Origin of the sequence: Streptomyces sp. NPDC001634 (genome assembly GCF_040298185.1) — a bacterium.
GTDB lineage: Bacteria > Actinomycetota > Actinomycetes > Streptomycetales > Streptomycetaceae > Streptomyces.
This window is the reverse complement of sequence record NZ_JBEOZU010000018.1, coordinates 1,821-115,864: the sequence shown is the minus strand read 5'-3', so window position 1 is coordinate 115,864 and position 114,044 is coordinate 1,821. Positions and strand designations below refer to the sequence as shown.

99 protein-coding genes and 8 pseudogenes are annotated in these 114,044 nt (G+C 70.5%); 63 read left to right on the top strand and 44 right to left on the bottom strand.

The genetic code is table 11. The annotated features are described in order from the left end of the window. Positions 1-256: 256 nt before the first annotated feature. A complete protein-coding gene (locus tag ABT186_RS14580) occupies positions 257-592 on the top strand; it encodes a hypothetical protein (protein ID WP_351234353.1) in 336 nt (111 codons plus the stop codon). Between the two features lie 180 nt (positions 593-772). On the opposite strand, the gene ABT186_RS14575 is transcribed toward ABT186_RS14580, so the two are convergent. Then, positions 773-1,186: a pyridoxamine 5'-phosphate oxidase family protein gene (locus ABT186_RS14575; RefSeq protein WP_351925252.1), complete on the bottom strand. Its 414-nt coding sequence runs from the start codon at positions 1,184-1,186 to the stop codon at positions 773-775. A gap of 130 nt (positions 1,187-1,316) precedes the next feature. Here ABT186_RS14575 and clpB point away from each other — a divergent pair, with 130 nt between their 5' ends. Both clpB and ABT186_RS14565 read left to right on the top strand, forming a co-directional pair. Beyond that, the gene (clpB, locus tag ABT186_RS14570; protein ID WP_351223015.1) at positions 1,317-3,914 is read left to right on the top strand and encodes an ATP-dependent chaperone ClpB; all 2,598 of its coding nucleotides are present in this window, start codon (positions 1,317-1,319) and stop codon (positions 3,912-3,914) included. 350 nt (positions 3,915-4,264) lie between these two features. Next, positions 4,265-4,795 (top strand): YbjN domain-containing protein, encoded by a 531-nt coding sequence (locus tag ABT186_RS14565; RefSeq protein WP_351223017.1) that lies wholly within the window; start codon positions 4,265-4,267, stop codon positions 4,793-4,795. Between the two features lie 9 nt (positions 4,796-4,804). On the opposite strand, the gene ABT186_RS14560 is transcribed toward ABT186_RS14565, so the two are convergent. After that, a complete protein-coding gene (locus ABT186_RS14560; protein ID WP_351223019.1) occupies positions 4,805-6,007 on the bottom strand; it encodes a mannosyltransferase family protein in 1,203 nt (400 codons plus the stop codon). Positions 6,008-6,440: 433 nt separating this feature from the next. Beyond that, a complete protein-coding gene (locus ABT186_RS14555; protein ID WP_351223021.1) occupies positions 6,441-7,658 on the bottom strand; it encodes a pyridoxal phosphate-dependent aminotransferase in 1,218 nt (405 codons plus the stop codon). A gap of 131 nt (positions 7,659-7,789) precedes the next feature. On the opposite strand from ABT186_RS14555, the gene ABT186_RS14550 reads away from it, so the two are divergent. From ABT186_RS14550 to ABT186_RS14460, 19 genes are all read left to right on the top strand, one after another. Further along, entirely contained in the window at positions 7,790-8,113 is a 324-nt protein-coding gene (locus ABT186_RS14550) for a hypothetical protein (protein WP_351223023.1), read from the top strand. A 493-nt stretch (positions 8,114-8,606) separates the two neighbouring features. Then, positions 8,607-9,164: a DUF2617 family protein gene (locus ABT186_RS14545; RefSeq protein ID WP_351223025.1), complete on the top strand. Its 558-nt coding sequence runs from the start codon at positions 8,607-8,609 to the stop codon at positions 9,162-9,164. 103 nt (positions 9,165-9,267) lie between these two features. Beyond that, positions 9,268-10,902 (top strand): polyamine aminopropyltransferase, encoded by a 1,635-nt coding sequence (locus ABT186_RS14540; protein ID WP_351223027.1) that lies wholly within the window; start codon positions 9,268-9,270, stop codon positions 10,900-10,902. 78 nt (positions 10,903-10,980) lie between these two features. After that, positions 10,981-11,892, top strand: coding sequence for an SRPBCC domain-containing protein (locus ABT186_RS14535; RefSeq protein WP_351925250.1), 912 nt, complete (start codon positions 10,981-10,983; stop codon positions 11,890-11,892). A gap of 65 nt (positions 11,893-11,957) precedes the next feature. Continuing rightward, entirely contained in the window at positions 11,958-12,746 is a 789-nt protein-coding gene (locus ABT186_RS14530) for an aldose epimerase family protein (protein WP_351223031.1), read from the top strand. Positions 12,747-12,769: 23 nt separating this feature from the next. Continuing rightward, the gene (gene pyrE / locus ABT186_RS14525) at positions 12,770-13,318 is read left to right on the top strand and encodes an orotate phosphoribosyltransferase (protein WP_351925248.1); all 549 of its coding nucleotides are present in this window, start codon (positions 12,770-12,772) and stop codon (positions 13,316-13,318) included. 149 nt (positions 13,319-13,467) lie between these two features. Continuing rightward, positions 13,468-14,499: a class II fructose-bisphosphate aldolase gene (gene fbaA / locus ABT186_RS14520; RefSeq protein ID WP_351223035.1), complete on the top strand. Its 1,032-nt coding sequence runs from the start codon at positions 13,468-13,470 to the stop codon at positions 14,497-14,499. A gap of 101 nt (positions 14,500-14,600) precedes the next feature. Beyond that, the gene (locus ABT186_RS14515; protein WP_351223037.1) at positions 14,601-16,121 is read left to right on the top strand and encodes an MFS transporter; all 1,521 of its coding nucleotides are present in this window, start codon (positions 14,601-14,603) and stop codon (positions 16,119-16,121) included. A 76-nt stretch (positions 16,122-16,197) separates the two neighbouring features. After that, positions 16,198-16,611, top strand: coding sequence for a DUF3151 domain-containing protein (locus ABT186_RS14510; protein ID WP_351223039.1), 414 nt, complete (start codon positions 16,198-16,200; stop codon positions 16,609-16,611). A 163-nt stretch (positions 16,612-16,774) separates the two neighbouring features. Further along, positions 16,775-17,632, top strand: a complete 858-nt coding sequence (locus ABT186_RS14505) for a tryptophan 2,3-dioxygenase family protein (protein WP_351223041.1) — start codon at positions 16,775-16,777, stop codon at positions 17,630-17,632. After that, complete coding sequence (gene kynU / locus ABT186_RS14500) at positions 17,625-18,845, top strand: kynureninase (protein WP_351223043.1); 1,221 nt, start codon at positions 17,625-17,627, stop codon at positions 18,843-18,845. The genes ABT186_RS14505 and kynU overlap by 8 nt, the downstream gene beginning before the upstream one ends. Positions 18,846-18,994: 149 nt before the next feature. Then, on the top strand, positions 18,995-19,963 hold the full coding sequence (locus tag ABT186_RS14495; protein WP_351223045.1) for an alpha/beta hydrolase: 969 nt from the start codon (positions 18,995-18,997) through the stop codon (positions 19,961-19,963). Between the two features lie 394 nt (positions 19,964-20,357). Continuing rightward, a complete protein-coding gene (locus ABT186_RS14490; protein WP_351223129.1) occupies positions 20,358-21,323 on the top strand; it encodes an alpha/beta hydrolase in 966 nt (321 codons plus the stop codon). Beyond that, entirely contained in the window at positions 21,316-22,533 is a 1,218-nt protein-coding gene (locus ABT186_RS14485) for an acyltransferase family protein (RefSeq protein WP_351925246.1), read from the top strand. The genes ABT186_RS14490 and ABT186_RS14485 overlap by 8 nt, the downstream gene beginning before the upstream one ends. 196 nt (positions 22,534-22,729) lie before the next feature. Then, the gene (locus ABT186_RS14480) at positions 22,730-24,091 is read left to right on the top strand and encodes a sensor histidine kinase (RefSeq protein WP_351223131.1); all 1,362 of its coding nucleotides are present in this window, start codon (positions 22,730-22,732) and stop codon (positions 24,089-24,091) included. Beyond that, positions 24,088-24,765, top strand: a complete 678-nt coding sequence (locus ABT186_RS14475; RefSeq protein ID WP_351223049.1) for a response regulator — start codon at positions 24,088-24,090, stop codon at positions 24,763-24,765. Before ABT186_RS14480 ends, ABT186_RS14475 begins: the two co-directional genes overlap by 4 nt. 141 nt (positions 24,766-24,906) lie before the next feature. Continuing rightward, the gene (locus tag ABT186_RS14470) at positions 24,907-26,256 is read left to right on the top strand and encodes a sensor histidine kinase (RefSeq protein WP_502973201.1); all 1,350 of its coding nucleotides are present in this window, start codon (positions 24,907-24,909) and stop codon (positions 26,254-26,256) included. Next, entirely contained in the window at positions 26,253-26,924 is a 672-nt protein-coding gene (locus tag ABT186_RS14465) for a response regulator (RefSeq protein ID WP_351223051.1), read from the top strand. The genes ABT186_RS14470 and ABT186_RS14465 overlap by 4 nt, the downstream gene beginning before the upstream one ends. Positions 26,925-26,992: 68 nt before the next feature. Next, positions 26,993-28,213: a cytochrome P450 gene (locus ABT186_RS14460; RefSeq protein ID WP_351223053.1), complete on the top strand. Its 1,221-nt coding sequence runs from the start codon at positions 26,993-26,995 to the stop codon at positions 28,211-28,213. A 9-nt stretch (positions 28,214-28,222) separates the two neighbouring features. Here ABT186_RS14460 and ABT186_RS14455 read toward each other — a convergent pair whose 3' ends face one another. Then, positions 28,223-29,833 carry an ABC transporter permease gene (locus ABT186_RS14455; protein ID WP_351223055.1) on the bottom strand — a complete coding sequence of 537 codons (1,611 nt, stop codon included), beginning with the start codon at positions 29,831-29,833 and terminating at the stop codon, positions 28,223-28,225. Next, positions 29,830-30,762 carry an ABC transporter ATP-binding protein gene (locus tag ABT186_RS14450; protein ID WP_351925244.1) on the bottom strand — a complete coding sequence of 311 codons (933 nt, stop codon included), beginning with the start codon at positions 30,760-30,762 and terminating at the stop codon, positions 29,830-29,832. The genes ABT186_RS14455 and ABT186_RS14450 overlap by 4 nt, the downstream gene beginning before the upstream one ends. A gap of 102 nt (positions 30,763-30,864) precedes the next feature. Here ABT186_RS14450 and ABT186_RS14445 point away from each other — a divergent pair, with 102 nt between their 5' ends. Then, positions 30,865-31,353: a GbsR/MarR family transcriptional regulator gene (locus ABT186_RS14445; RefSeq protein ID WP_351223059.1), complete on the top strand. Its 489-nt coding sequence runs from the start codon at positions 30,865-30,867 to the stop codon at positions 31,351-31,353. 7 nt (positions 31,354-31,360) lie between these two features. Here the strand turns inward: ABT186_RS14445 and ABT186_RS14440 are convergent, their stop codons facing one another. Further along, a complete protein-coding gene (locus tag ABT186_RS14440; RefSeq protein ID WP_351223061.1) occupies positions 31,361-32,872 on the bottom strand; it encodes an APC family permease in 1,512 nt (503 codons plus the stop codon). Between the two features lie 203 nt (positions 32,873-33,075). On the opposite strand from ABT186_RS14440, the gene ABT186_RS14435 reads away from it, so the two are divergent. From ABT186_RS14435 to ABT186_RS14425, 3 genes are read left to right on the top strand one after another with little or no spacing between them, the layout of a single operon-like run. Next, positions 33,076-34,470: an ethanolamine ammonia-lyase subunit EutB gene (locus ABT186_RS14435; protein WP_351925242.1), complete on the top strand. Its 1,395-nt coding sequence runs from the start codon at positions 33,076-33,078 to the stop codon at positions 34,468-34,470. Next, positions 34,467-35,246: an ethanolamine ammonia-lyase subunit EutC gene (eutC, locus tag ABT186_RS14430; RefSeq protein WP_351223065.1), complete on the top strand. Its 780-nt coding sequence runs from the start codon at positions 34,467-34,469 to the stop codon at positions 35,244-35,246. The genes ABT186_RS14435 and eutC overlap by 4 nt, the downstream gene beginning before the upstream one ends. Before the next feature lie 35 nt (positions 35,247-35,281). Then, positions 35,282-35,920, top strand: a complete 639-nt coding sequence (locus ABT186_RS14425; protein WP_351223067.1) for a Uma2 family endonuclease — start codon at positions 35,282-35,284, stop codon at positions 35,918-35,920. Here the strand turns inward: ABT186_RS14425 and ABT186_RS14420 are convergent. Further along, positions 35,898-36,752, bottom strand: coding sequence for a diacylglycerol kinase catalytic domain-containing protein (locus ABT186_RS14420; protein ID WP_351223069.1), 855 nt, complete (start codon positions 36,750-36,752; stop codon positions 35,898-35,900). The genes ABT186_RS14425 and ABT186_RS14420 overlap by 23 nt on opposite strands. Positions 36,753-36,947: 195 nt before the next feature. Between ABT186_RS14420 and ABT186_RS14415 the strand changes: the two genes are divergently transcribed. Next, entirely contained in the window at positions 36,948-38,231 is a 1,284-nt protein-coding gene (locus ABT186_RS14415; protein ID WP_351223071.1) for an adenylosuccinate synthase, read from the top strand. 207 nt (positions 38,232-38,438) lie between these two features. Next, positions 38,439-40,262, top strand: coding sequence for a bifunctional metallophosphatase/5'-nucleotidase (locus tag ABT186_RS14410; RefSeq protein ID WP_351925240.1), 1,824 nt, complete (start codon positions 38,439-38,441; stop codon positions 40,260-40,262). Between the two features lie 76 nt (positions 40,263-40,338). On the opposite strand, the gene ABT186_RS14405 is transcribed toward ABT186_RS14410, so the two are convergent. The 5 genes from ABT186_RS14405 to ABT186_RS14385 form a co-directional block, all read right to left on the bottom strand. Next, positions 40,339-40,713: a peptidase inhibitor family I36 protein gene (locus tag ABT186_RS14405; RefSeq protein ID WP_351223075.1), complete on the bottom strand. Its 375-nt coding sequence runs from the start codon at positions 40,711-40,713 to the stop codon at positions 40,339-40,341. Further along, positions 40,710-41,234, bottom strand: coding sequence for a hypothetical protein (locus ABT186_RS14400; protein ID WP_351223077.1), 525 nt, complete (start codon positions 41,232-41,234; stop codon positions 40,710-40,712). The genes ABT186_RS14405 and ABT186_RS14400 overlap by 4 nt, the downstream gene beginning before the upstream one ends. 6 nt (positions 41,235-41,240) lie before the next feature. After that, positions 41,241-41,603, bottom strand: coding sequence for a hypothetical protein (locus ABT186_RS14395; protein WP_351223079.1), 363 nt, complete (start codon positions 41,601-41,603; stop codon positions 41,241-41,243). Positions 41,604-41,671: 68 nt separating this feature from the next. Further along, entirely contained in the window at positions 41,672-41,860 is a 189-nt protein-coding gene (locus tag ABT186_RS14390) for a DUF397 domain-containing protein (RefSeq protein ID WP_351223081.1), read from the bottom strand. Beyond that, positions 41,857-42,693, bottom strand: coding sequence for a helix-turn-helix domain-containing protein (locus ABT186_RS14385; protein WP_351223083.1), 837 nt, complete (start codon positions 42,691-42,693; stop codon positions 41,857-41,859). The genes ABT186_RS14390 and ABT186_RS14385 overlap by 4 nt, the downstream gene beginning before the upstream one ends. A gap of 125 nt (positions 42,694-42,818) precedes the next feature. On the opposite strand from ABT186_RS14385, the gene ABT186_RS14380 reads away from it, so the two are divergent. The 4 genes from ABT186_RS14380 to ABT186_RS14365 all read left to right on the top strand — a co-directional run bounded on the left by ABT186_RS14380 (position 42,819) and on the right by ABT186_RS14365 (position 44,972). Further along, a complete protein-coding gene (locus ABT186_RS14380; protein ID WP_351925238.1) occupies positions 42,819-43,214 on the top strand; it encodes a hypothetical protein in 396 nt (131 codons plus the stop codon). Between the two features lie 159 nt (positions 43,215-43,373). Continuing rightward, positions 43,374-44,183, top strand: coding sequence for a hypothetical protein (locus ABT186_RS14375; RefSeq protein ID WP_351925236.1), 810 nt, complete (start codon positions 43,374-43,376; stop codon positions 44,181-44,183). A 115-nt stretch (positions 44,184-44,298) separates the two neighbouring features. Then, positions 44,299-44,562, top strand: a complete 264-nt coding sequence (locus tag ABT186_RS14370; RefSeq protein ID WP_351223091.1) for a hypothetical protein — start codon at positions 44,299-44,301, stop codon at positions 44,560-44,562. Next, on the top strand, positions 44,559-44,972 hold the full coding sequence (locus tag ABT186_RS14365) for a PIN domain-containing protein (RefSeq protein WP_502973200.1): 414 nt from the start codon (positions 44,559-44,561) through the stop codon (positions 44,970-44,972). The genes ABT186_RS14370 and ABT186_RS14365 overlap by 4 nt, the downstream gene beginning before the upstream one ends. A 42-nt stretch (positions 44,973-45,014) precedes the next feature. Here ABT186_RS14365 and ABT186_RS14360 read toward each other — a convergent pair whose 3' ends face one another. The 4 genes from ABT186_RS14360 to ABT186_RS14345 all read right to left on the bottom strand — a co-directional run bounded on the left by ABT186_RS14360 (position 45,015) and on the right by ABT186_RS14345 (position 50,408). Continuing rightward, complete coding sequence (locus tag ABT186_RS14360; protein ID WP_351223093.1) at positions 45,015-45,665, bottom strand: putative DNA-mimic protein; 651 nt, start codon at positions 45,663-45,665, stop codon at positions 45,015-45,017. A 62-nt stretch (positions 45,666-45,727) separates the two neighbouring features. Then, complete coding sequence (locus tag ABT186_RS14355) at positions 45,728-48,148, bottom strand: dolichyl-phosphate beta-glucosyltransferase (RefSeq protein ID WP_351223095.1); 2,421 nt, start codon at positions 48,146-48,148, stop codon at positions 45,728-45,730. A 94-nt stretch (positions 48,149-48,242) separates the two neighbouring features. Then, the gene (locus ABT186_RS14350; RefSeq protein ID WP_351223137.1) at positions 48,243-48,932 is read right to left on the bottom strand and encodes a GntR family transcriptional regulator; all 690 of its coding nucleotides are present in this window, start codon (positions 48,930-48,932) and stop codon (positions 48,243-48,245) included. Between the two features lie 120 nt (positions 48,933-49,052). Continuing rightward, positions 49,053-50,408 (bottom strand): aspartate aminotransferase family protein, encoded by a 1,356-nt coding sequence (locus ABT186_RS14345; protein WP_351223097.1) that lies wholly within the window; start codon positions 50,406-50,408, stop codon positions 49,053-49,055. 240 nt (positions 50,409-50,648) lie between these two features. On the opposite strand from ABT186_RS14345, the gene ABT186_RS14340 reads away from it, so the two are divergent. Beyond that, a complete protein-coding gene (locus ABT186_RS14340; RefSeq protein WP_351925234.1) occupies positions 50,649-52,700 on the top strand; it encodes a serine/threonine-protein kinase in 2,052 nt (683 codons plus the stop codon). 125 nt (positions 52,701-52,825) lie between these two features. Next, positions 52,826-54,390, top strand: a pseudogene (locus ABT186_RS14335) (substrate-binding domain-containing protein). A 57-nt stretch (positions 54,391-54,447) separates the two neighbouring features. Here the strand turns inward: ABT186_RS14335 and ABT186_RS14330 are convergent. Further along, positions 54,448-55,188, bottom strand: coding sequence for an SLATT domain-containing protein (locus ABT186_RS14330; protein WP_351223101.1), 741 nt, complete (start codon positions 55,186-55,188; stop codon positions 54,448-54,450). A 338-nt stretch (positions 55,189-55,526) separates the two neighbouring features. On the opposite strand from ABT186_RS14330, the gene ABT186_RS14325 reads away from it, so the two are divergent. The 3 genes from ABT186_RS14325 to ABT186_RS14315 all read left to right on the top strand — a co-directional run bounded on the left by ABT186_RS14325 (position 55,527) and on the right by ABT186_RS14315 (position 57,228). After that, complete coding sequence (locus ABT186_RS14325; protein ID WP_351223103.1) at positions 55,527-55,868, top strand: YbaB/EbfC family nucleoid-associated protein; 342 nt, start codon at positions 55,527-55,529, stop codon at positions 55,866-55,868. Positions 55,869-55,976: 108 nt separating this feature from the next. Then, a complete protein-coding gene (gene recR, locus ABT186_RS14320) occupies positions 55,977-56,576 on the top strand; it encodes a recombination mediator RecR (protein WP_351223105.1) in 600 nt (199 codons plus the stop codon). Beyond that, positions 56,569-57,228 carry a DUF5063 domain-containing protein gene (locus ABT186_RS14315; protein WP_351223107.1) on the top strand — a complete coding sequence of 220 codons (660 nt, stop codon included), beginning with the start codon at positions 56,569-56,571 and terminating at the stop codon, positions 57,226-57,228. Before recR ends, ABT186_RS14315 begins: the two co-directional genes overlap by 8 nt. On the opposite strand, the gene ABT186_RS14310 is transcribed toward ABT186_RS14315, so the two are convergent. Continuing rightward, positions 57,221-57,955 carry a TSUP family transporter gene (locus tag ABT186_RS14310; RefSeq protein WP_351925232.1) on the bottom strand — a complete coding sequence of 245 codons (735 nt, stop codon included), beginning with the start codon at positions 57,953-57,955 and terminating at the stop codon, positions 57,221-57,223. The two genes, ABT186_RS14315 and ABT186_RS14310, sit on opposite strands and share 8 nt — an antisense overlap. A gap of 232 nt (positions 57,956-58,187) precedes the next feature. Then, positions 58,188-59,209: pseudogene (locus ABT186_RS14305) on the bottom strand (sensor histidine kinase); the annotation flags it as partial. Between the two features lie 368 nt (positions 59,210-59,577). Here ABT186_RS14305 and ABT186_RS14300 point away from each other — a divergent pair. The 4 genes from ABT186_RS14300 (at position 59,578) to ABT186_RS14285 (ending at position 64,677) form a co-directional block, all read left to right on the top strand. Next, positions 59,578-60,870, top strand: a complete 1,293-nt coding sequence (locus ABT186_RS14300; protein WP_351223109.1) for an aspartate kinase — start codon at positions 59,578-59,580, stop codon at positions 60,868-60,870. A 118-nt stretch (positions 60,871-60,988) separates the two neighbouring features. Further along, the gene (locus ABT186_RS14295) at positions 60,989-62,056 is read left to right on the top strand and encodes an aspartate-semialdehyde dehydrogenase (RefSeq protein WP_351925230.1); all 1,068 of its coding nucleotides are present in this window, start codon (positions 60,989-60,991) and stop codon (positions 62,054-62,056) included. 666 nt (positions 62,057-62,722) lie between these two features. After that, positions 62,723-63,316 (top strand): SigE family RNA polymerase sigma factor, encoded by a 594-nt coding sequence (locus ABT186_RS14290; protein WP_351223113.1) that lies wholly within the window; start codon positions 62,723-62,725, stop codon positions 63,314-63,316. Then, the gene (locus ABT186_RS14285) at positions 63,313-64,677 is read left to right on the top strand and encodes a hypothetical protein (RefSeq protein WP_351223115.1); all 1,365 of its coding nucleotides are present in this window, start codon (positions 63,313-63,315) and stop codon (positions 64,675-64,677) included. The genes ABT186_RS14290 and ABT186_RS14285 overlap by 4 nt, the downstream gene beginning before the upstream one ends. Before the next feature lie 224 nt (positions 64,678-64,901). On the opposite strand, the gene ABT186_RS14280 is transcribed toward ABT186_RS14285, so the two are convergent. Together ABT186_RS14280 and ABT186_RS14275 are read right to left on the bottom strand one after the other, a co-directional pair. After that, positions 64,902-65,756: an SURF1 family protein gene (locus tag ABT186_RS14280; RefSeq protein ID WP_351925228.1), complete on the bottom strand. Its 855-nt coding sequence runs from the start codon at positions 65,754-65,756 to the stop codon at positions 64,902-64,904. Between the two features lie 102 nt (positions 65,757-65,858). Further along, complete coding sequence (locus ABT186_RS14275; RefSeq protein WP_351223119.1) at positions 65,859-67,721, bottom strand: S9 family peptidase; 1,863 nt, start codon at positions 67,719-67,721, stop codon at positions 65,859-65,861. Between the two features lie 297 nt (positions 67,722-68,018). On the opposite strand from ABT186_RS14275, the gene ABT186_RS14270 reads away from it, so the two are divergent. After that, complete coding sequence (locus ABT186_RS14270; protein WP_351223139.1) at positions 68,019-68,393, top strand: nuclear transport factor 2 family protein; 375 nt, start codon at positions 68,019-68,021, stop codon at positions 68,391-68,393. Positions 68,394-68,434: 41 nt separating this feature from the next. Here ABT186_RS14270 and ABT186_RS14265 read toward each other — a convergent pair whose 3' ends face one another. Beyond that, positions 68,435-70,387, bottom strand: coding sequence for an NAD-binding protein (locus tag ABT186_RS14265; RefSeq protein ID WP_351925264.1), 1,953 nt, complete (start codon positions 70,385-70,387; stop codon positions 68,435-68,437). Positions 70,388-70,522: 135 nt separating this feature from the next. Between ABT186_RS14265 and ABT186_RS14260 the strand changes: the two are divergent. After that, positions 70,523-70,696, top strand: a pseudogene (locus ABT186_RS14260) (sigma factor-like helix-turn-helix DNA-binding protein); the annotation flags it as partial. Between the two features lie 93 nt (positions 70,697-70,789). On the opposite strand, the gene ABT186_RS14255 reads toward ABT186_RS14260, so the two are convergent. Beyond that, positions 70,790-72,295: a glycoside hydrolase family 28 protein gene (locus tag ABT186_RS14255; RefSeq protein ID WP_351925226.1), complete on the bottom strand. Its 1,506-nt coding sequence runs from the start codon at positions 72,293-72,295 to the stop codon at positions 70,790-70,792. A 406-nt stretch (positions 72,296-72,701) separates the two neighbouring features. On the opposite strand from ABT186_RS14255, the gene ABT186_RS14250 reads away from it, so the two are divergent. Continuing rightward, positions 72,702-73,628 carry a TolB-like translocation protein gene (locus ABT186_RS14250; protein ID WP_351925224.1) on the top strand — a complete coding sequence of 309 codons (927 nt, stop codon included), beginning with the start codon at positions 72,702-72,704 and terminating at the stop codon, positions 73,626-73,628. Positions 73,629-73,671: 43 nt separating this feature from the next. Here the strand turns inward: ABT186_RS14250 and ABT186_RS14245 are convergent, their stop codons facing one another. Then, complete coding sequence (locus ABT186_RS14245) at positions 73,672-74,256, bottom strand: hypothetical protein (protein WP_351223125.1); 585 nt, start codon at positions 74,254-74,256, stop codon at positions 73,672-73,674. A gap of 77 nt (positions 74,257-74,333) precedes the next feature. Beyond that, positions 74,334-75,980 (bottom strand): APC family permease, encoded by a 1,647-nt coding sequence (locus ABT186_RS14240; protein WP_351223127.1) that lies wholly within the window; start codon positions 75,978-75,980, stop codon positions 74,334-74,336. A 441-nt stretch (positions 75,981-76,421) separates the two neighbouring features. Here ABT186_RS14240 and ABT186_RS14235 point away from each other — a divergent pair, with 441 nt between their 5' ends. From ABT186_RS14235 to ABT186_RS14215, 5 genes are all read left to right on the top strand, one after another. Then, complete coding sequence (locus ABT186_RS14235) at positions 76,422-78,068, top strand: hypothetical protein (RefSeq protein ID WP_351925222.1); 1,647 nt, start codon at positions 76,422-76,424, stop codon at positions 78,066-78,068. Between the two features lie 176 nt (positions 78,069-78,244). Then, entirely contained in the window at positions 78,245-78,982 is a 738-nt protein-coding gene (locus ABT186_RS14230; protein ID WP_351236281.1) for a helix-turn-helix transcriptional regulator, read from the top strand. Between the two features lie 82 nt (positions 78,983-79,064). Beyond that, positions 79,065-79,538, top strand: a complete 474-nt coding sequence (locus tag ABT186_RS14225; RefSeq protein WP_351236279.1) for a hypothetical protein — start codon at positions 79,065-79,067, stop codon at positions 79,536-79,538. 414 nt (positions 79,539-79,952) lie between these two features. Beyond that, positions 79,953-80,498 (top strand): DUF2231 domain-containing protein, encoded by a 546-nt coding sequence (locus ABT186_RS14220; protein ID WP_351236276.1) that lies wholly within the window; start codon positions 79,953-79,955, stop codon positions 80,496-80,498. Positions 80,499-80,653: 155 nt separating this feature from the next. Beyond that, positions 80,654-80,941 (top strand): hypothetical protein, encoded by a 288-nt coding sequence (locus ABT186_RS14215; protein ID WP_351925220.1) that lies wholly within the window; start codon positions 80,654-80,656, stop codon positions 80,939-80,941. Positions 80,942-80,955: 14 nt separating this feature from the next. On the opposite strand, the gene ABT186_RS14210 is transcribed toward ABT186_RS14215, so the two are convergent. The 7 genes from ABT186_RS14210 to ABT186_RS14180 form a co-directional block, all read right to left on the bottom strand. Further along, positions 80,956-81,414: a hypothetical protein gene (locus ABT186_RS14210; protein ID WP_351236272.1), complete on the bottom strand. Its 459-nt coding sequence runs from the start codon at positions 81,412-81,414 to the stop codon at positions 80,956-80,958. 21 nt (positions 81,415-81,435) lie between these two features. Further along, entirely contained in the window at positions 81,436-82,884 is a 1,449-nt protein-coding gene (locus tag ABT186_RS14205) for a phytoene desaturase family protein (protein WP_351925218.1), read from the bottom strand. After that, the gene (locus tag ABT186_RS14200) at positions 82,881-84,863 is read right to left on the bottom strand and encodes a S53 family peptidase (protein WP_351925216.1); all 1,983 of its coding nucleotides are present in this window, start codon (positions 84,861-84,863) and stop codon (positions 82,881-82,883) included. Before ABT186_RS14200 ends, ABT186_RS14205 begins: the two co-directional genes overlap by 4 nt. 122 nt (positions 84,864-84,985) lie before the next feature. Continuing rightward, a complete protein-coding gene (locus ABT186_RS14195) occupies positions 84,986-86,230 on the bottom strand; it encodes a peptidoglycan DD-metalloendopeptidase family protein (RefSeq protein WP_351236267.1) in 1,245 nt (414 codons plus the stop codon). Next, positions 86,223-87,272 (bottom strand): HTTM domain-containing protein, encoded by a 1,050-nt coding sequence (locus ABT186_RS14190; protein WP_351236265.1) that lies wholly within the window; start codon positions 87,270-87,272, stop codon positions 86,223-86,225. Before ABT186_RS14190 ends, ABT186_RS14195 begins: the two co-directional genes overlap by 8 nt. Beyond that, complete coding sequence (locus ABT186_RS14185; RefSeq protein ID WP_351236263.1) at positions 87,269-87,979, bottom strand: DUF5819 family protein; 711 nt, start codon at positions 87,977-87,979, stop codon at positions 87,269-87,271. The genes ABT186_RS14190 and ABT186_RS14185 overlap by 4 nt, the downstream gene beginning before the upstream one ends. Positions 87,980-88,218: 239 nt before the next feature. Continuing rightward, positions 88,219-88,593, bottom strand: a complete 375-nt coding sequence (locus ABT186_RS14180; protein WP_351236370.1) for a hypothetical protein — start codon at positions 88,591-88,593, stop codon at positions 88,219-88,221. A 384-nt stretch (positions 88,594-88,977) separates the two neighbouring features. Here ABT186_RS14180 and ABT186_RS14175 point away from each other — a divergent pair, with 384 nt between their 5' ends. Continuing rightward, positions 88,978-90,756 carry a phosphatidylglycerol lysyltransferase domain-containing protein gene (locus tag ABT186_RS14175; RefSeq protein WP_351236368.1) on the top strand — a complete coding sequence of 593 codons (1,779 nt, stop codon included), beginning with the start codon at positions 88,978-88,980 and terminating at the stop codon, positions 90,754-90,756. A 2-nt stretch (positions 90,757-90,758) separates the two neighbouring features. On the opposite strand, the gene ABT186_RS14170 is transcribed toward ABT186_RS14175, so the two are convergent. Continuing rightward, on the bottom strand, positions 90,759-91,550 hold the full coding sequence (locus ABT186_RS14170) for an AfsR/SARP family transcriptional regulator (protein WP_351236366.1): 792 nt from the start codon (positions 91,548-91,550) through the stop codon (positions 90,759-90,761). Between the two features lie 301 nt (positions 91,551-91,851). Between ABT186_RS14170 and ABT186_RS14165 the strand changes: the two genes are divergently transcribed. From ABT186_RS14165 to ABT186_RS14140, 6 genes are read left to right on the top strand one after another with little or no spacing between them, the layout of a single operon-like run. Then, on the top strand, positions 91,852-95,766 hold the full coding sequence (locus ABT186_RS14165; protein WP_351925214.1) for a non-ribosomal peptide synthetase: 3,915 nt from the start codon (positions 91,852-91,854) through the stop codon (positions 95,764-95,766). 3 nt (positions 95,767-95,769) lie between these two features. Then, positions 95,770-95,964 carry an MbtH family protein gene (locus tag ABT186_RS14160; RefSeq protein ID WP_351236362.1) on the top strand — a complete coding sequence of 65 codons (195 nt, stop codon included), beginning with the start codon at positions 95,770-95,772 and terminating at the stop codon, positions 95,962-95,964. Beyond that, positions 95,961-96,932 carry a TauD/TfdA dioxygenase family protein gene (locus tag ABT186_RS14155; RefSeq protein WP_351925212.1) on the top strand — a complete coding sequence of 324 codons (972 nt, stop codon included), beginning with the start codon at positions 95,961-95,963 and terminating at the stop codon, positions 96,930-96,932. Before ABT186_RS14160 ends, ABT186_RS14155 begins: the two co-directional genes overlap by 4 nt. Then, positions 96,916-97,674 carry an SDR family NAD(P)-dependent oxidoreductase gene (locus ABT186_RS14150; RefSeq protein ID WP_351236358.1) on the top strand — a complete coding sequence of 253 codons (759 nt, stop codon included), beginning with the start codon at positions 96,916-96,918 and terminating at the stop codon, positions 97,672-97,674. The genes ABT186_RS14155 and ABT186_RS14150 overlap by 17 nt, the downstream gene beginning before the upstream one ends. Positions 97,675-97,720: 46 nt before the next feature. Further along, positions 97,721-98,545, top strand: a complete 825-nt coding sequence (locus ABT186_RS14145; RefSeq protein ID WP_351236356.1) for a phytanoyl-CoA dioxygenase family protein — start codon at positions 97,721-97,723, stop codon at positions 98,543-98,545. Beyond that, complete coding sequence (locus tag ABT186_RS14140) at positions 98,542-99,657, top strand: zinc-binding dehydrogenase (protein ID WP_351236354.1); 1,116 nt, start codon at positions 98,542-98,544, stop codon at positions 99,655-99,657. Before ABT186_RS14145 ends, ABT186_RS14140 begins: the two co-directional genes overlap by 4 nt. 65 nt (positions 99,658-99,722) lie before the next feature. Here ABT186_RS14140 and ABT186_RS14135 read toward each other — a convergent pair whose 3' ends face one another. Then, positions 99,723-101,243, bottom strand: a complete 1,521-nt coding sequence (locus ABT186_RS14135; protein ID WP_351925211.1) for an MFS transporter — start codon at positions 101,241-101,243, stop codon at positions 99,723-99,725. A 94-nt stretch (positions 101,244-101,337) separates the two neighbouring features. Next, positions 101,338-102,000 (bottom strand): TetR/AcrR family transcriptional regulator, encoded by a 663-nt coding sequence (locus tag ABT186_RS14130; RefSeq protein WP_351925210.1) that lies wholly within the window; start codon positions 101,998-102,000, stop codon positions 101,338-101,340. An 84-nt stretch (positions 102,001-102,084) separates the two neighbouring features. On the opposite strand from ABT186_RS14130, the pseudogene ABT186_RS47960 reads away from it, so the two are divergent. Beyond that, positions 102,085-102,627, top strand: a pseudogene (locus ABT186_RS47960) (transposase domain-containing protein); the annotation flags it as partial. Positions 102,628-103,335: 708 nt separating this feature from the next. On the opposite strand, the gene ABT186_RS14120 reads toward ABT186_RS47960, so the two are convergent. The 6 genes from ABT186_RS14120 to ABT186_RS14095 all read right to left on the bottom strand — a co-directional run bounded on the left by ABT186_RS14120 (position 103,336) and on the right by ABT186_RS14095 (position 107,092). Continuing rightward, entirely contained in the window at positions 103,336-103,713 is a 378-nt protein-coding gene (locus ABT186_RS14120) for a GvpU-like protein (RefSeq protein ID WP_351225644.1), read from the bottom strand. A 52-nt stretch (positions 103,714-103,765) separates the two neighbouring features. After that, a complete protein-coding gene (locus ABT186_RS14115) occupies positions 103,766-104,053 on the bottom strand; it encodes an SCO5918 family protein (protein ID WP_351225646.1) in 288 nt (95 codons plus the stop codon). Between the two features lie 53 nt (positions 104,054-104,106). After that, the gene (locus ABT186_RS14110; protein ID WP_502973197.1) at positions 104,107-104,511 is read right to left on the bottom strand and encodes a CBS domain-containing protein; all 405 of its coding nucleotides are present in this window, start codon (positions 104,509-104,511) and stop codon (positions 104,107-104,109) included. 81 nt (positions 104,512-104,592) lie between these two features. After that, the gene (locus ABT186_RS14105) at positions 104,593-106,101 is read right to left on the bottom strand and encodes a DEAD/DEAH box helicase (protein ID WP_351225648.1); all 1,509 of its coding nucleotides are present in this window, start codon (positions 106,099-106,101) and stop codon (positions 104,593-104,595) included. Positions 106,102-106,317: 216 nt separating this feature from the next. After that, positions 106,318-106,521, bottom strand: coding sequence for a cold-shock protein (locus ABT186_RS14100; RefSeq protein ID WP_351225650.1), 204 nt, complete (start codon positions 106,519-106,521; stop codon positions 106,318-106,320). A 232-nt stretch (positions 106,522-106,753) separates the two neighbouring features. Next, positions 106,754-107,092: a MerR family transcriptional regulator gene (locus ABT186_RS14095; RefSeq protein ID WP_351225652.1), complete on the bottom strand. Its 339-nt coding sequence runs from the start codon at positions 107,090-107,092 to the stop codon at positions 106,754-106,756. Positions 107,093-108,071: 979 nt separating this feature from the next. Between ABT186_RS14095 and ABT186_RS14090 the strand changes: the two are divergent. Continuing rightward, positions 108,072-108,122: pseudogene (locus ABT186_RS14090) on the top strand (hypothetical protein); the annotation flags it as partial. Between the two features lie 74 nt (positions 108,123-108,196). Here ABT186_RS14090 and ABT186_RS14085 read toward each other — a convergent pair. Both ABT186_RS14085 and ABT186_RS14080 read right to left on the bottom strand, forming a co-directional pair. Then, complete coding sequence (locus tag ABT186_RS14085) at positions 108,197-108,478, bottom strand: hypothetical protein (protein ID WP_351925209.1); 282 nt, start codon at positions 108,476-108,478, stop codon at positions 108,197-108,199. Positions 108,479-108,555: 77 nt separating this feature from the next. Further along, positions 108,556-108,816, bottom strand: a complete 261-nt coding sequence (locus ABT186_RS14080) for a hypothetical protein (RefSeq protein ID WP_351225725.1) — start codon at positions 108,814-108,816, stop codon at positions 108,556-108,558. Positions 108,817-109,067: 251 nt separating this feature from the next. On the opposite strand from ABT186_RS14080, the gene ABT186_RS14075 reads away from it, so the two are divergent. From ABT186_RS14075 to ABT186_RS14055, 5 genes and pseudogenes are all read left to right on the top strand, one after another. Then, positions 109,068-109,550 carry a DUF5994 family protein gene (locus ABT186_RS14075; RefSeq protein ID WP_351225658.1) on the top strand — a complete coding sequence of 161 codons (483 nt, stop codon included), beginning with the start codon at positions 109,068-109,070 and terminating at the stop codon, positions 109,548-109,550. A gap of 73 nt (positions 109,551-109,623) precedes the next feature. Beyond that, positions 109,624-109,845, top strand: a pseudogene (locus ABT186_RS14070) (transposase); the annotation flags it as partial. A 475-nt stretch (positions 109,846-110,320) separates the two neighbouring features. After that, positions 110,321-110,815, top strand: coding sequence for a hypothetical protein (locus tag ABT186_RS14065; RefSeq protein ID WP_351225660.1), 495 nt, complete (start codon positions 110,321-110,323; stop codon positions 110,813-110,815). Between the two features lie 139 nt (positions 110,816-110,954). Beyond that, a pseudogene (locus ABT186_RS14060) lies at positions 110,955-111,317 on the top strand (helix-turn-helix domain-containing protein); the annotation flags it as partial. A gap of 454 nt (positions 111,318-111,771) precedes the next feature. Further along, positions 111,772-112,188, top strand: coding sequence for a hypothetical protein (locus tag ABT186_RS14055; RefSeq protein WP_351925207.1), 417 nt, complete (start codon positions 111,772-111,774; stop codon positions 112,186-112,188). Between the two features lie 1,035 nt (positions 112,189-113,223). Here ABT186_RS14055 and ABT186_RS14050 read toward each other — a convergent pair. Beyond that, positions 113,224-114,044 (bottom strand): annotated as a pseudogene (locus ABT186_RS14050) (hypothetical protein); the annotation flags it as partial.

Sequence of the window (114,044 nt, the reverse complement as noted above, 5' to 3'; positions counted from 1 at the left end):
TGTGGCCATGACGTGCCCGAATGAGCCATCGTCGTATTCGACGGGGGAAGAGGGGACCTTCAAGTGAGGACGAAGCCGACTATGAGTAAGAGAGCGCTTCGATCGATACTTGTCGCCACCTTCTCCGCCGTTGTGGCCCTCGGCGTGCTGAGTGGCCTCACCGGTGCGAAGGGCGACGATCGGGCGGACAGCAGATGGCCGGCGGTAGCCGTGTCCACGGTATCCGTGGCCACGCCGGACGGTACCGGGAGCTGACGTGACCATTCCTCCCGACGACCGCTCGTTCCGGCGGGAAATGGCCACCGCCTACCGCTCCGGCTGGCACTTCATCGACCTGGTCACCGCCATCCCCCACAGCGGTGATTCGTTGATGGTGACCGTGTTCGGGGAGCCCGTCGTGGTGACCCGGGACGAGGAAGAGGACGTGCGGGCCTACCGGCTTCTGCGGCGGCCTCGGGGGGCGCCGCAGCCCGTGAGGTGCGCCATACGGTACGGAATGATCTTTGTGAACCTGGACCAGCGTGACCACCAGCTGGCCGAGCCGGAGAGCCCGGCAGTGAGGACTATCTCAGCCACCCCCCGCAGTGCCTGACGCGATTCCCCCGTCGCAACACATCGCGCAGGTGCTTCCCCCCGCAGCGGCGTCACCGTGACCTGAACACGGTGACGCCGCTGCAGTTTTCCGGGACATCTCCGGATATCGGCCGGTATGGACGGTGGCTGAAATCACTAGGGTCCCGGCAGTCCACGGCGAACCCCTCGGCGGTCGGGGTCAGCCGCGCCCCAGCGCCCGGGTGAGGGCTATCTCGATCACCACCCGTGACGGGTTCGGCCCCGGCGCCCGCCCGTAGCGCTCGGCATAGCGCCGCTCCGCCTCCGCGATCCGCTCCGGATCCGTCGAGACCGAGGCCCGGCCCTCCAGCGTCGCCCACCGCCGTCCGTCCACCTGGCAGACCGCGACCGGCGCCCCGTCCGCCCCCGCGGCCGTCACATGCCCCACCTTCGCGCTCGCCTTGTTGGTGATCACCCGAGCGAGGCGCGCCTCGGGGTCGTACGTCACTCCGACCGGAACGACGTGCGGGCTGCCGTCCGGGCGGAGGGTGGTCAGCGTGCACAGGTGCTTCTCCCGCCAGAACCTGAGGTATGAGGCGTCGGGCGCGCCCGGGTCTACGGAGTACGTGGTCATGGCTCCGGAACTTAGCCGTTCTCTCTCCCCTCCACTGCCTTGAGTGGAATAGACTCAACTTTGTGCAGGTTGCTCTAGTCAGAGTGAAGGACTTCAGCTGAGCGCGGGACGCAAGGAGGAGAACGCGAACGTGGACGCCGAGCTGACAAACAGGAGTCGGGACGCGATCAACGCGGCGAGCAACAGGGCCGTGTCTCAGGGGCACCCGGACCTCACCCCCGCCCACCTGCTCCTCGCGCTGCTCGAGGGGCAGGACAACGAGAACATCATCGACCTGCTGGCCGCCGTGGACGCCGACCAGGCCTCCGTGCGTGCCGGCGCCGAGCGGGTGCTCGCCGGTCTGCCCAGCGTGACCGGGTCGACCGTCGCGCCGCCCCAGCCCAACCGCGAGCTGCTCGCCGTGATCGCCGACGCGGGCAAGCGCGCCAAGGATCTCGGCGACGAGTACCTCTCCACCGAGCATCTGCTCATCGGCATCGCCGCGAAGGGGGGCGCCGCCGGCGACGTACTCTCCCAGCAGGGGGCGGACGCCAAAAAGCTCCTCGACGCGTTCCAGAAGAACAGGGGAGGACGCCGGGTGACGACCCCGGATCCGGAGGGCCAGTACAAGGCGCTCGAGAAGTTCGGCACCGACTTCACCGCTGCTGCCCGCGACGGCAAGCTCGACCCGGTCATCGGCCGGGACCAGGAGATCCGCCGCGTCGTCCAGGTGCTGTCCCGCCGTACCAAGAACAACCCGGTCCTCATCGGTGAGCCCGGCGTCGGCAAGACCGCCGTCGTGGAGGGGCTCGCCCAGCGGATCGTGAAGGGCGACGTGCCCGAGTCCCTCAAGAACAAGCGGCTGGTCGCGCTGGACCTGGGCGCCATGGTCGCGGGCGCCAAGTACCGGGGTGAGTTCGAGGAACGCCTGAAGACCGTCCTCGCCGAGATCAAGGACTCCGACGGGCAGATCATCACCTTCATCGACGAGCTGCACACCGTCGTGGGCGCGGGTGCGGGCGGCGACTCCGCCATGGACGCGGGCAACATGCTGAAGCCGATGCTGGCCCGCGGTGAGCTGCGCATGGTCGGCGCCACCACGCTCGACGAGTACCGCGAGCGGATCGAGAAGGACCCGGCGCTGGAGCGGCGCTTCCAGCAGGTGCTGGTCGCCGAGCCGACCGTCGAGGACACCATCGCGATCCTGCGCGGGCTCAAGGGCCGGTACGAGGCCCATCACAAGGTGCAGATCGCGGACAGCGCGCTGGTCGCCGCCGCCACCCTGTCCGACCGGTACATCACCTCCCGCTTCCTGCCCGACAAGGCCATCGACCTGGTCGACGAGTCGGCCTCCCGGCTGCGTATGGAGATCGACTCGTCCCCGGTCGAGATCGACGAGCTCCAGCGCGTCGTGGACCGGCTGCGCATGGAGGAGCTGGCGCTCGACAAGGAGACCGACGCCGCCTCGCGCGAGCGCCTGGAGAAGCTGCGCCGCGACCTCGCCGACAAGGAGGAGGAGCTGCGGGGCCTGACCGCCCGCTGGGAGAAGGAGAAGCAGTCCCTCAACCGCGTCGGTGAGCTGAAGGAGAAGCTCGACGACCTGCGCGGCCAGGCCGAACGGGCGCAGCGCGACGGCGACTTCGACACCGCGTCCAAGCTGCTGTACGGCGAGATCCCGGGCGTGGAGAAGGAGCTGGAGGCCGCCTCAGAGGCGGAGGAGGAGGCCGCCAAGGGCACGATGGTGAAGGACGAGGTCGGCTCCGACGACATCGCCGACGTCGTTGCCTCCTGGACCGGAATCCCCGCCGGACGCCTCCTGGAGGGCGAGACGCAGAAGCTGCTGCGTATGGAGGACGAGATCGGCAAGCGGCTCATCGGCCAGAGCGAGGCCGTGCGCGCGGTGTCGGACGCCGTCCGCCGCAGCCGGGCCGGTATCGCCGACCCGGACCGCCCGACCGGCTCGTTCCTCTTCCTCGGCCCCACCGGCGTCGGAAAGACCGAGCTGGCCAAGGCGCTCGCCGACTTCCTCTTCGATGACGAGCGGGCGATGGTCCGCATCGACATGTCGGAGTACAGCGAGAAGCACAGCGTCGCCCGGCTGGTCGGCGCCCCGCCCGGGTACGTCGGCTACGAGGAGGGCGGCCAGCTCACCGAGGCCGTACGCCGCCGCCCGTACAGCGTCGTACTGCTGGACGAGGTCGAGAAGGCCCACCCCGAGGTCTTCGACATCCTTCTGCAGGTGCTGGACGACGGCCGGCTGACGGACGGACAGGGCCGTACGGTCGACTTCCGCAACACCATCCTGATCCTCACCTCGAACCTGGGCAGCCAGTTCCTGGTGGACCCGATCCTCGGCGAGGCGGAGAAGAAGGAGCAGGTGCTGGAGGTCGTACGGGCGTCCTTCAAGCCGGAGTTCCTCAACCGGCTCGACGACCTGGTCGTCTTCTCGGCACTGCAGAAGGACGAACTCCAGCGGATCGCGCAGCTCCAGATCGACCGCCTCGCCAAGCGGCTGGCCGAACGGCGCCTGGCCCTGGACGTCACGCCCGAGGCCCTGGCCTGGCTCGCGGACGAGGGCAACGACCCGGCGTACGGCGCGCGCCCGCTGCGCCGCCTCGTCCAGACCGCCATCGGCGACCGCCTCGCCAGGGAGATCCTGGCCGGGGAGGTCAAGGACGGCGACACGGTCCGGGTGGACAGGTTCGGCGACGGACTGCTCGTGGGCCCGGCGACGGGCAAGACGCTGTAGGCAACGCAGGTGCCGGACGGCTTGAGCCCGGCAGGTGCGTACGGCCGTGCGTACGGCCCCCTTTTCCGGTGACCGGGGAAGGGGGCCGGGGCTTTCCCTGGCACCGGGGAGGGGCGGAGGTTTTCCCGGCGACCAGGAAGGGGCGGAGGTTTTCCCGGTCCGGTCCTTCGGACGGTACTGGGCCCAGGGCCGTGGGGGTACTCGGTGGAGTACGCCCGCCCAGGTGACCGGGTACGGCCGCCGGGATGACCGGATCGAGTCAGCCGAGGGCTGACACGACCCGTCGGGGGTTGCCACCCCCCTCCCCGGATGAGGGAGGATGGCGGAATCCGTACGAAGGGAAAAACACGGTGAGCATCGACCCGTCCTCGATTCCGAACTTCGGGGGCCAGCCCGAGCCACAGCCGCAAGGACCGGCGGGCCCCGTGGTTCCTGATCAGGACCTCGTGAAGCAGCTCCTGGACCAGATGGAGCTCAAGCACCTCGTCGACGAAGAGGGAGACCTCGTCGCGCCGTGGGAGCAGTTCCGTACGTACTTCATGTTCCGCGGCGAGGGTGACCAGCAGGTCTTCTCGGTGCGGACGTTCTACGACCGGCCGCACAAGATCGACGAGAAGCCGCAGCTGCTGGAGTCCATCGACGACTGGAACCGGCGCACCCTGTGGCCCAAGGTGTACAGCCACACGCACGACGACGGCACCGTCCGCCTCATCGGTGAGGCGCAGATGCTGATCGGTACGGGCGTCAGCCTGGAGCACTTCGTCTCGTCGACCGTCAGCTGGGTGCGGGCCGCCATCGAGTTCGACCGGTGGCTGGTCGAGCAGCTCGGTCTTGCGGAGGACGTCGACGACGTGGAGAAGCCCGAGGACGACGAGGAGTAGGCCCGTCCGCTACAGCGGCGACCGGGCCAGTACCACCAGATAGGCCCCATAGCTCAAGGAGAGCCCGGCCAGGGCACCCGCCACCACGGCGGCGTGCCAGGGCCGGGCTCTCGCTGTTCGCACCAGTGCCCGCGCCACCACGATCAGCAGCGGGAACGCGGGCAGCAGAAAGCGCGGCTTGGACTCGAAGAACCCGGAGCCGCCGAGCGTGATCAGCAGCAGGACCCCGCTGTAGACGACCAGCGGCAGCGGGGCGCGGTCCGCGAGCAGCAACGCGAAGAGCACCGTGCTCACCCCGGTGATCACCAGCGCCATCGGGAAGAGCAGCCGGGTGCCGTGCAGCAGCATGTGCTCGGTGAACCGCAGCGCGCCCTGTCCGAAGTCGAAGCGCGAGCCCCACAGCCGCTGCACCGTGAAATAGCCGCCGAGCGGATCACCCCGGCGATGGCCCACCCACAGCACGTAGCCGGCCCAGCCGAGCGGTGCGAGCGCCGCGCCCGTCCACAGCCTGTGGGAAACTCCGCGCCCGCGCGTCCGCCACACCTCCTGCGCCGCCGCGGCCAGGACCGCCGTGGCCACGGCGACGCCGTTGGGCCGGGACAGACCCGCGAGCGCCGCCAGCACGCCCGCCCACAGCCAGCGCCGGGTGAGGACCGCGTACAGCGACCAGGCGGCGAACGCGGTCAGCACGGGTTCCGTGTACGCCATCGACAGCACGACGGAGTGCGGGAGCAGGCCCCACAGGAGCACGAGGACGGTGGCGACGGCGCGGCCGTGCAGGTGGGCGCCGATGAGGTAGATCCCGTAGGCGGCGACCGCGGCGGCCGTCCACGACACCAGCAGTCCGGCCACGACACCGTCGAGCCGGGTGAGCCGGGTGAGGCCGTGGATCAGCCCCGGGTACAGCGGGAAGAACGCCAGATCGTTGTGGACGCCGGTCCGGTTGTACTCGATGCGGCCGTAGCCGTGGGCGGCGATCCGCAGGTACCAGACGGAGTCCCAGGAGCGCCCGAGCAGAAGCAGGGGCTGCTTTCCCGAGGACCGGGCGACGGCGGCGAGTAAGAGGCCGCCGCACACACGGGTGGCGACGAAGAGCCCGAGGGCGGCGACGGCCGTGGTCGGCAGCCGCCACCCGCCCCCGGCCGGACGGACACGTTCGCTGCTTCCCGGGCCCTTGACGGCAGGGGCCGGGATGGTACTGGCGTGGGTCACACCCGCACCATGCGTCGATCACGACCGATTTGCGAACTTGCGCGGCCGTGCGGGTGCGAATTCCCACGCCCAGACGCGCCGCTGGTCGCCCCGCGGGCCCATGGGACGGGGGCGCCTACGGCCGTTCGGGGGCCGTCCGTGCGTTCGTTCGGGGTGCGTGTGTGCGTCCGTTCGGGCGTCCGTCGGGCGACCCGTCCGGGCGTCTGTGGGGCGGCCGTCGTCCCCCGCGCCGGGCGACCGCCTGATACCCCTGGCGGTCGCGGTCGGCGACGACGCGGCGGGCAGCTGCCTGGCGGTTGTCCCGCGTACGTCCGACGCCCGTCGGCACGTCCGTTCGGGCGTCCGCCAGGCGTCCGTTCGGGGGTTCTTCCGGCGTCCGTTCGGGGCTCTTCCGGCGTCCGCCGGGGTTCGTCCAGGCGTCCGTTCGGCGGCCTCAGCCCGCCGACTTCTTCAGCCGCTGGACCGCCTCCTCCAGAACCTCCGTGCGTTTGCAGAAGGCGAAGCGCACGAACGGGGCACCGGCCTCGCGGTGGTCGTAGAAGACCGCGTTCGGGATGGCGACGACCCCCGCTCGCTCCGGCAGTGCGCGGCAGAAGGCGACGCCGTCGCTCTCGCCGAGGGGGCGGATGTCGGTGGTGATGAAGTACGTGCCCGAGGGCCGGAACACCTTGAAGCCCGTCTCCGTGAGCCCGGCCGCGAGCAGATCCCGCTTGGCCCGCATATCCGCGCGGAACGCCTCGAAGTACGTGTCCGGGAGCGCGAGCGCCTCGGCGACGGCGTACTGGAACGGCCCCGACGACACGTACGTCAGGAACTGCTTGGCCGAGCGCACCGCCGTGACGAGCCCGGGCGTGGCGGTCACCCAGCCGACCTTCCACCCCGTGAAGGAGAACGTCTTGCCGGCCGAGCCGATGGTGACCGTACGCTCACGCATGCCGGGCAGGGTCGCCAGCGGCACGTGCTCGGCGTCCTCGAAGACCAGGTGCTCGTACACCTCGTCGGTGACGACGAGCAGGTCGCGCTCGACGGCGAGGTCGGCGATCGCCCGCAGCTCCTCGCGGGTGAGCACGGTGCCGGTCGGGTTGTGCGGGGTGTTGATCAGCAGCAGCCGGGTGCGGTCGGTGACGGCTTCGCGCAGCTCGTCGAGGTCGAGCCGGAACGTGGCGCCCTCGGCGCCCTCCGCGCCTTCTTCGCAGTGTGCTCGCAGCGTGACCGGCACGCGCCTGCCGCCCGCCATCGCGATGCAGGCGGCGTACGAGTCGTAGTACGGCTCCAGGGCGATCACCTCGTCGCCGGGTTCGAGCAGCGCCAGCAGGGTCGCGGCGATCGCCTCGGTCGCGCCCGCCGTGACGAGGACCTCGGTGCCGGGGTCGTACGCGAGCCCGTACCGCCGCTGCTGGTGCGCGGCGATCGCGGCGCGCAGCTCTGGGATTCCGGGGCCCGGCGGGTACTGGTTGCCGTGCCCGTCACGCAGCGCCCGCACCGCGGCCTCACGGATCTCCTCGGGGCCGTCGGTGTCGGGGAAGCCCTGGCCGAGGTTGATGGATCCGGTGCTCACCGCGAGGGCCGACATCTCGGCGAAGATCGTCGTCCCGAACTCGGCGAGCCGGCGGTTGAGGAAAGGGCGCGCGCTGGAGGTCATGGCCGCCATCCTGCGCCGAAGCTCTGGACTTCCTCAACTCTGCTTTGACGGCCGGGACGCGGGGGCATCCCCCGTTCACGCAAGAACACAGAGGGACCCACGGGGGGTCGCTTCGGGGGATTCGAAAGGAGGGTGACGCCATGGTGATCGGCATCATCCTGACGGTCATAGGAGTCCTGTTCGTCGGGGCGCTCGTGGCCGGGGCCCGCAGAAAGAGGTACACCAAGCGCTACCGGCCCGGTCGCGCACACAGCGGCTCGGCCGGCGGACGCAGCCGCAGCAGCAGAGGAAACAGCGGCAGCAGTGGCGACGGGGGCAGCTGGTGGGCCGGGAGCGACGGCGGTTCGTCGTCGGGCGGGCACCACTCGGGCGGCCACCACTCCTGCGGCGGGGGCCACTCCTGCGGGGGTCACTCGTCCTGCGGGTCGTCCTGTGGCGGGGGCGGATGCGGCGGAGGCAGCTGACACGGGGCAGCCGAGCTCCGCGGGGGAAACGCATCCGGGTGCGCCGAGTGCCCGCCGGGAAGGTATTCCGGCGGGCACTCGGCCTGTCACCGGCATCACTCGGCACATCCCTCGACCGGGGGAGCGCGGGGGCGCATTCGGACGGTGTTATGCGCTGGACGCGCGCCTATGACATAGGCGCAGGGGCGCATACGGCGTTGTTTTCGACGCTCCCGGCGTACGCCGTAGTTGAACAGTTGCGCTGTGGGGCCCTCGGTGGGATGGAAACCCTACGAACTTGGGTAAAAACTGTGTTGCGGCGCCACAGTTCATGATTCCCTCTCAACCACCAACGCAGCCCTCGGACGACCTGCGGACATCCGTCCCGCAGGCGTTCTGCCCGTCCGGGCCGACCCGGACGGCGTGCCCGACTGGCTGAGCCGGCCGAACTCCCGGTGCCTGACCGGGGTGTGCCGTAACCCCTCCCTCTTTTGCGTGCTAGCGGAGCCGATCCATGCTCACGACCCTGAATACCTCCTATACCGACACGCGCGCGGCCGACCTCGCCTGGACCCTGGGCCGCGAGCCGCTGCCCGCACTCGCCACACTCGACCTGGAACTCGCCGGTGCTCAGCTCCAGTTGAGACTCCTCGGCGCGTCCCACCAGGTGCTTCTGGAGGAGGAGCGGGGCACCTGTTCGGAAACGGTGGCGTGCATCGCGGGCTCCAGCACGCCCCTGCCGCTGGGTGTCGCCAAGCGAGTGGGCGACTGGGAGTACGAGTTCGCGGCCCGGGTCGAGGTCCTGTCCCCGCGGTCGTTCGCGGGCCGGGCCCAGGAGCTGCTGGCCCTGGTCTCCGACCACCCCAACGGCCTGGCGGGCGTCTTCCCGGGCAGCCCGCACGCGTTCACCGCGATGTTGGCCCAGCGCCACGAGGGCCAGGTCCACTGGCGCACGTGGCACGCATACCCGCAGGACGGCCAGTTGGTCGCGACCCGGACGCGAGTGGGAGTGCGGGAGCCGACGGCACAACTCGACACCGATGAGACGCAATTGAGCCCGTCGGGGGTGTGAGTACGAACAGGACGGTCATGCCGTGCGTGGGTGCCGCCCAACCAGGCAGTTCCACACGTGTGGGTGACAAAACCCTGCGCAACCGTGACGTAGCGTTCCCACCGTGATCGAACCGCACGCGCCCGCACCACCCGGCGCCCCACCCTCCTGGGGCGCGGCCGGCCAGGGCCAGGCGCGGCTGCCCGTACGCCCCGGCATCGGACGGTTCCTCGTCCTGGCCGGCGTGTTCGTCTGCGCGGCCTGCGGACTCGTCTACGAGCTCGAACTCGTCGCTCTGGCCTCGTACTTGACCGGCGACTCGGTCACCCAGGCCTCGGTCGTGCTCTCGGTGATGGTCTTCGCGATGGGCATCGGTTCGCTTGCCGCCAAGCGGCTGCGCTGCCGTGCCGCGGCCGGATTCGGTGCGGTGGAGGCGGCGCTCGCGCTCATCGGCGGCTGCAGCGCCATGGCCCTGTATGCGGTCTTCGCCTGGACCGGCGGCTGGGGCGGTGTCTGGTCGGGCGGCCCGCACAGCCTGCTGGTCGCCTTCTCCCTCGCCATCGGCCTGCTCATCGGCGCCGAGGTACCGCTCCTGATGGAGCTGATCCAGCGCATCCGCCGCCAGGACGCGGGCCGCGCGGTCGCGGACCTGTTCGCGGCGGACTACGTGGGCGCGCTGGTCGGCGGTCTCGCCTTCCCCTTTCTTCTGCTCCCGCAGCTCGGCCAGCTGACGGGCGCCCTGCTCACCGGCGCGGTCAACGCGGTCGCGGGAGGCGCCCTCGTCCTCGGTCTGTTCCGGCGGGATCTGTCCCGTCGTGGACGCCGGCTGCTCCTGATCGCCAACATCGTCGTGCTGGGCGTGCTCGCCACGGCGGCCGTCCTGGTCGACGACTTCGAACGGGCGGCACGCCAGGCGGTGTACGGCGGTGACGTACGGGTCGCCCTGCGCACCGGCGTCCAGGAGGTGGTGCTGACCGGCGGCACCCACGGCCGCCCGCTGGATCTGTTCGTCGACGGCCGACTGCGGCTGAGCGGCCGCGACGAGCGCCTCTATCACGAGGCGCTCGTGCACCCCGCGCTGAGCGGCGGCCCGCACGCGCGCGTGCTCATCCTCGGCGGCGGCGACGGCCTCGCGGCGCGCGAGGTGCTGCGGCACCCCGGAGTGGGACGGGTCGATGTGATCGAACCGGACTCCGCTGTGGTCCGGCTGGCCCGCCGCGACCCCGCCCTGTCCGCACTGAACGGCCACGCCTTCGCGGATCCGCGCGTCCACGTCCGTACGGCGGACACGTTCTGCTGGCTCCGGCACACGCGGCGGACGTACGACGTGGTGATCGCCGACCTCCCCGACCCCGGTATCACGGCGAGCACGAAGCTGTACTCGCTGGAGTTCTACGGCCTGGCCCGCCGGGTCCTGGCGGCCGATGGCCGGCTGGTGGTGCACGCGGGTCCGGTGATCACGCACCCGCGCGTCTTCTGGACCGTCGAGGCCACGATACGGGCGGCCGGTCTGCGTACGGTCCCGTACCGCGTCGACCGGCCCTCCTCCGGCTCCTGGGCGGGCGCGTCCCGGGCCCCGCGCGACTGGGGGTTCGTGCTCGCCGCCCGTACCCGCCCGGCCCTGACCCTGGACCCGCGCGAGCCGGGCCTGTGCATGCTGACCCGGGCGGCCCTGCGGGCGGACGCGCGCGCCGCGGTGCGCACCCGGGTGCGGGACCTGCCGCCGTCGACGCTGGTGCACCCGCGGTACACGAACTGACGACTCCTGGCTCCCGGGCCGTGCGAATCCCGTGATGCGGGGGTGCGGTGCGGGCCGTGCTGGGTAGGCTCGGCTGATATGGAGCATGAGGTGTTCGTTCCGGTTCCTGCCGAGCGGATCAGCGAGGCGCTGGCCGATCCCGTCCGGGTGGCGCGCGCGATCCCCGGGCTCCAGCAGGACGCGGGCACAGAGCCCGTCGCCGGCCGCCTGAAGGTACGCGTCGGCGGCCACACGATCACCTACCGTGGCAGCCTGCGGGTCACGGGCCAGGACGACGGCTCGTACATGGTGGAGGGCGAGGCTACGGAGGCCCGCGGCACGGGCACGGTGAAGCTGTCCCTGTCCCTGCGCCTGCTCCCGGCCCAGGGGGGTACGACGGTCGCGTTCTCGGGTACGGCCACCGGCGACGGCCGGATCGCCGAACTGCCCGGGGACACGGTGGCGTCGGCCGGGACACGGCTGCTGGGGCGGTTCGCGGAGAACCTGAGGGAGGGGGCGTCCGAGGCCGAGGGCGGAGCTGAGGCGGCTGCGGCCAAGGATGTTGAGCCGACGTCAGATGGTGCCTCGATCAAGGTATCTGACGAGCCGTCAATGGAGCGAGAGGCGCCGGAAGAGCCTTCCGAGCCGTCCGGCGAGCCCGAACCCCCCACCTCCTCGGTCCACGAAACCGACGTCCCCCCGTCGTCCCTCGACCCCTTCGCCGACGATGACGAACCCGACGATGACGAGCCCGACGACGACCTCGCATCCGGCACCGGCGGCTTCGGTGACGAGGGCGAACCTCCCGCGGAGGCGGCACACGCCCGCCGCACGATGATCGGCCGTAGCGCCGAGGAGGTCGACCACGCGCCCCCGCGCGGCCGCTACGCCCCCGTCCCCGCCCCGGAGACCGTGACGGCCACCGCGACCCTGCGCTGGGCGGCCCCGGCGGCGGCCCTGATCGTGGCGTCGGCGATCGTGGCGGGCCGGCTGCTGCGCCGCCGCCGCTGACCCGCGGAGCGGGGCGCACCTGCGCCGTCGTACGTCCTCCTGATCGGCCCAGTAGGGTCGGCCTCGTGAGTAACGACGAGATCACGTTGGCCGCGGGAGACGCGGAAGTCGTGCTGGCGCCGGCGAACGGCGGGCGCGTGAAGAGTCTGCGTGTGGGCGGTGCCGAGCTGCTGCGCCAGGGCGAGCGGTTCGGATGCTTCCCCATGGTCCCCTGGTGCGGGCGGATCCGGGACGGCAGGTTCCGTGACGGTGGCACGGTCCAGCAGATGCCCCTCAACGCTCCGCCGCACGCCATCCACGGCACCGCCCGCGACGGCGCCTGGCGCGTGGCCCGCGCCGACCGGACCGAGGCCGTCCTCACCTACGACCTGGTCGCCCCCTGGCCCTATGCCGGCCGCGTCACCCAGCTCGCCGCGCTCACGGGGGACTCCCTCTCGCTCACCATGTCCGTGGAGACGTACGACTCCTCGTTCCCGGCCCAGATCGGCTGGCACCCCTGGTTCAACCGCACCCTGGACGGCGAGGACGTACGCATCGACTTCAGCCCGGCCTGGCAGGAGGAGCGCGGCGACGACCATCTGCCCACCGGGAACCGCATCGACCCGAAGCCCGGCCCCTGGGACGACTGTTTCGGCATGCCCGGCGGCGTCGACGTCACCCTCACCTGGCCGGAGCGGCTGGAGCTGAAGGTCGCCAGCCGCGAGGAGTGGGTGGTGGTCTACGACGAGCAGCAGGAGGCGGTGTGCGTGGAGCCGCAGACCGGGCCGCCGAACGGCCTCAACACCCTCCCGCGCCTGGTCACGCCCATCGAGCCGCTGGAGGCCACGACCACCTGGACCTGGCGTCGCCTGTGAGCGTCACCCTTAAGCTGACTCGTATGAGTGACGTACGTGGCGCGCTGCTGCAGCAGATCAAGGACAAGGCCGTGGTGCACGGCAAGGTGACCCTCTCCTCGGGCCTGGAGGCCGACTACTACGTCGACCTGCGCCGCATCACCCTCGACGGCGAGGCCGCCCCGCTCGTCGGCCAGGTGCTGCTGGACCTGACCGCCGACCTGGACTTCGACGCGGTCGGCGGGCTCACGATGGGCGCGGACCCGGTCGCGGCCGCCATGCTGCACGCGGCCGCCGCACGGGGGAAGAAGCTGGACGCCTTCGTCGTCCGCAAGGCCGCGAAGGCGCACGGTCTGCAGCGGCGCGTGGAGGGTCCGGAGATCAAGGGCCGCCGGGTCCTGGTCGTCGAGGACACCTCCACCACCGGTGGCTCCCCGCTCACCGCGGTCGAGGCGGTGCGCGAGGCCGGGGCCGAGGTGGTCGCCGTCGCGACGATCGTCGACCGGGCCACGGGCGCGGCCGAGAAGATCCAGGAGGGCGCCGGGGTCCCCTACCTCTTCGCGTACTCGAAGGACGAGCTGGGCCTGGACTGACGGGCTCCCGAAGGAGTTATCCACAGGCCGAGACGCCAGCACCGAGCATCGGGTCAAGTCTGGAAAGATGGGGACGACGATGACGTCGCACCCTAGGTCAGGGCCCTAAGCAGAGCAGTACGCAACCCGCACATACAAGGAGCGGACAGATGCCCATCGCAACCCCCGAGGTCTACAACGAGATGCTCGACCGGGCGAAGGCAGGCAAGTTCGCCTACCCGGCCATCAACGTGACCTCGACCCAGACCCTGCACGCTGCGCTGCGCGGCTTCGCGGAGGCCGAGAGCGACGGCATCGTCCAGATCTCGACGGGTGGCGCCGAGTTCCTGGGCGGCCAGTACAGCAAGGACATGGTCACCGGCTCCGTGGCCCTGGCCGAATTCGCGCACATCGTCGCCGAGAAGTACCCGGTCAACGTCGCCCTGCACACGGACCACTGCCCGAAGGACAAGCTCGACGGCTATGTACGTCCGCTGCTCGCGATCTCCGAGGAGCGCGTGGCCCGTGGCGAGAACCCGCTGTTCCAGTCCCACATGTGGGACGGCTCCGCGGAGACCCTCGCCGACAACCTGAAGATCGCCCAGGAGCTGCTGGAGCGCGCCCGCGCCGCGAGGATCATCCTCGAGGTGGAGATCACCCCGACCGGCGGCGAGGAGGACGGCGTCTCCCACGAGATCAACGACTCCCTCTACACCACGGTCGACGACGCGATCCGCACGGCGGAGGCGCTGGGCCTCGGCGACAAGGGCCGCTACCTGCTGGCCGCCTCGTTCGGCAACGTGCACGGCGTGTACAAGCCGGGCAACGTCGTCCTGCGCCCCGACCTGCTGAAGGAGCTGAACGACGGCGTCGCCGCCAAGTTCGGCCTGACGGCCGGCAGCAAGCCGTTCAACTTCGTCTTCCACGGCGGCTCCGGCTCCACCGAGGAGGAGATCCGGACCGCGCTGGAGAACGGCGTGGTCAAGATGAACATCGACACGGACACCCAGTACGCCTTCACGCGTCCGGTGGCCGACCACATGTTGAAGAACTACGACGGCGTCCTGAAGGTCGACGGCGAGGTCGGCTCCAAGAAGACCTACGACCCGCGCACCTGGGGCAAGCTGGCGGAGGCGTCGATGGCCAAGCGCGTCGTCGAGGCCTGCGGCAACCTCCGGTCGACCGGCACGAAGATCAAGTAACCGGGCGTGGCCGACGAGCCCGGCGCCACCTGCGGCGCCGGGCTCGTCGTACCCCCGGGGTACACCTGGCTTGTGCGCGGCCAAGGGGGGATGATCCCTCCATGGCCGTCTCCGCACTGAGGGCCCCCGCCGTCAGGATGAGCTCCCCGCAGGGGAAGTGGATCCTCCTGACGACCGTGCTCGGCTCCAGCATGGTTCTGCTGGACTCGACCGTGGTCAACGTCGCCCTCCCCCATATCGGCCGCGATCTCAACGCGAGCCTCGCCGCTCTCCAGTGGACCGTCAACGCGTACATGGTCACGCTCGCCGGTCTGATCCTCCTCGGCGGCTCACTCGGCGACCACTTCGGCCGCCGCAAGGTCTTCGTCATCGGAGTCGTCTGGTTCGCGACCGCCTCGCTCCTGTGCGGCCTCGCCCCCACCTCCGGCGTGCTGATCGCCGCCCGCGCCCTGCAGGGCATCGGCGGCGCCTTGCTCACCCCCGGCTCGCTCGCGCTCATCCAGGCGTCGTTCCACCCGGACGACCGCGCACGGGCGGTCGGCCTGTGGTCCGGCTTCGGCGGCATCGGTGCCGCCGTCGGCCCGTTCCTCGGCGGGTGGCTGGTGGACGGTCCGGGCTGGCGCTGGGTCTTCCTCCTCAACGTCCCGCTGGCCCTGCTCTGCGCGCCCATCGCCGTCCGGCACGTACCGGAATCGTCCGACAGCCGCGCCCACGGCCGCTTCGACGTTCTCGGCGCCGCCCTCGGGGCCCTGTCCCTCGCCCTGGTGACGTACGCGCTCATCGAGGCCGGGCATGGCTCCGTGGCCGTGGCCCTGACGGCGGTCGCGGGCGTGCTCGCGGGCATCGCCTTCGTGTATGTCGAGAAGCACCGCGCCGACCCGATGATGCCGCTCGACATCTTCAGGTCCCGCCAGTTCACGGCGGTCAACCTGGTGACCCTCTGCGTCTATGCGGCCTTCGGCGGGTTCTTCTTCCTCACCGCCCTCCAGCTCCAGGTGGTGGCGGGCTACTCGGCACTCCAGGCCGGTACGGCCCTGCTGCCCACGACCGCCCTCATGCTCCTCTTCTCGTCCCGCTCGGGCGCCCTCGCCGAGCGCATCGGCCCGCGCATCCCGCTCACGGTCGGCCCGCTGCTGTGCGCGGCGGGCCTGCTGCTGATGCTGCGCGTCGGCAAGGGCGCCTCGTACGCCGTCGACGTCCTGCCCGCCCTGCTGGTCATGGGCGCGGGCATGGTCACCCTGGTCGCCCCGCTGACCGCCACCGTGCTCGCCTCGGTGGACACCGGGCGGGCGGGCCTTGCCAGCGGCATCAACAACGCGGCGGCCCGCGCCGCCGGCCTGATCGCCGTGGCCGCGCTGCCGCTGCTCACCGGGATGGGCCCGGAGGCGTACCGTTCGGCGGACGCGTTCGACGCCGCCTTCCGCCGGGCGATGCCGCTGTGCGCGGGTGTCCTGGTGGCCGGGGCGGCGCTCGCCTTCGCGACCGTTCGCCGTCCGGCGCCGGACTGCCTCCACCCCGAATGCCGCACGCACGGCTGTGTGACGTCCCCGCCGTTGGAGCCCGAGCCCGAGTCCGGGCCCGGGCCCGGGTCCACGGCCTCAGACACCGACCAGGTGTCGTGACGAGGGCGCGCCGCTGCTCTCGTATCGTCTGGACACCACCGTTGTCGATCAAGGGCAATGCCTCACACTGGAACCCATGACGATCCACGAGAACCTCCTCGGGGGCCCGCCCCCGACGCATCTCCCCGACGACCCGGAGCCGAGGGAGCTCCTCGCCAACGGCGTGGCGCCCGCCGACGTCGCCGCCAAGCACCCCGCCTCCTCGCTCGCGTGGGCCCAGCTGGCCGACGACGCGTTCGAGCGGGGCGCGGTCGTCGAGTCGTACGCCTACGCCCGTACGGGCTACCACCGCGGTCTGGACGCCCTGCGCCGCAACGGCTGGAAGGGCCACGGCCCCGTGCCCTGGGAGCACGAGCCCAACCGCGGATTCCTGCGTGCCCTGCACGCCCTCGCGCGTGCCGCGCAGGGCATCGGCGAGCAGGAGGAGTACGAGCGCTGCAGCCAGTTCCTGAAGGACTCCTCGCCGACGGCGGCCCAGACGCTCGGCTGAGTCCTGTCGTCGACTGGTCCTGAAGAGTGCCAAGGCCCGCCTGTGACCGGGCGGGCCTTGCGGTGTCCGGGCATCATTGCGCAGGATTCCGGGTGGGGACCGGGGCCCCCGTGCCGGCATCGGCAGGGGCGGACCGCTACCCGGAGTACAACAGGAGACAGCGATGTCCCAACAGGCTCACCAGACCCCTCAATCCCATGAGGCTCATGAGCCCGAGACCCCGCATCTCGACTTCCAGGGCACGACGCCGTACGAGGACTACGTCAAGGCGGATGTGCTCACCCACCTCCAGCACACCCTCTCCGACGACCCCGGAGAGATGGTCTTCCTGGTCACGACCCAGGTGATGGAGCTGTGGTTCACGGTGATCGTCCACGAGTGGGAGACCGCGGCGCGCGCCCTGCGCGAGGACCGGGTGCCGGTGGCGATCGACGCGCTGAAGAGGTCCGTACGGGAACTGGAGGCGCTGAACGCGTCCTGGCGGCCCCTCGCCCAGCTGACGCCCGCCCAGTTCAACTCCTACCGCTCCGCCCTCGGCGAGGGCTCCGGCTTCCAGTCGGCGATGTACCGCCGCATGGAGTTCCTGCTCGGCGAGAAGTCCGCGTCGATGCTGGTTCCCCACCGGGGCGCACCGCGCGTCCACGCCGAACTGGAGAAGGCGCTGCACGAGCCGAGCCTGTACGACGAGGTGCTGCGGCTGCTCGCCCGGCGCGGGCACGCTGTCCCGGACGCCGTGCTGGGACGGGACGTCTCCCACAGGTACGAGCCGTCGGAGGACGTGGAGGCGGTGTGGGCCGCCCTCTACTCCGGGGATTCCACGGACGAACTCGCCCGGCTGGGCGAGGCGTTGACCGATGTGGGGGAACTGGTGTGGCGCTGGCGCAACGACCACCTGGTGGCCACCCGGCGCGCGATGGGCGCCAAGCCCGGCACGGGCGGCTCCGCCGGGGTGGCCTGGCTGGAGAAGCGGGCGCAGAAGAGCGTGTTCCCCGAGCTGTGGACGGCGAGGTCCCATGTCTGAGCTGAGGGTGAGGGCAGGGCAGCTGGACGCGGCCGACGAGCTGGCCGGGGTGCGCGCGAAGTTCGTGCTCGACACCGTGTCCGATCATGCGGTCGGCGCCGCGGACATCTATCTGGACGGGAACTCACTGGGCGCCCTTCCGGCCGTCGTACCGGGCCGGGTGGAGGACGTCGTCCGCAGGCAGTGGGGATCGCTCCGGATCCGCTCCTGGGACGAGAGCGGCTGGTGGACGGCGCCGGAACGGATCGGCGACCGCATCGCCCCGCTGGTCGGGGCGGCGTCCGGGCAGGTCGTGGTGGGCGACTCGACCAGCGTCAATGTGTTCAAGGCACTGGTGGCGGCCGTGCGCATGGCCGCCGAGGACGGGAACGGCCGGGACGAGATCGTGGTCGACGCGACGACGTTCCCGACGGACGGGTACATCGCCGCGTCGGCGGCGAGGATGACCGGCTGCACACTCCGGCCGGTCGTTCCGGCCGAGGTGCCGGACGTCCTGTCCGACCGTACGGCGGCGGTGCTGCTGAACCACGTCGACTACCGCACGGGCCGCCTGCACGACCTGCCCGGTCTGACGGCCGCCGTGCACGCGGCGGGCGCGTACGCCGTCTGGGACCTGTGCCACAGCGCGGGCGCGCTGCCGGTCGGCCTGGACGAGCACGGGGTCGATCTGGCGGTCGGCTGCACGTACAAGTACCTCAACGGGGGCCCGGGCTCACCGGCGTACCTGTACGTACGGCGGTCGCTGCAGGACCGCTTCGACTCCCCGCTGCCGGGCTGGAACTCGCACGCGGAGCCCTTCGGCATGCGGACGGACTACGAACCGGCGCCGGGCGCGCTGCGCGGTCGCGTCGGCACCCCGGACATCCTGTCCATGCTCGCCCTGGAGGCGGCACTGGAGGTCTGGGACGGCGTCTCGATCGACGCGGTGCGTGCCAAGTCGCTCGCCCTGACGGACTTCTTCCTGGAGTGCGTCGGTGCGTACGTCCCCGCGGGCCGGGTGGAGTCACTGACCCCGGTGGCCCACGAGCAGCGCGGGAGCCAGGTCGCGCTGCGCTGTGAGGACGCAGGTGATGTGATGAAGCGTCTGATCGAGGGCGGCGTGGTCGGCGACTTCCGCGCGCCGGACGTGCTGCGCTTCGGGTTCACGCCGCTGTACGTGGGCTTCGCGGACGTGGAGCGCGCGGCGCGGGTGCTGGCGGAGACCGTGTGCTGACATAGCAGCGGGCACCCCGTGCGCCGGGTTGCGCGGCCTCCCCCGGTCCGTCCCGGCGCACGTCACCCGCCTGATACCGTCCCCGCCAACGGCCGATCATCTTCCGGCCGTCGCGTACGAATAACGTTTCGCCGCCGAGAGGTTGGAACATGCCGGACGACGCCGCCCCCCGCGATGCCGCAGAACCGGACGACGCCGCGCGTGCCGCAGCCGTCCGCGACGCCGCGGAGCAGGCGTCCGCCTTCTCGCACCCGCCGGTGGAGCCCGACGCCACCGCCGCGTACGGCGATCACCCCGATCAGGTGATCGACTTCTATGTGCCGCGCGAGGCCGAGCCGGCCGGCGCGACGGATGCCGCGCCTCTCGTCGTCATCCTGCACGGCGGCGCGTGGCGGGCTCCGTACGACCGCCGGCACGTCACCCCGTTCGCGGACTTCCTGGCCCGCCGGGGCTTCGCCGTGGCCAACGTCGAGTACCGCCGGGGCGCGCTCATCCCGTCCCAGGCCGCCGGGGCCGCGAGCCCGGATGCGGGCGGGGGCGGTGGTACGACGCCGGTGGCGGGCCGGTGGCCGGACACGTTCGACGACGTCGCGGCCGCGTTCGACGCTCTTCCTGCGCTTGTGCGCGAGATGCTGCCGCAGGCCGACGCGCGCCGCATGGTGATCACCGGCCACTCGGCGGGCGGCCACCTCGCGTTGTGGGCCGCGGCCCGCCACGTCCTTCCACCGGACGCCCCGTGGCGCACGGACCGCCCGGCCCCGCTGCGCGGTGTCGTGGCGCTCGCCCCGATCGCGGACTTCCACGCCGCCGAGAAGCTGGAGGTGTGCGGGGACGCTGCGGTCCAACTCCTCGGCGGAAAAGGCCCGTTCGCCGAGCGTCGGCCGTACGCGGACCCGGCTCTCCTGCTGCCCACCGGCATCGCCACGACCCTCGTCCAGGGCCGCACGGACATCGTGGTCCCCCAGGCCGTCGCCGAGTCGTACGCGGAGGCGGCGGCGCGGGCGGGCGAGGTCGTGGGCCTCACGCTCCTCGAGGACGTCGGTCACTTCCCCCTGATCGATCCGGCCGCGGACGCGTGCGCGGTGGTCGCGGAGGAGATCGCTCAACTGGCGTGGTAGTCCCGGAGGCTCCCCGGTCATACCCGTAGTACCTGAGAGCTACCTGCGAGGTGAGCTCCCTGGCATGACGCGGACGACGAGTCACGCTCCGTAACTTCCTTTCCACGACGGCCCGATGGGCGGTCGGGCGGAAGGGGAGGACGGGGGCGACATGGAGTTCCGGGGGAGCCGGACGGCCGCGGTGATGTACGCGGACGGGGCGGGCGAGGCAGGCCGGACGGTCGGGGCGGGGATGAGCGGCGGTTCTGCCGGGGGTGCCCGGCGGGGCGAGAGAGCCGATCGGGCTGACGGTGTTGATCGGGCTGGCGGTGTTGATCGGGCTCACGGTGGCGATCGGGCTGAAGGTGTCGACCGGGTCGCTGCGGAGGGCAGCGGGCGCGGTCGTCGTCGGCATATCGGGCGGCTGAGTCTCGGCGGACTTCAGCCGGGCCGCCTCCGCCGCTCCCTGGTCGCCGTGCTGGTCATGGCTGCCGTGGTCGTTCCGCTCTCGGCCGCCGCGCGTCCCCGGATTCCGGCCCCGCCCCCGGCGGCGCTCGCCCCGATCTCGGTGGCCACGCTCACTGAGACGTACGCGGCGAACCGTGCCAACGCCGCCGAGGCGTCCCGGATGGCCGCGGCCCACGGTGACCACGGCCGCGCAGCGTCGGACCGTGCCATGGCCTCCCCGGCCCGCGACTTCCTGGCCTTCGACGGCCGGGGTACGGGCCGTGCGACGGAGGTCTTCGGAGACCTGGCCACGGCGCAGCACATCGCGGTCCTGGTCCCGGGTTCCGACACGACGCTGGACACGTACAACCGCTTCCGCGCGGGCGCGCTCGCCCTCCACAACAGCACGGGCCCGCACACCGCGGTCATCGCCTGGCTCGGCTACGACACGCCCCGCATGCTCAGCACGGGTGCCCTCACGACGACCCGGGCCGATGAGGCCGCCCCGCTGCTGGACCGGTTCATACGCGAACTGCGCGGTGCGGTGGGCCGCTTGCCCCGTATCTCCCTCCTCTGCCACTCCTACGGGACGGTGGTTTGCGCCGGCGGGGCCGCCGGTGCGGACATCCAGGACGTCGTCCTGGTCGGCAGCCCCGGCACGGGAGTGGACTCCGCTGCCGCCCTGCACACACACGCCCGCGTCTGGGCGGCCCGCGGCGTCGGCGACTGGATCGGCGATGTGCCCCACATCAGCGCGGACCTGTTCGGCACCACCGTCGGCTTCGGCACGGACCCGGTGTCCCGGGCCTACGGCGCCCGTGTCTTCGCCGCGGGGACCGGCGGCCACAGCGACTACTTCAAACCGGGCTCGGTCTCCCTGACCAATCTGGCTCGGATCGTCCTCGGCAAGACGTCGGAGGTGACCCATGCGTGAGATCGGTCCGCACCGGCCGGCCCTGAACGCCCTGCGCACCGCGGCCGGCCGAATAGACACGGCCACCCCCGCGGAGCGGGACCGCGCGGTCGACGCCCTGCGCGCCTTCGCGATCCTCGGCGTGGTCCTGGGCCACTGGCTGGTGACCGCCCTGGTCGCGGACGGCGGGGCCCTGCACACCGCGAGCCCGCTGCACCACATGCCGTGGCTGGCCCCCATTTCCTGGGTGTTCCAGACGCTCGCCGTGTTCTTCCTGGTGGGTGGCCATGTGGCGACGAAGGGGTATGCGTCGGCACGCGCGCGGGGCGTCACCTACGGCAAGTGGCTCGGCAGCCGACTGACCCGGCTGTTCAAGCCCGTCGCGGCCGTGGTGACCCTGTGGGCGGTCGTGGCCTGCGGCCTGCTGGTGACGGGTGCGGACGACGGCACCGTCCGCACCCTGGTGAAGCTGGCCCTGTCGCCCCTGTGGTTCCTGCTGGTCTTCGCGGCCCTGACGGCGGCGACCCCGCTGCTGACGCGTCTCAACCCGCTGTGGCCGCTGGCCGTCGTCCTCCATGTGGACCTCGTCCGCTTCGGATTCGGCGGCCCGTCCCGGCTCGGCTGGGTGAACCTGGCAGCGGGCTGGCTCGTGCCGTACACGCTGGGTGCGGCCTGGACGCGCGGCGAGCTGGACGGCCGGCGCGCGGGATGGGTGCTGCTGGTCGGCGGCGCGGCGGCGACTGCGGGGCTGGTGGCGTTGGCGGGTTACCCGGCGTCGATGGTGGGTGTTCCGGGCTCCGCGGTTTCCAACCTCAACCCGCCGACGCTGGCCGCCGTCACCTTCGGCCTGGCCCAGTGCGGACTGGCACTCCTGCTGCGCGAACGGCTGCGCCGCGCGATGCGCCGTCCCCTGACCTGGGCGGCGGTGGCGCTGGTGAACCTCTCCGCGATGACGATCTTCCTCTGGCATCAGACGGCCCTGATGGCTACCACCGCGACGGGCCTTCTGGCGGGACGCCTGCCGGGCCTGCACACCGTCCCCGACGACCTGACCTGGGTGGCGTTCCGGCTGGCCTGGCTCCCGGGGTTCGTCCTCGTCCTCGCCGTGTGCTGGTCCGCCTTCCGCTCCTACGAGCAGGGGCCGCGCCGTACCAGGGGCCGTCGTTCCCGCGTGGTCCGCGTCCACCGACGCTCCGGCCGTACGGCAGCCAGGACGACTCATGGTGCCTAGGGTTGACCGGGTGAACGGTGGGGAGCACAGCGGTGTTGCGGACGGCGACGACTTCGCCGGGCCCCGCGGTATGCGGGGGGTGACTTCGCCGGGCGGCCCCGGGATCCCGGTCGGCCCTGCCCCGCCGGGCGGGCCCACCCGTCAGCAGCCCCCGACCGCCCGCCATCTGCTGCGGCGGTTGCACGGTCTGCTTCGCATGCTCCGCGACGACCTGTGGACCGTGGCCCGGCATCCGTTGCCTCCCCTGTCCCGTCCCCGGCTACTGCGGTGGCTGCCTCACGTCCTGGTTCTCCTGCTCGCCGTGGAGTTGACCGGCCTCAACACGGTCCTGCTGCAGAGCGACTACCAGATGAGCGTCGCGTTCGCGTTGGCGGTGGCGCTGATGCAGGGGACCGCTGTGGGCCTCGCGCTGTGGCGGCCCGTTCCGGCCTGGTGGCTGTCGTCGTTCGCCGCCTTCCTGGCCGCCGAGGCGGTCCGGCCACGGCTGAGCCCGAGCGTGCCCATGGGCATCCACTACGAGCCGGTCGGCCCTTTGCCTGCCGGAACCATGATCAGCGCAGGCGTCCCCTGGCCGTGGACCCCGGCGACCATCGCCGTACAGGCGCTTGTGCTGTTCCTGCTCGCCCTGCGCATGCCCACCCGGGTCGCCGTGGAGGCCCTGGCACTGACCGTCGCTTCGGCGTATGTCATCGAGGGACTCGTGGGCGAGGTCGCCTACTCCTCGACGGGCGTGCTCGCGGTGGTCGTCTTCGTCGGCGTAGTTCTGCTCGGCATGGCGCTGCGCGGCCGTCGTGAGGCGCGCACGCAACTCGTCGAACTGACCACCGTCACCGCCGAGGAGCGCGCCCGCCGCGCCCTCCTGGAGGAGCGCAACCGCATCGCCCGTGAACTGCACGATGTCGTCGCGCACCATATGTCGGTCATCTCCATCCAGGCCCAGGTCGCCCCTCACCTGGTGGAGAACCCGCCCGACGAACTGAAGGAGAACCTCGACGGCATCCGCAAGAACGCGCTGGAGGCCCTGACCGAACTGCGCCGCGTCCTGGGCGTGCTGCGCTCGGAGAACCCCGAGGACCCCTACGGCATAGGGAGCGGCAGCGGCGCAGCCCCCGACTCCCCGCAGCCCACCCTCGACCGGCTCGACGCCCTGGTGGAGAACACCCGCGCGGCCGGTCTGGAGGTACTGACGGAGATCACCGGCGAGGTGCGGCCGCTGTCACCCGGTGTGGAGCTGTCCGCGTACCGGATCATCCAGGAGGCCCTCAGCAACGCGCTGCGGCACGCCCCCGGCTCCACCGTCCGTGTCGAACTCGCCTATTTCCCGCGGGGCCTGCAGGTGCGGGTCATCAACTCCCGTCCCACGCGCCCGGCCCCGCTCTCTCCGGGCGCGGGCCACGGCCTGCTCGGCATGCGGGAGCGCGCCGTGATGCTCGGTGGCACCCTCGTCACGTCCGAGACGTCGTGCGGCGGCTTCGCGGTGGCGTGCTTCCTGCCCAGCCCCAAGGACCCGCCGCCCGACGACGACCCCACCCCTGCGACAGGAGAAGAGAAGCGATGACGAGCAGCACCATCCGCGTACTGATCGCGGACGACCAGATGATGGTCCGGCAGGGCTTCACGGTGCTGCTCAACACCCGGCCCGATATCGAGGTCGTCGGACAGGCCGTCGACGGGAAGGACGCGATCGCCAAGGTTGCCGAACTCTCCCCGGACGTCGTCCTGATGGACATCCGCATGCCCGAGCTGGGCGGTATCGAAGCGACCCGCCGCATCACCGAGGACAACCCGCACCCCAAGGTCCTGGTGCTCACCACCTTCGACCTCGACGAGTACGTGTACGACGCCCTGCGCGCCGGCGCCTCCGGCTTCCTCCTCAAGGACGCCTCCGCCGACCAGCTCGCCGAAGCGGTACGGGTGGTGGCGGCGGGTGACGCGCTGCTCGCGCCCGGGATCACCCGGCGGCTGATCGCCGAGTTCTCCCGCCTGGGCAGTACGCCCCGTGCTCCGCTCAAGGAGCGTGTCGGCGATCTCACCGAGCGGGAGACGGAGGTTCTCGCCCTCATCGCCCAGGGCCTGTCGAACGCGGAGATCGCCGAACGCCTTGTCGTGGCCGAGCAGACCGTGAAGACCCATGTGGGGCGCATCCTGGTGAAACTGGGCCTGCGGGACCGCACCCAGGCGGCGGTGTTCGCGTACGAGTCGGGCCTGGTGCGGCCGGGCGGCGGCCGCTGAAAGGATCCTACGAGTGACCGAAACCAGCCCACCCACAACGTAAGGACCCGCAGTAGGGACCCGTAGTACCTGAGACGGACCCCGAAGGACCCTCCTCACTGGTGACGACCGCGGCCCCCCACTCCGCCTACCGTTTTTGATGTGACCGAGATGCCGCACACGCAGACCACGCACGAAGGCGCGTTCAGCCCGCGCAAACCGCGCAGCCCCGAGTTCCGGTTGGCCGCGGACGCCCTGCGCGGGCTGCGGCAGGACCTGGTCCATGACGCCTTCGCCTACCGCCCGTTGCCCCGCATGAGCGTGGACGGTCCGCTCACCCGCAGGTTGCGGGGCCGCATGCGGGAGCGCGCGGTCTGGACGCCGCATGCCGTCGTCGTCGCGGCCGGCGCGCTGGCCATGTTCGCGGCCTGGTCGAGCCGTGGCGGCGACGCGCTGGGCGCGGTGTGGGGCATCCTCGTCCTGGTCCCGGTGCTGCTGACGCTGGTCCGGCCGGCCGGTGCCTTCTGGATCTCCCTCGCGTCGACCGCCCTCGTCGCCCTCCTGGGTGGCGCAGCGATGGACTGGCCGTGGGCGCCCGGCAGCTTCGTCTCCCACCTGGTGGTGCTCACGGTCGTGGCGATCCGTACGCGCCCGCGCGTGGCCGGGTGGATGTGGCTGCTGACGGCGGCCTTCGGCCTCCTCGCCGAGTCGGGCTTCATCTGGCGCCCCTACGACGGCACGAACACCGGACCGATGCTGGTCCTCTCCGCGCTGATCCTTCTCGTCGTCACCGTCCGGCACATCCGCCGGGAGGCCGAGCAGGAAATGACCGTCCAGCAGTCGGTGACCGCGCACGAGCGCTCCAAGCGGACCCTGCTGGAGGAGCGCACGACGATCGCCCGTGAACTGCACGACGTGGTCGCCCACCACATGTCGGTGGTCGCCATCCAGGCGGAGGCCGCGCCGTACCGCGTGGAGAACCCGCCGCCGGAGCTGGAGAAGGCCTTCACCACCATCCGGGAGAACGCGGTGGCGGCCCTGACCGAGCTGCGCCGTGTCCTGGGCGTCGTACGGGCGGAGGACTACGAAGCCCCGGACGCACCGCAGCCCACCCTGGCCGACCTGGACGCCCTGCTGGCGAACGTGCGGGACGCGGGCCTCACCGTCGACAAGGTGGTCACGGGCGCGGTGCGTGAACTCCCGCAGGGCGTCGAGCTGTCGGCGTACCGCATAGTCCAGGAGGCGCTCAGCAACACATTGCGGCACGCACCGGGCGCCACGGCCCGGGTGGAGATCGGCTATGTGCTCGGCGGGCTGGGCCTGCGCATAGTCAACGGCCCCGCGCCGCAGGTCATGCTGGAGAAGTCCATGCACGGCGCCGGTCATGGCATAACGGGCATGCGCGAGCGGGTCTCGATGCTCAACGGCGAGATGACGGCGGGGGAGATGCACGACGGAGGGTATGAGGTGACGGTGTTCCTGCCGGTGGCCACGGCGGATGATGCCGCGTGACGAGTGGCACCATCCGCGTACTGATCGCCGACGACCAGATGATGGTCCGGGAGGGCTTCTCGGTGCTGCTCGGCGCGATGCCGGACATCGAGGTCGTCGGGGAGGCGGTCAACGGAAGGGAGGCGGTCGACCGGGTCCGTGAACTGGCCCCGGACGTCGTGCTGATGGACATCCGCATGCCGGAGCTGAACGGTATCGAGGCGACCCGGGAGATCGTCGCCGCGAACGGCTCGGCGAAGGTGCTGGTGCTGACGACGTTCGACCTCGACGAGTACGTGTACCAGGCACTGCGGGCGGGAGCCTCCGGTTTTCTCCTCAAGGACGCCTCGGCGCGCCAGCTCGCCGACGGGGTGCGGGTGGTGGCGTCCGGCGAGGCCCTGCTGGCCCCCTCGGTGACCAAGCGGCTGATCGCGGAGTTCTCGAAGCTGTCCGATCGGCCGCGTTTCGGGCCCGTGCAGGCGGCGTACGGCGATCTGACCGAGCGGGAGACGGAGGTGCTGGTCCTGATCGCCCAGGGCCTGTCGAACGTGGAGATCGCCGAGCGGCTCGTGGTCGCGGAGTCGACGATCAAGACCCATGTGAGCCGGATCCTGGTGAAGCTGGGGCTGCGGGACCGGACGCAGGCGGCGGTGTTCGCGTACGAGGCGAGACTGGTGACACCGGGCTGACCCGCCGGCGGCCCCGGCGGGTGAGACACCTCTGGTCAGAGAGGGGGAGGCCGGGCTAGCGTCCGGGCATGGCAGCCCGATCCGACCTCGCGTTCGACCCCTGGGACCCGGCGTTCGTCGCCGACCCGTACCCCGCCTATGCCGAGCTGCGTGCGCGGGGCCGTGTGCACTACTACGAGCCCAGCAACCAGTGGCTGGTGGCGCACCACGCGGATGTCTCGGCGCTGCTGAGGGACAGGCGCCTCGGGCGGACGTATCAGCACCGTTTCACGCATGAGGACTTCGGCCGGACGGCGCCGCCGCCCGAGCAGGAGCCGTTCCACACGCTCAACGACCACGGGATGCTGGACCTGGAGCCGCCGGACCACACCCGTATCCGGCGACTGGTGTCGAAGGCGTTCACGCCGCGGACGGTGGAGCAGCTGGGGCCGTATGTGCACGGGCTGGCCGGCGACCTCGTGTCCCGTCTGGTGGAGGCGGGCGGGGGTGACCTGCTGAAGGATGTCGCCGAGCCGCTGCCTGTCGCGGTGATCGCCGAGATGCTGGGCATCCCGGAGGCGGACCGCGCACAGCTGCGGCCCTGGTCGGCGGACATCTGCGGGATGTACGAGCTCAGCCCGTCGCAGGAGACGGCGCGGAAGGCGGTGCGGGCGTCGGTCGAGTTCTCGGACTACCTCCGGGAACTGATCGCGGAGCGCCGCAAGGAGCCGGGCGAGGACCTGATCTCCGGGCTGATCGCGGCGTACGACGAGGGCGACCGGCTCACCGAGCAGGAGATGATCTCGACCTGTGTGCTGCTGCTGAACGCGGGTCACGAGGCGACGGTGAACGCGACGGTGAACGGCTGGTGGGCGCTGTTCCGCAACCCGGCCCAGCTGGCTGCGCTGCGCGCGGACCACTCGCTCGTCCCGACCGCGGTGGAGGAGCTGATGCGGTACGACACCCCGCTCCAGCTCTTCGAGCGCTGGGTCCTGGACGAGATCGAGATCGACGGCACGGTGATCCCGCGGGGCGCGGAGATCGCGATGCTGTTCGGCTCGGCGAACCACGACCCGGCGGTCTTCACCGCCCCCGAGCAACTGGACCTGACCCGCACGGACAACCCGCACATCTCCTTCAGCGCGGGCATCCACTACTGCATCGGCGCGCCGCTCGCCCGTATCGAGCTGGCGGCATCCATGACGGCCCTGCTGGAGAAGGCTCCGACGCTGCGACTGGCGGCCGAGCCGCAGCGGAAGCCGAACTTTGTGATCAGGGGGCTGGAGGGGCTGGGCGTGGAGATCAGCTGACCGAAGCCCTCAGGTGGTCACGTCCCGCCTCCGCAACCCCACCAGCCCGGCGACCACCAGTACCACCGCAATCCCGGTCAGCGTCAGCACCGGCCCCCACGCCATCTCCCCGCCCGGCAGCTTCGGCAGATGCCCGAACGGGGACACGTCCAGTACCGCCTGTGGAAGGTTCAGCGCGGGCCCCACCCAGCCGATCAGCAGCGCGGCCCCCGCCACGCCCCACGCCGCCACGGCACCCCGGGGGAGCACCCCGTAAAGGAGGACCGCCACTCCGCCGATCACCCAGATCGCCGGAAGTTGCACCAGGCAGGCGCCCAGGATCGGGCCCACCTCCTTGCCGTAGCCCAGCGCGAAGCCCAGGGCCGCCAGCAGCATGATCAGTACGGCTCCGCCGAAGGCGATCAGCAGGTGACCGGCGGCCCACCGCAGCCGGCCCACCGCGGTCGCCAGCACCGGCTCCGCCCGGCCCGATGTCTCCTCGCCGCTCAGGCGCAACACGGCTGCCACGATGTACAGGGCCGCGACCAGGCCCATGACGCCCACCATCGCGGAGAGGAACGCGTCCGTCAGCCCGGACTGGCCGCCCATGCGTTCGAAGATCTCGCGGGCCTTCTCGTTGTCGCCGACGAGCTTCGTGGCGCCGGTCGTCATCGCGCCGTAGACGACCCCTGCGAGGAAGAAGCCGACGCCCCAGCCCAGCACGCTGCCGCGCTGCAGCCGCCAGGCCAGCGCGCCCGCCGAGCCCAGGCGGCCGGTGGCGGGGCCAGGGAGCGTGGGCAGGAAGCTCATGCCGATGTCACGGCGGCCGGCGAGTGTGTAGGCCACCGCGCCCTGGACCATCGCCACCGCGGCGAAGAGAAGGAGCACCCACCAGCGTTCGCCCGCGTACGAGCGTTCGTTCTCCAGCCAGCCGAGCGGGGAGAGCCAGGTCAGCACGGAGGAGCCGTGGTTCGCCGCCGCGTCGCCCGCCGCGCGCAGTATGAAGGCGGCGCCCAGCACCGCGGCCGTCAGCCCGCGCGCCAGCCGTGCGCTCTCCGTCAGCTGCGCGACGATCGCCGCCATCGTGGCGAAGACCATGCCCACGCCCGCGACCGCAAGCCCGAGCGACAGGGCCCCGGCGGCCCCGTGCCGGGCCAGGCCCGCCGTGATCACCAGCGCGAGTGCGCCGTTCGCGACCGCTGTGACCAGCAGCGCCGCCGTCAGCGGGGCGCGCCGCCCCACCATCGCCGAGGAGATCAGTTCCTGCCGTCCGCTCTCCTCCTCGTCGCGGGTGTGCCGTACGACGACGAGCAGGCTCATGACCGCGGCGAGCAGTCCGGCGTAGACGCCGACGCGCCAGGCGGTGAGTGCGCCCAGCGACTGGCCGAAGACCGGTCCGACCATGGCCCGCAGCGAGGTGTTGGTGGCCATCTGGTCGACCAGGTCGGCGCGGTCGGCCGGGGTGCTGTACAGGCTCTTCAGGGTGCCCGGCATCGACAGCACCATCAGGGCGTTGACGGCGACCCAGACCGGGATCATCACCCGGTCGCGGCGCAGGGCGAACCCGAGCAGCGTTCCCGTACCGGCCAGTTGACGTGATCCCCCGGTCCGTACGGCGAAGGCCGATGCCGCCGCGGTCATCGGGACACCGCCCCCTCGTGGGGCTCCTCGCGGAGATCGTCCTCGTAGTGCCGCAGGAACAGCTCCTCCAGCGTCGGCGGTGTCGACGTCAGCGACCGCACCCCCGCTTCGCCGAGCGACCTGAGCACCCCGTCCAGTTTGTCCGTGTCGACCTGGAGCCGGACCCGGTGACCCTGTACGTCGAGGTCGTGGACGCCCGGCAGGTGCGCCAGCCCGTTGGGCGGGCCGGCGAGTTCGGCGGTGACGCTCGTCCGCGTCAGATGACGCAGGTCGGCGAGCGAACCGGTCTCGACCGTGCGGCCCTTGCGGATGATGCTCACCCGGTCGCAGAGCTCCTCGACCTCGCTGAGGATGTGCGAGGAGAGAAGGACCGTACGGCCGCGGTCGCGCTCCTCCTCCACGCAGCGCTGGAAGACCTCCTCCATCAGCGGGTCGAGGCCCGATGTCGGCTCGTCGAGGATCAGCAGGTCGACGTCCGAGGCGAAGGCGGCGACGAGGGCGACCTTCTGCCGGTTGCCCTTGGAGTACGTCCGGCCCTTTTTCGTCGGGTCCAGTTCGAACCGCTCGATCAGCTCCGCCCGGCGCCGCCGGTCGAGGCCTCCGCGTGTGCCTCCGCGCAGCCGACCGTACAAATCGATGACCTCGCCGCCGGAGAGGTTGCGCCACAAGGTCACGTCGCCGGGGACGTAGGCGATCCGGCGGTGCACCTCCACCGCGTCCGTCCACGGGTCGCGGCCGAGCACCTGTGCGGCGCCGGAGTCGGCGCGCAGCAGGCCCAGCAGGACCCGGATGGTGGTCGACTTCCCGGCACCGTTCGGGCCGAGGAAGCCATGGACCTCGCCGCTCTCGACATCCAGGTCGAGGCCGTCCAGTGCGTGCGTCCTGCCGAATGACTTGTGCAGTCCGGAAACGGTGATGGCCTTCGTCATGCTTCGGAAGGTACGCTTATTTCAGAAATTTGTGAAGTTAAGGAAGTGTACAAACTCCGGATAGACTGTGGACGGTGTCCGAGCAGGGGAGATGATCGACGCATGGCGGACGCAGTGGGGCGTGATCCGGAAACGGTGTCGAAGTTCGTGGAGACCTTCGCGGCGCAGCTCGTCGAGGCGGGCATGCAGCGGATGCCGGCCAGGGTCTTCGCCGCGCTCCTCGCCTCCGACGAGGGCGCCCTGACCTCCGCCGAGCTGGGCGAACAACTGAAGGTCAGCCCCGCCGCCGTCTCCGGGGCGGTGCGTTACCTGGCCCAGCAGCACATGGTCTCGCGTGAGCGCGAACCCGGTTCACGGCGCGAGCGGTACCGGGTGCACAGCAACCAGTGGTACGAGGCCCTCACCAACCGCGAGGCCGTCCTCAAGCGGTGGGAGAGCGCCCTGCGTGAAGGCGTCGTCAGTCTCGGCGCCACCACCCCGGCGGGGCGCCGCATGGCCGAGACGCTCGCCTTCTTCGAGTTCGTCGACGGCGAGATCTCGGCCATGATGGAGCGGTGGCGGGTGCACCGCGAGAGGACCTTCGGTCAGTGAAGCGCCGTCAGCGCTCCTTGGTCTCCTCCAGCACCGTCCGCCCCAGCAGCGCGTACCGCTGCGGCGACCTCCGCTTCAGATACTGCGCATAGCCGATGCCCGCTGCCGCGACCAGCGCCACCAGCCAGGGCGTCGCCTTGAGGACCAGCGAGCCGGACTCGGGACCCGCCGCGACCCCCATGTTGGAGACCAGCAGCACCACCACGGCGAGCATTGCGATGCCGCCGATGAGCGGGGCGGCGAGGGTCCTGAACCAGTGGCGGCTCTCGGGGTGGTGGGAACGGAAGTAGACGAGGACCGCGAAGGAGCACACGGCCTGCACGATCAGGATCGCCATCGTGCCGAGGATGGCGAGCAGGACGTACGTGCCGGTGTACGGGTCCTTGCCCGCGGCCCAGAACGCCCCGATCAGCACCGCGCTGATCACGGTCTGCACCAGGCCCGCGATGTGGGGCGAGCCGTGCCGGGGGTGCGTACGGCCGATGGTCCGCTGCAACGACGGCAGGACGCCCTCGCGGCCGAGCGCGTACATGTAGCGGGCGGCGCAGTTGTGGAACGCCATGCCGCACGCCAGCGAGCCGGTGATCATCAGCCACTGCATCAGGACCACCGCCCAGTGGCCGACGTAGTGCTCGGTGGGGTTGAAGAAGAGGGCGAGCGGGTTCGCCGAGGAGGCCGCCTTCACGGCCTCCGTCTCGCCGTTGCCCGTGATCGCCATCCAGGACACGAAGACGTAGAAGACACCGACGCCGAGGACAGAGATCATCGTGGCCTTGGGGATGATCTTCTTCGGGTCGCGGGACTCCTCGCCGTACATCGCCGTCGACTCGAAGCCGACCCACGACCAGAAGGCGAAGAAGAGCCCGAGCCCGGCGCTCGTCCCCTTGAAGGCGTTGACCGGGTTGACCGGGGCGAAGGTGAAGCCGTGCGGGCCGCCGCCGTGCAGGGCGACGGATATCGCCATCGCCGCGAGGACGGTGACCTCGGTGGCCAGCAGGACGACGAGCAGCTTCTCGGCGACGTCGACGCCGAACCAGGTGCCCACCGCGTTGATGGCGAGCATCAGGATCGCGAACGCCCACCACGGGATGGCGACGCCCGTCTGGTCCTTGAGCGTCGTGGTGGCGAAGGTCGAGAAGATGCCGATCAGGGCCGGCTCGAAGACGACGTACGCGAAGGTCGCGAGGAGCCCGGACGCCAGGCCCATCGTGCGGCCGAGGCCGTAGGAGATGAACCCGTAGAAGGCGCCGGTCGAGGTGATGTGCTTCGCCATCGATGTGAAGCCGACGGAAAAGATTGCCAGGACAACCATTGCGACGATATAGCTCGCGGGGGCTCCGATGCCGTTGCCCGCCGACACCATGAAGGGCACGTTGCCCGTCATCGCGGTGATCGGCGCGGCGGTGGCGACGGCCATGAACACCACGCCCAGCAGGCCCACGGCGTTGGGCTTCAGCCGGTGAACGGTGCCATCACCGCTTGTCTTCGCGTCCGGGGCTACGCCCTCTTGTACTGCCATCGGGTGGCCCCTTCCTGGTTGCCGTGATCGCTCTGCGCACTGCTGCTGGAGTGGAACTCTGTGGCCCGAATGAGTCGCACAAGGGTCTCGGGGCGTTAAATGTTTGTCAACCAGACCTTTAGAATCCGGTCGGGGCGAACGCTCTTGTTAACTCTCCGGCGGCCCGTGGACCGGGCCCGCGCCGCCCTCGTACGGTCCCCGGCATGACCACGTACACCAGCACCCTCGGCGGGCACCGCTACCGCTTCGACTCGCTCGCGCGCCTGCTGGCCGCCGCGAGCCCCGAACGGTCCGGGGACCGGCTCGCCGGGCTCGCCGCCGAGTCCGCGCAGGCGCGGGTGGCGGCGCGCTGGGCGCTGGCGGAGGTTCCGCTCGCCCGTTTCCTGGCCGAGCCCGTGATCCCGTACGAGGACGACGATGTGACCCGGCTGATCGTGGACACGCACGATGCCCTCGCCTTCGCGCCCGTGGCGGGCATGACGGTCGGCGAGTTCCGCGAGTGGCTGCTCACGGACGCGGCGGACGCCGCGGCGCTGGCCGCGCTCGCGCCCGGGCTGACGCCGGAGATGGCCGCGGCGGTCTCCAAGCTGATGGGCAACGCGGACCTGGTGGCGGTGGCCCGCAAGGTGCGGGTCGTGACGGCGTTCCGCTCGACGATCGGACTGCCGGGGCGGCTGGCGACCCGTCTCCAGCCGAACCACCCCACGGACGACCCGGCGGGCGTGGCAGCGGCCCTCCTCGACGGTCTCCTGCTCGGCTCGGGCGACGCGGTGATCGGCATCAATCCGGCGACGGACAGCCCGAAGGCGGTACGGGACCTGCTTGAGCTGCTCGACGGGGTGATCCGGCGGTACGCGATCCCCACCCAGTCCTGTGTGCTGTGCCATGTGACGACCAGCGTGGACCTGATGGAGCGCGGCGCACCGGTGGACCTCGTCTTCCAGTCCATCGCGGGCACCGAGGCCGCGAACGCGTCGTTCGGCGTCACGCTCGGCCTGCTCGACGAGGCGTACGAGGCGGTACGGTCCCTGGACCGCGGCACGGTCGGCCACAACGCCATGTACTTCGAGACGGGTCAGGGCAGCGCGCTGTCGGCGGAAGCGCACCACGGGGTGGACCAGCAGACGGTGGAGGCACGGGCGTACGCGGTGGCCCGCCGCTACGAACCGCTGCTGGTGAACACGGTCGTCGGCTTCATCGGCCCGGAGTACCTCTTCGACGGCCGGCAGATCCTCCGCGCGGCCCTGGAGGACCACTTCTGCGGCAAACTGCTCGGCCTGCCGATGGGCCTGGACATCTGCTACACGAACCACGCGGACGCGGACGACGACGACATCGCGACCATGCTGACGATGCTCGGGGTGGCCGGGGCGTCCTTCGTGATCTGCACGCCGGGCGGTGACGACATCATGCTCAACTACCAGTCGGCCTCGTACCACGACGCGTTGTACCTGCGCGAGGTGCTGGGCCTGCGCCCGGCACCGGAGTTCGAGGAGTGGCTGGGCGGGATCGGTCTGCTGGACGCGGGTGGGGCGATCAGGGACGTGACGGGTACGGGGCATCCGCTGACGGCGATCGGCAGGGAGCTGGCAGCATGACGATCCATCAACTATCCGTGTACGAGGGCGAGTCGGACCTTCCGATGTGGGCGGCCCTGCGCCGCCACACCCAGGCCCGGATCGGCCTGGGCCGGGCGGGCTCGGGGCTGCCGACCAGACACCGCCTGGAGCTGCAGGCCGCGCACGCGGCGGCGCGCGACGCGGTGCACTCGCCGTTCGACCCGGACACGGTCGCGGCGGCCCTGCCGGGCATGGCGACGATACGGGTGCGCAGCGCGGCGCCCGACCGGCTGACGTACCTCCAGCGGCCGGACCTGGGCCGCCGTTTGGACGTGGTGGACCGCGCGCACCTTCCGCACGACGCGTGGGACGTGGTGTTCGTGGTGGCCGACGGGCTGTCCAGCCGTGCCGTGCACGACCATGCGGCGGCCATGGTCCGCGCGACGACGGAGCTGCTGCCGGCCGGGTGGCGGGTGGCGCCGGTGGTGCTCGCGGAGCAGGCCCGGGTGGCTCTGGGTGACGACATCGCGCATGCCATGGGCGCGCGGCAGGTGGTGGTCCTGATCGGGGAGCGGCCCGGCATGTCGGCGGCGGACTCGTTGGGGGCGTACTTGACGTACGCCCCGGTTCCGGGGGTCACGACGGATGCCGACCGGAACTGTCTGTCCAACATCAGGCCACCGCAGGGGCTGTCGTACGGGACGGCGGCGGGGAAGCTTGCGGTGCTGATGGGAAGGGCGCGGGAGCTGGGGCGGACGGGGGTGGAGCTGAAGGACGAATCCGATCACGGCAACGTACGCGAGCGGCTACTCTGAGTGGTGGCTGGTCCGTATCAAGGGGAGGGCGCATCATGACACTCATGGCAGAGCGACCGGTGATAAGCGGCACTGAGCCCAGCGGCAGCTTCGAGGAGATGCTTGACGTCCTCGACGAGTTGAACGTGCCCGACGGCTACCGGGCCGAAATCATCAGGGGGAACATCGTCGTGTCGCCATGGCAGAAGGCTTACTACCTCAGGGTCATGGAGCTGATCTGTGATCGGCTGCGTCCGTACCTGCCCGAAGGGCATCGGATCAGCGGACTCCCGGCACTGTACGTGTTCCCAGGAGTCGAGCGTGCGTATGGCCCGGACGTCCACGCCGCCCATGAGTCGACGCGTGAGAGCACCAGCCACCGTCTGGACGGCGAGGCTCTCTCCTTCGTCGCGGAACTGACCTCGACATCGACTCGCAGCGCAGACCTGAACGAAAAGGTGCGGGTCTACGGGAAAGCAGGTGTCCCCGTCTACCTCATCCTCAACATGCAGGACGAGGAGGCCACCATCTATTTCACCCCGTCGGCCCAGGTCGGATACGAGCAAAGCCTCACCAAGCCGTTCGGCGAGAAGCTCTACATCCCCGACCCGTTCGGCTTCGCTCTCGACACCACTGGGTTCCACAGGCCCAAGAAGAACGACAAGGGTCGGCTCACCCCGCCGCCGGCACCGTAAGCCCCCAAGCCCCCTCCCACACCGTCCACGTACGCGTCCGCACCGGCCCCGTCACCACCGCATCCGCCCAGTACCGGAAATCCGCCCCGGACACGGTCACGGCCCGCCCGCGCGTCTCCAGCGGCGACGCCTCCGCACCCACCGAGACCGGCCGCACCTCCACGACCGCCGCCCCGGAGGAATCCGGCGTCACCGACACCCCCTCCACCGGCTGGTCCAGGTCCACCAGCGTCACTCCGTCGACCTCCACCCGCAGCCGCGAAGGCCCCGGCCCCGGCGGCGACGCGGGCCTGGCCGGGCGTGCCGCCAGGGTCCGTACGAGCGACTGCCGCACCCGTACCCACGGCCGCCCCGACACGGCCCCGTCCCCGGCCGGCATTCCGTCGCGCTGGGACGGCACGGTCGGCACGGACGGAATCCGCAGATCCCCGAGCACCACCCCGTCGCTGTCGTCGACCAGCAGATCCAGCCGCCGCTCCACCCCGTCCAGCACCGCCCGGGCCGCAGCCACCGCTCCCGTCGGCACCCCCAGGGACCGCGCGAGCGAGAGCACGCTGCCGACCGGCACGAGTGACAGCCCCGTCACGCCCAGCTCCCGCCGCCGGTGCAGCAGGGTCACCGCGCGGAGCAGCGCCCTGTCGTCGCCCACGACCACGGGCCGCCGCGACCCCCTGCGGTCCAGCGCCCGGGCGAATTCCTCGGGCCCGTCGGGGAGGCACATTTTGGTCTCCGCACCCGCGCTGAGCACGTCTTTTGCGATCCGTACCGACTCGCCGTCACAGTGACGGGCGACCGGGTCGATGACCACGAGGAGCTGCTCGGAAGTTGCCACCTCGGTCCTGCCTCGCTTCCTCGGGTAGCATCTTTGTGCAAGAGCCCCTTGCGCTATTGCGCCAGGGGCTTCGTCTATTCCGGGGCATCCGGTCCGACGGTTTGCGGCCAATGACGGTCGCGGTGCACGCGGCGGTGGACCCTCCGCGTACGCCCCTGACCTTGGACATGCCCCACCCGGAAGGGGTGTACGCGCGTGCCCGCACTTGTGCTGCTCGGTGCTCAGTGGGGTGACGAAGGCAAGGGAAAGGCCACCGATCTGCTCGGCGGCTCTGTGGACTATGTGGTGCGTTACCAGGGCGGCAACAACGCCGGCCACACGGTGGTCGTCGGCGACCAGAAGTATGCACTGCACCTCCTCCCTTCCGGAATCCTCTCTCCCGGTTGTACGCCCGTCATCGGCAACGGCGTCGTCGTCGACCCGTCGGTCCTGCTCTCCGAGCTGAGCGGTCTGAACGAGCGTGGCGTCGACACGTCCAAGCTCCTGATCAGCGGAAACGCGCACATCATCACGCCGTACAACGTCACCGTCGACAAGGTGACGGAACGCTTCCTCGGAAAGCGCAAGATCGGCACCACCGGCCGTGGCATCGGCCCGACGTACGCGGACAAGATCAACCGCGTGGGCATCCGTGTCCAGGACCTGTACGACGAGTCGATCCTCACCCAGAAGGTGGAGGCGGCCCTCGACGTCAAGAACCAGATCCTCACCAAGCTGTACAACCGGCGTGCGATCGCCGTCGACCAGGTGGTCGAGGAGCTGCTGGGCTACGCGGAGCAGATCGAGCCGTACGTCGCCGACACCGTCCTGATCCTCAACCAGGCGCTCGACGACAACAAGGTGGTGCTCTTCGAGGGCGGCCAGGGCACGCTCCTTGACATCGACCACGGGACGTACCCCTTCGTCACCTCGTCGAACCCGACCGCGGGCGGTGCCTGTACCGGTGCCGGCGTCGGCCCGACGAAGATCAGCCGGGTCATCGGCATCCTGAAGGCGTACACGACCCGCGTCGGCTCGGGCCCCTTCCCGACCGAGCTGTTCGACGCGGACGGCGAGGCGCTGCGCCGCATCGGCGGCGAGCGGGGTGTCACGACGGGCCGCGACCGCCGCTGCGGCTGGTTCGACGCGGTGATCGCCCGTTATGCGACCCGGGTGAACGGTCTGACCGACTTCTTCCTCACCAAGCTCGACGTCCTCACCGGCTGGGAGCAGATCCCGGTCTGTGTCGCGTACGAGATCGACGGCCGGCACGTCGAGGAGCTCCCTTACTCCCAGACGGACTTCCACCACGCGAAGCCGGTCTACGAGTACCTGCCCGGCTGGCAGGAGGACATCACGAAGGCCAAGACCTTCGCGGACCTCCCCAAGAACGCCCAGAACTACGTCAAGGCCCTGGAGGAGATGTCGGGCGCCCCGGTCTCGGCGATCGGCGTGGGCCCGGGCCGCGACGAGACGATCGAGATCAACTCGTTCCTGTAGTCACGGGGCTATGTCTCCGTCACGCCCCCGGTGAGGCTCCGGCCGCACCGGGGGCGTGGTCTTTTCATGACTCATCCTTGACCTGTACATGGGGTATTGGGGGTTTCGCGCGCAACCGGGGTGACGCAACTATCTACGCGTGTAGTCCTGTAATCCCCCGCACGGCACGCCCAGTTGACTCCCTCACCCCAGTCCCAGGAGCCCCGTATGCCCGTCAACCCCATGAACCGCCGGGAGTTCATGCAGAAGTCGGCCGTCACCGGTGCGGCCGTCGCCGCCGCGGGTGCCGTCGGTGCCGGTACGGCACAGGCCGCCGATGACGACCACAGACCCGGAAAGGCGCCCCGTACCTGGTCGTTCTCCATCCTGGGCACCACCGACCTGCACAGCCACGTCTTCGACTGGGACTACTACAAGGACGCCGCCTACAAGGACAAGGCCGGCAACTCCGTCGGTGTCGCCCGCGTCGCCACCCTCATCAAGCAGCAGCGGGAGGCGAAGGGCGAGGACCGCGTCCTGCTCGTCGACGCCGGCGACATCATCCAGGGCACCTCGCTGGCGTACTACTACGCCCGCGTCGACCCGATCACCGGCACCGACGGCAAGCACGGCCCCAAGCACCCCATGGCCGTCGCCATGAACGCGATGCGGTACGACGCCGCCGCGCTCGGCAACCACGAGTTCAACTACGGTATCGACCTGCTGCGGAAGTTCGAGAAGCAGTGTCACTTCCCGCTGCTCGGCGCCAACGCCCTCGACGCCAAGACCCTGCGGCCCGCCTTCCACCCGTACACCGTGAAGCGGATCTGCGTCCCCGGCGCCCCCGACATCAAGGTCGGCATCCTCGGGCTCACCAACCCCGGCATCGCGCTGTGGGACAGGGACAACGTCAGCGGGAAGATGGTGTTCCCCGGGCTCGTCGAGCAGGCCAAGAAGTACGTGCCGCGCCTGAGGGCCCTCGGGTGCGACGTCGTCTTCCTGACCGACCACTCCGGGCTCGACGGGTCCTCGTCCTACGGCAGTGAACTCCCCTACGTCGAGAACGCCTCCAACCTGGTGGCCGAGCAGGTCCCCGGTATCGACGCCATCCTCGTCGGCCACACCCACGTCGAGGTCTCCTCCTACACCGTCAAGAACGAGGAGACCGGCGAGGACGTCCTCCTCTCCGAGCCGTACTGCTGGGGCATGCGCCTGACGGTCTTCGACTTCGAGCTCGAACTGCACTGCGGCCAGTGGAAGGTCACGAGCAAGAAGGCCCAGACCCTCAACCCCAAGGACGTCGAGGAGGACCCGGAGATCACCCGGCTCCTCCAGGCCGACCACGACCTTGTCGTGAAGTACGTCAACACGGCCGTGGGCACCTGCACGGAGGACCTCTCGGCGGCGGAGTCCTGCTGGAAGGACGTCCCCATCATGGACTTCATCCACCAGGTCCAGATGGACAGCGTCGCCAAGGGGCTCTCCACCGCCGACGCCGCCCTGCCGCTGATCTCCGTCGCCGCGCCCTTCAGCCGTACCGCGGACATCCCCAAGGGGAGCGTGACGATCAAGGACATCGCGGGGCTCTACATCTACGACAACACCCTGTACGGCAAGAAGCTCACCGGCGCCCAGCTCAAGGACTACCTGGAGTACGCGGCGAAGTACTACCACCAGGTCCCGTCCGGCACGAAGGTCGACACCTCGACCCTCACCAACGCCAACAACTTCTGGGACTACATGTACGACACCGCCGCCGGCGTCGACTACGAGATCGACATCGCTCAGCCCGAGGGGTCGAGGATCAAGAACCTCACCTACAAGGGCGCCGCCGTCGCCGACAACCAGGTCTTCGTCGTCGCCGTCAACAACTACCGCGCCAACGGCGGCAGCGGCTACCCGCACATCGCCGCCGCCGACATCGCCTACAGCTCCACCAACGAGATCCGCCAGCTGATGATCGACTACGTGACGGCGAAGGGCACCCTGAACCCTGCGGACTTCGCGGACGTCAACTGGAAGCTGACGCAGGGCGGGACCCCGGTGTTCTAGACGGCCGCACCACCGCCCCGTACCCGTCGCCCGGCGCCGCTCCCCAGGAGCGCCGCGGGGCGACGGGAGTGGTCGTTCAGCAGCCGGTCGCCCAGGTGTGCGAAGCGCCCTGGTCGTTGGCGGCACCGTCGTAGCCGACCTCCTGACCCGGGGCCAGGCAGATGGTCACATGGCCCAGCAGCTCCCGGGCGGAGTACACCTTGACGTGGTCCTTGACGCCCGGGCCGGAGATGCCATGGTTGGCCCAGGAGGAGTCGTGCCAGGCCATGTCCCCCTCCCACCAGTGGTCGTCACCGCTGTGCTCGATCTTCAGGCCCGTGAAGTTCACGTCCGTCCACACACAGAAGTTGCCGCTGCCACAGGGCACGGCCTGCGCGGAGGCCGAGGTGGTGAGGACGGCGCCGACGGACAGGGCCGTGGCGGCGAGGAGGACGGCGAGGCGGTTCTTCATGCCGGTGAATGTCCTTTCGTGGTGAGGAGGGACGTGGCCTCGGTGAGGGCATGGGCCCCCAGCCGCTCGAATTCGGCGATCTCGGCGCGGTGCCGGGCGCGGACCTCGGCCAGGGAGCGGTGGGTCTTTTCCGCCTCGGGCTGGAGGTTGTTCACGACGACGGACGTACGGAACCAGCGGGCCTGGTCGCCGTACAGCCGCCGCTGGGCCTCCGCGAGGCAGCCGTCGGTGTGGGCGCGGACCACGTAGCCCGTGGGGAGGCGGAGGGACAGCTCGGCCCTGCCCGTGCCGAACAGGGCGTCCGAGACGCGTTGCTGTTCGGCGGCCGAGGGCTTGGGCGTCCCCGGGTGGGGCGGAGCGAGGCCCTGGCGGGTGAGGCAGTCGTCGGTGAGCTTCTGGGTGGCGGCCTTGATGACGTCGTCGGGTGAGGGCCGGGGCGGTGTGTTCGCCGTTGCCGTGCAGGCGGTGACGAACAGTCCGGAGGCGAGGAGCGCGACGATGGCCGTCGTACGCGGACGCATCTGCGTTCAGCCCGGCTGGCACCCCATCGTGGTGTCACTGACCCCGTCGAACTTCGTCGCCCACTCCCAGTTGTTGGAGTAGTCGTCCGGGTGGATCGCACGGTACAGGCAGCCGTCGGGCTGGTAGCTGATCGCGTAGACGGTCACGGAGGCGTGCGAGTCGAAGGAGTACGCGTGCCGCTTCACGCGGGGGTCCGCCTCCCGATACCCGGGCGGCGCATAGTCCCAGGCGCCGCCCGGTCCCATCTGGTTCGGCTCGGGCCAGAAGTACACGTGTCCGGGAGGTACGGCGGCAGCGGCGTGCGCGGGCGGGGCGGTGACCGGGGCCAGGGCTGCGAGCAGGGCAGAAGTGATGACGAGGTGGCGCATGGGCGTGGCATGCCCGTGGGCTTCCGCCCATATGCGGTACGTCTGCCCGATTCACCCCTTGCGGGGGATCAAGGGGTACGGGCGCCCCTGAGGAACGCGCCCCATGCGCCGGGGGACACCGTGAGGGTGGGGCCGGTGGGGTTCTTGGAGTCGCGGATGTGGATGGCGGCGACGGCTTGGGCGACTTCGACGCAGTTGCCGCCGCCGCCATCGCTGTAGCTGGACTTGAACCACCGCAGGGCTCCGCTGCCGGTCATCGTTCTTCTCCTGCCAACCGCTCGATGAGGCTCAGCGAGTCGTCGGGACTCAGGGCCTGTGCGCGGATCTTCGCACAGCGGTGCGCCAGTTGGGACACTTCCGTGGGATCGCTGACAAGAATGCCCTGGTCTTCGATCTCCATGTAGACGACGTGCTCGTGGTCCTTGGTCTCCACGAGCTTCATGGCGCCGCGGTCGCCCGCATGCGTGCCGCGCAGCCCGCGGTCCATCGGGAGCACCTGCACACAGACGTTGTCCCTCCGGGCGTCCTCGGCGAGCAAGCGCAGTTGCCCCCGCAGCACGTCCCACGAACCGAACGGCCGCTTCAGCACGCCCTCTTCGAGGATCAGCTCGACCATCGGGGCCGGGTCCCGCGCGAAGAGCCCCCGGCGGGCCAGGCGCGCCTCGACCAGTTCCTCCCGCTTCTGCTCGGAGACCGGCGGATAACTGCCACCGATCAGCGCCCGCGCGTACTCCTCCGTCTGGAACAGGCCGTCCACGACCAGTGTCTCGTACGAGCAGATCGTGACCGCCCCGGCTTCCAGTTCGGAGAAGCCCCGGAAGCGTGCCGGGTACTTCTCCAGCAGCATCCACCTGCGTGCCACCTCGAAGACGCCCAACCCTCCACCCAGCGTCTCCTCCAACTTGACGAGCATCTTGTCGCTCGCGGGCTGGGCACACGTCTCCATCGCGCTGACCGCCGACCCGGTATAGCCGATCTGCTTTCCCAACTCCTCCTGCGACAGCTGCTGTTGCTCGCGCAGTGCCCTCGCCAGGGCGGCGACCAGATGCGCCGTCCCGCCCGCCTCCACCTTGTTCACAGCCCGCGCCATTGCGGTCACCCCCGAACTCAACCGAACTCAACCGGTCACCAGTAACTCGTGCCGGTTCCTGACTGTTGTCACTGGTCGACACAGAGTTATGGAAGACGCTAGTCCGGCCTGCCGAAACTGGCCCCATGAACACCCGAAGTGACCTGGACTGGATCCCCGCGACCGGCATCCAACTCCGCAAGGCGGGCGTCCGGTTCGACGCCGTCCGTGTCGACGGCGAACGGGGCCGCGCGCTCGCCGACCGCCTCGCCCACATGACCGGTGGAGCCCCGGGGCCGGTCGTCGAGGAGGACAACGGAAGACGTGCCGTCTACTTCCTGGTCCCGGTCGGCAGTACGTCCCACCGCTCCTGGCCCGACGGCGTCACGCGCCTCACCGCCGGTCCGCACCACATCTCGTACATCCCGGTCCCCGCTCTCAACGGCCTGACCTGGCCCCTCGGTTGGCGCTACCGGCCGACGGCGTCCGGCGACCTCGTCCACACGCTGCTCCTGCGCACCGCGCTTCACTCGGCGGAGTGAAATATGTGAACTACCGCCCAGGAAATACCAGTTCCGGCTTGCACTCGTCGCTCTGCGTGCCCATAGAGTCACGCCAACGAGAACGCCCCCGCGGTGCTACCAACACCCGGGGGCTCGGCACCAGGAGCGGCAGCTCCACCAGGAAGGCTGGCGCTCCCAATGCGCATTCATCGTACGACGCCCACGCGCGCCTTTTCCGTCTTCTCCAATGCTCTTCTCCGCGACCGCAGCATCTCCTGGTGCGCGGTAGGCGTACTGACGTACCTATTGAGCCTGCCGAACGACGCCCGCGTCACCATCCGCACGCTCGCGGAGCAGCGCAAGGAGGGGCGGGCGCGGATCGCCGCCGCCCTGCATGAGCTGGAGGAATCCCGGTACCTGCGGCGGGTGGTGCACAAGAGCCGCGCGACGGGCCAACTCTTCACCGTCTACGAGGTGTTCGACACTCCGTACGATGACGAGCCACCGTCGGGTGAATCCGGGGAATCCCAGAACCTGGCCTCCGGCGAGTCGGACATCGCGCCGACAGACGCTCCCCCTTCGGGGGAAAAGACCAGGGAAGAAGAACCTCCCTCCCCGCCGCCGGTCCCGCCCGCCGCTCCGAGCGAGCGCACCGCGCTCGCGGCCAGGCTGCTCGGCTCACTCGGCCGCACAGACGCCCGGCTCACGCTAGGGGCCGCCGAGGCGCTGCGGCTCGCGCCACTGGTGGAGGAGTGGTGGGACGCCGGGGCGACCAACGCCCAGGTGCGGTCGGTGCTGACGGACGGGCTGCCGTCCCCCGTGTACTCGCCGCGGGCCCTCGTCGAGAACCGACTGCGCCGCAAGCGCCCGGCGCGACCGGCGACTGAGCCGGTCACCACCGTCGGGGTCGAGATGCGCACGCCCGGCGCGTCCGCCTACCGGGAGGCCGCGCGGCGCGGCGGCGCGCTGGCCTTGGCGCTGCTGAGGGGACAGGCCGCGCCCGCGTAAGCGCACACAGACTCCCGGCCGCACGTCCGTGCCGCCGGGCCGACCGACGAAGAGGGATGCGATGACCGCATTGCTTGAACGGACCGAGACGGTATACCGACGGTATACTGCCGTCATGGCTGACACCACCGTCAAAGTCGACCCCGCTGTCCGTGACCGCCTCATGGTGCTCGCCCGCGAGCGCGGGATGACCATGCGCGACCTGATCGCCGAGCTGGCGGGGGCCACGCCCACGAAGGAAGAGCTGCGCAAGCGGTACGAGGAGACCAAGGCGTACTGCGAGACGCACTTCGGTGTGACGCTCACCGATGAGGACCACGACAGGGTGGAGAAGGTCTGGCAGGACCTTGAGGCCGGCCGGCCGGTGGAGAGCCTGTGAGCGGGATGAGGGCGGGGTCGACGGGGGTGGTGTTCGACGAGTCGGCCCTGCTGGCGCTCGGCTCGGGGAACTCGCTCGCCTCGCAGTTCGTCGCGAACACCGAGCATGGACCCACCCGGCACGTGTACGTACCGGCGCTCTGCCTTGCCGCCGCCGACGGGATGCGCAAGGGGCTGGCCGAGCACATCGGGGCGCTGCCCGCCGTCGAGATCGTCGAACTGGACTTCGCGGGTGCTTCCACTGTTGGGTCGCTTCTGCGTGACGGGGTGGAGTGGCGGCTGGGCCACGCGATCCACCTGTCCCGCCCGACGCCGGACTGGCCAGACGGACGCCGCGTGCTGACCGTCGACCCCGACCTGTACGCGGACATGCCACTCGTACGGACCATCAGGCTGCCGCGTCAGCGGTGACCATCGGCCGGGGCGGGCGCCCACAGGGAGCCCGCCCCCGCCTCAGCTGAACACGATCATCGAGCCCTGCGCCAGGCTCCGGGTCGCCGCCGCGTGCAGGCCCAGCCACACATGGCGTTCGCGGGCGAAGGGGCTCGGGTCGTACGGGGCGGGGAGCGCCGGTTCCTCCAACGCCGTGGGGGCGAGCGGGGGTTCGGGGGCGACGGGCGGGTTCGCCGGATCGATGCCGATCGACGGGGCCACGTACTCCAGCTCCCGCAGCAGGGCCTGGGAGGAGCCCAAGGGGCCACCGCCTGCGAGGAGTTCGTCGCTCGACAGCGGCTGCGGGAAGTCCACCGGGACGTATGCGCCCGCATGGTCGTAGTGCCACACCAGGTGCGACTGCTGGGCCGTCGACTCGAACATCTCCAGGAGCTGCTCGTAGTCGCCGCCCAGCTCGTCGACCGGGGTGACGGCGAGCCCGCACACCTGGAGCAGATACGCGCGGCGCAGGAAGTGCAGGGCGTCGTAGTCGAAGCCCGCGACCGGCGCCACCTCGCCGGTCAGTCCCGGCATGTACTGGTACACCGGCACCGGTGGCAGTCCGGCCTCGCCCAGCACTTTGTCGTAGAGGGCGAGTTCCTCGGCGAACGGGTTGTCGGGTGTGTGGCACAACACGTCGACGAGCGGGACCAGCCACAGGTCACAGGCCAACAGTAAGCTCCTCGAATTATCGGAGTGGTGCAGGCAGCGTAATGGAGCACGGGCGGAGCGCCTCAGCCGTGCAGGTCCCATACCCATACCCCACCCACCCACTTACCTGGCCGCCCCACCAGCTTGTCCACGGTGGCCCGCAGCTGGTCCTGGTACTGCTGCGGGGCCAGCACCAGCGCCCCCGCCTTCCAGTACGCGAAGTCGGTGCGTGCCTGCGCCTGCCAGTTCTTGCCGATGACGGGGGGCACTCCGGTGAAGCTGATGTCCCGCAGCATGAGGGACGTGAAGCGGGGCTGTGCGGTGTAGATGCCGATGCGGTCGCTGCCGTAGGGGCCGTTGAAGTAGCCGCCCGGCAGTCTGAACTGCAGGCCCGTCGCCGTCTGCCAGTGCAGCGCCTCGGCGTTGCCCGAGTCGGGCAGCGGGATGGGCACGAGCGTCTCGTCCCTCCCGACGTACGACTTCCACATTCCGTCCGCGATGAAGGCCGGCACCTGAGCACGCTCGACCGCCCTCAGCGGGAGCGGGACGACCGGGATGAGCGCGACGGCGACCGCCGCCAGGCCCACGAACCGGGTGCCGATGTCCGGCGTACGCAGCAGCCGCTCGATCGTCACCGCCAGCAGCATGCCGAGCGCCGGCGCGCAGATCATCGCGACCCGGCCCTCGATGACCGACTCGAAGATCGGCTTGTCCGCGAGCAGGGCCCAGGGGCCTGGTGCAGTGGAGGTCGTGAACGGGATCCGCACGCTCGGGCCCAGTGAGAGGAGCGCGGCGGCCACCGCCGTGAAGGCCAGCGCCTTGACCAGTGCGTGCTTCCACAGGCGTACGAGGATCGCGAAGGCCAGGGCCACCAGTGGCCAGCCGTAGAAGGCGTTCTGCTCGGTGGGGTTCTCGGAGAACGCGTTCGCCGCCGTCTCGCCGGCCGGGAGCAGCGAGCGTTCGGGGACGGAGAGCAGGGCGAGCGGACTGTTGCCCGCGTTGTCGCCGTGCAGCACGCTCCTGTAGCTCTGGGGGCCGAAGAACTGCCAGTACAGCGGGAGTGCGACCAGGGGGAGGCAGACCGCCCCGGCGATCCCCAGGCCCTTCAGCAACGGGCGCCAGGCCGCCTTCGCCGCATCCCACCGGACGACCGCGTACGCGCCCGCGAACAGCCCCATGCCGAGGGCGGCGAGCAGCAGCGGCTCCTCGCCGAGGAAGATCTGGTACGCCGCCATCAGCCCGAGGACCGGCCCGTCGCGTACGACCCGCGCGCCGGTGCACAGCCGCAGCGCGCGGTCGATGATCAGCGGGATCATGAACAGGACGGTGAAGTTCGGGTGTGCGTTGGCGTGGCTGACCATCGGAGGCGCGAAGGAGGCGAGCGCCGCGCCGACGAAGGCCGCGCCCCGGTGCCGTACGACCCGTTTCACGATCAGCCAGTACCAGGCGGCGGCCGTGGCGGCCAGCCCGAGCGTCATCACGAGCGCGAGGGTGACCGAGGGGCCGAGGAGCAGGGTGACCGGCGCCAGGGGGACGGTCAGGCCCAGCATCACCGTGTTGGCCATGAGGTTCACACCGTCGGGGAAGCCCTGGAGGGTGGTGAAGAGGGGGTTGCGGAGATGGGCCACGTTGTCGGCCGTCACCGCGAAGAACCACTCCCACTGGGTCTGGTCCTGGAGCGAGTCCGGGAGGTAGCGGTGGTTCGGGTCCGCCCAGCGGCCCGCGTAAAGGCCCACGGACATCAGCAGGAGGACGGCGAGGGCGAGGAGGTCCGCGGGGCGGACGGAGCGGGCCTTGAGGGCGGCCAGCTCGCCGAGGACACGGGCGTAGTCGAGGGGGCGGACCTTCGAGCCCGGTTGGTGCGCCCAGCGCACCGGCACCTCCGTGACCGGCCAGTCCGAGCGCCGGAAGTGCAGGAGTATCTCCACGTCGATGCCCCAGCCGCTGAGCCGGGACGCGGTGAACGCCTCCCGGGCGCGGTCGCCGTCGAAGAGTTTGAAGCCGCACTGGGTGTCGCGAATGCCGGGCACGGCGGTCCGCCGGATGAGGAGGTTCCCGGCGCGCCCGAGCAGCTCGCGGGTGCGGCTCTGGTGCCGCTCTATGGTCGCGCCCGGCGCCGTGCGGGAGCCGATCGCCGCAGAGTTCCCCTCGGCCAGCGCCTTGTCGAGCGCTTCCAGTTCCTCGATCGGGGCGGCCAGATCGGCGTCCGTGACCAGGACGAGGCGGCCGTAGGAGGCGAGGACGCCCAGGCGCAGGGCGTGGCCCTTGCCGCGGTTGCGGGGGCTGGTGACGAGGTTCACGCGCCGGTCGCGGGCCGAGGCCGCGGTGACGACGTCCCGGGTGCCGTCGGTGGACCCGTCGTCGACGACGACGACCTCCCACTCGCCCCAGTGGCCCTCGTTCTCGCGGAGGTACTCGACGATCGCGTCGAGGGTGGGACCGAGCCGCTCTTCCTCGTTGTAGGCGGGGACGACGACGGACAGGTCGGTGGAGATGGCCGGCATGTCCTATAAGACGTCCGGGGCCGCCGTAGTGCTCATCCAAGACGTCCGGGGCCGCCGTAGTGCTCATCCAAGACGTCCGCGGCCTCCGTAGTGCTCACCCGGCGGCCAGTCGCTCGACGAGAGCGAGGGAGTGCGCGTTGTACGCGGCGACTACGGCCTGTGCCGTGACGGGGTCGCGGCGGGCGAGGGCGTCGACGAGTTCGGTGTGCCCGGACCAGAGGCGGCCCTTGAGATCGGTGGCCCTGCGCAGGTGCTGGACCGCGCAGACCCAGGACTGCACACGCAGCCGGTGCAGGAAGTCGGTGAGGTACGGGTTGCCGTACAGGGCGCTCAGCTCGCGCCAGAAGCGCAGGTCGTAGCCGATGAGGATGTACAGGTCACCGGCCGTGGCGGAGCGCGCGGCCTCCTCGCCGCGGCGGCGCACCACGCCGAGGGCGGCGATGCGGCGGGGGTCGTCCCCGGGAGCCGTCCCGTCGCCGTTGACGAGGCGGTGGAAGATCCCGTCGGTGACGAGGCTGCGGGCCTCGATCATGCCGCGGTAGTCGTCGAGGGAGTACGCGCGGACCTCGAAGCCCCGGTGCTGGACCGCGTCCAGGAGGCCCTGGGCCGACAGGTCGACCAGGGCCTCGCGGACGGGGGTCGCGGAGACGCCGTACTGTTCGGCGATCTCCTTCACCGTGAACTCCTGTCCCGGCTGCAGTCGGCCGGCCAGCACCTCGTCGCGGAGCGCGTCCGCGATCTGCTGCCGCAGGGTGCTACGGGTAACGGCGCCATTGCCGGGCATCGTGGTCTGGATCCCCCATCCGCGTGCGGGTGCGTGTTCCTCTTCGAGCACGTCACCTTACGCGGTGGGGGACCTGTGGGAGCCTCTGCGGCTGTGGCGGAGCTGTGCGCCGTGAGGCCGTTACGCCGTGTACTCGTCGGCCACCGACAGCGCCGCGTCCAGGGCCGCGAGGCCCTCCTTCGCCTCCGCCTCGGTGATGGTGCAGGGCGGCACGACGTGCGTGCGGTTCATGTTGATGAAGGGCCACAGGCCGTGCGCCTTGGCGGCGGCGCCGAACGCGGCCATCGGCGCGTTCGCCTCACCGGCCGCGTTGTACGGCACGAGCGGCTCCCGCGTCTCGCGGTTCCTCACCAGCTCCAGCGCCCAGAACATGCCCACGCCGCGCACGTCGCCCACCGACGGGTGCCGCTCGGCCAGCGCGCGCAGCCCCGGCTCGATGACCTGCGCGCCGATGACGGCGGCGTTCGCGACGACGCCCTCCTCCGCCATCACGTTGATCGTGGCGACGGCGGCCGCGCAGGCCAGCGGGTGCCCGGAGTACGTCAGACCGCCCGGGTAGGGGCGCTTCCCGAAGGTCTCCGCGATCTTCCCGGAGATGGCGACGCCGCCGAGCGGCACATAGCCGGAGTTCACGCCCTTGGCGAAGGTCATCAGGTCGGGGGTCACCTCGAAGAGGTCCGCCGCGAACCACTCGCCGGTGCGGCCGAACCCGGCCATCACCTCGTCGAGGACGAAGACGATCCCGTACTTGTCGCACAGGTCACGGACGCCCGCGAGGTAGCCGCGCGGCGGGACCATGATCCCCGCGGTCCCGGGGATGGTCTCCAGGATGATCGCGGCGATCGTGCCGGGCCCCTCGAAGGCGATGGTCGTCTCCAGGTGCTCCAGCGCCCGCTCGCACTCCTGCTGCTCGGTCTCGGCGTAGAACCGAGAGCGGTACAGGTACGGCGCCCAGAAGTGCACCACGCCCGCCGCGCCGCTGTCGGAGGCCCAGCGGCGCGGGTCACCGGTGATGTTCACCGCCTGCTGGGTGCCGCCGTGGTAGGAGCGGTAGGCGGACAGCACCTTGGGCCGCCCCGTGTGGATCCGCGCCATGCGCACGGCGTGCTCGACCGCGTCGGCGCCGCCGTTGGTGAAGAAGATCTTGTCGAGGTCGCCCGGGGTGCGCTGGGCTATCAGCCGGGCGGCCTCCGAGCGGGACTCGACGGCGAAGGCGGGCGCGAACGTGGTCAGGGTGGCGGCCTGCTCCTGGATCGCGGCGACGACCTTCGGGTGCTGGTAGCCGATGTTGGTGAAGACGAGCCCGCTGGAGAAGTCGAGGTAGCGGTTGCCGTCGTAGTCCCAGAAGTACGACCCCTCCGCACCGGCGACGGCGAGCGGGTCGATGAGCTCCTGCGCTGACCAGGAGTGGAAGACGTGCGCACGGTCCGCGGCCTTGACGGCAGCGCCGGCCTGAGGGTCGGTCTGAGGGGTCATGCGCCAGAGGGTAGGTATCCGGAATGCGGGCATGACATGGGCGTCCTGTCTGTGGTGCGGGGCTTTCCGCGACAGGTTGTCGTGTGCCGACGCAACCGCCGGGTGCCGGAGCGCCCCCCCGAACGTGTTCGACGGGGCCCCCGGCCTGTTACGGAACCGTGGACACCGCACCGACCGACTCACCAGGGGGCGGCACTATTCTCTGGCTGTCGCACACACAGGGGGGTAGGTGACGCGGCGATGGAGAAGCTGGGGGCGGGGGATCCGCTGGGGGTCCCCCCGGGCTTTAGGCTCCGGGGAAGTATCGGGACCTATCGGCTGCTCGCGCGGCTCGGGGCCGGCGGCATGGGGAACGTGTATCTGGCCCGGTCCGACCGGGGCCGTACGGTCGCGGTGAAACTCGTCCGGCGGGAGCTGGCCGAGCTGGAGGAGTTCCGGGCCCGTTTCCGGCAGGAGGTAGAGGCGGCGCGGCAGGTCGGCGGGTACTGGACCGCCCCCGTCCTCGACGCCGACACCGAGGCCGACATCCCCTGGGTCGCCACCGGGTATGTCGCCGGACCCACCCTCCAGACCGTCGTCTCGGAGGATCACGGCGCCCTGCCCGAGCGGTCCGTCCGCGTCCTGGCCGCCGGACTCGCCCACGCCCTGAAGGACATCCACGACGCCGGGCTCATCCACCGCGACCTCAAACCCTCCAACGTCCTGATCACCATCGACGGGCCGAGGGTCATCGACTTCGGTATCGCCCGCGCCCTGGAAACGCTCACCGGCGCCGGCCTCACCCGGGCCGGGGCGCTCGTCGGATCGCCCGGGTTCATGGCGCCCGAGCAGGTGCGCGGGGACCGCATCACGCCCGCGTGCGACGTCTTCTGCCTGGGGTCCGTCCTCGCCTACGCCGCCACGGGCGTCCTTCCCTTCGGCACCTCCAACAGCGGGGTGCACGCGCTGATGTTCCGCATCGCGCAGGAGGACCCCGACCTGGACGGTACGCCGGAGGGGCTCGCCGATCTGGTGCGGGACTGCCTGCGCAAGGACCCGGCGGCCCGGCCCACACCGGCGGAGATCCTGGAACGGACCGGCGCCGAGGACACCGTCTCCGGCGGCCGGACCCGTGACCCCTGGCTGCCGGGCTCGCTGGTCGCCCAGCTCGGACGCCATGCGGTGCAGTTGCTGGATTCGGAGGATCCCGAGGAGGGGGCGGGGACGGCGGGCGCGGGGACGGACGGCTCGGTGAGTTCGGCGGGTTCCGCGGGCTCGGCCAGGGGCGCGGGCCATGGTGAGGGTGCCCCGGGGGCCCCCGTCGACTTCAGCAAGCAGTCGCCCGCGGCCGGCCCGGCAGCCCCGGCTTCCGAGGCCTCTCCCGAGCACGCCCCGGCTTCCGAGGCCTCTCCCGAGCACGCCGCCGCCCCCGACACGCCGGGCGGAGCCGCTCCGCCTCCGCCCGGCCGGCCCACCACCCTCGACCGGCTGCCCACCCAGATCGTCGGTCCCGGCCACACACCCCCGCCGGGCACCCCGCCCGCCACCCACCCCGCCTACGGGTACCCGCAGCAGCACCCGCAGCCCCCGGCGTACGGCTACCCGCACGGATCCGGAGGCTGGGGCGGCGCGCCGGCCCCGGCCCCGGGCCCCGCCTTCGGTTCCACACCGCCGTACGGACCGCCTCCGTACGGACCGACGCCCTACGGTGACCCGGGACAACAGGAGCCCCAGCGAAGGAGCGGCCGCTCCACCGCCGCGCTGATCGTCGTCGCCCTGGTCGTCGCGCTCGGCGCGGGCGGTTCGGTGTACGCGCTCATGCGGGGTGACGGGAACGGCACGGGCGGCGGCGCCGGCCCGTCGCACACCTCCGCCGCGCCGACGACCCCCGGTCCGAGCACCCCCGCGCCCTCCACCCCGGCATCCGAGAGCCCCACCTCGCAGTCGCCCCCCGCCGGTACCGTCCCCGAGGCCTACCTCGGCACCTGGACCGCCACCATCGACAACTCCACCGGGCACAGCACCCGCCGCCTGGTCATCCAGGAGGGCGGGATGGGCGACACGGTGCTCTCCCTGACGGCGGACGGCGCGGCCGACAGCGGCACCTACCACTGCGTCTTCCAGGCGAAGCTGGCCGAAAAACCCACCTCCGACGGCCCGTTGAAGGTCGGCCCGTCCACGGTCACGGCCGGCGAACCGGCCTCGTCCTGCACGCCGGGCGCGGCGACGGAACTGACGATCCTCCCGGACGGCCGGCTCAAGCGCGTGAACACGAGCAACGGCGAGTCCCTGACGTACACGAAGGAGGGCTGAAGTCCCTTAACCCACAGGCCCGTTGAACGTCACGCGAACTTCAGCGGGCGCCCCCCTGCGTGTTTCGGCCAGGGGGCCGTACCGTGACCCCACGATCGGCTCGGGGGAGTGGCGGGGGACCCACGGTGCAGTGGCTGAGCGCAGAGAACATCGTGGCCGTGGGGACCGCGGTCCTCGGTATCGTCGCGTCCGGCGTCATGGTCTGGTACGAACGCCGGGTACCGCGCCGCTGGGGGCACCTCCCACGCCCTTAAGGCAGTGGGGGAGGATCGGCTACCGCGTCCAGATGGACAACCCGATAGGCGACGACGTCCGCTCGGGCCGCGCCAACAGACGCCTCGGCCTGTTCGACGAGGCCCCGGGCATGGCGGACGCGACGCTCGTCCTCCTCCGTATCGAGAACGACGGCTCGCAGGGCATCGACCGCGACGACTACACCGGCCCCGAACGCCACGGCCTGACCGCGGTGTTCACCGACCGCACCATCCGCGGGGTGTCGGTCACCCAGCCGACCGACACCGACCACCTGATGGACCACTTCACCGCCGAGCGGGGCTTCGGCTACGAGGGCAACAAGCTGCGCATCCCGCGGGTCCCCCTCAATGGCGGCGACCACTTCAAACTGCTCGTACTGCTGTCCGGCGGTGACGTGGGACGAGAGATACGGCTCACGGGCGGTATCCGGGAAGGCGAGGTGCACCCCAACCGCAGCGCGACCCCGGACGAGAAGCAGCCCGTGTTCAGCCGGGCGTCCCGGCTGATCACCGTGCTGCTGACGGTGTGCGTGATCGCGCTGGCCACGATCGTGGTGGCGCGGGACGACACCCGCCCGCCCATGGGCTGCGAGAAGGGTGCGCTCACGGTCACCGGGTCGACGGCGTTCGAGCCCGTGATGCGTGAACTGGCGAAGAAGTACGAGAAGGACTGCCCAGGCTCCACGATCACGGTGGACGCCCACGGCAGTACGGCGGGGGTGCGCGAACTCGAGGCCATGGGCCAGGAGACGAAGAAGGGCTCCCCGCCCGTCGTCGCCCTCTCCGACGGTCCCAAGCCCGAAGGACTGCCCGAACTGCGCGAGAACCGGGTGGCGGTGTCGGTCTTCGCGCTGGTGGTGAACAAGGACATCCCGCTCACGAACCTGTCGCTCGCCGACGTACGCCGCCTCTACGCCGGCAGCATCAGGAACTGGAAGCAGCTCGGCGGCCCCGACCGTCCGGTCCTGCTGGTCAGCCGGGACGCCAACTCGGGCACCCGGCAGGTCTTCCAGCGCCATGTGCTGGGCCGCGGCGAGATCGCCAATTCATCCCTGGACTGCGTCCACAAGGACGACCCGACCGCCCCGGTCGTCCGCTGCGAACTCGACTCCACCGACCAGGTGCTGAACACGGTCGCCAAGCTGCCCGGCGCGATCGGCTACAGCGAACTCAACCTCGCCGCCGGTCATCCGGGCCTGGGCCTGCTGACGCTCGACGGCCACCGCCCGTCCGTCGAGGAGCTCGAACACGGCAGGACCGACTACCCGTACCGCGAGATCGAGTACGCCTACACCTATGGCCAGCCGCCCGCCGACTCCCTCGCCTCCAGCTTCCTCACCTACCTCAGCCGCGGCAGCGGCCAGGACGTCATCCGCACCCACGGCCATCTGCCGTGCGGAACGCCGGTGGGCCTGAAGATCTGCGGCGAGGACTGAACGCAGCGGCACCCGGCAGGCGCGGGTGCCCTGCGGGCCCCGAGTGCCGCGACCCCGCTACCGAGCCTCCGGCGGCCGCTGCCGAGGCATGTTCGGCCGAGCCCCGGTCGGTGGCGCGAACCTCCCCGGCACCGCCCCTTCCGCCCGCGGTGCCACCACCCCCGCCGACTGGATCCCCAGCGGCGCGACCCCCGTCCGGAACTCCACCATCCAGTCCGCCGTCTCGGACCGCACCAGCTCCGTCACGTCCTCCGAGAAGCGCCGCAACACCGAAAGGCACCGCTCCGCCGCCTCCCCGGCGGTCCCCTCCGTCGGCCCCAGCACCTCCCGCACGCTCTCCGACGCCCAGTCGAACTGCAGCGCCTGCAGTCGCCGCTGTACGGCCTGTGCGGTCGCCACGTCCCTTATCCACCCGGACGTCAGCCCGAAGAACCGGTCCCCGGCCATGCACGCCGCTCCCAGCAGCAGCGACAGATACGCCCACGGCGCGACCCCGCCCAGCACCCCGGTCAGATCGAGCAGCGGCAGCGCGGCCCCGCAGACGGCCCCGGCCGCCGCACCCACCCGCAGCGCCCACGCCCCACGCCGCTTCCACACCCGGTCCGCGAGATACCAGGCCGCCGTCTCCAGAGCCCTGCGCTCCACCCACTGGTACAGCTCGTCGAGCCGCTCCGCGGGCTCGCCCCAGTCGCCGTGCGGAAACGGCTGTCCCGTGAGATCGCCCGGCCGCAGCCCCGCCGTACCGTCGCCCCGCCCGTCCTGGCACGGCCCCTCGGGCTGCATCTCCGGCTGACTCACCCGGCACTCCCTACGTACGGCGACGACGCTCCGCGATGTACTGGTGACGCATGGTGCTGAGGCGCCGCACCATTCCTACCGCCCAACGGGTGGCGAGGGCTGGGCTTTCGTCGCTTTTCCGCCTGGAAGTGGGCCTTGATCAGGTGTAGGACGGCCCGCAAAGTCACTCGAAAGAGTGCCGTCGCCGTCCCAACCGGAGTCCGGATGGACTACCGGAGCGATCGTCCCGGTGACCACGTAGGCTCGTGCCAGGCGGCAAAATCCGCCCTGACAGCTGTACGAACCCTGACAGCCGTACGAAACCTGACGGCCGTACCGTACGAACCCAGGAGCTGATCGTGATTCCCGGTGGTGGCCAGCCCAACATGCAGCAGTTGCTCCAGCAGGCCCAGAAGATGCAGCAGGACCTCGCGAACGCCCAGGAGGAGCTGGCGAGGACCGAGGTCGACGGCCAGGCGGGCGGCGGCCTGGTGAAGGCCACGGTCACCGGCGCCGGCGAGCTGCGCGCCCTCGTCATCGACCCGAAGGCGGTCGACCCGGAGGACACCGAGACCCTCGCCGACCTGATCGTCGCGGCCGTCCAGGCGGCCAACGAGAACGCGCAGGCGCTCCAGCAGCAGAAGCTCGGCCCGTTGGCGCAGGGTCTGGGCGGCGGCGGCTTCCCCGGCCTGCCGTTCTGAGTCCATCCGCCCGTCCCTTCTAAGAAAGGCGAGGGCCAACTACCGTACGTACCAAGAAACCGAGCGCGGCTACGGTACGTACCGAAGCTCTTCAGGAAAGGCAGTCCGTTGTACGAAGGCGTGGTCCAGGACCTCATCGACGAGCTGGGACGGCTTCCCGGCGTCGGTCCCAAGAGCGCGCAGCGGATCGCCTTCCACATCCTGCAGGCCGAGCCGACGGACGTCCGCCGTCTTGCCCAGGCCCTGCTGGAGGTCAAGGCGAGGGTCCGCTTCTGCGCGACCTGCGGCAACGTCGCGCAGGAGGAGCTGTGCGGCATCTGCCGTGACGCTCGCCGCGACCCCTCGGTGATCTGCGTCGTGGAGGAGCCCAAGGACGTCGTGGCGATCGAGCGCACCCGCGAGTTCCGGGGCCGCTACCACGTCCTGGGCGGCGCGATCAGCCCGATCGAGGGTGTGGGCCCGGACGACCTGCGGATCAGGGAGTTGCTCGCGCGGCTGGCCGACGGCACGGTGACCGAGCTGATCCTGGCCACGGACCCGAACCTGGAGGGCGAGGCCACGGCCACGTACCTCGCCCGCATGATCAAACCCATGGGCCTCAAGGTCACCCGCCTGGCCAGCGGCCTCCCGGTGGGTGGCGACCTGGAATACGCGGACGAGGTCACCCTCGGCCGCGCCTTCGAGGGGAGACGACTCCTAGATGTCTGACGCCACGCTGCACTCCACGACGCAGGACCCGGACGACTTCGCGGTCCAGATCGCGGACCAGATCGAGAGCTTCCTGGTCGCCGTCACGGAGGTCGCGAAGGGCGACGAGCCGGACTCGGCCGTCCCCTTCCTTCTGCTGGAGGTCTCCCAGCTCCTCCTGGCGGGCGGCCGTCTCGGCGCGCACGAGGACATCGTGCCGGAGGAGCGCTACGAGCCGGACCCCGGCCCGGAACCGGACGTGGACGAACTGCGGGAACGACTCGCCACCATGCTGGACCCGGTCGACGTCTACTCCGAGGTCTTCGACCCGTACGAGCCGCGCAAGGCTCCGGTCCCGGCCCGTATCTCCGACGACCTGGCGGACGTCATCACGGACCTGCGCCACGGCATGGCCCACTACCGCGCGGGGCGCACCACGGAGGCCCTGTGGTGGTGGCAGTTCTCGTACTTCTCCAACTGGGGCTCGACCGCGTCCGCCACGCTGCGCGCCCTCCAGTCCCTGGTCGCGCACGTCCGCCTGAACCAGCCCCTGGAGGAGCTCGACGGCCTCGACACCGACCAGGGCGTCGGCGACGACACCCTCGAATTCGAGGCCGGCAAGGTGATGGCCCAGGAGATCGCGGGCCCGCTGGGTCTGCGCCCGGTCAAGTAAGCCCGGCGAGCCCTTTCCCGAGGGTGCTCAGGCCTCCGGCGAGCGCGAGCAGCAGTACGAGGACCCGGGCGCGCCTGTCGGGCACGCGCCCGGCGAGGGCCCGGCCGACCAGCGCGCCGACGGTCAGGGCGGCGACGGCGAGGGCCCACACGGGCGGGGCGAGCCGTGGCACGCCATTGGACGCGACGGACACGGCGTTGACCACGACCCCGTAGAACTGCGCGTTGGGCACGAACTCCCGCACGCTCCACTCGGCGTTGAGGGCGTAGAGGGAGACGGGCGGTCCTCCGACCCCGGCGGCGGAGTTCATGAACCCGCCCAGGCCTCCGGCGACGACGGCACCCGAGCCGCCGCGCAGCGCGTGCACCCGTACGCCACGCATCACGAGCACCACGGCCACGGTCACCAGCGCACCCATGCAGGCCAGCAGCGCGGGCGCCGGCAGCTGCCGGGCCACCCACGTCCCGGCGGGCACGGTGATCACGGCGGCGACGCACAACGGCACCATCACCGTCACCCGCACCCGCCGCCACCCGTCGGCGATCCCGACGACGCTGATGGCCCCGGCGGCGCAGTTGGCGAGCACGACGCCCTCGGCGGGCCCGAGCAACAGCACCAGCGCGGGCACGGCGACGAGCGCGAATCCCATCCCGGTGAGCCACTGCACACACCCGCCGAGCAGCACGATCCCGGCCAGCAGCACGTCTGACGCCCACCCACTCGTCACAACTCGCCATCCTCGCCGCAAGGACGGGCACGATCAATGGCGCTGCGCCTTGTCGAGGAACAACTCGCCAGGGCCGTGGGCGCGTTGGGTGTCCAGCCTTATGAGCCGGAGAGTGAAATCCCCATCGCCCTCCGTGCTTTGTACGATCCCTGTCCGAGCGCGGCGGCAAGTGGCTGATCGTCAACCACCACTCCTCGGCGATGCCCGAGGGCTGAGGGGCAACCGCCTCCCGTCAGCCGCTACTTCGGTGGGAGGCGCGAAGCGTGACCGCCACGCACAACCCGCCCCCGGGCGCGTCCCGCAGCGCCACGGTACCGCCGTCGTCCGTCACCAGCTGTTTGACGACGGCGAGGCCGAGGCCGGAGCCGGAGCGCCCGGTGAGGCCCTGACCGCGCCAGAAGCGGTCGAACGCGCGGGACTTCTCTGCGTCCGTCATGCCGGACCCTCGTCCAGGACCGACAGCACCACCTCGTCGCCCCGCGGTTCCACCAGGACGGTGATCGTGCCGCCGTCCGGTGACACCTCCAGGGCGTTCGACAGCACATTGTCCAGGACCTGGTCCAGATGGCCTGGGCCGGCCTGCACCAGCAGCCGGTCGTCGACACTCCCCCTGAGCGCGATGGTGACTCCGCGCTCGTCGGCGGCCGGCCTCCACACCGCAAGGCGTTCTCCGAGCAGTTCGCGCAGCGGCAGCGGTTCCGCCGCCGTGACCTTCGCCTCCGCGCGCGCCAGTACCAGCAGGCCGTTCACCAGGCGGCTCATCCGCACCACCTCGGCCGTCGCCTGCTCCACGTCCTCCCGTACGAACTCGTCGTCCACGCCGTCCGCGATGTTGTCCAGGGACAGACGGAGAGCGGTGAGCGGGGTCTTCAGCTGGTGCGACGCGTCCGCGACGAAGACGCGCTGCGACGCGATCAGGGTGTCGAGGCGCTCCCCGGCCTGGTTGAGCGTGCGCGCGAGGGTCTGTGTCTCCGACGGGCCCTCCACCGGCGAGCGGGCCGTCAGATCGCCGTCGCTGAACCGGCTCGCCATGGCGTTGAGCTGTCGGAGGGGGCGGGTCAGCCGCCGGGCGACCAGTGCGCCGAGCCCGGCCGCCACGGCCAGCACGCCCACCGCGAGGACCGCGCGGAAGCCCCAGATCTGCCACAGCCGACGGGTGAGGTCCCGGGTGGGGTACGTGATCCGGACGGCGCCGACGGTGTGCCCGTCGGCCGCCTTCGCCGGGACCGTCACCTGCAGGGCACCGTCGCCCCAGTGGTCCGTGATCCCGGCGGGCGTGCTGGCCGCGCCGGAGCGATTCGGCGACCGGCTCATCGTCTTCCACCAGGAGTACGCGCACCGTCGCACCCTAATCCTTGAAACTTAATTCACAGGCTTTTCCTGTGACGCGCGGCACGTTTTCGAGTAGGGGGGCCGTGCCGGGGCAGATGCGGTGCTGGAGTGGCCGGAGTTACCTCGTCGTACGGTGCCGTACGTCCGAAGAAAACCGGGGTGAACCCGGGGTGAGCGGGACATCTCACCATGCGGTATCCCGGAAGGGAATTTCGGCCGCTCGATAGACTGAGCCGACCGCACTGCACATGCGCAGGTGCGGAAAGAGACGGACTGAGCGAGGAGCGCACGTGGGCCTTGTCGTGCAGAAGTACGGAGGCTCCTCCGTAGCCGATGCCGAGGGCATCAAGCGCGTCGCCAAGCGAATCGTGGAAGCGAAGAAGAACGGCAACCAGGTGGTTGTCGTCGTTTCCGCGATGGGCGACACGACGGACGAGCTGATCGATCTCGCCGAGCAGGTTTCTCCGATGCCTGCCGGGCGTGAGTTCGACATGCTGCTGACCGCCGGAGAGCGGATCTCCATGGCACTGCTGGCCATGGCGATCAAAAACCTGGGCCACGAGGCCCAGAGCTTCACCGGCAGCCAGGCAGGCGTCATCACCGACTCGGTCCACAACAAAGCCCGGATCATCGACGTCACGCCGGGGCGCATCCGCACCGCGCTGGACGAGGGCAACATCGCCATCGTCGCCGGGTTCCAGGGCGTCAGCCAGGACAAGAAGGACATCACGACCCTGGGGCGTGGTGGCTCCGACACGACCGCCGTGGCGCTGGCCGCCGCCCTCGACGCCGAGGTGTGCGAGATCTACACCGATGTCGATGGTGTGTTCACCGCCGACCCGCGTGTGGTGAAGAAGGCCCGGAAGATCGACTGGATCTCCTTCGAGGACATGCTGGAGCTGGCCGCGTCCGGGTCCAAGGTGCTGCTCCACCGCTGTGTGGAGTACGCGCGCCGCTACAACATCCCGATCCACGTCCGCTCCTCGTTCAGCGGGCTGCAGGGCACGTGGGTCAGCAGTGAGCCAGTCGTTCAAAAGACACAGCAGCAAGGGGACAAGAAGGTGGAGCAGGCCATCATCTCCGGTGTCGCGCACGACACCTCCGAGGCCAAGATCACGGTCGTCGGCGTGCCGGACAAGCCGGGCGAGGCCGCCTCGATCTTCCGCGCCATCGCCGACGCGCAGATCAACATCGACATGGTCGTGCAGAACGTGTCGGCCGCGTCGACCGGCCTCACGGACATCTCCTTCACGCTCCCCAAGACCGAGGGGCGCAAGGCGATCGACGCCCTGGAGAAGAACAAGTCCGCGATCGGCTTCGACTCGCTGCGCTACGACGACCAGATCGGAAAGATCTCGCTCGTCGGCGCCGGCATGAAGACGAACCCGGGTGTCACGGCGTCCTTCTTCGAGGCGCTGAGCGACGCGGGCGTGAACATCGAGCTGATCTCGACCTCCGAGATCCGTATCTCGGTCGTGACGCGCGCGGACGACGTGCCGGAAGCGGTACGGGCGGTGCACACCGCGTTCGGCCTGGACTCCGAGAGCGACGAGGCCGTCGTCTACGGAGGCACCGGGCGATGACCGGCCTCCCCTGCGGGGGCGCGGAGCGTACGCAGCCGACGGGCCGCCCCGACGGTGGCCCGGGGCGTACGCGGTTGGTCCGTCCCCTGCTCGGGGGCGCGGGCCGTGCGGAGCGCCGATGACGGCGCGGACCGGGAGGCCGACGCTCGCGGTCGTGGGAGCGACCGGGGCCGTCGGCACGGTCATGCTCCAGATCCTGTCCCAGCACGCGGACATCTGGGGCGAGATCCGTCTGATCGCCTCGCAGCGCTCGGCCGGCCGCAAGCTGGCCGTGCGCGGCGAGGAGGTCGAGGTCGTGGCGCTGAGCGAGGAGGCACTGTCCGGCGTCGACGTGGCGATGTTCGACGTACCGGACGAGGTCGCCGCGCGCTGGGCGCCTGTCGCTGCCGCCCGGGGTGCGGTCGTGGTGGACAACTCGGGTGCGTTCCGGATGGACCCCGATGTCCCCCTGGTCGTGCCGGAGGTCAATCCGCATGCCGCCCGGGTGCGTCCGCGCGGCATCATCGCCAACCCCAACTGCACGACCCTCTCGATGATCGTGGCCCTCGGCGCGCTGCACGCCGAGTTCGGGCTGCGCGAGCTGGTCGTCTCCTCGTACCAGGCCGTGAGCGGCGCGGGACGTGCCGGCATCGACACGCTGCGGCAGCAGCTGTCACTGGTCGCGGGCACGGAGCTGGGCACGCACCCCGGTGACGTACGGCGCGCGGTGGGTGACAACACGGGGCCCTTCCCGGAGCCGGTCGCGCTGAACGTCGTGCCGTGGGCCGGGTCGCTGCGCGAGGACGGGTGGTCCTCGGAGGAGATGAAGGTCCGCGACGAGTCCCGCAAGATCCTGGGGCTGCCGGAGCTGCGCGTCGCCGTCACATGTGTACGCGTGCCGGTGATCACGACGCACTCGCTGACCGTCCACGCGCGATTCGAGGGCGAGGTCACGGTCGGCCACGCCCGCGAGATCCTCGACACCGCGCCCGGCGTCGTCCTCTTCGACAACCCGGCGGCGGGCGAGTTCCCCACGCCCGCGGACGTCGTGGGCACGGATCCGACCTGGGTGGGCCGGGTGCGCCGCGCGCTCGACGATCCGACCGCGCTCGAACTGTTCGTGTGCGGGGACAATCTGCGCAAGGGCGCGGCGCTGAACACGGCCCAGATCGCGGAGTTGGTGGCGGGGGAGCTCGGGGCGGCGTAGGGCCGGGCCTCGGCGGTACCGCGACGCAGAAGTTCCCCGAGTGGCGCGCACACACTCTTCGGTGGCGCGCGCGCACTCTTCGGTGGGGCGCGCACGTTCTTCGGTGGCGCGCGCGCACTCTTCGGTGGGGCGCGCACGTTCTTCGGTGGCGCGTGCACGTTCTTCGGTGGGGCGTGCACGCTCTTCGGTGGCGCGTGCACGCTCATCGCGGTGCGCACATGTTCTTCGGCGGTTGGTGCCCGTGGCCGGTAATCCGTCCGGTGGTTGGCTGAAACGTTTGTAGGATCTATCTCGGTCCCGTGGATCGATCGTGGTCCGGACCACTTGAATCGAAGCGTCTCGGCGTTCGAAGATTTCACTCCCCGCCCTCGCAACCACGCGAAGGGCGGGGAGCGTCTTTGCGGTCGCCCTTCGGGGGGCTGGGCACCACCACACACGGGGCACAAGGGAAGAGCTGGTATGCATGAGGGCACTTGACGCACGGTCCGGTGCGCTGGGGGGCGCACGACAGGACGTGCAGACGGATGCGCTGCCTGACGCAAACGTGATGCCTGCCGCGTACAACCCTCACGCGGGCAGACGTGTCCAACTGGCGTGGCAGAGGTACTCGAATTCACCGCGGTGCAGACAAGGAGCGCGTCCCTTCGTCCGCCCCGACGCCCCCGCATGCCCGGCGCGCCCGGCGGCATGCCGGTGATCGCACCCATGCCCGCAGCGCGGCCCGCCCGCATACCGAACCAGCGCGAGGGCGCTGAGGAGATGGCCGCCGGCACCACGGTCGACCATCTCACCGAGACCTACCGCACCCACTACCGCTCCCTCCTGGGCCTTGCGGCGCTCCTCCTCGACGACACCGCGTCCTGCGAGGACGTCGTCCAGGAGGCGTTCATCCGCGTCCACTCGGCGCGCAAACGCGTGCGCGACCCGGAGAAGACGCTCGCCTACCTCCGTCAGACCGTCGTCAATCTTTCGCGCTCGGCGCTGCGCCGCCGCATCCTCGGTCTGAAGCTGCTCTCGAAGCCGATGCCGGACATGGCGAGCGCGGAGGAGGGCGCGTACGACCAGCTGGAGCGCGACTCGCTGATCAGGGCCATGAAGGGCCTGCAGCGCCGCCAGCGCGAGGTCCTGGTGCTGCGCTACTTCGCGGACATGACCGAGGCCCAGGTCGCGGAGACACTGGGTATTTCGCTGGGGTCGGTGAAGGCGTACGGTTCGCGCGGTATCGCGGCGCTCCGTAACGCCATGGGGGCACCGGCATGAGCGAGTACGACGAGCGGCGCGCCGCCTCCTGGGGGCGCGACTCCCACGAACAACACGAGCCCTACGAGTGGCACGAGCCGACGGACCGGCCGGGGCCCCACGAGGACGACCACGAGCACCATGCTGGGAACGGAACTGTGAACCACCGCCCCGACGACCAGGGCCGACACGAAGCCGGACCGGACCGTGCCGTTCCCGACGCGGGCGGCGACGGCTCCGGTGCCGCCGACGGCCTCGGTGCGGGTCGCGATCGGCTCGTGGCGGCGCTCGAGTCGCTCGGCCGGAGTGGTTCCGGGACCAGTGGGGACGGTGCGGAGCCCGGGCAGCCAGGGGATGTGCCCGGCGAGCCCGAGGCGGCGCCGGAAGGGCTCGATCCGGACGAACTGGCCCTGCGCGGGATGCTCCACCAGGCGGTGCGCGACATCGAGCCCCGCGACGGCACCCTGGATCATCTGCGCCGCGCGGTGCCCGCCCGGCGGGCCCGTAAGCGGCAGGCCGTGGTCGGTATGGCGGCCGCCGCGCTGTTCATCGGCACGGCGATCCCGGCCCTCGTCCATGTCTCGAACGCCACCGGCTCCGATGCCGACCCGTCCATCGCCGGCCAGGCCTCCGAGGCCCAGGGCGGCACAAGCCAGGGCAAGGGCCCGGACGGCGGTTCCAGCGGCTCGGCCGGGTCCTCCGGAACGTCCAAGGGCAAGGACAAGGAAGACCAGAAGGGCAAGCAGGGCAAGGGCAAGGGCGCGACCGCCGGGGCCACCGACGGGGCCAACCCGACCGCCTCCGCACAGAGCGCACCCACGTGTACGGCCTCCGAGCTCGGCAGGGCGACCGCCACCGCGGGCTCGCCGGACTCCACCGGCACGGTCTACGGCTCGTTCCGCGTCACCAACGTCTCCACCACGAGCTGTACGGTCACGAGCAGCGGCAGCGTCTCCACGGTCGCCCAGGGCGCGGCGGACTCGTCCAAGATCAGCGTGGTGAACCACATCGCGGGCGACGCGGCCACCGGCCTGCCCGATCCCTCCCAGGAGGTCACCTCGCTGGTCCTGAAGCCCGGGGCGGCCTACGAGGTCAAGTTCGCCTGGGTCCCGTCGCAGACCTGCCCCACCACGGGCGGCACCACCAGTGGCGGCGGTGCGTCCCCGGACCCGACGCCCACGGGGACCGCGAGCGCGAGCGGCGGCACGACCACGACGCAGAGCGGCGGCACATCACCGCAGATGGCGACGGAGGACGGCGTGGCCGCCGGCAGCGTGGTGGTCTCCCATGCCACGGACACCGGGTCCGCGACCTCCGCGACAACCGTCCCCAACGCATGCGCCGGCACCGTCTACCGCACAGGGATGCTGCCCGCATCCTGAACCGGCGCACGACCGGACCTCGCCTCACACCGGGTCGGGACTGCCGGGACTCAGGTCTGTCCGGGCCCCGGGTGCGTGCAGGCTTCGGGTGCGTCCGGCCCCAGAGACCGGACCCGGAGGGCCGGTCAGGCCTCGGGTGCGTGCAGGCCTCGGGTGCGTGCAGGCCTCGGGTGCGTGCAGGCTTCGAGTGCGTCCGGGCCCCGGGACTGGACCCGGAGGGCCGGTCAGGCCTCGGGACCGGGCCCGGGAGCCGGGGCCCCGGCAGCCGCCGTCGCCGCCGTCTCCGCGCCGCTCCCGGCCTCCGCGCCGGAGTCCGTCCCCTCCGTCACCAGCCCCAGTTCCGCGTCCCGGGCGTACTCGACCTCGCGCCGCAGCAGCCGGAACCACATGAAGACCGTGAAGCCCGCGAAGACGAACCACTCGCCGGTGTAGCCCAGGTTCTGGAACGCCTTCAGATCCAGCCCGCTTCCCTGGGGCGCCGTCGCCGGTACCGCCTTCATCCCGCTGTCGGCCCTGTCGAGGGTGACCCACGCGTCGTACACGTCGTACGGCACCAGGTTCACCAGCGTTGCCGAGCTGATCGCCGCGGTCTGGCCGGCCGGCAGCCCGCCGCCCGTGCCCACCCCCTTCGCCCCCGGGCTCTCCGACGCCTGCAGCGCACCCGTGACGGTGACCTCGCCGGTCGGCGCGGCCGGCGCCTTCGCGGGGTCCGCGTCACCCGGCAGCCAGCCCCGCACGACCGGCAGCGCCTTGCCGCCGTCGGTCCGCAGCATGGTCAGCACGTAGAACCCGCGCTTGCCGTCCAGCTCCCGGTCCGGCACCAGCAACTGCTTCCCGTACCGCCCGGTGGCGGTGGCCCGCTTCCCGGACGTCTTCTGGTCCACCGGCAGCAGCTCGGCCAGCGGCCGGGCGGCCTCCTTCCGGTCGGTGGCGGCCTGCTCGGTCGCCGTCCGGTGGTCCTGCACCCGGGCCTCGAACCGGCTCAACTGCCATGACCCCATGAAGATGCAGAAGGGGATGGCCAGCAGCACGAAGACGTTGATCCCCCACCAGCGGGGCGTCAGCAGAAACCGGTACACGCCCTCAACGGTACGGTGCCGCCCCTGCGGACCCGCCCGTGGGGCCCGGGGTCCCGGGGTACGGGGCACACGCGCATGCCCCGTACGCCGGCCCGGCACCTCTCACCTCCCCAGATGCCGCTCCGCGAACTCCAGCTCCAACCGCACCTGCTTGATCCGCTCGTCGACCACCAGCGAGCCGTGCCCCGCGTCGTACCGGTACACCTCGTGCACCGCCTCCCGCGCGGCCAGCCGGTCCACATAGTTCTCGACCTGGCGGATCGGGCACCGCGGGTCGTTCACCCCCGCCGAGATGTACACCGGAGCCTTCACCGCGTCGACGTACGTCAGCGGCGACGACGCCTCGAACCGCTCCGGCACCTCCTCGGGCGTGCCCCCGAGCAGCGTCCGGTCCATCGCCTTCAGCGCCTCCATCTCGTCGTGGTACGCGGTGACGTAGTCCGCGACCGGCACCGCCGCGATCCCGATCGTCCAGGCGTCCGGCTGGGTGCCGAGCCCGAGCAGCGTCAGGTACCCGCCCCACGAACCGCCCGTCAGGACGATCCGGTCCGGATCCGCGAGCCCGGACGACACGGCCCATTCCCGCACCGCCGCGATGTCCTCCAGCTCGATCAGCCCGACCCGGTGCTTGAGCGCATCGGTCCACTCGCGCCCGTATCCCGTGGAGCCCCGGTAGTTGACCCGCACCACCGCGTACCCGTGGTCCACCCAGGCCGCCGGGCCCGCCGCGAACGAGTCGCTGTCGTGCCAGGTCGGACCGCCGTGGATGTCGAAGACCGTCGGCAGCGGCCCTCCGGACCCCCACGCCCCCGCCGGCTTCTGCACCAGTGCGTGGATGCGGCCGCCCGGCCCCTGAACCCACACGTCCTCCACCGGCACCGACCCCGGCGACTTCATCCCCGGCGGATCCAGCACGACCCCGCCGGACGTGGACCGCACCACGGGCGGCTCGGCCGCCGACGACCACAGGTACTCCACGGTCCCGTCGGGCCGGGCGGTCGCTCCCGACACCGTGCCCGGCGGCGTCGGCACCCGCACCAGCTCGCGCGTCGCCAGGTCGTAGCGGAACAGTTCGCTGCGGGCCTCGAAACTGTGCACGATCAGCAGCGCGGAGCCGTCCGGGTACCACTCCGCCGCCACGTCGCCCGGCAGCTCCAGCGCCAGGTCCGTCTCCTCGCCCGAGGCGACGTCCCACACCAGCGGCTCCCACCGGCCGCGCCGCTGGTGTCCGATGAGCAGCCGTGTGTCCGCGTCGACCGGTGCGAAGCCCAGCACCTCCAGGCCCAGTTCGACCGTGCCGCCCTTGGTGTCGTCCAGCTCCGCCACCGTCGAACCGTCCGGCCGCAGCACGCGCAGCGCCGAGTGCATCGCGTCGCCGTGCTCGGTGTGCTCGATCGCGATCAGCGAGCCGTCGCGCGACAGGTCGCCCACCCCGGCCGACTCGCGGTGCCGGTAGATCTCCGCCGGGTCCTGGCCGGCCCGTACGAGATGGATCGTCGAACCGTCCTGGTCGGTCGATCTGCCCACGACGGCCGTCCGCCCGTCCCGCCCGATCGCGAGCCCGGCCGGATAGGACGGCTCGAGTCCGGGAGCGGCGGGCTCGTCGGTACCGGTGTCGGCACCGGAGGCGTCGCTGTCTTCCGTGTCGGGTGCGAACCGCTGACGTCTCCAGATCCCGAACTCGTCCCCGTCCGTGTCGTCGAACCACCAGATCCACTCGCCGTCCGGCGAGACCACGCCGTCCGTCGTGCCGTTCGGCCGGTCCGTGACCTGGCGCTGCCCGCCCGTGGTGCGGTCCCACGCATACAGCTCGTATGTCCCCGTCGCGTTGGAGACGAACAGCGAGCGGTGCGGCGCGTCCTCCGCCCAGTCCGGCAGCGAAACCCGCGGCGCCCGGAAGCGCTTCTCCCAGTCCGGCATGTCCCCGCCGCGCTCCGGCGAGGTGGACCCGTTGCTCTCAGTCATGGCCCCATAGTGCCTGGCCCGGTCGACTTTCCGCGGCGGAGGTCCCCAGGCTGTGGATAACTCACAGACAGAACGCTTTGACCAGGCACGATTCCGGCGCGGCACGGCCGGCAGCGGTAGAGGAGGGCTCCGGCCGACGGGGACTTCACCTCCCCGCAGCCGCGGGTGCGCGGATCGAGTTCCGGGCTCGGGTGCCCGGTGCGGGGGAGCAGGGCCTGAGATCCGGCACAAAAGCGCGGTCTGCGCAGGTCAGGACCGATTGTCAGTGGCGGGTTGCACACTCGCGACATGACCTCAATGACCGATCTGCGCAAGACCGTCGAGAGTTACTGGGCCGCCGCGGAGGCCCGTGACTGGGCCGCGTTCTCGGACACCCTGGCCGAGGACGTCCTCTACATCCTGCCGCAGACGCGGGAGCGCGTCCGCGGGCGGGAGAGGTACGTCCAGTTCAACCGCGAGTACCCCGGCGACTGGCACCTGCGCGTCGAGCGCATCGTCGCCGACCACGAGCAGGCCGTCACCTGGCTGCACTTCGCGGTGGGACTGGAGGAGATGTACGGCATCACGTTCTTCACGGCCGACCGGGAGGGGCACATAGCCACGGTGACGGACTTCTGGCCCGAGCCCTACGAGCCGCCGGCGGGCCGCGATCACCTGGTCGAGCGTTACTGACGGCTGCTAGTGCCGCACTGACGGCTGCTCGTGTGCGGTTCCTATCCCCCGGTCGTCTCCCGGCGTCTGCGGCCCAGAAGTTCGGCCAGGCCGCGTCGTGTCGCCGCCAGGACCACTCGGTCCTCCGTGCGCAGGACGTAGGTGGGCGGCAGGTCCCAGACCAGGCCCGAAGTGCGGTCGGGGGCGTTCGTCTCCGGGTCGGACGTCTGGCCCCGTTCGCCGCGTTCCGCGGTGTCCAGGGCAAGCACACGCCACGCCCCCGCACGGAACGCCTCCGCGAGCGTCCGCCCCTCCAGCTGCGGATGCCCGGCCACGTCCACGGCCGCGAACAGCAGAACCCGCCGCTCCACGGGAATCGCCCCCAGGATCTGCCGCCCCATCATGGCCCCGGCGAACGCGGGCGCGGCCAGATGCGACACGCTGCGGCTGCGGGTCAGGGCGCCCGGATGAGCGGCGCGCAGGGTGCGGTAGACCGCGGTCGCGAAGTCGTCGTCGTACAGGCGCAGGACGACCCGCAGATCGGGTCGTACGGAGCGCGCGTACAGGACGGCCTCGAGGTTAGTGGTGTCGGCACTGGTCAGCGCGAGCAGTGCGTGCGCCCGGTGGATCTTGGCTGCTTCCAGTACACCTTCCTGTGTCACGTCTCCGAGCACGACGGGTACCCGCAGCCGTCGTGCCGTCGCCAGCCCGCGCGCCTCCGGATCGCCCTCGACGCAGACCACGGGGATCTTCAGCTCCCGCAGCCGGGTCATGACCCGTGTGCCGATCTTGCCGACGCCGAGCAGCACCACGTGTCCGGACAGTCCCCGCGGCGGTTTCCGCAGCGCGGTTCCGCGGAAGGTGCCGAGTGCCTCCAGCACGGCCGCCAGGAGCACGGGCAGCAGCAGCAAACCGACCAGCGCGGACAGCAGTTGCAGGATCTGCCGCCCGACGGGCTCCCCGATGGCAGGGTTGTCGATCGCGAACAGATCGAGCAGCGTCAAGTAGGTGGCCCGCAGTGGAGGTTCGCCGGTAACCGCCATCGACGCGATTGCGAGGGCCACGACACAGCCCACGAGCCCGGCGAACGACCAGCGCAGCCGCCGCGACAGCAGCGAGCCGAGGGGAACGACGCTGCGCCCCGCGGGCAGCGCGGGACCCGCGTACGAGACCGCCTCCAGGACGACCGTTCCGCGGCCGGTGGCCTCCGCGACCGCCCTTTCGTCCGGCAGGAGTTGCGGACCGTGCGCACCGCTGCCCTCGGAACCGTCCGCGCCGGCGGGATCGTTCGCGGTCGCGGACAGCAGTGCCAGGGTGCACAGCCCGGGGTCGGCGACCTGGCCGGGCCCCGGCGGCGGGCGGTCCACGGCCCGCAGAATCAGCCCGTCGGTCTGCACGACCTTGGTGGTCCCGGCGACAGCGGTCGCGGCCAGTGCGGGTGCGGCGGTGTCTGCATCGGACAGGACGGTCGTGGACGCGTCGAACGCCCCGGCCTCCCCTCCGGACCCTCCGGAGGCAAGGGCCGCGGCCTGGTCGAGAAGTTCCTCGATGTGCTGGCCCAGCCGCCTGTTGTAGAGGCGCAGGACAAGCCGCAGCCGTGGGTTGAGACGGCGGGCGGTGAGTGCGGCCCGGATGTTGGTCTCGTCGTCGTCATAGACGAGCGCCAGCGCCGCCGCCCGCTCCACACCGGCCTCGGCAAGCACTGCCTCGGACGCCTCGGCTGCCTCCAACAGCCGCTCATCACCGGAAGGCTGGGGCGCACGACCACCACCGGTTCCGGTGGTGCGGCCGTCCGTGCCGCCGCCGCCGCTGCTGCTTCCGTTGCCGTTGCCCGCCGCGCGGGTCACGGCAGCGGAGACCCGGTTCAGCAGTGTCGATCCGCGGGCACGGCCCACCACCGGCTGCCGGGCCACTCGTTCGGCCGGCGGCACGACGAGTGTCACCTGCTCCCCGTACACCCCGCGCAACTCGGCGGACAGCCGGTGCGCGAGCCCGTCGTCTCCGCACACCACCATGTGTGCCACGGGGTCGCCCGACCCGTTCTGTTGCGGAACGCTTGCCACGGGGACAAAGACTGCCCTACCGGTGGCCGAGGTTCCACCGAAGTCCGAGGCACGACCGCGGACTTGCCGAGCCATCTCCGCCGGGCCCCCGAGGAGCGGCGGGAGGCGTTCGTCCTCACGCAACTGCTCGGCCTGCCGTACGCGGAGGCGGCCGTACTGAGCCACTGCCCGGTCGGCACGGTCCGTTCCCGGGTGGCCCGCGCCCGCGCGACCCTCCTGGACCTGCTCACGGCGGCGGACAAGCCCGCTCCTCTGGCCGCCTGCGCGGCGGTCGGGCACGTGCCGGGGTCTCAATCGACGTCCCGGCACGTGCCCAAGGGGTTCCCGTACGAACAGGCTGCGATCGGAAGCGGGCTAGAGGGCGGGGAAGGCGGGGAACGTGCAGGTGGGGACGGTGCCGCTGCCGCTGACCGAGCTGGTGGTGACGCCGGTGCCGGAGGGCTTGAGGGTGGAGTCGGACAGGCCCACCTTGGCGTATTCGGCGGTCGTGGTGTTGGTGTCGAGGGAGACGTTGAGGAGGGTCAGACCGACCGGGTGGCCGGAGTCGTAGCCGCTGATCACGGACTTGGCGCCGGAGACCGAGGCGGTCGCCTTGACGCCGTTGACCACGATGCCGGTGAAGCTGGGCGTGCTGCCGCTGCCACTGGCGTAGTGGGTGTCGAAGACCAGCGGCTGCTTGACCTTGGTGATGCAGGTGCCGGTGTAGGTGACCTTCGTGACCGGTCCGCCGTTGACGCCGCTGCTCTTGATACGCAGACCGACGCTGCTGCCACTGGCGTTGCCGTTGGCGTCGGTGCCGGTGACCGTGTTGCCGGTGACCAGGACGTTGCTCACTCCGGCGGCGGTCTCGGATCCGATGGAGATGCCGTGGGTGCCGTAGAAGTGGCTGTTCCTGACGGTGATGTTCTTCGAGGGGGCGCTGCCGCCCTTGATGGCGATGCCGTCGTCACCGTCCATGATGTACGAGTTCGCGATGGTCACGTCGGTGGCGCCGCTCGGGTCGATGCCGTCGGTGTTGCGGGCGGTGGCCGGGGTCTTGATGCGGACGCCCCAGGCGGTGAACCCGGTGCCGTTCTGGTAGGAGACGTGGAAGTTCGGGGCGTTGACCAGGTCGATGTCGTAGAGGGTGAAGTTGTCGGACTTCACGGCCTGGATCATGCGCGGGTTGTTCTGGTTGGCCTTCTGGTTCTTGGCCTGGGTGGCCAGGGCCCACCAGGTGGTGCTCTTGCCATACAGGGCCATGTCGCCGCGGCCGTCGATACGGCCCTGGCCGCCGCCCGCGGCACGGATGCCCTCGACACCGGCGTTGGCGCCGGAGACGGTGATCAGTGGCTTGCAGCCGCCGGAGGAGGAGGCGACGGTGCCGCAGGCAGGCTTGCCGCTGATCTGGTAGTCGGCCGGGTTGCGGGAGCCGTACAGCGTGACCGGACTGTCGAGGAGCAGCACCACGCCCTTGGGGACGGTGATCGGCCCGGTGAGGAAGGCGGTGCGGGTGCCGCTCGCGGTGAGCTTCACCGCCACCTGGCCGGAGCCGCTCTGTGCGCAGGCGTTGAGGGCCTGCTGGATCCGGCCGGTGTCGGGCGGCGCCGCCTCCTGAGTGCTGCCGGCTTTGCGGCCGGTCATGGTGAGCCCCGAGACCAGGGTCCGGCAGACCGTCTTCGGGGTGCTGGGCTGTTGGACGTTGCGGCTGTCGCCGGTGGCGAAGGCCGGCGCGGACGTCGTACCGGAGGCGTGCGCCGCCACGATCACCCCTCCGGCCGCGGCCGTGGCCAGGGCCGTGCCCAGCGCGATCCTCGCCCTGGTGAACTTCCCTCTGCGGTGCCGGTTGGGTGCATCGGCCGTGATGCCCTTGTGCTGCATGGACCTGGTTCCTGTCGAGCCGGGGCAGGGGGAGAGACTCGCCCTCATCGCCTGCCGACGCCATCGCCGCCCCGCGCGACCGCGGACCGGCGACCTTCCGTCCCTCCAGTGGCCCCCGCCACGCGGCGCGTTGCCGTCGGATGCCGGTTTTTGCCCGGAGTTGACCAGCGGTCGACCTTCGCCGACGCGCGCCCACTGGGGGTGCGGCGCGGTCGACTGGACGTCGGCCTCGGCGTGTTACCGGGCTGTGACGCCTGACGGACCGTTCGGCGATCGCGGGCTGACAGGCTTCCCCATCGAACAGAGCAGCAGGCGGTCGGGTGGCCCGAAGCGGCCCGGGGGACAGCGGAGCGGCTCTGGCGTTGATGCGCTGCACCATCTATCGACATTTCTGGGGGATCAATTCATGTCGGCTCGCACCCGTAACACCGCTGCTGCCATCGCCCTTGCCGCTGCCGTCACCGGCACCGCGCTGCTGGGCGGATCCGGCTTCGCCAACGCGGCCCAGGCCGCCACAGCCGCCAAGAGCAGCTCGCACGGGACTCTGACGATCAGCAACGGCACCAAGTACGTGCTGATCAACGGTCACTGGGTGAACTTCGGGGTACCCGTCAGGGACCTCGCCTGGTCCCCGAACGGCGCCAAGGCCGCCTTCATCGACGGCGCCGGGAACCTGGACGTCGCCAACGCCGACGGCAGCCGACGCGTCGTCGTCGCCAAGAACCCCGGTGGCCAGAACTGGTCCCACCCCACCTGGCAGGTGGCCAAGGCCGACACCCAGGACGGCATCCCCGCGAAGAACAACCTCATCTTCGCCGCCCGCGCCAACGGTGTTTCCAGGCTGAAGTACGTGGCCGCCACGGCGGTCCACGGCACGCCCAGGACGCTGCCCCTGGTGGCTGAGCCCGGCCCGGGCGTGCCGTCGCTGCCGCAGACCGGCAACGTGTGGCCGAACGCGGCCGGCGGCCATGGCACCTCGGTCTACGCGAACTCCAGCACCGGTGAGGTCTACATCCGTGACGACTACATCCGCCAGCAGGGCGGCGCGCTGACCAAGGGTTCGCAGCCGGCCCTGTCGCCCAACGAGGAGGAGGTCGTCTTCGTGCGTTCCGTCGCCGGCCACGACCACGTCCTCGTGGAGGACTTCACCACCGGCCATGTCAAGGACCTCACCCCGCACGCCACCACCGACTACACCGAGCCCGCCTGGTCCGCCGACGGCACGACGCTCGCCGTGCGGACCCCCTCCGGCACCGTGACCATGCCGGCGAGCGGCTCGGGCCACCCGACCAAGGTCACCTCGGTCGTCGGCCTGGCCGCCTACCGCCCCTGACCCCGCCCCACGGGACCGGGCCGGGCTCGCCCGGGGCGTGGAGTCACTCCGCCGCCCGGGCGAGCTCGGCCCGCAGTTCGTCCAGGTGCGCGTCGGCCGTGTCGTGCGGGAGGAACTCGACCACGTCGAGGAAGCGGAACAGGACCTGGCTGCTGGTGATCGCGTACTCGTACTCCCCGAACCCCACCACAGCGCCCATCGCGCCCCGGACGGCGCCCCGGACGACATGCTCGGTCATCTCGTCCGGCTGAGCCGCCGTCAGTCCGCGCCGCGCGTTCGGACGGGCCAGATACGGGCACACCATCGAGGCGTACAGCATGCACGCGCGGTGCCCCGGTCCCTCCAGGGTCGGCGAGAGATTGCGGTAGGGGCGCCCGGCAGCCAGCGCCTCGCTGATCGCGGCGCTCTCCGTGGCGCCCACCACGCGCCACACCGGTCCCTGCGGCATTGGCTTGTTGCAGACCGAGCAGAGCCGCTTGCGGGCGCAGTCGGCGCTGCGCCCGTAGTCGGTGAGCGCGAACTGCGGCTCCTCTCCCTCCCACGGGGTGATCGCCGGAACGGGGTAGCCGCGGGTGTCGCGGGGCCTGGCCTCAACGGTCGGCGGCATGGGAACGGTCTCGAAGCGCACGGCCCATGCCTACCAGGCGCCGGGGCGACACACCACCGTTGGGCGCCGTCGGCAGAGCGTCCACGTGTGCCGTGCCGTCAGTGGATGCTTTCTTTCTCCGGTACGACGACCTGGTCGATCACTCGTTGGATCTGTTCGGTCGGCAGGGCGACTGCCATGGCCCAGTAGTAGACGGCGAGGCTGAAGACGGCGGTGACGCCGATGTCCCACCACAGCGGGAACCATGGGTGCTTGAGGGGCCCGAAGTCGCTGAGGTAGACGATGAGGCCCATGCCGACGAGGTAGGCGGGCAGCCACTGGGCGGCGCGCAGGTCGAGCTGTGGCGCGACGGGGTTCATTTTGAACACCCGGTTGGCGATCAGGATGGCGTAGCCGATGAGGATGGCGGCGCCGAGTTTCCAGTCGGTGGTCCACCCCGACCACAGGATCAGCAGGTTGGCGACGATGAAGGCCAGTGGCGACATCCACCTGCCTCCGGGCAGCCGGTAGGGGCGGTGGGCATGGGGCAGCCGGCTGCGGAACACACCGAAGGAGAGCGGGGCGCCTGCGTACATGAGCACACTGGCGCTGGTGATCAGCCCGACGAGGGAGCGCCAGCTGGGGAAGGGCAGGAAGCAGATGCAGCCGGTCACGAAGGCGGTGAGGAGGCCGATCCAGGGGACGCCGCGCCGGTCGGTGGTCTCGAACGCGGAGGGCACGTATCCGTTGCGGCTGAGGCCGTAGGAGACCCGGGAGGAGCCGGTGATGTAGATCAGGCCGGTGCCTGCGGGGGAGACCACGGCGTCGAGGTAGAGGACCGTGGCCAGCCAGCCCAGGCTGATGAGCGTGGCGACCTGGGCGAACGGTCCGGTCAGGGCGGTGAACGCGGAGGTGGCCCAGTGGCTGCCGATCTGGGAGGCGGGCAGCACGGCGAGGAAGGCGACCTGGAGAAGGATGTAGATGGCGATGCCGATGACGATCGATCCGATCACTGCCCGCGGGATGTCGCGCTTGGGGTTGGCGCTTTCTCCGGCGAGTTGGTCGGCCTGCTCGAAGCCGAGCAGCGCGAAGATGATCCCGCCGGTGGAGACGGCGGACAGGATGCCCTTGGCCCCGTAGGGGTTGAATCCGTCGGCCGCGGTGAAGTTGCCGCCGTGGAACTGGGCGATGGCGAACACGAAGATCGTCAGCAGGGGGACGCCGACTTTCCACCAGGTCGCCGCGCTGTTGGTGCGGGCCAGCAGACGGATGCTGAGGAAGTTGATGGCCGTGATGACCGCCATCAGTCCGACCGCGACGGCGATGCCGACTCCGGTCAGGATGTGCTCGCCGCCCTTGATCTTCTCCCAGCCGCTCGCCCAGGAGTAGTGCTGGCCGTACGTGATCATTGCCAGCACCTCGATGGGTGCCACCGTGGCCGCCTGCAGCCAGGAGAACCAGCCGAAGGACGCGCCTGCGGCCCAGCCGAAGGCGTAGTGCGGGAAACGGGCGGTGCCGCCGGAGACCGGATACATTCCGCCGAGCTCGGCGTGCACCAGCGCCAGAATCAGGATCGCGAGGCCGCCGATGGCCCAGGAGATGATCGCCGCGGGCCCGGCCGCCGCCAGGGCCCCCTGGGCGCCGAACAGCCACCCGGATCCGATGATCGACCCCTCCGAAGCCCAGATGAGCCCGACGAAGCCGATCTCGCGCCTCAGACCCGCCCGGCGGGTTCCTGAGGCCGGTGCCCTTTCCGGCGCGACCATGCCCGACACCCCCTCAGCTGGGTGATGCTCAGCATCATCGTGTCACGGTGACGCGCACTCGGCCGTCGACGCCGTGCGTGCGTACGGGCGAAGTGTGCGAACTCCGCAGAGACGGTGGCCCCTCTGCCGACCGGACCTTCCTTACCGGCCAAGGCCCGTATCCGGGCGAGGCCCCGTATCCGGGCGAGGCCCCGTATCCGGGCCAGGCCCCGTATCCGGGCCAGGCCCCGTATCCGGGCCAGGCCCCGTATCCGGGCCAGGCCCCGTATCCGGGCCAGGCCCCGCACCCGGGCAAGGCCCAGCACCCGGGCAAGGCCCAGCACCCGGGCAAGGCCCAGCATTGTTCACGAGTCATCAATCGGACTGACACCAATCCAGCCATCCTGTGACGGCAGCTGTGTCTTGACTGTGTGCCCTCGCTCATCTGGAAGGTGATCGCACATGGCCAAAAACAGACGTGGCAGCGTTGTCGCAACAGCGGTGGCGACGAGTGTGATCGGTGTCGGTCTCGCACTGTCCGCCGGTGCCGCCGACGCCAGTGGCGGCGTGGCCGCCTGGTCGTCGGTGCCGGCTGTCACCGACGCCCGCGGCGTGACCGCTCCCAACGTCCTGTCGCCCGGGCTCACCGAGCACCCCGTCGCGCAGGGCTCCCTGAAGCTGGAGAACCCGACCGCCGAGGTCCCGTACTACGGATACCTCGGAGACGGCACGCTGCTGCCCGACCCCACCATCAAGCAGGCCCCGGGCGTGAAGATCGAGGCCAGCAAGACCGAGCCCGACAAGAACACCTACCTGAGGCTGTCCGGTCTGCACGGCGCCGACGCGTCGTACCCGTACGGCACGCACTTCCTCTTCCAGGGCCACGAGGGCGGTGAGGCGGGGTACATCACCCGCATCAACCTCGACGCCGACCAGGCGCACCGGGTGACGCTGCTGGCCACCAAGAAGACCGACGGCACGAGCATTCCCGCCATCGACGGTTCCACCTGGGACCCCTGGGCCAAGCGGCTGCTGTTCACCTCCGAGGAGGGGGCCGAGGGCGCCGTGCTCCAGGCCACCCCGGACATCGACTCGAAGGTCCAGGACATCTCCGCCGTCACCGGACGGGCCGGCTACGAGGGCATCCAGAACGACTCCGCCGGCAACCTGTTGATGGTCGAGGACAGCGGCGGAACAACGGTCGCCACCAAGACGAAGGTCCCCAACAGCTTCGTCTACCGGCTGATCCCCTACGACAAGCACGACCTCACCAAGGGCGGCAGGCTCCAGGCGCTGCAGGTGGTCTCCCGCCGCAGCGGTTCGCCCATCGCGTACCAGAGCGTCGACAGCGCGCACCCCACCGGCGCAGCGTTCACCGACGACGAGAAGGACCTGACCAACTACGGTCCGGCCCTGAGCACCCACTGGGTGACCGTCCACGACACCAGGACCGACACCAGCGGGAAGGCGTTCGACGCCAACGCCCTGGCGAAGGCGGCCAAGGCGACCCCGTTCAAGCGTCCGGAGAACGGCCAGTTCCGCCCCGGCACGGACTTCCGCGAGTTCTACTTCGACGCCACCGGCGACACCAACACCACCAGCACGGCCAATGACGGCTACGGCGGCTGGGGCACCCTCTACAAGCTCACCCAGAGCGACCCGCGCTCCGACGACGGCAAGCTGAGCGTCTTCTACACCGGCGACAAGGCGCACACCGGCATCGACAACGTCGCCTTCCTCGACCGCACGCACGTCGCCTTCGTCGAGGACGCCGGCGACACCGCGCACACCCAGCGGGGTGCCCTGGACTCCGGGTACGTCTTCGACACGACCACCGACTACTCGCGCGGCACACAGCCGGTGCGCTTCCTGGGCGAGGGCCGCGACCCCTCGGCGACCCTGGACAACATGCTGTCCTCGGTGAACGGCGGCATCCAGAACGACGGTGACAACGAGATCACCGGCATCCACGCCTCCAACGGCGACCCGGGCACGGACGGCATCCTCGGCGCCAAGGTGCCGACGCTGTTCCGCGACGGCTGGCGACTGTTCTGGACCCAGCAGCACGGCGACAACACCACGTGGGAGATCACCCCGGACGACAAGTAGGGGTTTGCGGGCCGGCTGAGGCGGGACGGCGACCGATCCTCGCGTCCCGCCTCACCTGCCTACTCGCCTTGATCCGACAACTCCTGTTTCTCATATGGGCGGCCAGGCGTAGTCGGCCCTCGAAAAGTTGGCAGAAGGTACTTTTCGCCCAAACTTATGGTCGATAGACTGTCGGGGTGGGACTGGATCACGCTTCGCTGACCACCCTGGCCGCCCTCGGCGACGCCACGCGCCGCCGCGTGTTCGAGCTCATACGGCAGGCGCGTCGACCGGTCACTCGTGAGGAGGTCGCCGACAGCCTCGGCATCTCCCGCAAGCTGGCGGCCTTCCACCTGGACAAACTCGTGGTGGCCGGACTGCTCCAGGCCCACTACGAATCTTCCGCAGGCATCCGTAAGGTCGGGCGTCGGCCCAAGGTGTACGAGCCGGTGGCCGAGGCCATTGCGGTGAACATCCCGGAGCGTCGTTACGGAATGCTGGCCGACGTCCTCACCGAGGCCGTGCTGACCGAGGCGGAAGGCGAATCCGCCCGCGACGCCGCGCTCCGCGTGGCATACAAGCGGGGGGAGAGCCTGGGCTGCGCCGAGCGCGAGCGGGTTCGTCCCGGGCGGCTCGGTGCCGAGCGGGGGCTGAGCCTGGCCGCCAAGACGCTCGAGGAGTTCGGTTTCGAGCCGGAGCGCTCCGCGCCCACCCTGCTGCGGCTGCGCAACTGCCCCTTCCATCCCCTTGCGGCGAAGGCCCCGGAACTGGTCTGCGGCGTCAATCAGGCTTTCCTTGCCGGCTATCTGCACGGCCTGGGCAGCGACAAGACCAAAGCGATGCTCGCCCCGCGACCCGGCTCTTGCTGCGTCGAGCTGCGTGGCGAGGATGCGGCTGGAGGCTCTCAGGAGACGGATACCGCCTGCGAGCGGTGAGCCGAGGTCCCGCTCCGGCCCGCCCGCACCTGTCGATGTCTCCTCAGGGCTCTCCGGTCCCTGCACGTGAACAGCTGGAGTCATGATGAACTCCACCAACGCCACCGAATCCACCCTGCGACTGCTGGGGGCCTGCTGCGCCGTCGGCAACACGGTGCTGCACTCGCTCCTCATCCCTGATCATCTCGAGGAGAAGTTCTACGTGGGCGTCCTGTTCGCCGTGGGCAGTGCGGTCATGATCGTCGTGGCGGTGGCTCTCGTGATCATGAAACGCCCCTTCGTCGCGTGGCTGACCGGGGCGCTCGTCAGCCTGGGCATGATCGTCGGATTTCTGCTGTCGCGCACCGTCGGCCTGCCGGACGGCTACTACGAACCCGGATGGGAGCCGCCGTACGGCCCCTTGTCGCTGCTGATCGAGGGTCTCTTCGTCCTTGCTTTCCTTGCCTGGCTGGGCCGGAGGCCGACGACGGCGGCGCTCCCGGGCCGCCGTACGGATCGGACCAGGAGCGGATCGCGTCCGGGCGAGGCTCGTCGAAGCGCCGGGCCCGGCGCGTGACCCTGGCTGCTGTCGCCGACCAGCTCCGGAGGTGGTCATGGAACTGACCGTGCTGGTCGTCCCCGAGTGCCCCCACACGGCCGTTCTCCGCGCCCGCCTGGACCAAGTACTCGCCGACCACCCGGACATCACCGTGACCTGGCGCCGGATCACGACCTGTGAAGCCGCCGAGGCCGCCGGAATGCACGGCTCCCCCACACTCCTGCTCGACGGAACCGACCCCTTCACCCCCCTGGTCGGCCGACGAGCCTGTCCTGCCGGGTCGATGCCCTGCCGACGACCGACCAGATCCGCGCCGCCCTCTTCAAGGACAGTCCGGGCTGACCCTCCAGGACACCGCGGGCCCGGGAGGGCAACGTTCCCCTTGACCCGGACCCGAATAAGACCACCAATCGTTGGTGAAATACCTCACAGGTGAGGTGGCGCAGGACGTCGAACAGTGACCTGCGTCAGGCGAAGCAGCCGGTCAGCGGCGTGCTGGCGGGCCCGTACGGGCATCCGTACCACCCGATCCTGGTCACCGTGCCGATCGGGGCGTGGGTGTCGAGCCTGGTCTTCGACATCGCCTCCCGAATCGTCGGCCGGCCGGGCTTCCTGGCCCACGGATCGGCCTGGCTGATCGCCATCGGTGTGCTCGGGGCGCTGGCGGCGGCGTGTGCCGGCTTCCTCGACCTGTTCGCCATCCCCACCGGCACACCGGCCTTCCGTACGGGTCTGGTGCACATGGCGCTGAACCTCGCCGTCACCGCCGCGTACGCGGCCGGTTTCGCCTGGCGGCAGGGCGGCGGATACCCGCAGGGGCAGGGCGTCGGATACGGGCAGCTGACGCTCTCCGCCGTCTTGCTCGCCACCCTCGGCCTGTCCGGTTACCTCGGCGGCAAGCTCGCCTACCGCTACGGCGTGCGGGTCGCCGACGAGTCCGTACAGGCCGAGGGCTTCCGCACCCGGCACCCGTCCTGATCCGCCACGGCTGCCCGGTCCCGCACACCGGAACCACCGGAACCACCGGAACCACCGGAACCAAGGGAGACCGACATGGACATCGCCGCTCTCATCGCCTGGGTGGTCACCGCCCTCGGCGGGTTCGTCCTCCGCCGCTCGTCTTCGGTCACTTCGTGCTCGCGGCAGCCGGACTGGCCGTATGGATCATCTACCTCGCCGCGGACCGGGAAGCCCTGGCCCGGACGGCCTTCGGCATCCTGGTCGCCGTGGCCCTCCTCGGCTTCACGATGTTCGCCCGCTGGGTTCCCGTGTACCGGACCGCCGCCCCGGCCGGCGCCGCGGGCGCAACGACTCCCGCGGAACGGCACCTGCCCGTCCCCGTCGTCGCCGCCCACGGCCTCCTCGGCGCGGCATCCCTGGTGCTGGTGTTGTTGCCCGCACTCGGGGTGGGCGGGAGCTGATCTCCGGACAGGCCCTAGGGACGCGGGGCGGTTTCGGTACGCGGTGTGCCGATGGGCCACGAGGTGATGTTCAGCCAGGATGCGCAGTCGGTCGTGTCCTTGGTGCCTTTGCACACTGTCAGATAGCCGGTCGTCGTGAGCTGCACCGCCTGTCGCACGCCGACGTCGACGGATCCGCGGCCGCACACCTGCGCCTGCTTGTGCGCCGGGCCCGGGATCATGTCGAACACGAACCGGGTCCACACCGAGTAGCAGCCGTCGCCGGTGTTGGACAGCTTCCCGTGCACCACGAGGTCCCCGGCAAGCCCCGTGCCGCCCGCCTCGATCCACCGCTGCCCCGAGGCCGTCGCAGTCTGGTGGCGCACCGACCAGGGGACGGTGCCGGTCTCGGTCCGGGCGGCGGCGGCCGAGGCGGTCCCGGCGAGCAGGGCGCCGGCGACGGCTGCCGAGGTGGCCCAGGTGTGTATGCGCATGAGTTCGTTTCCTCCGGTTTCTCAGGGTGATGGACAAGGCCGGACGGCCGGGGTCAGGCCGAGTTCCCGCAGTGCCGATCTCGCGGCGTTGTGCCCGCACATGCCGTGCACGCCCGCCCCCGGCGGCGTCGCCGCCGAGCAGAGACGGACGCCGGGGATTCCCGTGGCGTAGGGATCAAGCGCCAGGCGCGGGCGAAACGCGAGAGAGGCAAGGGAGTTGGCGCCGTTGAGGATGTCCCCACCGACGTAGTTGGGGTTGTACGCCTCGAGCTGGGCCGGGGAGCGGGCGGTCAGGCCGATGACGCGGTCGCGCAGTCCGGGGGCGTACTGCTCGATGCGCTCCAGGACGGCGGCCGTCGCATCCCCGTCATAGCCGTGCGGGACGTGCGCGTATGCCCAGACGGGGTGGACGTCGCCGGCCGAGCGCCCGGGGTCCGCGAGGTACTGCTGGGCGACCAGTACGAAGGGATGCCGGGGCATCCGCCCGCGGGAGACCGCCTGTTCGGCCTCCGCGATCTCCTCCGCGGTTCCGCCGAGGTGGACGGTGCCCGCCGTGCGGCACACCTCGGCACGCCAGGGAACGCCTCCCTCCACGGCCAGGTCGACCTTGTACGCGGCGGGCCCGTGCCGGTAGCGGGTGTACGCGCGTCGGACGCGGGCGGGAAGACGCGGACCGCACACCCTCGCCGCCGCGCGGGGAGCCAGGTCGAGCAGGACCGTGCGGGCGGGGGGAAGGTCCCGCAGGGAACGGACGGGGGCGCCCGTTTCGATGGTGCCGCCGAGTTCGACGAGACGGGCGGCGAGCGCATCGGCGATGGCCCCCGAGCCCCCGCGGGCGACGGGCCAGCCGTGACGGTGCGCGGCGGCGGTGAGCATGAGTCCGATGGCGGAGCTGCCCGCGCCGGCGAGCGGGCGCAGGGCGTGGGCGGCGACCCCCGCGAACAGGGCACGGGCTTCCTGCCCGCGCCATCGGCGCAGGGTCCACTGCGCGGGGCGGGCCGCCAGCAGCCCGAACCCGCCCGTGCGGACGGGGTGACGGGGCAGCCGCGTCACCGGGCGCATGAGGTCTTCGCTCAGGGCGTCGTAGTGCGCGGTCAGGGGCGCGAACAGCCGGTGCCACGCCGGGCCGTCGGCGCCGAGCCCCCGCACGGTCGCGGCCAGGTCGCGCCGCAGTACGGCCGCGCGGCCGCCGTCGAGGGGGTGGGCGAGGTCGGTCTCGGCGTGCTCCCAGCGCAGTCCGTGGCGTTCGAGGCCGAGAGTGCGCAGGTAGGGCGATGCGACGGCCATGGGATGCACCGCGGCGCAGTGGTCGTGGAGCAGGCCGGGCACGGTGACCTCGCCGCTGCGGGTGCCGCCGCCGATGGTGGCGGCGGCTTCCAGGACGGTAACGGAAAGGCCCGCCTGGGCGAGCGTGACGGCACCGGCGAGGCCGTTGGGGCCCGCTCCCACGACGAAGGCGTCGACGGTCACTTCAGGGTGCCCTTGGTGTGCTGGAACCAGCGCAGATAGCCGGTGGTGGGAGAGCCGAGACCGGTGGCGTCGTCGTAGCCGGGGCGGGCGTGGAGTCCGAAGTCGTGGCCGAGGGTGTAGAGGAGATAGCGCTGGGCGCCCGCGGAGGTGTCGATGTCGGGGCCCTCGTCGCGTACCACGGTGAGAGGTTGCGCGCCGGCGTTCGCGGGCCGGTCGGTGACGTCGTGGAAGACGCCGGCGCGGGACTGGGCGAGGCCGTACAGGAGCGGGTTGGCGAAGCCGAGCCGTTGTCCGGAGGCCTGTTGCGCGTCGGCCTGGACGGCGGCGAAGGCGGGCGCGGCCGCCGACGTGCCGCCGAACCCGATGAGCTGGAAGGTCCCGGCGTCCGTGAGTCCGACGAGAACGGGCAGCGCCCCGTCGCCTTCCAGCGCCACATCGGGCGTCATGCGGTGTGCGGTGTCGCCAGGGACACGGCCGCGCTGGTACCAGGGCTGGGGGAAGTCGCTCGCACCCCCTCCGCCACCGAAGGCGAAGACGCCGGGAACGGGCCCCCATGCGGTGTCGTTGTCGGTGCGGATGGCCAGCTCGTCGCCCATGCTGGTCTCCCAGGCGTAGTCGCCGTGCCGGTCGAGGGCGAGGGTGGTGCCGCCGACCGAGGTGACCCACGGGGAGCCGCTGGGGAAGTCGGCCTGGGCGCGGGTGGTCTTCGGGTCGCAGTTGGTGCCGGTCTGCGCGGCCTGGGGCGAGGAGTCGCCGCAGTCGCCCGCGGCGAAGTAGACGCCGATGCCTTCGGCGGCGGCCTGTTCGAACAGCAGGTTCCACGCGGCCACCAGGGTGGGCGTGAGATGCCCGGGATCGGAGTGGATGATCTCGGCCCAGGAGTTGGAGATGACGTCCGCCCGGCGGCCGTCGATGATGTACGACTCGGCGTCCATCAGGTCGTTGTCGAGGCAGGAGTTCGCGCCGACGTAGAGGACGTTCGCGTCCGGGGCGAGGCCGTGGGCGAGGTCGATGTCGAGGGCCTGTTCGCCGGCCCAGGTGCGCGGGGGCGCGCACGCGTCGCCGATGTGCCAGTCGGCGGGCGTCACGTGCTGGCGGTACTGGCCGGGCCGGAACGCGTGATCGCCGGTGGCCCGGGCATAGCGGTCGGCGTCGGCGGGCATGTCCGGTGACCCGTAGGCGTCCACGACGGCGATGGTGGAGCCGCGCCCCGTGGCGCCCTTGGTGCCCGCGCCGTAGGCGTGGCGCAGCTGGGCGGGGGTGTAGGGGCAGGGCGCGTACGTGGAGGTCCTGCCGTACGCCTTGGGCAGACCCGTGGCGGGCTTCTCCCCGAAGTGGCCGGAGCAGACGGCGCCGTCGGCGGGTACGTCGAGAGCCGGCACGGGGGTCGACAAGGGGCGGGCCGCGCCGGGGGTGGACAGGCCGGACACGCCGAGGACGGTGGCACCGAGGGAGGCGGGCACGCTGAGGTCGCCGGAGGGGGCCTCGCTCGTGCCACGGCCGGTGCGGTAGCGGTGCAGGCTCGTGCCGAAGGCCTGCAGGACGGCGCGGGCGGGGCCTTCGATCGTCAGGTAGTGGGGGGTGCGGCCGGTGACGGTGAATCCGGACCCGGCCAGCCATGCGGTAATGGTCTGGATCTGATGGCCGGTCGGGCCGAAGCGCCGCTGGTACTCCGCCGGAGTGAGGTAGTGCCGGTAGTGCGGGCTGTGCGGGTCGCTGACATCGCGCAGGAACGCCGAGAGCCCTTGCGGATCACGGGAGTTGAGATGGAGCCGCGCGCTGACGTGCCGGCCGCCGGGCAGCGGGCCCGCGTCGGCGGCCCGCGTCGCATACGTGGGCCGGGATCCCGCGAGCGGGTGCCGGTCGGCCGCGTGGGCGGCGGGGAGCGAGCCGACGGCGCCGAGCAGTGCGGCGCAGGCGGCCGCGACCACGGGGCCGCGCAGGCGACGCAGCGGGCGTATCGGGGCAGGGAAAGGCACGGAAGCAGACCTTCTGGTGTGGGCGCGCCGGGCGGCGCGCAGGCAGAACGGGGCGGCGCGGCCCGGGCTCGTCGTCCGTGCGGGCCGGTGGCCGCCTGCCGTGGTGAAGGGCGTGGTGGGGCCTACATGCGGACGGTCCGACCCCGGCACAGCGGACCCGAGACGCCCTGGAACTCCAAGTCGAGGCCCAGACCGTCGCGTTCGGCGTGGATGTGCAGGTGGGGTTCGGTGCTGTTGCCGGAGTTGCCGACCTCGCCGAGTACCTGCCCCGCGCGCACGGTGTCACCCTTGGCCACGGTCACGGTGCCGGGGCGCAGGTGGGCGAGCTTGACGATCTCGGCGCCCGTGTCGATCCACACGTGGTTGCCGTAGGGGGGCTGGTAGCGGATGGTGCCGGGTTTCTGGTCGTCGATGTGATCGGCGGCCGAGACGACCGTACCGTCGCAGGGTGCGTGCACGGGCTGCCCGTACACGAGGTAGCTCTCGTTCCTTCCGCGCACGCCCTCGTTCCGGGCGCGGTTGCGCGCCTGAGTACCGCCGGGGCCGACCTGGAGTACGTCCAGGGCGCCGCGCTGCTCGGGGAAGGCAAAGTGATGGTTGAGGCTGCGTCCGCCTCCCTGCGCCACGTACCAACTGCCGCCCTGCAAGGGGAAGACGAGGGGCTGGGAGACGGCCGTCCCCCAGCGGTGGCGCCGTACGCGCATCAGGAGTACGCCGAGGACGGCGACCAGGGCGGCCCCCACGACCAGCTCGGTGGCGCCGCCCGACGTGGGCAGCCCCGGCAGCCGCCAGGCGGAGGCGAGGGCGACGAGCGCCCCGGCCTCCAGCGGCCTGCGTATCCACCACGGAAGCAGGGCGGGGGCACGCCAGCCCTCCACGACCAGGTAACCGGCCGCGACGATGAGCAGGCGGCCGCACCAGGCGATCCGGGAGGGGGCTTCCCAGCAGGCGTCGATGCGTACGACGAACAGCAGCACCAGCACGGTCCACGCCAGAGCCGGGCGCACCCAGGCGGTGCGCAGGCGTTGCGGGCGGCGTGCGGCGGGGGCGATCAGGAGCGCGTCCAGTTCACGGCCGTCCCGGGTGGCGGCGAAGGCGAGGGCCCGTCCCCTGGTGCCTTCGATCACCAGTCCGTCGGGGCCCTCGCGCACGCCGGTGACGTCGCCGACCCGTCCGAGCGTGGCGTCCACGATCTCGTCGAGCCGCTCGCGGCCCACGGCGGCGACCACGCGCGGCGCCAGGCGTTCCCGGTCGGCGGGCTCGGCGGTGAGGAACCGGTACAGGGCGTCCGGCGCGGCGTTCGCCGGGCCGGCGTCCGGCTGCACGATCCGGCGGGAGTCCGCCGGTTCCCCGGTCCTGTCACGCATCGGCCATGCCCTCCTGTCCGCCCGTCATCGCCGCGGGTGTCATGCCGCCCGCGGGCGACAGTGACCAACCACGGTTCACAAGGCGGTCCTTGACGGTTCGAAAGCGCCGCGCGAGCGAGCGGTAGTCCTCGTCGCGCAGGCAGGTGCAGTCGGCGCCGATCATCAACAGCCCGAAGCACACCAGGCCCATGCAGGCCATGATGCCCAGGTGCATGGCCTCGAGGGCCAGCGTGTTGGTCTTCCGGACCCATGGGCGGGCGGACAGGATCGCGAAGGGCAGCGCGAGTTCGGCGAAGATCGTGAGGTAGCAGACGGCGGTGGTCACGAAGGCGTTGCTCATCAGGTGCGCGTACGTCGCCGACATCTCGAAGCCGGTGATCCGGCTGATGTAGTACATGGCTACGCCGTCCTGCCAGACCTTTCCGGTGATCTTCCAGTAGCCCGCGGCGAAGTACAGCACCGCGGTCTCGAAGACGATCAGAAAGGCACCCAGGTTGTGCAGCACGGTGGAGACCGCCGGGTGTTCCTGCTCACGCATCTTCGCGCGCCGCCGCTTGGCACCGGGCGCGAAGTAGGCGTCGGACACGGTGAAGACCATGAACAGGATGAGGATCTGGGCGAGGTTGTCGCCACCTTCGAGCACGTCCTGGTTCCGGTTGTGCAGCGACCACATCATCACGGCCTGCGCCAGCGTGAGCACCCGGCCGCCGAAGATCATGAACGCCAGGGCGACCACGATCGCGGCGTGGAAGACGATCTCGAACCAGAGGGTGGAATGCCCCCACAGGAAGAGCGAGAAGCCCCAGTGCGGCAGCGCGGCCTTCGCCGTGGAGATCGAGTTGTAGGAGTCCGGCCCCCACAGGAAGCGCCGCCGTGAGTAGTCGGACAGGCAGTACAGAACGGTGGCGAAGCCGATGACGACGCGGAGCGCCGCGACGCCGATGAGCCGGTGTTTCCTGGTCGCGAGGCGCAGCAGCGCGGCGTCCAGTCGGGCCGTGCCGGTCCGCCATCCCCTGCCCAGCAGGGCGAACACGCCGGTCACTGAGCCACCCCCGGAACGTAGGTCATCCATGACGTCGCCAGCAGGCCCTGCTCGTGCTGCTTCGGCTTGGGCACCGCGTACCGGGCCGAGAACGGAACGATGGAACGGTTCTTGAAGGTCGCCTGGACGGCGACGATCTGCGCGTCCGGATAGAGCGCCTTCGCCTGTACGGAGAAGAATCGCTGCATTTCGTCGAAGTCCGGTTTGAACTGGGCGTCAAGACGTTTGCGGGCTTCCGCACGCTCGGCTTCGGGAAGCTTCCGGAGCTTGTTCACGACCCCCGCGTACCGGTTGGCCGCGGCGTCGAAAGCGAGGAGAACGCCCGGCAGCTTCGTCGGGTTCACACGGAAATTCCGGGGTGCTCTGTCGATGGCCTGCTCGATCTCGACGGGACTTGTCTCCACGACCTTCCCCGAGCCGGGGAGCCTCATCCGGGCGCGAAGGTAGATGAGGTCGTTGCTGGTTCCGGGGGTGGGCCCGAAGAGGTGCCAGTCCTGCCAGAACACCGGATCCATGAAGGCCGTGACGGGGCCCTTGATGCGGTCCTTGGCCGGGGAGTCCGGGGCGTTGTACACCAGGCAGCAAAAGCAGTACACCGCCACGGCCATGAGGGCGGCCAGCGCACTGATCCGTACGTTCGGCGGGAGCGGGCCGCCCGCTGTCCGGGGTGCGCCCTCCGATGCGCGCGAGCGCGCGAGAACTCTCATCGCTGTCCACATCCAGGTGGGGGCCGACGTCCAGGTCGGTCGATTCGGAAAAGGGTGCATTCGCGCGACACTGCGTGCCGGGGCGGGGCGCCCCGCCCCGGCACCGGGGGTCGATCGACTTCCCCCTGCGCCGATGTCAGCCGGCGCCACAGGTCACGTGGCGCCGGTGGTCGGCCGACGCCAGTGGATCTTTCTCTGCCGCACGTCGTGCGGCGGTGCGGAACGTACGACGCAACGGGTCAGTTGGCGTCGTAGGCGGTGTCGCCCGGGATCACCCCGCGCAGCGTCTTGCCGCTGAGGGCGGGACCGCCGCTGGACGACGAGGAGGACTCGCTGGAGGACGAGGACTCGCTCGACTTCAGCTTGGTCGCGAGCTTCACCGTGGCCTCGCCCGCCTTGACGACCGTCGCCGCGGCGACGCTCTGGGCGATCGCGTGCCAGAACTGCGGCTGCGCCCCCTTGCTGAGGACCTGGGCGGTGGCGACCGACTGCTGGGCGGCGGCCTTGTGCTGCGGCAGGGAGGCAGCCGACGCGCTGGACGTGGTGAGACCCGCGGTGCCGACCGCGGCGAGAGCCGCGATCATCGCACCGGCGACGGCACGCTTGCCGTTCATGATGGTTCCCTTCGAGTGGAGAAAACATGGAGATGCGCGAATCGATTCGCAGAGAAGTGCGCACTTTTCTCCCATGGCTCGACACGGCACACAAAGGCCTTGAGCAACCGGGGAGTGCGCTCATGCTAGCCACGACTCGGCGCGGCACTCAACGAAATTCGTGGCCGCCAACCGGAGTTCGGTCCTCCAAGCTCAGGCAGAGCTCAAATCCGAAGACCTGTCTTGCCGTTCTTGCTCTTCACGGGCTTCAGGGCATTGCTGCGGCTCGCGCAATATTTACTCTGCGATGGGCTTTTCGAGAAGAAACTAAACCCGCGCTAACGGCACTCTCAAAGAACCGGTACTACAGCGGAATCGGGCCTTCCCGGCCTCTAGGGTTGGAGTATGAACGAGCGTTATCGGAACGGACGGCCATGGGTTCCGACAGCGGCGGGGCACGTCTGCCGGCTGATCGGTGTCCTGGACCTGGTGAGTGCCCTTTTTCCCGGCTTCCGGCACTCCCGGGTCCACGGCTGGCTCGGTGAGCTTCCCGGCGGGGTGACCACGCTGGCCGCGGTGGGCCAGCTGACGAGCGGGCTGCTGCTGGTCCTGCTGGCCCATGCGCTGCGGCGCCGCAAGCGCCGGGCCTGGCGCGCGGTGGTGGTGCTGCTGCCGCTGAGTGCGGCACTCCACCTGGTGCACCGTCATGAGCTGGTCACGGCGGTCATCGCGCTGGTGCTGCTGGCGCTGATCCTGGTCCACCGACGTGAGTTCTACGCCAAGGCCGACCCGCGTACCCGGCTGAGGGCGCTCGCCAGTCTCCTCGGCCTGGGCACTGTCAGCGTTCTTCTCGGCCTGCTCATCGTCAGCGTCCACCCGTCGAGCGAGCGCCGCTCGTACGCCTTCCCGCAACGGCTGGAGCACGTGGTGTACGGGCTGTTCGGCTTCGAGGGGCCGCTGCGGTACACCTCCGGCCGGATCGCCGATCTGGTGGGCTACTCGCTGGGCGCACTGGGCCTGCTGACCGCCCTGACCAGCGCCTGGCTGGCACTGCGCCCGGAGACGCCGGAGCCGGAGCTGACCGCCGGGGACGAGACGCGCGTGCGGGCGCTCCTCGATCGCTACGGGGCCCGCGACTCCCTGGGCTACTTCGCGTTGCGGCGGGACAAGAGCGTGCTGTTCTCCCCTTCCGGCAAGGCCGCGATCGCCTACCGGGTGGTCTCGGGGGTGATGCTGGCCTCCGGCGACCCGATCGGCGACATCGAGGCCTGGCCGGGCGCGATCAAGGCCTTCATGACCGAGGCCCGGAAGCACGCCTGGGTACCCGCCGTGGTGGGCTGCAGTGAGACCGGCGGGGAGATCTGGGCCAGGGAGACCGGGCTGGACGCGCTGGAGCTGGGCGACGAGGCGGTGGTCGACACGGCCGACTTCTCGCTGTCGGGACGCGCCATGCGCAATGTGCGGCAGATGGTGAAGCGGATCGAGCGCAACGGATATGTCTGCCGGGTCCGCCGAGTCGCTGAACTGGACGACACGGAGCGGCAGCGGATCGGTGACGCTGCGGCACATTGGCGGGGAACCACCGTGGAACGCGGATTCTCCACCGCGCTGGGCCGGTTCGGTGATCCCGCGGACGACGAGTGCCTTGTCGTCACCGCCCACAGGGCACCCGATGAAGCAGCGGGGGAGGACCCGGCCGGCGATGACCTGAAGGCGGTACTGCACTTTGTGCCCTGGGGACCCGAGGGCATCTCGCTGGACCTGATGAGACGCGACCGCTCCGCCGACCCCGGCCTGAACGAGCTGCTGATCGTCGCGGCGCTGCAGGCGGCGCAGGAGATGGGCGTACGGCGCGTGTCACTGAACTTCGCGATGTTCCGCTCGGCCCTGGCCAGAGGCGAGCGACTCGGTGCCGGACCGGTGCTGCGCGTGTGGCGCGGCCTGCTGGTCTTCGCCTCGCGATGGTTCCAGATCGAGTCGCTCTACAAGTTCAACGCCAAATTCCAGCCGCACTGGGAGCCGCGCTTCCTGGTGTATCCGCAGGCACGTGATCTGCCCAGGATCGGGCTCGCCATCATGAGGGCGGAGGCATTCATCACGCTGGAACTGCCGCGGGCCAAACGCCCCGGGCGGCGCACCACGCCGGCGCCCGCCCGGGCCGAGGACGTCCGGCCCGCGGTCTGAGATCACGAGACCAGCGGAAGGGCGGCCTTGTCCTCGAGCCAGGAGGCGCGGGAGAGAATGGCTCGCTGCACCTGCCGGAGCCGGAGGCTCGGTTCCATTCCCAGTCCTTCGACGAGTTTGTTCCGGAGGGCGTTGTAGACGCCGAGTGCATCGGCGGTGCGGCCGCTTCGGTAGAGAGCCACCATCAGATAGAGATAGAGGTTCTCCCACAACGGCTGGTCCGCGACCAGGCCATAGGCTTCGCTGATCACCCAGGCGTTCCGGCCGAGCCGGAGTTCGGTTTCCACCCACAGCTCGTGCGCGGAATTCCGTTTTTCGTCCAGCTGGCGGCCCAGGTCGTCCAGCATGGGCAGGCCGCGGACATCGGCGAGTGCCGGCCCGCGCCACAGCGCGATGGCGGAGGCCAGCAGCTCCGAGGCCTCCTCCATCCGGCCGATGGCGCTCAGATGGTGGGCCCTGGCCACCGTGGACTCGAAGCGGTGCAGGTCCAGTTCGTGCCGCTGCCCCAGGTCGAGAACGTAACCCGGAGCCCGCGTGGCCAGGACGCCCCGGTCTGCGCCCAGTGCCGCCAGATGCTTGCGCAGCCGGGACACATAGACCTGCAGAGCGGTGGCCGCGGTGCGCGGCGGGTCGTCCGACCAGAGGAGGTCGGTCAACTGCTGAACGGAGACGACTCGCTCGGCGTTCAGGCACAGAAGTGCCAGCAGCGCCCGCTGTTTGAGAGCGCCGGGACCCTGTGAGACGGAGCCGTCGGCTGTCGCAATCTGCAGCGGACCGAGTATGTGAAAGTCCAATTCTGTTCCCCCGTTGGCGTGTTTTCCATGACGGCAGGGTGGTCAATCCCGCCGAAGGATGATCTTCGGTGGCGTGCCGGACGCAGGCAAGTTCGCGGTGTTCCTTTTACCGAGAATTGGCTCGACTCTCACCGTGCCTTGAGCGCCGGGAGGGCCGGGCCGATCGGATGTGTCGTACGCCATCGTTGTGGAATATGCACAGCTGGACGCATTATATGCGGCTGGTCCGGCGCATGGGAGAGTTTAGCGGCGCGGTCTAGTCTCTGAAATATCTGCACAACGCGATTTACGGGGGCAAGAGTTGGACGGCACACGTCTGCCGCTTTCGGCTGCCCAGCACGAGATATGGCTGGCCGAGCAATTGGATCCAAAAGGTCCGCAGTCGCGCATCGGTGAATATTTGGAGATTCGGGGGCCGATCGACCCGGAAAGGTTCGAAGCCGCACTCCGGCGGACCATCGCCGAGACCGAAACCTTTCGGACACGGTTCGGGGAAGGCGAGGGCGTGCCCTGGCAGACCGCCGATCTGGCCGATGACTGGGTCTTCCCCGTTCTCGACGTCACCACCGAGGACGACCCCATGGCGGCGGCCAAGGCCTGGATGCGCGCCGACCTGGCCCGCCGGCTGCCGCTGTCCACCGGTCCCCTCTTCTCGTACGCCCTGTTCCGGCTCGGACCCGAACACTTCGTCTGGTATCTGAGCGCTCATCACATCCTGGCCGACGGGCACAGCGGCGCACTGATCTCCCTCAGGGTCGCCGAGCTCTACAGCGCCGCCGTCACAGGCCGCGACCCGGCCCCGGCGATGTACGGCAGCCTGCGCACCCTTCTGGAGAACGAGCGTCGGTACCAGCAGTCGGACGCGTGCGCGGCCGACCGGGCCCACTGGGCCGGCCGGTCAGCCGAGGAACTCAGGCCGACCAGGCTGGCCGGTACCCCCTCCGGCACACCGGACCGCAACCTGACCGAGACGGGGCGGCTCGCCCCGGCCGAGACCACCCGGCTCCGTACCGCGGCGCGGCAGGCGCGCACGCACTGGTCGGTGCTGCTGATCGCCGCCACCGCCGCCTACCTGCACAAGATGACGGGGGAGCGGCACGTGGTCCTCACCCTGCCGGTGGCGGCCCGGCCCGACGCCGAACTCCGCTCGATGCCGGGCATGCTCTCCAACGCCCTGCCGCTGCACGTGGAAGTGCGCCCGGAGGAGTCCGTACTCGACCTGATACGCAAGGTCTCCCTGGAGTTCCGCCGACTGCTCCGGCACCAGCGCCACCGGGGGGAGTCCCTCTCCCGGGCCTTCGGGCTGCATCCGCAGGAGAGCTTCCTGACCGGCCCTCAGGTCAACATCATGTCCTTCGACTACGACCTGGAGTTCGCCGGGCACCGGGTCGAGGCGCACAACCTCACCCAGGGACTGGTCGACGACCTCTCCGTCACGGCCTACGACCGCTCCGACGGCTCCGGACTGCAGATCGACCTGGTCGGCAATCCCGAGCTGTACCGGCGCGACGAGCTGGCCGCCCACCACCGGCGCTTCCTGGCACTGCTCAGGGCGTTCACCGCGCCGGACGCCCAGGAACGAGCGGTCGGTCTGATCGACCTGGCCACCGAGGAGGAGCGCGCCCACCTGCTCGCCGAGTCCCGCGCCAACCGCCTCAAGCACCACGAGACCACGCTGCCCGAGCTTTTCGCCGCCCAGGCGGCACGCACTCCCACTGCGACGGCCGTGCTGGACTGCGACGGACGTGCCCTGACCTACCGGGACCTCGACCTTGCGTCGAACCGCCTCGCCCGGCTGCTGATCGCCGAAGGCGCCGGCCCGGACCGGATCGTGGCCCTGGCGGCGTCCCGGTCGGCCGACATGGTCGTCGCCCTGCTGGCCATCCTGAAGGCCGGAGCCGGGTACCTTCCCGTGGACCCGGAGTACCCGGCGGAGCGGATCGCGTTCATGCTGCGGGACTCCGCGCCCGCGCTGCTGCTCACCACCGCACAGGTTCTCCCCGCCCTGCCCGGGACCGGCGTCCGCACCCTGGTGGTCGACGGGCCCGAGACCGCCGAGGCACTCCGGCACCGGTCCGCTGCCGCGGTGGACGACCGGGACAGGCTCGGCCGGCTGGAGCCGTGGCACACCGCATACGTCATCTACACCTCGGGCACCACCGGGACCCCCAAGGGCGTGGTGATGCCCACCAGCTCCCTGGTCAACCTGCTCAGGTGGCACAACGACGACCTCCCGAACGTTCCCGGCACCAGGACGGCCCAGTTCACCGCACTCAGCTTCGACGTGTCGGTGCAGGAGATCACCTCGGCGCTGCTCTTCGGCAAGACCCTGGTCATCCCGGACGACGACATCCGACGCGACCCGGACCGCCTGGTCAAGTGGCTGGACGAGCAGCAGATCAACGAACTCTTCGCACCCCACCTGGTGATCGAGGCGGTCTGCGAGGCCGCGGGCGCACAGGACCGGGACCTTTCTGCGCTGCGGGTACTCGCCCAGGGTGGCGAGGCACTTGTACCCGGCCGCGCCGTCCGGGAGTTCTGCCGCCGGGTGCAGAACCGGCGACTGCACAACCATTACGGCCCTTCCGAGACCCACCTGGTCACCGCCTACACTCTGCCGGCCGACACCGCCGACTGGCCCTCCGCCGTGCCGATCGGCCGGCCGATCCCGAACGTGTCGGGTCACGTCCTCGACAGTGGACTGCGTCCGGCGCCGCCGGGCGTTCCGGGCGAGCTCTACCTGGCCGGTGAGGCACTTGCCCACGGTTACCTACGCCGTCCGGCCCTGACGGCCGAACGGTTCGTGGCGGACCCCTTCGGAGAGCCCGGGAGCCGGATGTACCGCACGGGCGACCTGGTCCGCCGCCTGCCCGACGGCGATCTGGAGTACCTGGGCCGTACCGACCACCAGGTCAAGATCAGGGGCATCCGGATCGAGCCGGGGGAGGTCAGGGACGCCGTCGCGGGCTGTCCGGGCGTCACCCAGGCCGAGGTCGTCGTCCGTGACGACCCCTCGGGGGCCGCTTGTCTGGTCGCCTATGTGGTGGCGCAGGGCCCGGGAGCACCGACTCCGGCGGCCGTCCGCGAGTATGCGGCGGAGCGGCTGCCCAGGCACATGGTGCCGGCCGCCGTGGTCGTGCTCGACACGTTCCCGCTGACCCCCAACGGCAAGCTCGACCGCCGGGCCCTGCCCCGACCCGACTTCACCGCGGCCACCCCCACCCGTGCCCCGCGCACCGCGCGGGAGAAGGCCCTGGCGGCGCACTTCGCGGAGGTGCTGGGAGTGGATCGGGTCGGCGTGGAGGACGACTTCTTCCAGCTCGGCGGTCACTCGATGCTGGCGGCCCGGCTGCTCGCCCGGATCCGGGCCGACTTCCGGGTGGAACTGAGCGTCCGGGACCTGTTCGAGGCCCCGACGGTGGCAGCACTGGACAGCCGGATGACCGCTGCAGCACCGGACGAGGGGCCCCTGGCACCGCTGCTGCCGCTGCGCCGCCGGGGCGGTCGCCCGCCCCTGTTCTGCTTCCCTCCTGCCGCCGGCATCAGCTGGTCCTACCAGGGCCTGCTCCGCCACCTCGGCCCCGATCAGCCGGTGTACGGCCTGCAGGCGCGCGGGCTGACGGACCCCGGGCGGATGCCCGCCGGCGTCCAGGAGACGGCCTCCGGCTACCTGGAGCAGATCCGGGCCGTGCAGCCCACCGGGCCCTACCACCTGCTCGGCTGGTCCTTCGGCGGGCTGGTGGCGCATGCCGCGGCGACCGCCCTGGAGGCGGAGGGCGAACGGGTGGCGCTGCTGGCCGTACTGGACTCCTACCCCTGCCCGAGTGGCATGGGACCGGCGCCCGAGATCGATGAACACGCCTTCGTCAGGCTCGTGTTCGGCGACGCCGACCGGATGCCGGACGAGGTGCCGACCAGCCGTCTGCACGAGGTCTTCCTGCACGACCTGCGTCTGATGACCTCGTTCACACCCGGCCGCTTCCAGGGCGATCTGCTCTTCTTCGCCGCCGCGCTGTCCGACCCGGCCGATCCCTACGAGGCCGGGCGCACCTCCCCGCATGCCTGGCGGGCGTACGTGGACGGCGAGATCCGCACACATGACGTGACCGTGACCCATCACCGCATGACCACGCCCGAAGCCCTCGCGCAACTGGGGCCCGTACTCGCCGACCACCTGCACAGAGCGGCCCTCGGCCGCGAATCCGTGGGGAGCTGAACCGTGCCGAACCCCTTCGACGACCCCAACGGGACCTACCTGGTTCTGGCCGACGGGAAAGGCCACCACTCGCTGTGGCCGGCCTTCGTCGACGTCCCCTCCGGCTGGACCGTCGTCCGTCACGCCGGCACCCGCCAGGAGTGCCTGGACCACATCGACCAACACCCGACCGACCGACTGGAGCACGAAACCACATGACCACGACGCCGATTGACGAACCAACGCAGGACATCGAGGAACTGGCACGCATCCGCGCGCTGGTGCGGCACGGAATCGACGGCCGTGAGGACTACCACGGGCCCAGGCTGCTCCGGCGCCTCGCCGAGGACCGGCAGGGCGGACCGTACCGGCACTTCTCGGTGCGCCCCCACGGCCCGCTGCTGGGTGCGGAGATCGAGGGGCTGGACCTGTCCGAACCGCTGACCCCCGAGCTCTTCGAGGAACTGGACCGTGCCCTGCTGGAGTGGAAGGTCCTCTTCTTCCGCGGGCAGGAACTCACCCACGAGCAGCAGCGGGCCTTCGCCGCCAACTGGGGCGAGATCGACCAGCATCCCTTCCTGCCCAAGGGCGCCTCCCAGGACGTCGTACGCCTGGAGAAGGGGGCTGACAACCCCGGCTTCGAGAACGTCTGGCACCACGACTTCCCCTGGATCCCCAACCCGCCGCTCGGCGCGGTCCTGCGGATGGTGGAGATGCCCGAGGCCGGCGGCGACACGCTCTTCGCCGACACCGGCGCGGCCTACGACAACCTGCCCGACGAGATGAAGAGGCGCCTGGAGGGCCTGCGGGCGGTGCACGACTTCACACCGTCGGCGAACTACCGCGACCTGCTGACGGACGAACAGCGCAGGCACTTCCAGGAGTTGTTCCCGCCGGTCGCCCATCCGGTGGTACGGACCCACCCCAGGACAGGACGCAAGAGCCTGTTCGTCACCTCCATCTTCACCACCCACATCGAGGGGCTCGAGGCCGAGGAGAGCGAGGAGCTGCTGCGCTACCTGTTCCGGCAGGTCCAGTACCCCGAGTACCAGGTGCGTTTCCGCTGGCAGCCGGGGGACGTGGTGTTCTGGGACAACCGCGCCGTGCAGCACTACGCCACGTCCGACTACTACCCCCACCGCCGTGTCGTGGACCGTGCGGCCATCGCCGGTGACCGGCCGTTCTGAGGTGGCCGCCCGCACGGCTGTGGTGAGCGGCGGCACCCGGGGTATCGGACTGGAGCTGTCCAGGCGGCTCAGCGCCCTCGGTCACCACGTCCTCGCCCTCTACCGGGGCGACGAGCGGGCGGCCCGTGCGGCTGCCGGGCAGGGCGGGTACGACATCGAAGCCGTGCGGATCGACCTGACCCGCCCGGCCGAGGTCCGGGCGGGCTGCGAGCGCATCCTCGCCGCCCACGGCGCACCGCACGTCCTGGTGAACAACGCCGGTGTCAACCGGGACCGGCCCTTCCTGGAGCTGACCGACGAGGACTGGGACCAGGTGATCGCCACCAACCTGTCCGGGCCGTTCCGCCTCAGCAAGGCGCTGGCCCCGGCGATGGTGGCGGCAGGCCGCGGATCGATCGTGAACATCGGGGCGACCACCGCCGTCCGGCCGCGGCCGAACGGGGCCAACTACTGCGCCAGCAAGGCCGGGCTGCTTCAGCTCACCCGGTGTCTTGCGCTGGAACTCGCACCGGCGGTCCGGGTCAACGCGCTGATCCCCGGCTTCACCGACACACGCGAGGTCGTCGAGCGGTACCGGCTGGACGAGCCGGAGCCACGCCGGCGCGTCCTGGGCCAGATCCCGCTCGGGCGGATCGGCACGGTGACGGACGTCGCCGACGCCCTCGAATTCCTGGTGACCGAGCGGAGCCGCTACCTCACCGGCCAGCAACTGGTCGTCGACGGCGGCAACTTCATGGGCTGAGCGCCACAGTGCAGGGCCCATCCGTGACAAGCGAGAGAAGCGAAGATTGTTCAGCGAAGAATTGATTGGCGAGGAACAGATCAACCGCTACCACGAGGACGGTTTCCTCCTGGTGGAGTCCGCACTGACCGCCGGCGAAGTGGCGGCCCTGCGTACGGCGTTCGAGCGTGACTGCGAGGTGCCCGGACCCCAGCGGATCACCGAGGACGACGGTGGCGCGGTGCGGGCCGTCTACGCCTCCCACCAGCGCCAGCCGGAGTTCGCCGCGCTGATCCGCGACCCCCGGGTCCTGGGACCGGTCCGGCAGTTGCTGACCGAGGACGTCTACCCCTACCAGTTCAAGATCAACGCCAAGCCGGCCTTCGGCGGCGAACGCTGGTCGTGGCACCAGGACTACGTCGCCTGGCGGATCGCCGACAACCTGCCCGCCCCACGCCAGATCAACGTCGGCGTCTTCCTCGACGAGGTGGACGAGTTCAACGGTCCGGTCATCTTCGTCCCCGGTTCCCACCGCGCCGGCCTGGTGCGCGACGACCGCCGCGAGGAGGCCAAGTCCGAGCTGCACCTCGACCCGGACGACATCGCGCTCACCGCCGAGCAGCTCGCCGACCTGGTGACCACGCACGGTATGACCAGTCCCAAGGGCCCGGCCGGCTCGCTGGTCTTCTTCTCCCCGGAGATCGTGCACGGTTCGGCTCCGAATATGTCCCCGTTTCCGCGCCGGCTGCTCATCGCGACCTACAACGACACCACGAACCTGCCGAGCTGGCCCGGTGAACCACGCCCGGAACACGTGGTCCTGCGCGACACCCGGCCGCTGGTGCCCCTTGAGGAACCGTTCCTCGCATCCCTCGACGGAGCCGCACGATGACCGCGCGATCCGTACCGGGGTCCCGCGCCCTGGTCCTGGAGGAGTTCGACCGGCCCCTGAAACTGCGGGAGTTCGACCTCCCGTCGGCCCCTGCGGGCGGGCTGGTGGTGGCCTGCAGTTACGGCGGGGTGTGCGGAACCGACCTGCACCTTCAGAAGGGCCACCTGGCGGTGCCCACCCCGCTGGTGCTCGGCCACGAAGGTCTCGGCGTGGTGCACGAGCTGGGCCCCGGCACCAACGTGGACGCGGCAGGTCTGCCGCTGCGGGTGGGGGATGCGGTGATGTGGGCGTCCTCCATCGCCTGCGGCGTCTGCGTGCCCTGCCGGCAGTACCGGGAGCCGACGCTGTGCGAGCAGCGCCGCACCTACGGCGTGAACCGCTCCACGGCGGAGGAACCGGCCCTTTCCGGGGCCTGGGCCGAGCACATCGTGCTGCGCCCGGGGACCACGGTCGTCAGACTCGACCCGGAGCTCGATCAGGTGGCCGCGATGTCCCTGGCCTGTGCCGGTCCGACGGTGGTGCACGCCCTCCACGAGCGCCGGCCGGTCCGGCTGGGCGAGACGGTCGTGGTCCAGGGCAGCGGGCCGGTGGGCCTCGCCGCCGCGGCACTGGCCCAGCTCTCCGGCGCGGGCAAGGTGATCATCGTGGGCGGCCCCGCCGAGCGGCTGCGCCTTGCGGCCGAGGCCGGCATCGGCGACGTGCACATCGACATCGCCGGCGCGGCAGCACCCCAGGAGGTGCTGGCCGAGGTGCTGGAGGCGACCGGCGGTCTCGGCGCCGATCTGGTGATCGAGTGTGCGGGAGTGCCCGCAGCGGTGGCCCAGGGTCTCTCCCTGGCCCGGCGCGGGGGCTCGTATCTGGTGATCGGCCAGTACACGGACGCCGGTGACACGGTGCTCAACCCGCACCAGATCGTCTTCCGGCAGCTGGACGTGATCGGTTCCTGGGCGTTCTCCGGAGCGCACCTGGTCGAGTACGTGAAGCTTCTCCCGGCACTGACGGCGCGCTTCGATCTCGCCCGGCTGGTGACGGTGTTCCCGCTGAGCGACCACGCCGAGGCGCTGGCCCGGGTGTCCGACGGATCGGTGATGAAGGCGGTCTTCACCGGTTGACCTGTGAGGGCGTCATGCGGAAGGGGTTCCTCCCGTACGACCGGGAGGAACCCCTTCCGCATGCCTCAGCCGTGCAGGACGGGCGCCGCCGTCTTCTCCGCGTCGGCCGCGGCGGACGGGTCGCTGTCCTGACGGGGAGCGTTGATGAGGGTGAAGGCGGCCAGCGCGGCGATGCCGAGGATCGACACGGCCCACCAGGTCGCGACCGTGTACCCGTGGACGGCGGCGTGATCGGCGTAGCCGGTCCTGCCGAGGGACCTGGCCTGCTGAAGGTGCCGGGCGGCCCAGCGATGGCCCGCACTGCTCGCGACGGTGTTCAGCAGCGCGGTCCCGATCGATCCGCCGACCTGCTGCGAGGTGGAGACCATGGCGGAGGCCACGCCGGCGTCCCGCGGCTGTACGCGGTGCGTGGCCAGACTCGTCGCGGGCATGAAGGCCGTGCCCATGCCGAGCCCGAGCAGGACCTGTGCGGGCAACACCACGGCGACGTAGGAGCTTTCGACCTTGAGCTGAGTCAGCAGCAGGATGCCGAGGGCGGAGACCAGGAAGCCGGTGCCCATCAGCAGCCGGGGCGGAAGCACGTTCATCAGCCGGGAGCCGATCTGGGTGGACCCGGTCACCATGCCCAGGATCATCGGGAGGAAGGCGAGCCCGGTGACGACCGGCGTGTACCCCTTCACGACCTGCAGGTAGTAGGTCAGGAAGAGGAAGAGGCCGAACATGCCGATGACGGACAACCCGAGGGAGAGATACACCCCGCCGCGGTTGCGGTCGGTGACGACCCGCAGAGGGAGCAGCGGTGTCGCGACCCTGCTCTCGACCACGACGAAGACGGCGAGCAGCAGCACCGCGACGACCAGCAGCAGCACGGTGAAGTGCGCGCGCCACCCGTGTGTCTCGGCCTGTGAGAAACCGAGAACGAGCGAGACCAGGCCACCGGTCGCCAGCAGGACTCCGGGGATGTCCAGCCGGGACCGCTGCGGCCGCTCGGCGGGTTCGCGGACCACCGTCACGGCGCCGACGATCCCGGCGACCGCGAAGGGGATGTTGACGTACAGCGCCCAGCGCCAGCTCAGATACTGGGTGAGTACTCCGCCGAGGATCAGTCCGAGTGCGCCGCCGCCACCGGAGACGGCTCCGTAGATGCCGAACGCCTTGGCACGCTCTCTCGGTTCGGTGAACGTCACGGCCAGCAGGGACAGGGCGGCCGGCGCCAGCAGGGCCCCGAACACCCCCTGCAGTGCGCGGGCGGCCAGCAGGGTCGCGGTGCCGACCGCCGCACCGCCCAGCGCGGAGGCTCCCGCGAAGCCGACAAGGCCGATGACGAACATACGGCGGCGCCCGGCCAGGTCGGCGATGCGGCCGCCGAAGAGCAGCAGCCCGCCGAAGGCCAGCGAGTAGGCGGTGATGACCCACTGGCGGTTGCCGTCGGAGATGCCGAGGTCGTGCTGTGCCGACGGCAGGGAGATGTTGACGACCGTTGTGTCGAGGACGACCATCAGCTGAGCCAGTGCGATGAATATCAGCGCTTTCCAGCGCCGGGAGTCTGACCGTTGGGCGTCCGGACGGGGCGGCGTCCCTTGCATGATGTGATCCCTCGCGGAAGTAGGGGGAACCGGGCGCCGGCCCGTGACCGGCGCCCCTGACGTGCAGCCAGGTGCAGGGCGATGCCCGCGCGCCCTATGACTCCGGCTCCGGGGCTGCGGGGGCCGGCACGATGCCGAGTTCGGGCAGGATCGCCGAGAGCGTCGCGACCGCGGCGTCCAGCGCCTCCCGCACACCCGGTCCCTCGCCCGCCGTCCGCGCGAGGATGCCCTCCCGGACGGCCAGCAGGGTGGCCGCGACACCGCCGACCGGCGCGACCCCGCGGGCCACCCCGGGACAGCACCGCTGGAGCAGTTCCGCCAGGGCGTCCCGGACGGCTCGGTCGTGTTCGTCCAGCTTGGCGGCGAGCTGCGGATCCCGGGCGGCGTGGATGCGGAACTCCAGGAACAGCAGGATCCAGTTCCGCTCCAGCGCGTTGACCTCCAGCAGCGCCCGGGCCACCCCCTCGGCCGAGACGGCCCCGGGCCCGTCGAGCAGCCGCTCCAACTGGTCGAGACGGTCCGCCGAGTGGCGGTCGAAGAGCGCGAGGACCAGGTCGTCCTTGCCGCGGAAGTTGGAGTAGAACGCGCCTCGCGTGTACCCCGCGGCGGCACAGAGGTCCTCGATCGTCGTCTGGGCGTAGCCGCGCTCCACGATGACGCGTTCAGCCGCCTCCAGCAGCCGTACACGGGTGTGCACCCGGCGGCGGGGCGGGCGGGTCTCCCGTCTGGGCACGGGGTCTGGGGCTGGTGTACTCACGGACTCACGATACACGGTGTATTGAATGCATCATGTATTGAATGCAGTGTGGATTGAATTCATGGCGTACTGAACCTGTGCGGCGGCCGTCCGAAGCTCAGTGATGCCCAGTTCGCCCGGTTGGAGAGGGAGTTGGAGCGTGGGCCGCTGTTGCAGGGTGGGCGGATCAGCGATGGACTGTGGCGCGGGTGAGGACGCTGATCGGCCGACTCTTGCGGTCGAGGCCGATCCACGCCGTCCGCGAGTGCACCGGCCGCAAGGACCAGCCGAAGCGCTTCGGCCGGCGGAACCCGTACGACCTGCTGATAGGCGTCCGTGTCCAGCTCGGCGGGCCGATCTGCTCGTCAGGGACGACGCGCGCCTGCGCCTGACCGCCGGGCTGCGGGAGTTCGTCGCCGTGCACGCACACGGGCTCACCGTCTTCCAACTGCCCGCCCGTGCACCTGATCTCAATCCTCAGGAGGGGCATCCGGTCGCTGGTCGAGCGCGAGACAGACAACCTCGCAGCCGCCACCCCGGGCCAGATCACCCGGGCCGTCCGCCAAGCGCGGACTCAGGCAGATCCAGTACCGCCCGGACCTGGTCGACGGCTGCCTCGTCGGCACCGGTCTCGCGCTTGACGTCTGACCGGCACGGTTGCCGCCCATCGCAGGGGAACATGCACGCGATGTCATCGCGTCGCCCGCGAATGCGGCAGCCCTTCGCATGCGCGGACCGGGTGGAAGGGTGGGGCTCGGCGTCGCACTGTTCGTGATGGCGGCACCCCTTTCCCGCGACCCGCGCGCAGCGCTCTGGTTCGGGGCCGTCGGCTTCCCGGCGGCGTCTTTTCCGCTGCTGTGGGTGGGGAGGCTCCCGGCAGACATGCCGCCGGCGTGGGATCCCAGGGTCCGTCAGCACCCTCGGTACGCGGAAGTCGCCCGATGGGGACGCATCGCGGGGCTGGCCATCGCCGTGCTCGCGGTGACCGAAGTGGTGCTCTCAGCGGTATTCGTGCGCGGCCTCGCAGCGCAGCCACCAGGCTCCGTCCAGCGGACCGTGGCTGACACCCGTAGTGAGAGTCAACCGGGGCACGGGCTTCCGACAGGTGCTTGCCCCGCCCGGGGAGACGCCCTCTGACCCTCTGTCGACATTCCGGTGACGTCCGTCATGCGAAACCGGCCCGGGCGCTCCTGGCCGTCCGATTCCGTCCTTCGCCGGGAACGGCACCGCCGTGGCCGCCCTGCCCGAGATGCTCGCGGTGGAACCAGCGTGCGTCCGGCCGACCGGGAACGGGGGTGCGAAGGTCACAGGGGCCGGAACAAGCCGTAGGGAGGGTGCGGACGAAACGACCAGGGCTCACTGGTCCGAGTAGCCGATGTCTCCGATGGTCCAGGCGCTTACGTCCTTCAGCGCGACGCGGTACATACCGCCTGTTTCGGGGATGCCGAAGCTGCCCTGGAGAATCCGGGCGACGTGGAAGTGGAGGTGCGTGGGCCGGCCACCGTGCTGTGGCTGGTCGCCGCTGTCATGGGGTGGGGTGAACGCGGCGGCGAACCGCCCCAGGTGCTCGGAGTCCCGCAGGACTTCGGCCACCCGCTCCTTCCACAGGGCTTCCGGGGCCAGGCGCCCCGTGATGACGGCTCCCGGGACCACCACGGTCAGGGACATCCGACTGCTGTGCTGCGACTCCACCATCGCGGCGATACCGACGAGCAGTTCGTCAGGGTGCGACATGCCTGAGGAGCCTGGTCCAGCGGGGGCGTGGCGCCGGGAGGGAATCGAGGGGTCACCAGCTCTGCAAACCGTGGTCGGATCCGGCATTCCTGGTCGGCGCGACCGGGGGCGCGTCGTGGCAGGTGAAGCCGAGCCCGGTCAGCGCCCGGCGCATCTCGCCCGCGGTGAAGTCGCGGCGGTCCAGCTTGGTGATCACTTCCCCGACCTGCTTGACGGGGTAGATGCGGCGGCCGATGGTCACGGACACTCCGGTGACGGGTTCGGGCGTGATGCCCTCCACCGACTGCTCGACCTCGCTCTTGATCAGGTCGAAGGGGAATCGGGCGATAACACAACGCATGGATGCCTCCACAGGGCTGGGGGGAGTAACACCGGAGGGGCCGACCGTGGCGGTCAGTGGGTGAGAGCGAGGACGCCCAGGGCGTAGCCCTGCTCGTCGACCACGGGGGACACGTCCAGCGTCCGGGCCCGCATGGCGGCTTCCGCCTCGCTGAGGACGGTCCCGTACGAGGTGAACGGTCCGCGGTCGAGCGGGATGTCCCGCAGCCGCGTCCGGTCGCTGTACCACGAGCCGCCGCGGTGCGCGGCGAGTTGGGCCCGTGTGACCAGTCCCGCGCATCGACCGTCCTCGTCCTGGAGAAGCAGATGCGGGACACGGGCACCGATGAGCACGGACAGGGCCACGTCAACCGTCATGTGATCGTCCACCTGGGGTCCGGGAGCGTGCATGGCGTCACGGGCGGTCAGGCCGGTGCCGTCGGCGGTTTCGGCCTGCCGGGTTCGGGGCGGAATCGGCATCAAGGGCTTCTCCTCTTCGTCGGGCGGGGCGGGACGAGCGAGAGCTGGCCTCGACCGCTGGGAGCGAACCCCCTGTCCGGGCTATCGGTTGTTCCTCGGGGCGGAGCGACGGGCCCGGGCGGCAGCCCGTCCGCCCCGAGCGCGACCGGCGGCTCCCGTGCGTTCGCGTCGCTCGTCGACCGGTGCGGTGACGGTGACGGGCACGCCGGAGGGTGTCCGGGCGCCGGTGATGCGATGCAGTTCGTCCTCGCCCGGGCGGATCCTGACGGTACGCGGCGTGATTCCGGCGTCGGCCATCAGGCGGTCAACCGTCCGACGCTGGTGCGGCAGGACGAGGGTGACGACGGTGCCGGACTCGCCGGCGCGGGCGGTACGGCCGCCGCGGTGCAGGTAGTCCTTGTGATCGCCGGGAGGGTCGACGTTCACGACGAGGTCGAGGTTGTCGACGTGGATCCCGCGGGCGGCCACGTTGGTGGCCACCAGGACCGTGACGTGGCCGTCCTTGAACTGGGCGAGTGTCCGGTTGCGTTGCGGCTGGGACTTGCCGCCGTGCAGGGCCGAGGCTCGCACACCGACGGACAGCAGGTGCTTGGCCAGCCGGTCCACCGCGTGCTTGGTGTCCAGGAACATGATCACTCGCCCGTCGCGGGCGGCGATCTCGGTCGCGGTGGCGTGCTTGTCGGCGTCGTGCACGTGCAGCAGATGGTGCTCCATGGTGGTGACGCCTCCCGCGGACGGGTCGACCGAGTGCACCACGGGGTCGTGGAGGTAACGGCGTACGAGGAGGTCTATGTTGCGGTCCAGGGTGGCGGAGAACAGCAACCGCTGCCCGCCGGGGCCGACTTGGTCGAGCAATGCGGTCACCTGCGGCATGAAGCCCATGTCGGCCATCTGGTCGGCTTCGTCCAGGACGGTGACGGCGACACGGTCCAGTCGGCAGTCGCCCCGTTCGTTGAGGTCCTTGAGGCGGCCGGGTGTCGCGACGACGACCTCGGCACCGCCGCGCAGCGCACTCGCCTGGCGGCCGATCGACATGCCGCCCACCACGGTGGCGAGCCGCAGACGCAGGGCGCGGGCGTAGGGGGTGAGCGCGTCGGTGACCTGCTGGGCCAGTTCCCGGGTGGGTACCAGGACGAGGGCGAGCGGCTGCCGGGGCTGGGCCCGTTGCCCGTCCAGCCGGGCCAGCACAGGCAGGCCGAAGGCGAGCGTCTTGCCCGAGCCCGTGCGCCCGCGGCCCAGGACGTCCCGGCCGGCCAGCGCGTTCGGCAGCGTGGCCGCCTGGATCGGGAAGGGCACGGTCACGCCCTCGGCGCCGAGCGCGGCCAGCAGACGTTCGGGCATGTCCAGTTCGGCGAACGTCTGGACCGCCGGCAGCGGATCGGTGAGGGTGACCGGTGGGGCGAACTCCTGTCGGCGTGTGGTGGGGCGTGCTCCTTGGCCGCTCTTTCGCCCGGCGGCCGGACGAGGACTCTGGCGGCGTGTCTCCTGCGCACGGAAGCGGCTGCCGCGAGCGGAGCCCGCCGAGCCCGTGGAGCTTCTGTCTGCGCGGAAGCGACCGGAGTTGCCGCCGGTACGACGGGTGCGGTTCATGGAGGAACCTTCCTCGATGCGGCGCGTATCGAGGAATTCCCCCAGCGGTGGAGAGCCGCACGAGGATTCACAAGAATGAGCCGAAGAAAATGCGAAAAGTTGGGTCTCTCGGCGTTGAAGCCGGGGCTGTCAGTAATTCCGGAAATGCGGTAAAAGTAATGGACTGGGGCCCGCACCCCAAGAGCGCGGGCCCCAGCCACATGGTTCGCGTCAGCGTCAGGCGGGAACGATGTTCTCGGCCTGCGGGCCCTTCTGGCCCTGAGTGACGTCGAAGGTAACCTTCTGGCCCTCCTGAAGCTCGCGGAAGCCGGAGGCGGCGATCTTCGAGTAGTGGGCGAACACGTCAGCGCCGCCGCCGTCCTGCTCGATGAACCCGAAGCCCTTTTCCGCGTTGAACCACTTCACGGTGCCAGATGCCATATTGAATCTCCCTCGGGGGGCAGTACCGGACTCCACACTTTGCGGATCCCGAGTCGCCGCGATGATCACCCTCCGGAAAGACCCGGAAAGCTCTGCAAAGAAACAAGTCTCTGGCAACCAAAACCGCAACTGGGTATCACGCTAACACAGGGGTGGGTGGAAACCCCATGCGATTTCGGGATCCTCCAGGAATCCTCATCCCACTGGAGCGCGTATTTCTGCATCGGCGGGACTAGATATCCACGCCGTGCTCGTCCAGCTTCCGGCGCATTTCCCGGTTCAGGCGGAGGGCTTCGTCGAGCTCGTCCTCAAGAGAGATGATGCGGCACGCGGCCTCGATGGGAGTGCCCTGGTCGACGAGTTCACGGGCGCGGGCGGCGATGCGCAACTGGCGTCGGGAGTAGCGGCGGTGGCTGCCTTCCGAACGCAGGGGGGTGATCAGCCCGGCCTCGCCGATGGCCCGGAGGAAGGCGGGGGTGATGCCGAGAACGTCGGCAGCCCGCCCCATTGTGTAGGCGGGGTAATCGTCGTCGTCGAGGTTGCCGGCGACAGTGGCGTTCTCAGCGGGCATAGCACCTTCGTTTCGGGGACGCGGCGAGGGACCCGGGCGTGCGCGGCACCCGTGCTCCGAAGGATTCAGCACCATCAGCCTCGTGCGACAACCCTAACTCCGGCGGGCACGGACATGTGGCCTCGCCGTGACAGACTTCCTGCCGCCGCACAGGCAAGGCTGCGAGGTCGATGCGGAACCGTCCTCTGGCCTGCCGTCGCACGGCTCACCGTGCGGGACGGCTGCAACTGTTCGCCCGGGTGCCAGGCGTCGGGTCGACGTGACCGAGGGCACGTCGCATGCCGGTGATCAGACCGGTCTCGTCCTTGGCGCGCAGGGCAATGCGGGCCGTCCGGGCCGGCCCCGGGGCCGCCTCATGACACGCCACACCACACATCGTCCGGACGTGGCGGGCGACTCGGAGGCGCGTGTCCGGGTGGAGGTCCGCATCGTCTCGGAGGACCCGAAGCAGCCCGGTTCGTGGCCGACGTCCTCCGACAACTGTTCGTCGGCGGAGAGCCGCGCAGTTGTCCGGCGTACCCGTCGGGCACAGGAGTCGCCATGAACGCCGTCCCCACCCCGCCGACAGCCCGCCTGCGGCTGGCGGCCCGATCGCCGCACGGCCGGCAGCCCCGACGCATCGACGGCGCATGGTGGCGCCGTTCCATGACCTGACTGCCGAACTTCCCGCGCTGTTGGACCAGTTGCCGCGTGCCTGGGTCGGATCGCCGCGTGACCGTGAGCGGTGCCATGTGGTCCGCGTCCCCTGGCCGGATGCTGATCGCCGGCCAGATCGTACGTCCGTGCAGGACTGACTCACCGCAGGCGCCGCACACTCCTGCGGGAGGAGCCGTGGATCGGCGCAGCACTTCGCGGACGCACGCGCTCCGCTGGACAGGGGGCCGGCACCACGGCCGGCTTCGATACGTCACGGCTTCTTCCGGACGCGACCCATCGTCCTGTAGCCCCGGGACGGCTCTGCTGAGGCTGGAGACGGCCGATGCGCAGCGGAGCCCTGGACGGCTCACGGTGGCCGCGTTCCCGGGACACCGGCGCCGAGCTTCCGCCGCTGATCACCGCGCTGACCGAGTACTCCACTTCTCGGGACGCAACCAGGCACCCCAGTCACCCCTCAGGGGGTGCATCCGCCTCTTCTTCCTCCTCCATGAACCGGATGCCTTCATGCGTCAGGGAGACGGTGGCGGGGGTCCTGTGCGATGTCCACTCGACGGTGATCAGGCCCTCGTCGGCCAGGTAGGTGCAGGCCGCGAAGAGGTCCTCATCGGGCAGACGGATCTCGTCACGGAGTGTCGCTCCGCTGACCTCGGGGCGATTGCGCTCGACGGCCTCGTACAGAGAGCGGAGAACCGCTTTCCGGTAGGTCTTGCGTTCACGGAGTGTCGTCATGGCTGTCGCCCTCGGGCTCGTGACCGACGGTGCGGACGCTGATGGCGTGGCGGGTCTTCGTGGCATTCACTGGCCGGTCACACCTCGTCCGCGGGATCGTGGTCATCGAATGACGATTCGCTGGACACCAGCCAAGACCGTGCGGGCTCCACGGCGTGCGTGGTGTCGATGGTGAGATGGAGACGGGTCGCACCTTCGCGACCGGCGGGGTAGCTGCGCTGCTCTGTCGAGGCGAAGCAGCAGCGCAGCACTTGGGCGACGCGGCGAGCGACCTCGGGTGTCGCCGCGACAATACGGACCTCGGCGTGGCCCACGGAGGGCAATGGCTCGGCATCCATGACGCACCTCCTGCGGGCGGCGCTGAGCGCGTACGCGGTCGCCGCCCGGACGTCCGCGATCCGGGTGCCTACCAGGCTCCCACGCACGCCCCTTCCCTGAAGCGTATGCCCGCGCCTGTGCTCCCCGCCCATCGAACCGGGCACCGGGGTCATGGTGATATCGGAGGCACCCGAGCGCGACGGCACGCGGAGTAGCGTGGTAGACGCGAATCACCTGTTCGCACCGAACTTCGAAGACGGGCGGTCCCACCATGACCGGCTCCGATACACCGCCTGGATACCGCCATCTGCCGAGTGGCATTCATCGGGCCGTGCGGCCAGGGTGTGCGCTCCTCCGGCTGGAGACGACGGAGTCGCGTGAGGGCATTCTCGACGGTGCCTGGTGGCCGCGGTCGCGCGACATCGGCGCCGAGCTGCCCGCTCTGCTGAGCGCCCTCACCGAGTACGTCGGCCCTGTCACCCGCGTCGGGCTGGATGCCACGGCCTGGGAAGCGCTCCCGACACGGATCGTCGTCGATGACCGCGTGGTGCACATCGACTCCTTCCCGGTCGGTGACGACACGGTCCTGATCACCCGAGGCGACGAGGACCTCTTCTCGCTACTGGTGGTTCCACCGCATGCGACGCCCGAGGCCGCGCGCGCCGCAATGGCCCAAGCCGTCAGAGCCGACAACATCGCCCAGGCGGCACAGATCCTCATCGACACCGGAAGCAGGCGGGGATCGGCGACCTGACGGATCCCTCGGCCCGACCCGCCGTCGACCGGCCCGCGCTGTGGCACCGCCATGCACTGTGGGTGACGGTGCCCGCCAGCGCGCCCGGGCCGAGGACCGCATCCGCGCCGCCCGTGCCACCGGCCTGTGCAACCTCCTCCTCCACGACGCCGCACAGAACCAGATCTGGCTGGAGATCATCCAGATCGCCCTCGACCTGCTCGCCTGGATGCCCATGCTCGCCCTGACCGGCCCCACCCGGCTTTGGGAGGTCAAGCGCCTGCGGCTGCGGCTGTTCTCCGCCGCCGCCCAGGTTGAGGCCGGCGACGGCCTCAACCTGGGCGGCCCGTCATCCACAAGAGGGGTGACGGCGTCAACCCGTCGGCGGAGCTGGGTAACCCCTCCGAGTGGGGCGTGGTAAAGCTGGAAATCAAAGATCCGGCCGCTCAGCTGAAAGGGAATACCTGCGAGAATGTGACTGATCAAGTGGCTGGGTGGCGAAGGGGGAGACTTCCTACGCCAACTCAACACAAGGTGCGGCATGGACCTGCTATGCATATTACGATAATGCATAAATGTGTCCGCCGTGATGAGGGTTGATCTCCCTCGGGTGGGCCATTACTCCGGGGCGCACACGGGCCCGGAGCAATGCCGCATTGGGGCCGGAAGGGGAGAGAGTGAACTTTTGGGGTGCTCGGGCCGCGTCGTTTGCGGCGCCACTCGGGCTTGGCTTGTTGCTTGGCCTGATAGGGCCTACCGCTGAGCATTGGGGCGGCCGTCCAGGTGCGGCTGTGGGCGCCGTTTTCACCGGTGGGTGGCCGTGGGGCTGTTACGCGTTTCTGGTGGGTTATTTCCGCCGGTCTAAAATCGAATCGGTTGTTCTCGCGCCTCTGGGCCTGGCTATCGGTGTCGTGACCTACTACCTGACTAAGGGAAGCCTGGCCTCCCTGGGTGGACTGGATTCCTCAGGTGCGGGATCATCCGGAATTGCCCTCTGGGGTGTGCTGGCATTCTTCTTCGGAGCACCCCTTGGGCTCCTGGGGAACCTCGCACAGGTGCCGGGCATCGGCGGCCTGTTCTTCCGGCTGCTTGTTCCCCTGGTGGCTTTTTATGAGACTTCCATGCGTCTGGAGACGGAGTCGCGCGGGCCGAGTCAGGTTGTTCTGGGTACCTGGACCACCGTTCGGTTCACGGCTGTTGCCGTTGCGGTCGCTCTGGTGGGCCACACGGTCTGGGGTTGGTGGAGGTCTCGCCGTATTCGTTCCGCCGGGGTGGGCGTTGGCTAATGAGGTGTTTCAGCGTGGCCACTGAGGTGTTTCAGCGTGGCCACTGATCGAGTGACGACGTAACCGTCCGCGACGGACAAGGGTCCCGTGCCGTTGAGGGAGGTGTTCGACGTCTCAACTCGCTGGCACAGGAGCCCTGTTGGTTTCCTACCCTGCCGCACTCGACCTGCCCCGTGCTCTGGTCGAGTGGGTCACCATGCTCACCCGCGAGGGTGACCGCCGCTGCAAGCTCCCACCGCACCAGCGGGCTCTGGTCGGTCTGGTGTACCTGCGCCGGCACGACACTCTCGCGCAGCTCGCCGTCGGCTTCGGCATCTCCGTCGGCACCGCCCCCGCCTGCATGGCCGCGGTGATCGGCCTGCTCGCCGACCGCGCGCCCGGCCTACTGCGCGCGCTACGCGAAGCCGACCCCGACTACGTCCTGCTGGACGGCACCCTTGCCGAGTGCGACCGGGTCGGCGACAGCCGTGCCGATTACTCGCACAAGCACCGCCGGCACGGATGATGGATGACATCTTCGCTGAAGATCAGGAAGAGGAGGCGACGGAGGACGGGGAAGAGGGCGACGCGGTGGCCTGATCACATTCGTTTGGCCCCCTGTTTGGCCCCCGAGCATGGAAGAGGGCCATTCGCGATCATGCGAATGGCCCTCTGACCAGCGTCGGGGTGGCGGGATTTGAACCCACGACCTCTTCGTCCCGAAGCAACTTGGGCGGGGCCGCTGCCTTGGGTTCGTACGTCTCTCACCTGCGCTGATGGTCCGCAGGCGTCCGTGCACGTCCGCGGTTGTTCGTCGGCGTTGTCACGCAGTTAGACACTCACCGCCTGATCGCACGATGCGGCACAGCCGTGGCCTGGTCGGTGCTGACCCGGTAGAGAATGGCACGGTGGACATAGCTTCGGAACTGCGCGGACTTACGGGCTCGTTGTCGCGAGAAGAGGGGGTCTTCGGCCGTGTGGTCGACGAGGCCGGCGGATCGGTTCCGGAACTCGTGCGCCAAGTGGCCGCCGAGGCCGAACAGGCTTGGAAGCACTACGCAGTGGAAGGTGCAGTCGGCCCGGACACACCGGTGGAGATCGAGGACGCACTCTCGCAGATCGACGCCGAGCGCGCCGTGGACCTCTTGACCTACTTGGCGGCCTATGACCTCGTGTTCCCGGACTCAGGACGCCGTGACCGCACCCACGCCCACAGAGCGGCGGAACGTGTCGTGCGCCTGCTGGGCTACGAGGCGGTCTGGTACACGAACATCAGCGACCTCTCGCCCCGAGTACGGGCATGGAACCCGGTCACCCGGCATACCTTCGACGGTGTCGTTGCGGGGACTGGCGATCACTTCACTGTGGTGTTGTTGCAGGTGGGTGAGGACTGAGCCCTCGGATGGGGAGAAACACCCCATCTTGCCTGACCGCTAACTTGGGTGTTAACCCGTTTGGTCCGGGGGCTGTGACCTGGGGTTTCGTGAGTTGCGGTGGATGGCTCGCCTGCCGCTGCCGGTCGTCGTTGGGTGGCCTCGGGGGGCGTCGGACGGCCCAGAGACGGCCCAGAGTTGATCATCACGGAACGGTCGGATGGTCGACGGCGGACATCTTTGATACGCGCCGCATGAACCTCAGCCGACGACAGCCAGCCACGATGGCGGGTGCGTCGACCGATCAGGCGCGCGTGTGCCTCGCTGCACCCCCACCGGCCTCAGCAACGATGCAGTGCCGTCGACGGGAGCAAGTCGCGCTGGCCGGGCCGTAGGGACGAATCGGAGGTGATCGCCTCCCCAAAGCCCTCAACTTGGGAAGCTGAGGTGATCTGCGAGCGATGGCCGGGGTGACCTGCACGGGAGCGATGCCGGCGCCTGGTCGCTCGCCGAGTTGTTACCCGGTGTTCCCCGTGGTTCCCCGCACGATCTGGCACGGGTCTGGCACGACCGCCAGCGGCGCCAACCGTGGCACCAAGGCCAGTGTCAGCGGCTGCTGTTAGCTTCCGAGGTGCAGATGGGCCGGTTCGATGTCCTCACTGAGGAACACGGCGGCCAAGGGGGGTGGCCGGATAGGAGTCTCCAGACCTGCACGGTCCCGAGACGCCGAATGGCTCCGCACCCACCCCCCTCACAACCTTCTGATCCGTAGCTCTACAGAGATCGGTCAACGGCGGTCATAGAGGCCGCCGTACGGTCCCTCAGAGTCGCTGTCGGTCATGGTCGGTTGCTGTGGTTGCTGTACTCCGCTGCTGTACAGCTCTCCACGATGCGGGAGAAGCAGGTAGAGGTTCAGGCAGCCGCTGGCACCGGACTCCCTGGGCTCTATCACCGGACGGCCCGATCAGACAGGTGCCGACCCAGATCCGGGCCCAGCCCACTGAAGAGCCCCCTCCTTGCGGTGGAACCGCAGGTAGGGGGCTTCTTCAGGGCGAGTTACTTCTTCTTGCCCTGGGTCTCGTCGTGGCCCGGTTCGTGGTGGCCCGGCTTGTGGTGGCCCGGCTTGTGGTGATCCGGCTTGTGGTGATCCGGACCGGGGTCGATGGTGGTGGGGTCGTTGGCGGTGTGGGTGGTGTTGTCGCCGCCTCCGGTGACGGTGACGGTGTTCGTGACGACCTGGGTGGGGGTGTTACGGGGGACGCGGACCCTCAGAGTGATGGGCGGGTAGCTGCTCCCGGGGGCTAGGACGTCGCTGCGGGTGCAGGTGAGGGTGGACAGGGTGCAGCGCCATCCGCGGCCTGTGATGCTGAGGGCGGTGAGCGGTGTCGGGAGGGTGTCGTGCACGGTGACGGTGGTGCCGTTGGTTGGGGCGGTTCCGTTGTTGCCGACGGTGATGGTGTAGACGCCCGGCCCGCCTGGGGTGAAGTTCCCGGTATGGGTCTTGGTGATGGTCAGGCACTGAGGGGCGCCGCCGCCTAGGTAGCGGGCTAGCGCGAAGTCGAAGGTGCCGCCCGCGTTGCTCCGGCCCGCGGCGACGATCTTGCCGTCGGTCTGCACCGCCACCCCCGAAGCCAGGTCGGCGCTGCCGGTGCCGAAGCCGGTGGTGACCTTGCCGCCGGTGCCGAAGCAGGAGTCCAGGCTGCCGTCGGTGTTGTAGCGCGCCAGTGCGAAGTCGGCGTTGCCACTCGCGGTGGTCAAGCCGGCGGCGACGATCTTGCCGTCGGTCTGCAGAGCCACTCCGAACGCCTCGTCGATGCCGCCGAAATCGGTGAGGACCTTACCGCCGGTGCCGAAGGTGGAATCCAGGCTGCCGTCGG

What these genes read in the sequence shown, in the direction of transcription:
- ABT186_RS14380 (WP_351925238.1), top strand. Translation starts at nt 42,819, where the DNA reads ATGAACACCCGAAGTGACCTGGACTGGATCCCCGCGACCGGCATCCAA.
- ABT186_RS14340 (WP_351925234.1), top strand. Translation starts at nt 50,649, where the DNA reads ATGGAGAAGCTGGGGGCGGGGGATCCGCTGGGGGTCCCCCCGGGCTTT.
- ABT186_RS14445 (WP_351223059.1), top strand. Translation starts at nt 30,865, where the DNA reads ATGGCGGACGCAGTGGGGCGTGATCCGGAAACGGTGTCGAAGTTCGTG.
- ABT186_RS14455 (WP_351223055.1), bottom strand. Translation starts at nt 29,833, where the DNA reads ATGACCGCGGCGGCATCGGCCTTCGCCGTACGGACCGGGGGATCACGT.
- ABT186_RS14475 (WP_351223049.1), top strand. Translation starts at nt 24,088, where the DNA reads ATGACGAGCAGCACCATCCGCGTACTGATCGCGGACGACCAGATGATG.
- ABT186_RS14255 (WP_351925226.1), bottom strand. Translation starts at nt 72,295, where the DNA reads ATGCAGCACAAGGGCATCACGGCCGATGCACCCAACCGGCACCGCAGA.
- ABT186_RS14105 (WP_351225648.1), bottom strand. Translation starts at nt 106,101, where the DNA reads ATGAACCGCACCCGTCGTACCGGCGGCAACTCCGGTCGCTTCCGCGCA.
- ABT186_RS14185 (WP_351236263.1), bottom strand. Translation starts at nt 87,979, where the DNA reads ATGAGAGTTCTCGCGCGCTCGCGCGCATCGGAGGGCGCACCCCGGACA.
- ABT186_RS14265 (WP_351925264.1), bottom strand. Translation starts at nt 70,387, where the DNA reads ATGGTGGTGTGCGGAGACGACGGGCTCGCGCACCGGCTGTCCGCCGAG.
- ABT186_RS14495 (WP_351223045.1), top strand. Translation starts at nt 18,995, where the DNA reads ATGCCGGACGACGCCGCCCCCCGCGATGCCGCAGAACCGGACGACGCC.
- ABT186_RS14135 (WP_351925211.1), bottom strand. Translation starts at nt 101,243, where the DNA reads ATGCAAGGGACGCCGCCCCGTCCGGACGCCCAACGGTCAGACTCCCGG.
- ABT186_RS14460 (WP_351223053.1), top strand. Translation starts at nt 26,993, where the DNA reads ATGGCAGCCCGATCCGACCTCGCGTTCGACCCCTGGGACCCGGCGTTC.
- ABT186_RS14400 (WP_351223077.1), bottom strand. Translation starts at nt 41,234, where the DNA reads ATGCGTCCGCGTACGACGGCCATCGTCGCGCTCCTCGCCTCCGGACTG.
- ABT186_RS14355 (WP_351223095.1), bottom strand. Translation starts at nt 48,148, where the DNA reads ATGCCGGCCATCTCCACCGACCTGTCCGTCGTCGTCCCCGCCTACAAC.
- ABT186_RS14250 (WP_351925224.1), top strand. Translation starts at nt 72,702, where the DNA reads ATGTCGGCTCGCACCCGTAACACCGCTGCTGCCATCGCCCTTGCCGCT.
- kynU (WP_351223043.1), top strand. Translation starts at nt 17,625, where the DNA reads ATGTCTGAGCTGAGGGTGAGGGCAGGGCAGCTGGACGCGGCCGACGAG.
- ABT186_RS14290 (WP_351223113.1), top strand. Translation starts at nt 62,723, where the DNA reads ATGCCCGGCGCGCCCGGCGGCATGCCGGTGATCGCACCCATGCCCGCA.
- ABT186_RS14480 (WP_351223131.1), top strand. Translation starts at nt 22,730, where the DNA reads ATGCTCCGCGACGACCTGTGGACCGTGGCCCGGCATCCGTTGCCTCCC.
- ABT186_RS14080 (WP_351225725.1), bottom strand. Translation starts at nt 108,816, where the DNA reads ATGGATGCCGAGCCATTGCCCTCCGTGGGCCACGCCGAGGTCCGTATT.
- ABT186_RS14405 (WP_351223075.1), bottom strand. Translation starts at nt 40,713, where the DNA reads ATGAAGAACCGCCTCGCCGTCCTCCTCGCCGCCACGGCCCTGTCCGTC.
- ABT186_RS14505 (WP_351223041.1), top strand. Translation starts at nt 16,775, where the DNA reads ATGTCCCAACAGGCTCACCAGACCCCTCAATCCCATGAGGCTCATGAG.
- ABT186_RS14275 (WP_351223119.1), bottom strand. Translation starts at nt 67,721, where the DNA reads ATGACTGAGAGCAACGGGTCCACCTCGCCGGAGCGCGGCGGGGACATG.
- ABT186_RS14450 (WP_351925244.1), bottom strand. Translation starts at nt 30,762, where the DNA reads ATGACGAAGGCCATCACCGTTTCCGGACTGCACAAGTCATTCGGCAGG.
- ABT186_RS14535 (WP_351925250.1), top strand. Translation starts at nt 10,981, where the DNA reads ATGGAGCATGAGGTGTTCGTTCCGGTTCCTGCCGAGCGGATCAGCGAG.
- ABT186_RS14175 (WP_351236368.1), top strand. Translation starts at nt 88,978, where the DNA reads ATGAACGAGCGTTATCGGAACGGACGGCCATGGGTTCCGACAGCGGCG.
- ABT186_RS14350 (WP_351223137.1), bottom strand. Translation starts at nt 48,932, where the DNA reads ATGCCCGGCAATGGCGCCGTTACCCGTAGCACCCTGCGGCAGCAGATC.
- ABT186_RS14425 (WP_351223067.1), top strand. Translation starts at nt 35,282, where the DNA reads ATGACACTCATGGCAGAGCGACCGGTGATAAGCGGCACTGAGCCCAGC.
- ABT186_RS14155 (WP_351925212.1), top strand. Translation starts at nt 95,961, where the DNA reads ATGACCACGACGCCGATTGACGAACCAACGCAGGACATCGAGGAACTG.
- ABT186_RS14545 (WP_351223025.1), top strand. Translation starts at nt 8,607, where the DNA reads ATGCTCACGACCCTGAATACCTCCTATACCGACACGCGCGCGGCCGAC.
- eutC (WP_351223065.1), top strand. Translation starts at nt 34,467, where the DNA reads ATGACGATCCATCAACTATCCGTGTACGAGGGCGAGTCGGACCTTCCG.
- ABT186_RS14555 (WP_351223021.1), bottom strand. Translation starts at nt 7,658, where the DNA reads ATGGCGGCCATGACCTCCAGCGCGCGCCCTTTCCTCAACCGCCGGCTC.
- ABT186_RS14485 (WP_351925246.1), top strand. Translation starts at nt 21,316, where the DNA reads ATGCGTGAGATCGGTCCGCACCGGCCGGCCCTGAACGCCCTGCGCACC.
- ABT186_RS14285 (WP_351223115.1), top strand. Translation starts at nt 63,313, where the DNA reads ATGAGCGAGTACGACGAGCGGCGCGCCGCCTCCTGGGGGCGCGACTCC.
- ABT186_RS14410 (WP_351925240.1), top strand. Translation starts at nt 38,439, where the DNA reads ATGCCCGTCAACCCCATGAACCGCCGGGAGTTCATGCAGAAGTCGGCC.
- ABT186_RS14085 (WP_351925209.1), bottom strand. Translation starts at nt 108,478, where the DNA reads ATGACGACACTCCGTGAACGCAAGACCTACCGGAAAGCGGTTCTCCGC.
- ABT186_RS14515 (WP_351223037.1), top strand. Translation starts at nt 14,601, where the DNA reads ATGGCCGTCTCCGCACTGAGGGCCCCCGCCGTCAGGATGAGCTCCCCG.
- ABT186_RS14295 (WP_351925230.1), top strand. Translation starts at nt 60,989, where the DNA reads ATGACGGCGCGGACCGGGAGGCCGACGCTCGCGGTCGTGGGAGCGACC.
- ABT186_RS14195 (WP_351236267.1), bottom strand. Translation starts at nt 86,230, where the DNA reads ATGCGTGACAGGACCGGGGAACCGGCGGACTCCCGCCGGATCGTGCAG.
- ABT186_RS14225 (WP_351236279.1), top strand. Translation starts at nt 79,065, where the DNA reads ATGATGAACTCCACCAACGCCACCGAATCCACCCTGCGACTGCTGGGG.
- fbaA (WP_351223035.1), top strand. Translation starts at nt 13,468, where the DNA reads ATGCCCATCGCAACCCCCGAGGTCTACAACGAGATGCTCGACCGGGCG.
- ABT186_RS14120 (WP_351225644.1), bottom strand. Translation starts at nt 103,713, where the DNA reads ATGTCGCACCCTGACGAACTGCTCGTCGGTATCGCCGCGATGGTGGAG.
- ABT186_RS14575 (WP_351925252.1), bottom strand. Translation starts at nt 1,186, where the DNA reads ATGACCACGTACTCCGTAGACCCGGGCGCGCCCGACGCCTCATACCTC.
- ABT186_RS14270 (WP_351223139.1), top strand. Translation starts at nt 68,019, where the DNA reads ATGACCGATCTGCGCAAGACCGTCGAGAGTTACTGGGCCGCCGCGGAG.
- ABT186_RS14075 (WP_351225658.1), top strand. Translation starts at nt 109,068, where the DNA reads ATGACCGGCTCCGATACACCGCCTGGATACCGCCATCTGCCGAGTGGC.
- pyrE (WP_351925248.1), top strand. Translation starts at nt 12,770, where the DNA reads ATGAGTGACGTACGTGGCGCGCTGCTGCAGCAGATCAAGGACAAGGCC.
- ABT186_RS14550 (WP_351223023.1), top strand. Translation starts at nt 7,790, where the DNA reads ATGGTGATCGGCATCATCCTGACGGTCATAGGAGTCCTGTTCGTCGGG.
- ABT186_RS14375 (WP_351925236.1), top strand. Translation starts at nt 43,374, where the DNA reads ATGCGCATTCATCGTACGACGCCCACGCGCGCCTTTTCCGTCTTCTCC.
- ABT186_RS14100 (WP_351225650.1), bottom strand. Translation starts at nt 106,521, where the DNA reads ATGGCATCTGGCACCGTGAAGTGGTTCAACGCGGAAAAGGGCTTCGGG.
- ABT186_RS14385 (WP_351223083.1), bottom strand. Translation starts at nt 42,693, where the DNA reads ATGGCGCGGGCTGTGAACAAGGTGGAGGCGGGCGGGACGGCGCATCTG.
- ABT186_RS14440 (WP_351223061.1), bottom strand. Translation starts at nt 32,872, where the DNA reads ATGGCAGTACAAGAGGGCGTAGCCCCGGACGCGAAGACAAGCGGTGAT.
- ABT186_RS14370 (WP_351223091.1), top strand. Translation starts at nt 44,299, where the DNA reads ATGGCTGACACCACCGTCAAAGTCGACCCCGCTGTCCGTGACCGCCTC.
- ABT186_RS14180 (WP_351236370.1), bottom strand. Translation starts at nt 88,593, where the DNA reads ATGAACGGCAAGCGTGCCGTCGCCGGTGCGATGATCGCGGCTCTCGCC.
- ABT186_RS14235 (WP_351925222.1), top strand. Translation starts at nt 76,422, where the DNA reads ATGGCCAAAAACAGACGTGGCAGCGTTGTCGCAACAGCGGTGGCGACG.
- ABT186_RS14095 (WP_351225652.1), bottom strand. Translation starts at nt 107,092, where the DNA reads ATGCCCGCTGAGAACGCCACTGTCGCCGGCAACCTCGACGACGACGAT.
- ABT186_RS14345 (WP_351223097.1), bottom strand. Translation starts at nt 50,408, where the DNA reads ATGACCCCTCAGACCGACCCTCAGGCCGGCGCTGCCGTCAAGGCCGCG.
- ABT186_RS14115 (WP_351225646.1), bottom strand. Translation starts at nt 104,053, where the DNA reads ATGCGTTGTGTTATCGCCCGATTCCCCTTCGACCTGATCAAGAGCGAG.
- ABT186_RS14110 (WP_502973197.1), bottom strand. Translation starts at nt 104,511, where the DNA reads ATGCCGATTCCGCCCCGAACCCGGCAGGCCGAAACCGCCGACGGCACC.
- ABT186_RS14395 (WP_351223079.1), bottom strand. Translation starts at nt 41,603, where the DNA reads ATGCGCCACCTCGTCATCACTTCTGCCCTGCTCGCAGCCCTGGCCCCG.
- ABT186_RS14510 (WP_351223039.1), top strand. Translation starts at nt 16,198, where the DNA reads ATGACGATCCACGAGAACCTCCTCGGGGGCCCGCCCCCGACGCATCTC.
- ABT186_RS14210 (WP_351236272.1), bottom strand. Translation starts at nt 81,414, where the DNA reads ATGCGCATACACACCTGGGCCACCTCGGCAGCCGTCGCCGGCGCCCTG.
- ABT186_RS14240 (WP_351223127.1), bottom strand. Translation starts at nt 75,980, where the DNA reads ATGGTCGCGCCGGAAAGGGCACCGGCCTCAGGAACCCGCCGGGCGGGT.
- ABT186_RS14140 (WP_351236354.1), top strand. Translation starts at nt 98,542, where the DNA reads ATGACCGCGCGATCCGTACCGGGGTCCCGCGCCCTGGTCCTGGAGGAG.
- ABT186_RS14435 (WP_351925242.1), top strand. Translation starts at nt 33,076, where the DNA reads ATGACCACGTACACCAGCACCCTCGGCGGGCACCGCTACCGCTTCGAC.
- ABT186_RS14315 (WP_351223107.1), top strand. Translation starts at nt 56,569, where the DNA reads ATGTCTGACGCCACGCTGCACTCCACGACGCAGGACCCGGACGACTTC.
- ABT186_RS14390 (WP_351223081.1), bottom strand. Translation starts at nt 41,860, where the DNA reads ATGACCGGCAGCGGAGCCCTGCGGTGGTTCAAGTCCAGCTACAGCGAT.